This window comes from Thalassospira alkalitolerans, from assembly GCF_002115745.1.
GTDB lineage: Bacteria > Pseudomonadota > Alphaproteobacteria > Rhodospirillales > Thalassospiraceae > Thalassospira > Thalassospira alkalitolerans.
Genome location: NZ_JFKB01000006.1, coordinates 171,883 through 287,225, shown reverse-complemented (window position 1 = coordinate 287,225; position 115,343 = coordinate 171,883). Strand labels below are relative to the sequence as shown.

At 53.8% G+C, this 115,343-nt stretch carries 104 protein-coding genes and 2 pseudogenes (1 of these 106 running past the window's edge); 60 read left to right on the top strand and 46 right to left on the bottom strand.

Going from position 1 to position 115,343, the window contains the following annotated elements; all coding sequences use genetic code 11:
• Window positions 1-86 precede the first annotated feature (86 nt).
• From TALK_RS11030 to TALK_RS11020, 3 genes are all read left to right on the top strand, one after another.
• Complete coding sequence (locus tag TALK_RS11030) at window positions 87-1,103, top strand: DNA-directed RNA polymerase subunit alpha (RefSeq protein ID WP_085618767.1); 1,017 nt, start codon at window positions 87-89, stop codon at window positions 1,101-1,103.
• Between the two features lie 200 nt (window positions 1,104-1,303).
• Window positions 1,304-1,735: a 50S ribosomal protein L17 gene (gene rplQ, locus TALK_RS11025; protein WP_085618765.1), complete on the top strand. Its 432-nt coding sequence runs from the start codon at window positions 1,304-1,306 to the stop codon at window positions 1,733-1,735.
• 233 nt (window positions 1,736-1,968) lie between these two features.
• Window positions 1,969-3,408: a DegQ family serine endoprotease gene (locus tag TALK_RS11020; RefSeq protein WP_085618763.1), complete on the top strand. Its 1,440-nt coding sequence runs from the start codon at window positions 1,969-1,971 to the stop codon at window positions 3,406-3,408.
• Between the two features lie 66 nt (window positions 3,409-3,474).
• On the opposite strand, the gene TALK_RS11015 is transcribed toward TALK_RS11020, so the two are convergent.
• Both TALK_RS11015 and TALK_RS11010 read right to left on the bottom strand, forming a co-directional pair.
• Window positions 3,475-4,737 carry an MFS transporter gene (locus TALK_RS11015; protein ID WP_085618761.1) on the bottom strand — a complete coding sequence of 421 codons (1,263 nt, stop codon included), beginning with the start codon at window positions 4,735-4,737 and terminating at the stop codon, window positions 3,475-3,477.
• A 43-nt stretch (window positions 4,738-4,780) separates the two neighbouring features.
• A complete protein-coding gene (locus TALK_RS11010; protein WP_139833797.1) occupies window positions 4,781-5,197 on the bottom strand; it encodes a PadR family transcriptional regulator in 417 nt (138 codons plus the stop codon).
• Between the two features lie 146 nt (window positions 5,198-5,343).
• On the opposite strand from TALK_RS11010, the gene TALK_RS11005 reads away from it, so the two are divergent.
• The 5 genes from TALK_RS11005 to TALK_RS10980 all read left to right on the top strand — a co-directional run bounded on the left by TALK_RS11005 (window position 5,344) and on the right by TALK_RS10980 (window position 10,011).
• Window positions 5,344-6,654, top strand: coding sequence for a replication-associated recombination protein A (locus TALK_RS11005; protein WP_085618759.1), 1,311 nt, complete (start codon window positions 5,344-5,346; stop codon window positions 6,652-6,654).
• A gap of 119 nt (window positions 6,655-6,773) precedes the next feature.
• Window positions 6,774-7,379, top strand: coding sequence for an FMN-dependent NADH-azoreductase (locus TALK_RS11000; RefSeq protein WP_085618757.1), 606 nt, complete (start codon window positions 6,774-6,776; stop codon window positions 7,377-7,379).
• Window positions 7,380-7,636: 257 nt separating this feature from the next.
• Window positions 7,637-8,158 (top strand): DUF1499 domain-containing protein, encoded by a 522-nt coding sequence (locus TALK_RS10995; protein ID WP_085618755.1) that lies wholly within the window; start codon window positions 7,637-7,639, stop codon window positions 8,156-8,158.
• Window positions 8,159-8,521: 363 nt separating this feature from the next.
• Window positions 8,522-8,914: a fluoride efflux transporter CrcB gene (crcB, locus tag TALK_RS10985; protein ID WP_085618751.1), complete on the top strand. Its 393-nt coding sequence runs from the start codon at window positions 8,522-8,524 to the stop codon at window positions 8,912-8,914.
• Complete coding sequence (locus TALK_RS10980; RefSeq protein WP_085618749.1) at window positions 8,911-10,011, top strand: RluA family pseudouridine synthase; 1,101 nt, start codon at window positions 8,911-8,913, stop codon at window positions 10,009-10,011. The genes crcB and TALK_RS10980 overlap by 4 nt, the downstream gene beginning before the upstream one ends.
• Window positions 10,012-10,102: 91 nt before the next feature.
• Here the strand turns inward: TALK_RS10980 and TALK_RS10975 are convergent, their stop codons facing one another.
• Window positions 10,103-10,375: a hypothetical protein gene (locus tag TALK_RS10975; RefSeq protein ID WP_085618747.1), complete on the bottom strand. Its 273-nt coding sequence runs from the start codon at window positions 10,373-10,375 to the stop codon at window positions 10,103-10,105.
• A 203-nt stretch (window positions 10,376-10,578) separates the two neighbouring features.
• On the opposite strand from TALK_RS10975, the gene TALK_RS10970 reads away from it, so the two are divergent.
• Together TALK_RS10970 and TALK_RS10965 are read left to right on the top strand one after the other, a co-directional pair.
• Entirely contained in the window at window positions 10,579-11,277 is a 699-nt protein-coding gene (locus tag TALK_RS10970; RefSeq protein WP_085618745.1) for an HAD-IA family hydrolase, read from the top strand.
• Window positions 11,267-11,740: an SRPBCC domain-containing protein gene (locus TALK_RS10965; protein ID WP_085618743.1), complete on the top strand. Its 474-nt coding sequence runs from the start codon at window positions 11,267-11,269 to the stop codon at window positions 11,738-11,740. The genes TALK_RS10970 and TALK_RS10965 overlap by 11 nt, the downstream gene beginning before the upstream one ends.
• 93 nt (window positions 11,741-11,833) lie before the next feature.
• Here the strand turns inward: TALK_RS10965 and TALK_RS10960 are convergent, their stop codons facing one another.
• Window positions 11,834-12,448, bottom strand: coding sequence for an HAD family hydrolase (locus TALK_RS10960; protein ID WP_085618741.1), 615 nt, complete (start codon window positions 12,446-12,448; stop codon window positions 11,834-11,836).
• A gap of 290 nt (window positions 12,449-12,738) precedes the next feature.
• Here TALK_RS10960 and TALK_RS10950 point away from each other — a divergent pair, with 290 nt between their 5' ends.
• Window positions 12,739-13,563: a dienelactone hydrolase family protein gene (locus TALK_RS10950; RefSeq protein ID WP_085618737.1), complete on the top strand. Its 825-nt coding sequence runs from the start codon at window positions 12,739-12,741 to the stop codon at window positions 13,561-13,563.
• A gap of 72 nt (window positions 13,564-13,635) precedes the next feature.
• On the opposite strand, the gene TALK_RS10945 is transcribed toward TALK_RS10950, so the two are convergent.
• From TALK_RS10945 to TALK_RS10935, 3 genes are all read right to left on the bottom strand, one after another.
• The gene (locus TALK_RS10945) at window positions 13,636-14,406 is read right to left on the bottom strand and encodes an ABC transporter permease (protein ID WP_085618735.1); all 771 of its coding nucleotides are present in this window, start codon (window positions 14,404-14,406) and stop codon (window positions 13,636-13,638) included.
• A 24-nt stretch (window positions 14,407-14,430) separates the two neighbouring features.
• Window positions 14,431-15,216: an ABC transporter ATP-binding protein gene (locus TALK_RS10940; protein WP_085618733.1), complete on the bottom strand. Its 786-nt coding sequence runs from the start codon at window positions 15,214-15,216 to the stop codon at window positions 14,431-14,433.
• Window positions 15,217-15,316: 100 nt separating this feature from the next.
• Window positions 15,317-16,339 carry an ABC transporter substrate-binding protein gene (locus TALK_RS10935; RefSeq protein ID WP_085618731.1) on the bottom strand — a complete coding sequence of 341 codons (1,023 nt, stop codon included), beginning with the start codon at window positions 16,337-16,339 and terminating at the stop codon, window positions 15,317-15,319.
• Window positions 16,340-16,602: 263 nt separating this feature from the next.
• Here TALK_RS10935 and TALK_RS10930 point away from each other — a divergent pair, with 263 nt between their 5' ends.
• From TALK_RS10930 to TALK_RS10890, 9 genes are all read left to right on the top strand, one after another.
• On the top strand, window positions 16,603-17,319 hold the full coding sequence (locus TALK_RS10930) for an ATP12 family chaperone protein (RefSeq protein WP_245829837.1): 717 nt from the start codon (window positions 16,603-16,605) through the stop codon (window positions 17,317-17,319).
• A gap of 449 nt (window positions 17,320-17,768) precedes the next feature.
• Complete coding sequence (locus TALK_RS10925; RefSeq protein WP_169715003.1) at window positions 17,769-20,027, top strand: diguanylate cyclase domain-containing protein; 2,259 nt, start codon at window positions 17,769-17,771, stop codon at window positions 20,025-20,027.
• A 227-nt stretch (window positions 20,028-20,254) separates the two neighbouring features.
• Window positions 20,255-21,787 carry an acyl-CoA carboxylase subunit beta gene (locus tag TALK_RS10920; RefSeq protein WP_085618725.1) on the top strand — a complete coding sequence of 511 codons (1,533 nt, stop codon included), beginning with the start codon at window positions 20,255-20,257 and terminating at the stop codon, window positions 21,785-21,787.
• Between the two features lie 32 nt (window positions 21,788-21,819).
• Window positions 21,820-23,820: an acetyl-CoA carboxylase biotin carboxylase subunit gene (locus tag TALK_RS10915; RefSeq protein ID WP_085618723.1), complete on the top strand. Its 2,001-nt coding sequence runs from the start codon at window positions 21,820-21,822 to the stop codon at window positions 23,818-23,820.
• 154 nt (window positions 23,821-23,974) lie between these two features.
• On the top strand, window positions 23,975-25,408 hold the full coding sequence (locus TALK_RS10910; protein ID WP_085618721.1) for a hypothetical protein: 1,434 nt from the start codon (window positions 23,975-23,977) through the stop codon (window positions 25,406-25,408).
• A 223-nt stretch (window positions 25,409-25,631) separates the two neighbouring features.
• On the top strand, window positions 25,632-26,378 hold the full coding sequence (locus TALK_RS10905) for an HAD family hydrolase (RefSeq protein WP_085618719.1): 747 nt from the start codon (window positions 25,632-25,634) through the stop codon (window positions 26,376-26,378).
• Complete coding sequence (locus TALK_RS10900) at window positions 26,371-26,754, top strand: DUF1244 domain-containing protein (protein ID WP_085618717.1); 384 nt, start codon at window positions 26,371-26,373, stop codon at window positions 26,752-26,754. The genes TALK_RS10905 and TALK_RS10900 overlap by 8 nt, the downstream gene beginning before the upstream one ends.
• A 23-nt stretch (window positions 26,755-26,777) precedes the next feature.
• Window positions 26,778-27,092: an acylphosphatase gene (locus TALK_RS10895; protein WP_085618715.1), complete on the top strand. Its 315-nt coding sequence runs from the start codon at window positions 26,778-26,780 to the stop codon at window positions 27,090-27,092.
• A gap of 199 nt (window positions 27,093-27,291) precedes the next feature.
• On the top strand, window positions 27,292-28,146 hold the full coding sequence (locus tag TALK_RS10890; protein WP_085618713.1) for a 5'-nucleotidase, lipoprotein e(P4) family: 855 nt from the start codon (window positions 27,292-27,294) through the stop codon (window positions 28,144-28,146).
• A 272-nt stretch (window positions 28,147-28,418) separates the two neighbouring features.
• Here TALK_RS10890 and TALK_RS10885 read toward each other — a convergent pair whose 3' ends face one another.
• From TALK_RS10885 to ftrA, 7 genes and pseudogenes are all read right to left on the bottom strand, one after another.
• Window positions 28,419-29,657 (bottom strand): tetratricopeptide repeat protein, encoded by a 1,239-nt coding sequence (locus TALK_RS10885; RefSeq protein ID WP_139833795.1) that lies wholly within the window; start codon window positions 29,655-29,657, stop codon window positions 28,419-28,421.
• 172 nt (window positions 29,658-29,829) lie between these two features.
• A pseudogene (locus TALK_RS10880) lies at window positions 29,830-29,949 on the bottom strand (transposase domain-containing protein); the annotation flags it as partial.
• A 74-nt stretch (window positions 29,950-30,023) separates the two neighbouring features.
• Window positions 30,024-30,773, bottom strand: a complete 750-nt coding sequence (locus tag TALK_RS10875; RefSeq protein WP_085618711.1) for a DUF4336 domain-containing protein — start codon at window positions 30,771-30,773, stop codon at window positions 30,024-30,026.
• Window positions 30,774-30,811: 38 nt separating this feature from the next.
• Window positions 30,812-32,227, bottom strand: coding sequence for an FAD-binding oxidoreductase (locus TALK_RS10870; RefSeq protein ID WP_085618709.1), 1,416 nt, complete (start codon window positions 32,225-32,227; stop codon window positions 30,812-30,814).
• A gap of 22 nt (window positions 32,228-32,249) precedes the next feature.
• A complete protein-coding gene (locus TALK_RS10865; protein WP_085618842.1) occupies window positions 32,250-33,251 on the bottom strand; it encodes an L-threonylcarbamoyladenylate synthase in 1,002 nt (333 codons plus the stop codon).
• Between the two features lie 464 nt (window positions 33,252-33,715).
• On the bottom strand, window positions 33,716-34,537 hold the full coding sequence (gene cysQ, locus TALK_RS10860; protein WP_085618707.1) for a 3'(2'),5'-bisphosphate nucleotidase CysQ: 822 nt from the start codon (window positions 34,535-34,537) through the stop codon (window positions 33,716-33,718).
• Between the two features lie 138 nt (window positions 34,538-34,675).
• On the bottom strand, window positions 34,676-35,671 hold the full coding sequence (ftrA, locus tag TALK_RS10855) for a transcriptional regulator FtrA (RefSeq protein WP_085618705.1): 996 nt from the start codon (window positions 35,669-35,671) through the stop codon (window positions 34,676-34,678).
• 136 nt (window positions 35,672-35,807) lie between these two features.
• Between ftrA and TALK_RS10850 the strand changes: the two genes are divergently transcribed.
• Together TALK_RS10850 and TALK_RS10845 are read left to right on the top strand one after the other, a co-directional pair.
• Entirely contained in the window at window positions 35,808-36,209 is a 402-nt protein-coding gene (locus TALK_RS10850) for a rhodanese-like domain-containing protein (protein WP_085618703.1), read from the top strand.
• Window positions 36,210-36,246: 37 nt separating this feature from the next.
• The gene (locus TALK_RS10845; RefSeq protein WP_085618701.1) at window positions 36,247-36,729 is read left to right on the top strand and encodes a GNAT family N-acetyltransferase; all 483 of its coding nucleotides are present in this window, start codon (window positions 36,247-36,249) and stop codon (window positions 36,727-36,729) included.
• Here TALK_RS10845 and TALK_RS10840 read toward each other — a convergent pair.
• Together TALK_RS10840 and TALK_RS10835 are read right to left on the bottom strand one after the other, a co-directional pair.
• Window positions 36,726-37,112, bottom strand: coding sequence for a DUF2750 domain-containing protein (locus tag TALK_RS10840; protein WP_085618699.1), 387 nt, complete (start codon window positions 37,110-37,112; stop codon window positions 36,726-36,728). The two genes, TALK_RS10845 and TALK_RS10840, sit on opposite strands and share 4 nt — an antisense overlap.
• A complete protein-coding gene (locus TALK_RS10835) occupies window positions 37,109-37,876 on the bottom strand; it encodes a phosphodiesterase (protein WP_085618698.1) in 768 nt (255 codons plus the stop codon). Before TALK_RS10835 ends, TALK_RS10840 begins: the two co-directional genes overlap by 4 nt.
• A 239-nt stretch (window positions 37,877-38,115) precedes the next feature.
• Here TALK_RS10835 and TALK_RS10830 point away from each other — a divergent pair, with 239 nt between their 5' ends.
• From TALK_RS10830 to hisN, 6 genes are all read left to right on the top strand, one after another.
• Entirely contained in the window at window positions 38,116-39,420 is a 1,305-nt protein-coding gene (locus TALK_RS10830; RefSeq protein ID WP_169715002.1) for an ABC transporter substrate-binding protein, read from the top strand.
• 78 nt (window positions 39,421-39,498) lie between these two features.
• On the top strand, window positions 39,499-40,401 hold the full coding sequence (locus TALK_RS10825; RefSeq protein WP_139833794.1) for a carbohydrate ABC transporter permease: 903 nt from the start codon (window positions 39,499-39,501) through the stop codon (window positions 40,399-40,401).
• On the top strand, window positions 40,401-41,333 hold the full coding sequence (locus tag TALK_RS10820) for a carbohydrate ABC transporter permease (RefSeq protein WP_085618692.1): 933 nt from the start codon (window positions 40,401-40,403) through the stop codon (window positions 41,331-41,333). The genes TALK_RS10825 and TALK_RS10820 overlap by 1 nt, the downstream gene beginning before the upstream one ends.
• Before the next feature lie 21 nt (window positions 41,334-41,354).
• A complete protein-coding gene (locus TALK_RS10815) occupies window positions 41,355-42,437 on the top strand; it encodes an ABC transporter ATP-binding protein (protein WP_085618690.1) in 1,083 nt (360 codons plus the stop codon).
• Window positions 42,438-42,455: 18 nt separating this feature from the next.
• Complete coding sequence (locus tag TALK_RS10810; RefSeq protein ID WP_085618688.1) at window positions 42,456-43,244, top strand: DeoR/GlpR family DNA-binding transcription regulator; 789 nt, start codon at window positions 42,456-42,458, stop codon at window positions 43,242-43,244.
• The gene (gene hisN / locus TALK_RS10805) at window positions 43,244-44,041 is read left to right on the top strand and encodes a histidinol-phosphatase (protein ID WP_085618686.1); all 798 of its coding nucleotides are present in this window, start codon (window positions 43,244-43,246) and stop codon (window positions 44,039-44,041) included. Before TALK_RS10810 ends, hisN begins: the two co-directional genes overlap by 1 nt.
• A 38-nt stretch (window positions 44,042-44,079) precedes the next feature.
• Here hisN and amrB read toward each other — a convergent pair whose 3' ends face one another.
• Window positions 44,080-45,609 carry an AmmeMemoRadiSam system protein B gene (gene amrB / locus TALK_RS10800; protein ID WP_085618684.1) on the bottom strand — a complete coding sequence of 510 codons (1,530 nt, stop codon included), beginning with the start codon at window positions 45,607-45,609 and terminating at the stop codon, window positions 44,080-44,082.
• A 104-nt stretch (window positions 45,610-45,713) separates the two neighbouring features.
• Here amrB and amrS point away from each other — a divergent pair, with 104 nt between their 5' ends.
• Both amrS and TALK_RS10790 read left to right on the top strand, forming a co-directional pair.
• Complete coding sequence (amrS, locus tag TALK_RS10795; protein WP_085618682.1) at window positions 45,714-46,820, top strand: AmmeMemoRadiSam system radical SAM enzyme; 1,107 nt, start codon at window positions 45,714-45,716, stop codon at window positions 46,818-46,820.
• 94 nt (window positions 46,821-46,914) lie between these two features.
• Window positions 46,915-47,382, top strand: a complete 468-nt coding sequence (locus TALK_RS10790) for a GNAT family N-acetyltransferase (RefSeq protein WP_085618680.1) — start codon at window positions 46,915-46,917, stop codon at window positions 47,380-47,382.
• A gap of 13 nt (window positions 47,383-47,395) precedes the next feature.
• On the opposite strand, the gene TALK_RS10785 is transcribed toward TALK_RS10790, so the two are convergent.
• From TALK_RS10785 to TALK_RS10775, 3 genes are all read right to left on the bottom strand, one after another.
• The gene (locus TALK_RS10785) at window positions 47,396-48,628 is read right to left on the bottom strand and encodes an NnrS family protein (protein WP_245829835.1); all 1,233 of its coding nucleotides are present in this window, start codon (window positions 48,626-48,628) and stop codon (window positions 47,396-47,398) included.
• A 164-nt stretch (window positions 48,629-48,792) separates the two neighbouring features.
• Window positions 48,793-49,797 carry a hypothetical protein gene (locus tag TALK_RS10780; RefSeq protein ID WP_085618679.1) on the bottom strand — a complete coding sequence of 335 codons (1,005 nt, stop codon included), beginning with the start codon at window positions 49,795-49,797 and terminating at the stop codon, window positions 48,793-48,795.
• A 12-nt stretch (window positions 49,798-49,809) separates the two neighbouring features.
• Complete coding sequence (locus TALK_RS10775; RefSeq protein ID WP_085618677.1) at window positions 49,810-50,229, bottom strand: hypothetical protein; 420 nt, start codon at window positions 50,227-50,229, stop codon at window positions 49,810-49,812.
• Between the two features lie 228 nt (window positions 50,230-50,457).
• Between TALK_RS10775 and TALK_RS10770 the strand changes: the two genes are divergently transcribed.
• Together TALK_RS10770 and TALK_RS10765 are read left to right on the top strand one after the other, a co-directional pair.
• On the top strand, window positions 50,458-51,927 hold the full coding sequence (locus TALK_RS10770; RefSeq protein WP_085618675.1) for a leucyl aminopeptidase: 1,470 nt from the start codon (window positions 50,458-50,460) through the stop codon (window positions 51,925-51,927).
• Window positions 51,928-51,966: 39 nt separating this feature from the next.
• Window positions 51,967-52,467 carry a DNA polymerase III subunit chi gene (locus tag TALK_RS10765; RefSeq protein ID WP_425444024.1) on the top strand — a complete coding sequence of 167 codons (501 nt, stop codon included), beginning with the start codon at window positions 51,967-51,969 and terminating at the stop codon, window positions 52,465-52,467.
• Window positions 52,468-52,473: 6 nt separating this feature from the next.
• Here TALK_RS10765 and TALK_RS10760 read toward each other — a convergent pair whose 3' ends face one another.
• The 3 genes from TALK_RS10760 to TALK_RS10750 are packed head-to-tail and all read right to left on the bottom strand — an operon-like array spanning window position 52,474 to window position 56,338.
• A complete protein-coding gene (locus TALK_RS10760; protein ID WP_211274803.1) occupies window positions 52,474-53,136 on the bottom strand; it encodes a hypothetical protein in 663 nt (220 codons plus the stop codon).
• A 30-nt stretch (window positions 53,137-53,166) separates the two neighbouring features.
• Window positions 53,167-55,497 carry a protein-arginine deiminase family protein gene (locus TALK_RS10755; protein ID WP_085618673.1) on the bottom strand — a complete coding sequence of 777 codons (2,331 nt, stop codon included), beginning with the start codon at window positions 55,495-55,497 and terminating at the stop codon, window positions 53,167-53,169.
• Window positions 55,498-55,504: 7 nt separating this feature from the next.
• Entirely contained in the window at window positions 55,505-56,338 is an 834-nt protein-coding gene (locus TALK_RS10750; RefSeq protein ID WP_085618671.1) for a hypothetical protein, read from the bottom strand.
• A 322-nt stretch (window positions 56,339-56,660) separates the two neighbouring features.
• Between TALK_RS10750 and TALK_RS10745 the strand changes: the two are divergent.
• From TALK_RS10745 to TALK_RS10735, 3 genes and pseudogenes are all read left to right on the top strand, one after another.
• Window positions 56,661-57,389: pseudogene (locus TALK_RS10745) on the top strand (methionine ABC transporter ATP-binding protein); the annotation flags it as partial.
• A 90-nt stretch (window positions 57,390-57,479) separates the two neighbouring features.
• Window positions 57,480-58,139 (top strand): methionine ABC transporter permease, encoded by a 660-nt coding sequence (locus TALK_RS10740; protein WP_085618667.1) that lies wholly within the window; start codon window positions 57,480-57,482, stop codon window positions 58,137-58,139.
• 56 nt (window positions 58,140-58,195) lie between these two features.
• The gene (locus TALK_RS10735; RefSeq protein ID WP_139833793.1) at window positions 58,196-58,996 is read left to right on the top strand and encodes a MetQ/NlpA family ABC transporter substrate-binding protein; all 801 of its coding nucleotides are present in this window, start codon (window positions 58,196-58,198) and stop codon (window positions 58,994-58,996) included.
• Window positions 58,997-59,124: 128 nt separating this feature from the next.
• Here the strand turns inward: TALK_RS10735 and TALK_RS10730 are convergent, their stop codons facing one another.
• The 3 genes from TALK_RS10730 to TALK_RS22005 form a co-directional block, all read right to left on the bottom strand.
• Complete coding sequence (locus TALK_RS10730; RefSeq protein WP_169715001.1) at window positions 59,125-62,013, bottom strand: DUF2339 domain-containing protein; 2,889 nt, start codon at window positions 62,011-62,013, stop codon at window positions 59,125-59,127.
• A 255-nt stretch (window positions 62,014-62,268) separates the two neighbouring features.
• Window positions 62,269-62,883 carry a GNAT family N-acetyltransferase gene (locus tag TALK_RS10725; protein ID WP_085618663.1) on the bottom strand — a complete coding sequence of 205 codons (615 nt, stop codon included), beginning with the start codon at window positions 62,881-62,883 and terminating at the stop codon, window positions 62,269-62,271.
• 110 nt (window positions 62,884-62,993) lie between these two features.
• The gene (locus TALK_RS22005) at window positions 62,994-63,305 is read right to left on the bottom strand and encodes a hypothetical protein (RefSeq protein WP_139833792.1); all 312 of its coding nucleotides are present in this window, start codon (window positions 63,303-63,305) and stop codon (window positions 62,994-62,996) included.
• Between TALK_RS22005 and TALK_RS10720 the strand changes: the two genes are divergently transcribed.
• Window positions 63,288-63,926 (top strand): VOC family protein, encoded by a 639-nt coding sequence (locus TALK_RS10720; protein WP_085618660.1) that lies wholly within the window; start codon window positions 63,288-63,290, stop codon window positions 63,924-63,926. The two genes, TALK_RS22005 and TALK_RS10720, sit on opposite strands and share 18 nt — an antisense overlap.
• 406 nt (window positions 63,927-64,332) lie before the next feature.
• Window positions 64,333-66,312, top strand: a complete 1,980-nt coding sequence (locus tag TALK_RS10715) for a diguanylate cyclase domain-containing protein (RefSeq protein ID WP_085618658.1) — start codon at window positions 64,333-64,335, stop codon at window positions 66,310-66,312.
• Between the two features lie 129 nt (window positions 66,313-66,441).
• On the opposite strand, the gene TALK_RS10710 is transcribed toward TALK_RS10715, so the two are convergent.
• Complete coding sequence (locus TALK_RS10710; protein WP_085618657.1) at window positions 66,442-68,352, bottom strand: ABC-F family ATP-binding cassette domain-containing protein; 1,911 nt, start codon at window positions 68,350-68,352, stop codon at window positions 66,442-66,444.
• A gap of 395 nt (window positions 68,353-68,747) precedes the next feature.
• Between TALK_RS10710 and ndk the strand changes: the two genes are divergently transcribed.
• Window positions 68,748-69,170: a nucleoside-diphosphate kinase gene (ndk, locus tag TALK_RS10705; RefSeq protein WP_085618655.1), complete on the top strand. Its 423-nt coding sequence runs from the start codon at window positions 68,748-68,750 to the stop codon at window positions 69,168-69,170.
• 127 nt (window positions 69,171-69,297) lie between these two features.
• Here the strand turns inward: ndk and TALK_RS10700 are convergent, their stop codons facing one another.
• On the bottom strand, window positions 69,298-71,349 hold the full coding sequence (locus TALK_RS10700) for a methyl-accepting chemotaxis protein (RefSeq protein ID WP_139833791.1): 2,052 nt from the start codon (window positions 71,347-71,349) through the stop codon (window positions 69,298-69,300).
• 194 nt (window positions 71,350-71,543) lie between these two features.
• Window positions 71,544-71,681 carry an aa3-type cytochrome c oxidase subunit IV gene (locus TALK_RS10695; protein WP_139833790.1) on the bottom strand — a complete coding sequence of 46 codons (138 nt, stop codon included), beginning with the start codon at window positions 71,679-71,681 and terminating at the stop codon, window positions 71,544-71,546.
• Between the two features lie 345 nt (window positions 71,682-72,026).
• On the opposite strand from TALK_RS10695, the gene TALK_RS10690 reads away from it, so the two are divergent.
• On the top strand, window positions 72,027-72,545 hold the full coding sequence (locus TALK_RS10690; RefSeq protein ID WP_085618649.1) for a P-loop nucleotide/nucleoside kinase family protein: 519 nt from the start codon (window positions 72,027-72,029) through the stop codon (window positions 72,543-72,545).
• A gap of 70 nt (window positions 72,546-72,615) precedes the next feature.
• Here the strand turns inward: TALK_RS10690 and TALK_RS10685 are convergent, their stop codons facing one another.
• Both TALK_RS10685 and TALK_RS10680 read right to left on the bottom strand, forming a co-directional pair.
• Window positions 72,616-72,744 carry an aa3-type cytochrome c oxidase subunit IV gene (locus TALK_RS10685; protein WP_085618647.1) on the bottom strand — a complete coding sequence of 43 codons (129 nt, stop codon included), beginning with the start codon at window positions 72,742-72,744 and terminating at the stop codon, window positions 72,616-72,618.
• Window positions 72,745-72,868: 124 nt separating this feature from the next.
• Window positions 72,869-73,249 (bottom strand): hypothetical protein, encoded by a 381-nt coding sequence (locus TALK_RS10680; protein WP_085618645.1) that lies wholly within the window; start codon window positions 73,247-73,249, stop codon window positions 72,869-72,871.
• Window positions 73,250-73,414: 165 nt separating this feature from the next.
• Between TALK_RS10680 and TALK_RS10675 the strand changes: the two genes are divergently transcribed.
• A complete protein-coding gene (locus tag TALK_RS10675) occupies window positions 73,415-74,920 on the top strand; it encodes a hypothetical protein (RefSeq protein ID WP_139833789.1) in 1,506 nt (501 codons plus the stop codon).
• A gap of 91 nt (window positions 74,921-75,011) precedes the next feature.
• Here the strand turns inward: TALK_RS10675 and purN are convergent, their stop codons facing one another.
• Window positions 75,012-75,686, bottom strand: a complete 675-nt coding sequence (gene purN / locus TALK_RS10670; RefSeq protein ID WP_085618641.1) for a phosphoribosylglycinamide formyltransferase — start codon at window positions 75,684-75,686, stop codon at window positions 75,012-75,014.
• Window positions 75,674-76,747, bottom strand: coding sequence for a phosphoribosylformylglycinamidine cyclo-ligase (gene purM, locus TALK_RS10665; protein ID WP_085618639.1), 1,074 nt, complete (start codon window positions 76,745-76,747; stop codon window positions 75,674-75,676). Before purM ends, purN begins: the two co-directional genes overlap by 13 nt.
• Before the next feature lie 401 nt (window positions 76,748-77,148).
• On the opposite strand from purM, the gene TALK_RS10655 reads away from it, so the two are divergent.
• The 8 genes from TALK_RS10655 (at window position 77,149) to TALK_RS10610 (ending at window position 86,851) form a co-directional block, all read left to right on the top strand.
• A complete protein-coding gene (locus TALK_RS10655; protein WP_245829833.1) occupies window positions 77,149-78,273 on the top strand; it encodes a DUF2066 domain-containing protein in 1,125 nt (374 codons plus the stop codon).
• A gap of 46 nt (window positions 78,274-78,319) precedes the next feature.
• Window positions 78,320-79,429 carry an AI-2E family transporter gene (locus TALK_RS10650; RefSeq protein WP_085618633.1) on the top strand — a complete coding sequence of 370 codons (1,110 nt, stop codon included), beginning with the start codon at window positions 78,320-78,322 and terminating at the stop codon, window positions 79,427-79,429.
• Between the two features lie 7 nt (window positions 79,430-79,436).
• Window positions 79,437-80,183 carry an HdaA/DnaA family protein gene (locus TALK_RS10645; RefSeq protein WP_139833788.1) on the top strand — a complete coding sequence of 249 codons (747 nt, stop codon included), beginning with the start codon at window positions 79,437-79,439 and terminating at the stop codon, window positions 80,181-80,183.
• Window positions 80,184-80,313: 130 nt separating this feature from the next.
• A complete protein-coding gene (locus TALK_RS10640) occupies window positions 80,314-80,847 on the top strand; it encodes an ATP-dependent zinc protease family protein (RefSeq protein WP_085618631.1) in 534 nt (177 codons plus the stop codon).
• 92 nt (window positions 80,848-80,939) lie between these two features.
• Entirely contained in the window at window positions 80,940-81,845 is a 906-nt protein-coding gene (gene rimK / locus TALK_RS10635) for a 30S ribosomal protein S6--L-glutamate ligase (RefSeq protein ID WP_085618629.1), read from the top strand.
• Between the two features lie 4 nt (window positions 81,846-81,849).
• Window positions 81,850-82,923 carry a succinylglutamate desuccinylase/aspartoacylase family protein gene (locus TALK_RS10630; protein WP_085618627.1) on the top strand — a complete coding sequence of 358 codons (1,074 nt, stop codon included), beginning with the start codon at window positions 81,850-81,852 and terminating at the stop codon, window positions 82,921-82,923.
• 403 nt (window positions 82,924-83,326) lie between these two features.
• A complete protein-coding gene (gene rnd / locus TALK_RS10620) occupies window positions 83,327-84,502 on the top strand; it encodes a ribonuclease D (protein ID WP_085618623.1) in 1,176 nt (391 codons plus the stop codon).
• Window positions 84,503-85,501: 999 nt separating this feature from the next.
• On the top strand, window positions 85,502-86,851 hold the full coding sequence (locus TALK_RS10610; protein WP_139833787.1) for an autotransporter outer membrane beta-barrel domain-containing protein: 1,350 nt from the start codon (window positions 85,502-85,504) through the stop codon (window positions 86,849-86,851).
• A 70-nt stretch (window positions 86,852-86,921) separates the two neighbouring features.
• Here TALK_RS10610 and TALK_RS10605 read toward each other — a convergent pair whose 3' ends face one another.
• Window positions 86,922-87,791: an SDR family oxidoreductase gene (locus TALK_RS10605; RefSeq protein ID WP_085618832.1), complete on the bottom strand. Its 870-nt coding sequence runs from the start codon at window positions 87,789-87,791 to the stop codon at window positions 86,922-86,924.
• 103 nt (window positions 87,792-87,894) lie between these two features.
• Between TALK_RS10605 and TALK_RS10600 the strand changes: the two genes are divergently transcribed.
• Complete coding sequence (locus TALK_RS10600; RefSeq protein WP_085618617.1) at window positions 87,895-88,806, top strand: LysR family transcriptional regulator; 912 nt, start codon at window positions 87,895-87,897, stop codon at window positions 88,804-88,806.
• Here the strand turns inward: TALK_RS10600 and TALK_RS10595 are convergent.
• From TALK_RS10595 to TALK_RS10580, 4 genes are all read right to left on the bottom strand, one after another.
• Complete coding sequence (locus TALK_RS10595; RefSeq protein ID WP_085618615.1) at window positions 88,803-90,101, bottom strand: DUF1835 domain-containing protein; 1,299 nt, start codon at window positions 90,099-90,101, stop codon at window positions 88,803-88,805. The genes TALK_RS10600 and TALK_RS10595 overlap by 4 nt on opposite strands.
• Window positions 90,102-90,284: 183 nt before the next feature.
• Window positions 90,285-90,716: a hypothetical protein gene (locus tag TALK_RS10590; RefSeq protein ID WP_139833786.1), complete on the bottom strand. Its 432-nt coding sequence runs from the start codon at window positions 90,714-90,716 to the stop codon at window positions 90,285-90,287.
• 105 nt (window positions 90,717-90,821) lie between these two features.
• The gene (locus TALK_RS10585; RefSeq protein WP_085618611.1) at window positions 90,822-92,309 is read right to left on the bottom strand and encodes a Ppx/GppA family phosphatase; all 1,488 of its coding nucleotides are present in this window, start codon (window positions 92,307-92,309) and stop codon (window positions 90,822-90,824) included.
• Window positions 92,310-92,343: 34 nt separating this feature from the next.
• Window positions 92,344-94,491, bottom strand: coding sequence for an RNA degradosome polyphosphate kinase (locus TALK_RS10580; RefSeq protein WP_085618610.1), 2,148 nt, complete (start codon window positions 94,489-94,491; stop codon window positions 92,344-92,346).
• A gap of 201 nt (window positions 94,492-94,692) precedes the next feature.
• Between TALK_RS10580 and TALK_RS10575 the strand changes: the two genes are divergently transcribed.
• Complete coding sequence (locus TALK_RS10575) at window positions 94,693-95,229, top strand: SixA phosphatase family protein (RefSeq protein WP_085618608.1); 537 nt, start codon at window positions 94,693-94,695, stop codon at window positions 95,227-95,229.
• Window positions 95,230-95,477: 248 nt separating this feature from the next.
• Window positions 95,478-97,265, top strand: a complete 1,788-nt coding sequence (aspS, locus tag TALK_RS10570; protein ID WP_085618606.1) for an aspartate--tRNA ligase — start codon at window positions 95,478-95,480, stop codon at window positions 97,263-97,265.
• A gap of 98 nt (window positions 97,266-97,363) precedes the next feature.
• On the opposite strand, the gene TALK_RS10565 is transcribed toward aspS, so the two are convergent.
• A complete protein-coding gene (locus TALK_RS10565) occupies window positions 97,364-98,425 on the bottom strand; it encodes a linear amide C-N hydrolase (RefSeq protein ID WP_085618604.1) in 1,062 nt (353 codons plus the stop codon).
• Window positions 98,426-98,641: 216 nt separating this feature from the next.
• Between TALK_RS10565 and TALK_RS10560 the strand changes: the two genes are divergently transcribed.
• Together TALK_RS10560 and TALK_RS10555 are read left to right on the top strand one after the other, a co-directional pair.
• The gene (locus TALK_RS10560) at window positions 98,642-99,622 is read left to right on the top strand and encodes an SPOR domain-containing protein (protein ID WP_085618602.1); all 981 of its coding nucleotides are present in this window, start codon (window positions 98,642-98,644) and stop codon (window positions 99,620-99,622) included.
• Between the two features lie 104 nt (window positions 99,623-99,726).
• On the top strand, window positions 99,727-100,527 hold the full coding sequence (locus TALK_RS10555) for an EipB family protein (RefSeq protein ID WP_245829840.1): 801 nt from the start codon (window positions 99,727-99,729) through the stop codon (window positions 100,525-100,527).
• A gap of 121 nt (window positions 100,528-100,648) precedes the next feature.
• On the opposite strand, the gene TALK_RS10550 is transcribed toward TALK_RS10555, so the two are convergent.
• The gene (locus tag TALK_RS10550) at window positions 100,649-100,966 is read right to left on the bottom strand and encodes an ArsR/SmtB family transcription factor (RefSeq protein WP_085618599.1); all 318 of its coding nucleotides are present in this window, start codon (window positions 100,964-100,966) and stop codon (window positions 100,649-100,651) included.
• Between the two features lie 584 nt (window positions 100,967-101,550).
• On the opposite strand from TALK_RS10550, the gene TALK_RS10545 reads away from it, so the two are divergent.
• From TALK_RS10545 to dxs, 5 genes are all read left to right on the top strand, one after another.
• Complete coding sequence (locus TALK_RS10545) at window positions 101,551-102,480, top strand: histone deacetylase family protein (protein WP_085618597.1); 930 nt, start codon at window positions 101,551-101,553, stop codon at window positions 102,478-102,480.
• Between the two features lie 140 nt (window positions 102,481-102,620).
• Entirely contained in the window at window positions 102,621-102,884 is a 264-nt protein-coding gene (locus tag TALK_RS10540) for an exodeoxyribonuclease VII small subunit (RefSeq protein ID WP_085618595.1), read from the top strand.
• Between the two features lie 14 nt (window positions 102,885-102,898).
• Window positions 102,899-103,795 (top strand): polyprenyl synthetase family protein, encoded by an 897-nt coding sequence (locus TALK_RS10535; RefSeq protein WP_085618593.1) that lies wholly within the window; start codon window positions 102,899-102,901, stop codon window positions 103,793-103,795.
• Window positions 103,796-103,812: 17 nt separating this feature from the next.
• Complete coding sequence (locus tag TALK_RS10530; RefSeq protein WP_085618591.1) at window positions 103,813-104,781, top strand: alpha/beta hydrolase family protein; 969 nt, start codon at window positions 103,813-103,815, stop codon at window positions 104,779-104,781.
• Between the two features lie 114 nt (window positions 104,782-104,895).
• The gene (gene dxs, locus TALK_RS10525; RefSeq protein WP_085618589.1) at window positions 104,896-106,815 is read left to right on the top strand and encodes a 1-deoxy-D-xylulose-5-phosphate synthase; all 1,920 of its coding nucleotides are present in this window, start codon (window positions 104,896-104,898) and stop codon (window positions 106,813-106,815) included.
• Between the two features lie 96 nt (window positions 106,816-106,911).
• On the opposite strand, the gene TALK_RS10520 is transcribed toward dxs, so the two are convergent.
• The 6 genes from TALK_RS10520 to dctP form a co-directional block, all read right to left on the bottom strand.
• Window positions 106,912-107,694: a glucose 1-dehydrogenase gene (locus tag TALK_RS10520; RefSeq protein ID WP_085618587.1), complete on the bottom strand. Its 783-nt coding sequence runs from the start codon at window positions 107,692-107,694 to the stop codon at window positions 106,912-106,914.
• Between the two features lie 180 nt (window positions 107,695-107,874).
• Window positions 107,875-109,404 carry a malonate--CoA ligase gene (locus tag TALK_RS10515; protein WP_085618585.1) on the bottom strand — a complete coding sequence of 510 codons (1,530 nt, stop codon included), beginning with the start codon at window positions 109,402-109,404 and terminating at the stop codon, window positions 107,875-107,877.
• A 9-nt stretch (window positions 109,405-109,413) separates the two neighbouring features.
• On the bottom strand, window positions 109,414-110,730 hold the full coding sequence (locus TALK_RS10510; RefSeq protein WP_085618583.1) for a malonyl-CoA decarboxylase: 1,317 nt from the start codon (window positions 110,728-110,730) through the stop codon (window positions 109,414-109,416).
• Between the two features lies 1 nt (window position 110,731).
• Window positions 110,732-112,048, bottom strand: a complete 1,317-nt coding sequence (locus TALK_RS10505) for a TRAP transporter large permease (protein ID WP_085618581.1) — start codon at window positions 112,046-112,048, stop codon at window positions 110,732-110,734.
• 12 nt (window positions 112,049-112,060) lie between these two features.
• On the bottom strand, window positions 112,061-112,750 hold the full coding sequence (locus TALK_RS10500; RefSeq protein WP_211274802.1) for a TRAP transporter small permease: 690 nt from the start codon (window positions 112,748-112,750) through the stop codon (window positions 112,061-112,063).
• Window positions 112,751-112,822: 72 nt separating this feature from the next.
• On the bottom strand, window positions 112,823-113,830 hold the full coding sequence (dctP, locus tag TALK_RS10495) for a TRAP transporter substrate-binding protein DctP (RefSeq protein WP_085618579.1): 1,008 nt from the start codon (window positions 113,828-113,830) through the stop codon (window positions 112,823-112,825).
• Window positions 113,831-114,149: 319 nt separating this feature from the next.
• On the opposite strand from dctP, the gene TALK_RS10490 reads away from it, so the two are divergent.
• Complete coding sequence (locus tag TALK_RS10490) at window positions 114,150-114,827, top strand: GntR family transcriptional regulator (protein WP_085618577.1); 678 nt, start codon at window positions 114,150-114,152, stop codon at window positions 114,825-114,827.
• Window positions 114,828-114,909: 82 nt separating this feature from the next.
• Window positions 114,910-115,343: the 5' portion of a TlyA family RNA methyltransferase gene (locus tag TALK_RS10485; RefSeq protein WP_085618575.1), read on the top strand. The gene runs 310 nt beyond the window's last position; the window shows 434 of its 744 coding nt (coding positions 1-434); its start codon is at window positions 114,910-114,912; its stop codon lies off the right edge, out of view.

The following is a 115,343-nucleotide window of genomic DNA, read 5'->3' as shown; positions in this document are numbered from 1 at the left end:
CCCGGGCGACCGGGCCTGTTCGCGTTTCTCGTTGGGGGCCAATTTTGTGCCCCTTACCATAGGCTCCAGTTGCGAAGGTGGGTCTCGTGATTCAAAAGAACTGGCAGGAACTGATTAAGCCGGCCAAGCTTGATGTTACTCCGGGTACAGACGCCAGCCGCGTTGGTACGATCATGGCAGAACCGCTGGAGCGCGGTTTTGGCCAGACTCTGGGTAACGCGCTGCGCCGCATTCTGCTGTCGTCGCTCCAGGGTTCGGCGGTTACTGCGATCCAGATCGACGGCGTGTTGCACGAATTTTCGTCGATTCCGGGCGTACGAGAAGATGTCACCGACATCATCTTGAACATCAAGACCATGGGTGTGCGTATGCACGCCGAAGGTCCGAAGAAGATGTCGCTTAAGGCGACTGGTCCGGGTGCTGTCACTGCGGGTCAGATTGAAACCGGTGCCGACATCGAAATCCTTAACCCGGATCTCGAGATTTGCCATCTTGATGATGGTGCGACGCTTAACATCGAATTTACCGTTGATAACGGTAAAGGCTATGTTGCTGCGACCTCGCATCGTTCGTCGGATGCGCCGATCGGTCTTATCCCGATTGATGCAATCTTCAGCCCGATCCGTAAAGTGGCCTACAAGGTGGAAAACACCCGTGTGGGTCAGGAAACCGATTTCGATAAGCTGTCGCTGACCGTTGAAACCAACGGCTCGGTTACCCCGGAAGATTCAGTGGCCCTTGCGGCTCGTATCCTTCAGGACCAGCTGTCGCTGTTCGTCAACTTTGACGAGCCGGAAGCGGTTGTCGAAGAGAAAAAAGAAGACGAATTGCCGTTCAACCGCAATTTGCTGCGCAAGGTCGACGAGCTCGAGCTCTCGGTCCGTTCGGCAAACTGCCTCAAGAACGACAACATCATCTATATCGGTGATCTGGTTCAGAAGTCCGAAGCCGAAATGCTTCGTACCCCGAACTTTGGCCGTAAATCGCTGAACGAAATCAAAGACGTTCTGGCTCAGATGGGCCTGCATCTTGGTATGGAAGTCGGCGGCTGGCCGCCGGAAAACATCGAAGAACTCGCTCGCAAGTTCGAAGATCCGTTCTAATACGGGTCTTCGGCCTTCGGGTCGGATGATTTGATTTGATACTCGGGGCGGATTTTTCGCCCCAGCCAGGGCAACAAACTGTTTGGAACCCCGGTGGGCTGGTGCCCAACACCGCACGTGCATGACCTGATTATTCAGGGTGGCGGCGCGGTATCACAATCGGTTTCGTGCGCGAAGCCAAGGCAATAAGGAGAGTTCAAATGCGTCACGGTATGCACGGCCGTAAGCTTAATCGTACTTCGTCCCATCGTAAGGCGATGTTCGCAAATATGGCGGTTTCGCTGCTCGTTCACGAGCAGATCAAAACCACTCTTCCGAAGGCCAAGGATCTTCGCCCGTATGTCGAAAAACTGATTACGCTGGGCAAGCGGGGCGACCTGCATGCACGCCGTCAGGCTATTTCGATCCTGCGTGACGATAAAGTCGTTGCCAAGCTGTTCGGCGAAATTGCTGAACGCTATAAAGAGCGTTCGGGTGGTTACACCCGCGTTCTTAAGGCTGGCTTCCGTTATGGTGATGCGGCTCCGGTTGCTGTGATTGAACTTGTTGATCGCAACCCGGAAGCTAAAGGCGCAGAAGACCGCGCTCGTATCGAAGCAGAGGGCGAAGGCGAAGAATCTGTTGCTGAATAAGCAACGTTTCGGCCTTTAATATTAAACGGGCGGTGCCATGGGTGCCGCCCGTTTTCTTTTGGGGCTTGTGCATTTGGAACCTTTCAGAATTATTTTGAAATTCATCATATTTCCGCCAAGGTTGCGCGCAATTCCTGATAGCCCTAATTTTGGTTCCGTATCAGCCAGACCGTTTTCCGTGCGGAACAAATAGATCCTGATTTTGGTTTTTGATAAAAAAGAGAGAGTTCGACGTGCAGGCACGATTGATTGCGACCGTCATGACCGGGTTCATGATTGTATCGGGGGCTGTTTTTGGCCCGGTTGGAATGGCGCAGGCGCAGGATCGGCACCTGCCGACGAGCGATGCGGAAATCAAGATGTCGTTTTCGCCGCTGGTTAAACAAACCGCCCCGACGGTTGTGAACATCTATACCAAAAAAGTCGTCACCGCCCAGCAGCGCACGCCGTTCTTTAATGATCCGTTCTTCAAGCAGTTCTTTGGCGAACGGTTCGGCGGGGCTTTTGGTGCCCCGCGTCAACGCGTTGAACGCTCGCTTGGCTCGGGGGTGATTGTGTCGTCGGATGGGACCATCGTCACCAACCATCATGTTATCGACGGGGCCAGCGAAATTCGCGTGGTATTGCATGATAACCGCGAATTTGATGCGGAACTGATCGGGTCGGATGAACGTACCGATCTGGCCGTTCTGCGGTTGCGCGATGTAAAGGACGAATTGCCCGCCATTTCATTGGGCGATTCGGATGCGGTCGAGGTCGGTGATCTTGTGCTGGCGATTGGCAATCCGTTTGGCGTTGGTCAGACCGTGACCAGTGGCATCGTTTCCGCCCTGGCGCGTGCCGGTGTCACCGGTCAGGATTATCAATCCTTTATTCAGACCGATGCGGCGATTAATCCGGGCAATTCGGGCGGGGCGTTGATTGATATCGATGGCAAGCTGATCGGGGTTAACTCGGCGATCTTTACCAAATCGGGCGGATCAAACGGAATTGGTTTTGCCGTGCCGGTTAATATGGTCAAGGTCGTGATGCGCGGCCTGATCAGTGGTGATTTGCGTCGGCCGTGGCTTGGTGCTGCGGGGCAGTCGGTGACCGGTGATCTGGCGGCTTCGCTTGACCTTGATCGCCCGCATGGCGTTCTGATCAACGAAGTTCGCAAAGGCAGCCCGGCCGATCGCGGCGGATTGAAAGCCGGTGATGTGGTGATCGCGGTCAATGATCTGCCGGTGGATAACCCGAACGAACTGAAGTTCCGGATTGCGACGCTTGAAATGGATAATGACGGGATTTTGTCTGTCCTGCGCAAGGGACAGGAAATCAGCCTGAAAATGCCGCTTGAAGTGGCGCCGGAACTGCCCGCACGTGATGAAAGCGTGATCAAAGGCAAAAACCCGTTTAGCGGCGCCAAAGTTGCCAATGTGAACCCGGCACTTGCCGATGAAATTGGCATTGATACGTTAAGCGAGGGCGTGATTGTTCTTGGCGTTTTGCGCGATAGCATGGCGCTTCGGGCGCGCATCAAGCCCGGCGATTATATTGTCGAGGTTAATGGCGCCCCGATTGATACGGTCGCACGTCTTAAGGAAGTTCTTACCGCTGGTGAACGCGGCCAGGAATGGAAAATTGCGGTAAAACGCGATGGCAAGGTTCTGACAGCGCAATTTACTCTTTGATTTGCGCCTTGATCAGGCTGTCTTGATATCGCGGAACTGTTTGATGTTTTTCAGGAAAAGGCGGGATTAAATCCCGTCTTTTTTTGATGCTGCGGCTTTAAGGTTCATCAGGGCCAAAAGCGTTAACAAACCTAGGCCACCTGTTAGCCAAAGTGCCTGCACGCCATAGCCGTCAATCAAAATTCCGAACAAAAATGGGGCCGCAGCCTGAGCAAACCGGGACGGAGCCATTAGAAAACCCTGTCGCCGTCCATATCCGTTCGGGCCAAACATTGCCAGCGGCAAGGTGCCCTTGGCAATCGTCAGAATGCCGTTCCCGGTTCCGTGCAGGCAGGTAAAAATCATTGCCGCGGGACCACCGAAAATCAACAGTATTGCCGCGCCAAGCGGATGTGTGATCGATGCGAGGCGGGCTGAAATCAACGGATGCATGCGTTGCAGGAAACCAAATTCCAGCAACCGCCCGATGACCTGGGCCGGGCCGACCAGCGAGGCCGCAATAATCGCATCCGCTGTGCTCAGACCTGAAATTTGTAACATACGTGGTAAATGGGCGGCCATGGCGGTCGCCGTAAACCAACTGGCGGCGAAAACAAACGCCAACAGGAACATTGGCAGGGTGAAATATTTCTGGCTTGGCTTTGTTGATGTATTTGACTGTGATGAATTGAAAACGGCGGATGTTTGCGCCTTGTTGTCCTGATCACGGGGGTGAGCACCGGTATGATCCTGATGTGTTGGGGCAGGCGCCGCGACATCCCGGATTGATGGAATAAGAAAACGATTTAACGGCAGGGCAAGAACGATATGCATACCAGCCCAGAAAAAGCACGTTATGCGCCAGCCGTATTCGATTTCAAACCATGCTGAAATCGGCCAGCAAATCGTGCTGGCAAATCCGGCAATCAGCGTGATGCCGGTTATCGGTCCACGTGCATCGCGGCCGAAAATACCGGTGAGCGTGGCAAAGGCGGATTCGTAAAGCCCCGTCGCCATGCCAATCCCGATGGCCAGCCAGGCGATGCATATGCCAGTTATGCCCTGGGCCAAGCCCAGCAGGGCAAGCCCGCAAGCAAGAACAAGGCTGGAAATTGTCATCACATTGCGCCCCCCGAAACGGTCGATTCGTGCGCCAGCAACCGGGCCAAGCAAAGCCGCAACAATAAGAGCCAGTGAAAATGCCCCAAATGCCAGACCCGGCACAAAGCCAAGGTCATTAGCCATCGGTTCGGCCAGAATGGCGGGCAAATACAAGGTTGAACCAAAAGCAAGTGTCTGCACCGTGCCAAGAGCCAGAATGATCGGAAGTTTTTTCGGGGGTGTTGCCATGATTTATGCCTCGATCATCGAGGTATATAGGGTAAAAAATAGATTAATCACAACAGGTTGCTTTCGAGGGGCTTTGGGGATTTGACAAGGTGGGGGATATTTTGCGCGGGGCATCGCGTGCCGCAAGGATATGTTGCGTGACATCCATCCAGGCATCGGTGGCAATTTTAAATGCGTCGCGACCTTTGTCGGTCAGATCATAAATTTTGCGTTGGCGGCCCTGCACGACTTCCAGATGCGACGTCATATATCCGCCAGCCTCGAATTCGTTCAGAACCGGATATACCGTTCCTTCGGTCGGAGAGCAGCAGCCCTTTGTCGTTTTCTCGACCGCCTGAACAACTTCATAGCCATGCATGGGTTTGTGATGCAGGACGGAAAGGACAAAGAACTTTGACAAGGACATCTTGATTGTCCCCTGCCAATAAGAACGGCTCGTATAATCGACAACCTGTTTCATGTCATGCCTCTGGCTGATCTGGCGGCGACGCTATACCTCGACCATCAAGGTGTCAATATGCTTGCCTTATGGCTATAACCCATTCGATGTTCGTGATAGGTTCCGTGCCAACCCAGTTGAAGTGTTACGGAGATCAACGGTCTAATATGGTTTCCTTGTTTGAAAGTCAGGCGTCCCGTCCCTTGGCCGACAGGCTGCGTCCGGCCAAGCTGGACGAAGTTGTCGGGCAGGGGCATTTGTTTGGCGATGACGGGCCGATTACGCGGATGATCAAGACCGGGCGCGTGCCGTCGGTTATTTTGTGGGGGCCGCCGGGGTGCGGTAAAACGACACTGGCGCGTCTGATGGCCGATGTTGCCGATATGGCGTTTGAACCGTTATCGGCGATCTTTTCGGGCGTTGCGGATCTGCGCAAGGTGTTTGACCGGGCCAAGGGCCGCCGGGCAACCGGGGCATCGACCCTGCTTTTCATTGATGAAATCCATCGTTTCAACAAGGCGCAGCAGGACAGTTTTTTGCCGTTTGTTGAAGATGGCACCATTACCCTGATCGGGGCGACAACCGAAAACCCGTCATTTGAACTGAATGCTGCCCTGTTGTCGCGCTGTCAGGTGCTTGTGCTTAAGCGGCTTGATGACCCGGGCCTTGACGAGCTTTTGGTGCGTGCCGAAAAGGAAATGGGCTTTGAATTGCCGTTGTCGCCCGAGGCGCGGATAACGCTTCGCGCCATGGCCGATGGTGATGGCCGTTATTTGCTGAACCTGGCCGAGGAATTGTTTTTGTTACCGCCCAGCGAAGAGGGGCCGCTTGGCGTTGCCGAGCTGTCGCGGATCGTACAAAAGCGGGTGCCGCTTTATGACAAAGGCGATGACGGCCATTACAACCTGATCAGTGCGCTGCATAAATCGGTGCGTGGATCGGACCCGGATGCGGCACTTTACTGGTTCAACCGGATGCTGGCCGGGGGCGAGGACCCCAAATTTCTTGCCCGTCGGATAACCCGTATGGCGGTCGAGGATATCGGCCTTGCCGATCCACAGGCGCAACAGATTTGCGTTGGCGCATGGGAAGCATACGAACGCCTTGGCAGCCCCGAGGGCGAATTGGCCTTGGCGCAGGCGGTGATTTATCTGGCCCTGGCGCCAAAATCCAATGCCGGTTATACGGCTTATAAACGCTCGCTTAAGGTTGCGCGCGATACCGGGTCATTGATGCCGCCGGCCCATATCCTGAATGCGCCAACCAAGCTGATGAAAGAAATCGGCTATGGCACCGGTTATGCCTATGACCATGATCAGGAAGATGGTTTTTCCGGGCAAAACTATTTCCCCGATGGTATGCGCCGCCAGAATTTTTACGAACCGGTTGAACGCGGCTTTGAACGCGATTTGAAGAAACGGACCGAATATTTCGACCGTTTACGCCGGGAACGTCAAAAGCAGCGCGGGGAAGATTAATCGCAAGGTGTATTGTTCGCGTTTGGTCAACAATCTGGTGAAACCTCATTGGATAATCTTCGTCATGGAAACTGTTAAAGTCGGGGCAACAGAAACAATTCCAGACTTGGAGACCTTTCATGACCTCGATCTTGCATATCAATGCCTCGGTAAATGGTGAAAATTCCAACTCGCGTCAGATCGCGTCCAAGCTGATCGAACGCATTGTTGCCGCAACGCCAGCCGCCAATGTTGTTGAACGTGATTTGAATGACAAATCAATCCCGGCCCTGACCGGCGAAATTGTCGGCGCATTTTATACCCCGGCTGAAAACCGCACTGGCGCCCAGAAAGACGTCATTGCTGTTTCCGACAAACTTGTTGCCGAACTTAAGGCATCAGACGTCGTGGTTATCGGCGCACCGATGTATAATTTCTCGGTACCGTCGACCCTTAAGGCATGGGTTGACCTGATCGCGCGTGTTGGCGTGACCTTTAACTACACCGAAAACGGCCCCAAAGGCCTTCTTGAAGGCAAGAAAGCCTATCTCGTTGTTGCCACTGGCGGTGTGCCGGTCAACAGTGCGGCCGATTTTGCGACCCCGTATCTGAAACAGGTTCTTGGTTTTGTCGGGATTGCCGATATTGAAGTGATCGATGCGTCCGGTTTTGCGGTCAATGCCGAAGAAGCCATGACACGTGCGATTGCCAATGTTGCCGCCGCACCTTTGCCAAAAGCAGCCTGATATCAAACAGATTTATTCGCGCAGGATTGGAAGCCTTTCCGATCCTGCAGGAAATCACTAAACGCAAGCATTCCCCCCCCGCATTGCGGTTTGTTGATTTCCTGATAATACCCGAACGAGATCGTCGTTCGGGTATTTTTGCATTTGTTAACTTGACGAATTACAAGAATTAACCGGTATTTAGGGAGTCCTAAGCCTATTTAGGGCGTTCTGGCCTTGGGCTGTCTTGTCGGGATTGGGGGATTTTTGTGAGACGCATGGTAATCATTCTGGCTTGGCTTTTGTTTGTCGGAGCGCTGACGTTTGCTGTCATCCGCTTTAGCGGCCTGCTTGACAGCATGTTATTGGCTGGTGAACCTGCTGATATTCGCTTTGGCCCGGATATGGAACTTCCCAAAGCCGCCAATTATTTTGTTATTTGTCCGCATGATGCCTGCCCCAAGACCCATCGCCGCGCCCCAAGCCCGGATTTCAAAGTTGCACCGGATGTTCTGGCAACGGCACTTCAGGGCACCGCAAACGCCTTTAACATGCATCTGATCGAAGGTGATGCATTGTCATTGGAGTTTCGGTTTCTGACCCGAACACCCATCATGCGCTTTCCCGATTGGGTTGATATCAAGGTCGTTCCGAACGGGCAGGGGGGCAGCCGCATCTTTGCCTATTCCCGATCTGTTTATGGTAATGATGATTTCGGCAAGAATGAAAAACGCCTGAAATCCTGGATGGCGGCGGCTATTGCCAGGATGAGCGGGGCGACATCGGGGCCAAACGGATAACAGCCTTTGGGCAAAGGCGGTATGGCGCATGGTTGTGCGACCCGCCTATGATGTTTTCACACGTGACTTTTAAAAACTGAGGGACTAGGGTCCGGACCCATTAATTTGTTTGGAATGGCAGGTGTTACATTTGCGAAACCCCAGGAAAAGCCCGCCGGTCGGGTCGACATCCCGAACAAGGGATTTGACGCCGGAGTTCGCAAATGTAACACCTGTCCTGTGGATCAATCGGATTTGCACGGGATACTTTGTCGCAAGACCTTGAAAGATAAATATCTTCCTGCGGTTTTGCTCCGCGTATCCGCACAAATCTGATTGACCATTTCAAACAAATTAATGAGTCCTGACCCTAGGTTCCGCGCCATGCAATTTTCACCGTTGTTTATCGCATCCATCGCATTGGGCGGGGCTATCGGGGCGGTTTCCCGATATGGTGTTTCGGCCCTGATGGGCGCGACACTTGGTCATGGTTTTCCCTGGGGGACGTTGACGGTTAATATCGTCGGATCGTTCCTGATGGGGCTTCTGATCGAACTGTCCGCGCTTAAACTGTCACTAAGCCCTGAAATGCGGGCCTTCCTTGTGACAGGCTTTTTGGGGGCGTTTACAACGTTTTCGACTTTTTCGCTCGATGTCGCGACCTTATATGAACGTGGTAACCTTGGCCTTTCGGCCCTGTATGTTGCCGTTTCGGTCTGCGTTGGCATCGCAGCATTGTTTGGCGCAATCGCGCTGGTAAGAGGAGTTCTGCAATGAGTGGCGTCACTCTGCGCAAGGTAAAGACGGATGAAGCCGAGATGCGGCTTGATCGCTGGTTTAAGCGCAACTGCCCGGAATTTACCTTTGGGCAGGTTCAAAAAATGCTGCGCGGCGGTCAAATCCGTGTCGATGGCAAACGTGCCAAGGCAGGCCAAAATCTTGAACCGGGGCAGGAAATTCGTGTTCCGCCGGCGCCTGTCATGTCGGGCGGCGGTCTTGGCCCCTGGCAGAAAGGCGGCCAATATGATCAGGCCGCCGGGGGCGAATACGCCAAATCCGGCCCTGCGCGTTCCAACGCCAGCGAGGAAGACCTTCAGGCGCTGAAAGATTCCGTCATTTTCTATGACGAAGTTGTGCTGGCGATCAACAAACCGGCCGGACTGGCCGTACAGGGTGGCACCAATACCGCCCTTCATGTTGATGGCATGCTTGATGCGCTGAAGCTCGATTCCAAGGAACGTCCGAAACTGGTGCATCGTCTGGATAAAGACACCAGTGGGGTTTTGTTGCTGGCGCGTTCGGCATCGGCGGCAAATGCGCTGACCAAGGCATTCAAGGATAAATCGACTCGCAAGCTTTACTGGGCAATCGTTTCCGGTGCGCCGGATCAACGCGAAGGCCTGATTGATGCGCCGCTGGCCAAACATGGCAGCAAGGGCAGCGAAAAGATGGTGATCGACGAGAAAGAGGGCAAATCCGCCCAGACCGTCTATCGCCAGCTTGCCCGTGCCGGACGCCGGGCTGCGTGGCTTGCGCTATCGCCGTTAACCGGGCGTACTCACCAGTTGCGCGCCCATTGTCAGGCGATGGGCTGTCCGATCCTTGGGGATGGCAAATATGGCGGTGCGCAGGCATTCCGCGATGGGTTGTCCAACCAGATGCATTTGCATGCCCGCGCCATTGATTTTCCGCATCCGGTTACCGGCCATCGCGTGATTATCGAGGCCCCGGTGCCGGAACATTTCCGCGAAACATTCAAGGCGCTGAATTTCGATCCGAAAACGGCGACGAAGTTCGTGACCCCGGAAATCCACCGGGAAAAGGAAGTTAAGCCAAAACCAAAAGAAAAACCGTCGCGGTTGCGCCGGAAATAGATCGGTCTGATGGTTTGTCAGAATGCGAAAAGCCGGCGCAGTGCGTCGGCTTTTTCGTCCCTGTCAACGGTGTTGATGACAATTGATTGTGTTATGGGCCCGCGACCACTTTGCCGAAACGGTTAAGAAAAACATCACGGACCCGGCGCAAATGCCGGGCATGGACGGTATTTCCCGTGCGTTCACAAATTTCGGCCTGACCGTCAATCATAACCGCGATTTGTTTCCGACCGCGCGGCGTATGGACCAGACTTTCGCCTTCCTCAAGGGCAGAAAGAAGGGGGATGTGTTCACACTCGGCAATCGCGAGAATCTCTTCTTCGCTTAGGTCGCTGAAATCGATGCAGTCCCTAAGTGTGAGCATCTTAGCCTCCGCTGTTCGCGTGCCAACAGGGTTATTCTACGCTTATCTCAGGGTGACCGAAAGTCATCCTAAATTCACTTGTAGTTTCCGTCGTTTCCCGCAGAGCACAAAACAGCATCACGATTAGATTGGCAGGAGACTCGATCTTTCAAACGCTTTGGCATAATGTCCGCCCCGATATAAACAGAACTGGATGACTTTTGATGGTGAACGATCCGCTTAAGCTTGTGGTATTTGATTGTGACGGCACGCTGGTTGATAGCCAGCACGCGATTGCGCATTGCATGGATCATGCCTTTGCGACGCATGGTCTGGATTGCCCGGGACTTGAAAAAACGCGGACCATCATCGGGCTGAGCCTGCCCGAGGCGATCACCAAACTTGCCACACCGGGCACAGTTGATGCGGCGATTGTTGAGGGCGTCACGGCGGCCTATAAAGCGGCATTTTTCGAATTGCGCCAGGCCCCGGATTTCCACGAGCCGCTTTTCCCCGGTGTGCATGAAATGCTGGCCGAACTTGATAGCCGTAACTGGTTGCTTGGCGTTGCGACGGGCAAGGCGCGCCGGGGGCTTGATGCGGTACTGGCGCGCAATGCGCTTGAAAAACGTTTTGTGACGCTTCAGACCTGCGACAATCATCCGTCCAAACCCCATCCGTCGATGTTGCATTCCGCCATGGATGAAACCGGGGTTGAGGCACCCAATGCCGTGATCATCGGCGATACGGCCTATGATATTGAAATGGGCCGTGCGGCGGGGATGCTGGCGATTGGGGTTAGCTGGGGCTATCATGATGTCGATACGTTAAACAATGCCGGGGCACATGCCGTGATTGATCATTTCGATCAATTGCCGGGGGTGTTGGAAACCATGTGGGGAACCAGTCGCAATGCCGCATGAGGCCAAAGATCTGCAACCGATCCAGTTTGAAATTACCGTTCCCGTCGAACCCGAACATGCGTTTGATGCGTTTACGGCCCAGTTTGGCAATTGGTGGCCGATCGACAGCCATTCGCTGGCGCGCGAGAATTGCAAATCAATTGAAATGAGCACCGGGCTTGGGGGCAAGATCATCGAACATGCCAAGGGCCGCGATCCGATTACCTGGGGCACGGTCGAAATCTGGCAGGTCGGGGAACATGTTGCCTTTGCTTGGCATCCCGGCTGGGATGAGGGGGCCTATACAAGGATTAGCGTGACCTTTGAACAGAACGCTTTCGGGCGCTGCGTGATCCGGCTTAAACATTGGGAATGGGGCAATCTGGGTGAAATTGCCCAGACGATGCGCGATGGCTATCAAACCGGCTGGAAATACGTTTTTGAAGAATGCTTTGCCAATTATCTGATGGCCAAACGCCATTAGGGACGCTGCCCAAAAGGGCTTTGGCATCGGGTTAAAGACAAAAGGGGCGCCAGATTGATCGGGCGCCCCTTTGTTATGTTTGATGTGTGCCGGTTACAGCAGGCCATATTCCATCAAGTCGCGACGCAGTTTGAGTGGTTCGCGGAACCAGTGGGTGACAAAGCCCATTTCGCGGGCTTGCTGGATGTTTTTTTCGTTGTCATCGATAAACAGGGTTTCACGCGGGTCGAATTTGAACCGGGATGCGGCCAGATCGAAAATCTGTGGGTCGGGCTTGGCCAGTTTTTCACGGCCAGACACCAGAATGTCTTCGAAATGGTTCAGGAATTCAAACCGTTCCAGCGCGTATGGCCAAGTATCAGCCGACCAGTTGGTCAGGGCAAACAAACGCACATTGCCGCGTGATTTCAGTTCTTCAAGGATATGAACGGTCCGGTCAATCGGGCCTTTCATCATTTCCGGCCAGCGGTCCATCCATGCGGCAATCTGGTCGCTGTAATCGGGATAACGATGTTGCAGATCGGGGATCGAATTGGCAAAGCCAAGCGCCCCCTTGTCATGCAGAAAGTTCCAGTGCGGGTGGCAGACTTCGGTCAGGAAACGTTCCATTTCGGCCGGGTCGGTGAAAATCTTGCGATACAGATGGCGTGGATCCCAATCGACCAGAACCCCGCCCAGATCAAAAAGAACCGTTTCGATTTTACGCATTGTTTCCTCGGCTTGAATGGGTGTGACGCCCCTCTGTTAAAGCAGGCAGGGGCGGGCGGGGCAAGCCGCCAATTGCACAAAACCGGTCTGCGTATCGAATTTTTCTGATCCGGTTTTGGTTGGTTGCCGTATCGCCAAAGATCCGCCCGGAAGGGCAAAAATCAAATCTATGACGGGAGTGTGATTTGCAAACGAATTGTAATCGGGGAAATGATAACGCCAATAACATTGCGCCATATTATCGCGCCATAACATCACGCCGGTTTTGAACTGACAAAGGAGGTTTGAATATGTGTACGCTTGACGGATGTGGTTCGGATGAACATCTCGGCCCGCGGCCCAAGGCCACGGACGAAGATCGTCGTCTGTTTCTTAAGGGTGCTGTTGCCCTGCCGCTTGCGGTTGTTCTGGCCGATCCGATTTTGGCCCATGCGGCCGGATCGATGCTTGAACCTGTGACGATCACGACGCCCGGCGGTGATCAAATGGTCGCTGAAATTGCCATGCCAGCAGTTCTTCCTGCCCCAACCGTGATCCTTATCCATGAATGGTGGGGGTTAAATGATCAAATCCGCGCCGTGGCGGCGGAATATGCCAAGCAGGGCTATATCGCATTGGCGGTTGATCTGTATGGTAAACCGGCCGCAACCACGCCGGATGGGGCAAAGGCATTGATGGCTGCGACCGATCCGGTTGTCGCAACCCAAAAATTGCAGGCATCGGTCGATTTTCTGAAAAAGCACAAGGACGCAACCGGCAAGGTCGGAACGGTTGGCTGGTGCTTTGGCGGCGGCTGGTCGCTGAATACTGCACTTGCGGCCGATGTTGATGCGGTTGTCGTCTATTACGGTAATGTCAAAAAAACACCGGAACAGGTTGCGACCTTGAATGCACCGTTGATGGGGCATTTCGGCACGTTGGATAAAAGCATCAATAAGGACATGGTCAGTGGGTTTGAGCAGTCGCTTAAAACGGCGGGTAAAACCGATTACCAGATTTACTGGTACGAAGCCGACCATGCCTTTGCCAATCCAACCGGCGGGCGTTATGACGCCGAGGACGCGATGCTGGCCTGGGACCGCACGATGGGATTCTTTGACAAAAATCTAAGCTGATCTTTGTGAGTATGTAAAACGACAAAAGGCCGGGATGTGACCCGGCCTTTTGCATAGATTGTTTTTAAGGTGTCAACTGGTCGGATTGGCCCGGTTCGCCCAACGGGTTGAACGGCGTTCAATCACGTTAAACATCTCGTACATTGCAATCCCCATCACCGCGATGACCAGCAAACCGGCAAAGACCAGCGGCATATTGAATTTTGAGGATGCCGATAGCATCAGATAGCCAACACCCAAATTCGATGCCACGGTTTCGGAAATGACCGAACCGACAAAGGCCAGCGTGATCGCAACCTTAAGGGATGCAAAGAAATACGGCATGGCGCGCGGAAAACCGACCTTGAACAGGATATCGGTACGTGTCGCGCCAAGGGAGCGCAAAACATCGCGCAATTCCGGTTCCAATGTTGCAAGCCCGGTCGCGACATTGACGACAATCGGGAAGAATGAAATCAGAAAGGCGGTGATGATTGCCGGTGCGGTGCCAATACCAAACCACATGACAAGGACCGGCACCAATGCGACTTTTGGGACCGAGTTAAACCCAACCAAAAGCGGATTGGCGGCGTCATAGATTGCCTTGCTGGACCCGACCAGCGCGCCAAGTACGACGCCAAATACAACCGCAATGGCAAAGCCCGCCAGGGTCGTATAAAGCGTCTGCATCGCATGCATCCAGATTGCGGCGCGAAATTCCCAGCCAACGATAATGCTTTCGGACGGGGTCGGCAGGACATAGACCGGAATATTGAAAATCCGGACGATCAGTTCCCAGAAGACGAAAAGTCCGATGGCGCTAAGCCATGGCGTGGCTTTCGAGAAATCTTTTTTCTTGGTCATGATATTTTTTCCCAACCTTTGCCGTTATGCCGCGCGAACGTTGCGGATGTGATTGCGCAAATCGTGGACCAGATCGGTGAACGGCTGGGTGAATGTGGTTTCCTGATCGCGCGGACGGGGCAGGGTATTTTCCCGTTCGGCAATGATTTTGCCCGGGCGTTTGGACATTACATAGATCGTATCGGCCAGATAGGCCGCTTCGCGCAAATCATGGGTCACCAGAATGACGGTGAAGGGCCGCACCATCCAAAGGTTCTGCAAGATGTCCCACAGTTCTTCACGGGTAAACGCATCAAGGGCCGCAAACGGTTCGTCGAGCATCAAAAGATCCGGTTCATGGATCAGCGACCGGCACAGGGATGCACGTTGTTGCATGCCGCCGGATAATTCCCACGGATATTTGTCTTCATGGCCTTCAAGCCCGACACTGGCCAAAAGCTTGCGGGCGCGGTCTTCGTATTCAGCACGGTTTTTGCGCAACAGATTGCGGTGTGGCTTGACGATTTCCATCGGCAATAAAACGTTATCAAGCGTGGTCCGCCAGGGCAGAAGTGTCGGGTTCTGAAACGCCATGCCAACGATTTTAAGAGGCCCTGCGACTTCTTTGTTATCGACAATCACAGTTCCTTCGCTGGGCGGCATCAGGCCAGATACCAGTTTAAGCAGTGAAGACTTGCCACATCCCGAAGGTCCGACAACGGCGATAAATTCGCCCTTGTTGATCTTCAGATTGGTTGTTTCCAACGCCAGTTCGTCGCCTTCGTTGTAACGAAGCCTGACATTGTTCAATTCGACAAAGCTGTTCGACATGGCAGCCAATCCCCCTGCGGATCATGTTGGTTTCTTATGGATTTCTTATGGATCGGGGCCGGTTGTTTCCCGGCCCCGTTTTTTAAAATACTGACGGAAATTATTTCAACATGCGGTCTTTTTGACCGGGCATGAAGATATCGGTGAACAGATCACCAACAGTCGGCTTTTTCTCGATGCCAAAGGCCAGGCTGACCTGATCAATTGCTTTGGCCATGCGATCCGTTTTGATCTGGCCCATGCCTTCTTTCAGGGTGACTTCGGTGACGACGTTTTCATCAATCGTCATCTGAAGGCGCTGAATTTCAAGGTCTGTACTGATCAGGGGATCAACTTCCTTAAGGGCGGCAATGGCTTCGGCCGGATCGGCAATTGCATCACGCCATCCTTTGACAACTGCGCGCAGGAAGCCACGCAATTCTTCCGGATGGTCTTTCATCATATCGGGTGATGCAATCAGCGCATTGCCATAGAAATCCATGCCGTAATCGAAATATTTGAAAACGGTCAGGTCATCCTTGGAAATGCCCTGTGCCTTAAGGTTCAGGATCGAGGTAAAGTAATGTCCGGTAATCGCATCGACATCACCGCGCACCAGCATCGGTTCGCGAAGCGGCGGGTCCATGCTTTCCCATTTTACATCGTCAAGCTTAAGGCCGGTGGCCTGTGCAAAGGCCGGGAACAACTTGCGGGACGCATCAAAGACCGGCGCGCCAAGGGTCTTGCCAATCAGGTCTTCGGGTTTTGTGATGCCGCTTGATTTCAGCATAAACAACGAAAACGGCGGGCGGTCATAGACCATGAAGATCGACTTCATGGCACGGTCCGGGTTGGATGCGTTGAATTCCATCATCGAATTGATATCGGCAAAACCAACATCATAGGCGCCGCTGGCAACGCGCGTGATGGCACCAACCGATCCGTTGCCCGAATCAATCGTGACGTCCAGACCTTCTTCCTCGAAATAGCCTTTTTTCTTGGCCAGAACATAGGGTGCTGCCGGGCCTTCGAATTTCCAGTCGAGCGTGAATTTGATGGCCATTTCAGCCATGGCCGACTGCGCACCAAGCGCCACAGCAACGCCGATGGTCGCGCCAAGCAACCGCGCTTTCAATTTAACCATTTAATGAAGCCTCCTGTTTTGGGTCTTTTTGGCGACCCATTGACCGAATGATACCCCGATTACACAGCAATGGCTGTGCCAAATCCCCGATTTGCTTGTTTTTGCTCATATGAAGGGATCGTTACAGGTAGAGTAAGGGTGTTGAATAAATGGTCAATGGGGTAATTTGACCAAAAATTATACAGAAATTCTTGATAATCGCCCGAGAAAGGGGCGGAGGAGTCAAATCACTTGCACAAGGCACTGGATTTGGGCATATCGCCATGATGCTTAGAAAATCGATCAAACGTTTTTATAAAAAAGCCGAAGCTGTGCGGGATGACGCGGCACAGGGATGGCGCATTCACCTGGACGACCGGGCGGTAAAAACCCCGGGCAAGGCCGAATTTGTCTTGCCTGTTGAACAGCTTGCGCATGAAATTGCCACCGAATGGGATGCGCAGGGCGAAAAGGTTGTGCCCGCAACCATGCCGATCATGCAGCTGGCGGCAACGGCAATTGACCGTGTGCGACCGCACCGTGATGCCGTGATTGCCGAGCTGACCGGTTTTGGCCGGTCTGACCTGTTATGTTATCGCGCATCGTTCCCCGATGATCTTGTTTTGCGACAGGCCGAAGCATGGCAACCCCTGCTTGATTGGGCGCAAGATGACTTGCGAGTGGCCCTGTCGGTGACTGAAGGCGTCATGCCGATATCGCAAAATGACGAAGCCCTGATCAACATACAAGACACGATCAAGACGCTTGATGATTACTATCTGACGGCCCTGCATACCCTGACCACGGTGTCGGGATCGGTGATTATCGGGCTTGCGACCCTGCGCGGGCGGATTAGTGCGGAACAGGCGTTTGAATATTCCCAGCTTGACGAGATTTATGCCATCGAGCAATGGGGGGCGGATGCCGAGGCCGTTGTGCGCCGGGATCGTCATCGGGCGGAATTGCTGGCGGCGGGGCGGTATCTGGACCTGCTGCCGTAACCGGATTGGGTCTGTATATCGGAATATCTGATTGCACAGGGGGATGGCATTGCCGTTCCCCTTTTTTATTGCCTATCCATTGGTGTTGGAAGCTTCCCGGATTTTGTTGATTATAACGTGCATCCCGATGCATGGATTGGCTTTTGCGGGGCGAATAAGCGCCTGCCAAAATAGCAGGGGCGAGACCCGGTTTTGGGTTTTCAGCTGATTTTGTGCGGGTTTCTTAGTTTTGCTTGTGACGGGCGGTTGAGATAGGTTGCGAAAAATTTCGGCTTTGTGTTTGCTCGATATCAACGTAATCGATACTATACAATGGTATTTTATGATAAGAATTTACATCCTAAAGAATAGGGTGTCCCGTCGGCATGGGTTGGTGCGCCAATGAATTGGATTTCTGGCATGCCACCATCACGGGCCCTTGGAAAATAGTTTTAAAGGTACTGTTCGATATGTCGCCGTCGTCGAATGCTGATCGCATCAAAGAGCTGATTCTGTCCCGGTTGGACGGGAAGGGGCCAGATGATCATGTGTCTTGTCCTGCCGATTTGATCGGGCAGGATTTTGACACATGCCGTGACGCGGATGGGATAAACCATATCCCTGAAAACCTTTTGTATTGTATTGATCTGGATAATCCGACCGAAAGCTATGTCAGTCCGGCAATCGGACGGATGCTTGGTTACGCGGCCAGTGATATCGATTTTTCCGCGACAGAGTGGTGGCGTTTTTACGTCCATCCCGATGATGCCGACCAGATCGTTCGAACCCGAAACCCCGCCAATTGGCCGGACGGCGAAATGCGCCGGACATTTCGGTTGCGCCATGTCGATGGCCATTGGATCGAGGTTTATGACCAAGCCGTTATTCGTAAAACCACAGCCAAGGGTGTCGGGGTTATTTTGGGCAGTCTGCGCGACCTAAGTTCGCGCCGCCAGATCACCGTCGCCTTGGAAAAGTCCAGTCGCCGTTACGAACATCTGCTTGGCGCCCTGGCCGAGGGGGTTGTGGTTTTTGGCCCGTCGGGCGAAGTTGTTGAATGCAACGTCGCCGCCCTTAAAATATTGGGTCTGACGCGGGCCGAACTGAGTGGCGCAATGCCATCCGATCCGCGCTGGAATTGCGTGTATGAAAACGGTGCGTCCTTTGCCGATGGCGTGCATCTTGCCGCCCGAGTGTTAAAAACCGGGCGCGGTGAGTTTGGTGTTGTGGTGGGTGTCAACCATGCAAACGGGGATCGGGTCTGGATACGGTTGAATGCAGAACCGCTGCGGGACGAGGCCAATGGCCAGTCCGATGGTGTGATCGTTTCCTTTGCCGATATTTCGGAATTGAAACGCGCCGAAGTTGCCATGATTGAGCACGCAAAAATGTATCGCCAGATGTTTGAGCGGACCACGGCGATCAAGCTTCTGATCGATCCGTCCACGGGTGATATTGTCGATGTGAACGATGCGGCCTGTGTCTTTTACGGTTATCCCGAGGATAAACTGCGCAAGATGAAGGTTACGCAAATCAACCGGTCTTCGGTCACGGTTGTAAGGCGGTCAATGGCAAAGGTCCTTACCGATGGGAAAGGCACATTTTCGTTCAAGCACATGCTTGCCAGTGGCGATATCCGTGATGTTGTTGCCCATTGTGGCGCGGTGCAGATCGACGGGCAGGACTATATCCATTCGGTCATTTTCGATGTCACCGAACGCAATGCCTATGAACACGAACTTGAACATGTGAATGTTGAACTTTCTGCGGAACGACAGCGTTTGAATGAAATCATCTGGGGCACCAATGTCGGGACCTGGGAATGGTATGTGCAGACCGGTAAATTGCATCTGAATGAACGCTGGGCGGAAATCATCGGTTATGAACTGGCCGAACTTGGCGAGACCACGATTGATACATGGGCGCAGTTTTGCCATCCCGAAGATCTGGCGCAGGCAAATGAGCAACTGCAACAGGTCTTTGATCGCGAACTTGGTTATTTCGAATATGAATGCCGCCTGCGTCACAAGAATGGTGACTGGGTTTGGGTGTTGAATCGCGGCAAGGTCGCTGAATGGTCCAAGGATGGCCGACCTTTGCGCATGTCGGGCATGCTTGCCGACATCACGCCATCCAAAAAGGTTGAACAGGAAATTCGCCGCATGGCTCAGACCGACACGTTGACCGGTCTGGGCAATCGTCATCAATTCGATACGATGTTGGCCAAGGTGATTAAGATAAACCAGCGGCTGGGCAAGAATGTTGTGCTGATGCTGCTTGACCTTGATCATTTCAAACCGGTGAATGATACATTCGGTCATCCGGTTGGTGACAAGCTGTTGATCGAAGTCGCACAGGTGTTGCGCAAATTTTCCCGCGAGGCCGATATCATCACGCGGCTTGGCGGGGATGAATTTGCGATCATATTACCGCTCGTCGATAAAATCACGGATGCTGCGATCCCGGCAAAGCGCATCATTGACGCGATATCGGAAACGTTTGTGATCGATGGCCATGATATCCATATCGGCGTCAGCATCGGCATTGCGGCCTGCCATGACGACAGCGAAAACCTGTATCGCGAAGCTGATCTTGCACTTTATCAGGCCAAAAATTGTGGTCGGAACCGATTCTGCTATTTCGAATCGGATAATGCTGGTGCCTGCCCTGATCAGGCCAATCCGCCCTGCAATTCCTGCGCGCAGTCAGATCTTCCCATCGACGGGTGATTGTGTCGGCGCTGTTTTGCCGACCCTGCTAGACTTTAGTACAGCCCGAACTTACATATCTTGATGACGTTAGGGAAATCAGGCGGTTGGGCGTCATTTTTGTCTTGTACCAGAGTGTTAAAAATAATTGGCATTCCAGTACCGAATAATGCTATTCCATTGGAATATTCCGAACACAGAACTGGCATCAACGTATTCCGGGCGGCCCAAAGTAAGGATCACGCAATATGCAGGATATTATCGCCAAGCTCGAAGCCAAGCGCGACGAAGCGGCAATGGGCGGCGGTCAGCGCCGCATTGATAATCAGCACGGCAAAGGCAAACTGACCGCGCGCGAGCGTCTTGACGTTCTTCTTGACGATGGCTCGTTCGAAGAATGGGACATGTTTGTCGAACATGATTGCGTTGATTTCGACATGCAGGAAAATCGCATTCCCGGCGATGGGGTGGTTACCGGCCATGGCACGGTCAATGGCCGTCTGGTGTTTGTCTTTTCCCAGGATTTCACCGTATTTGGCGGCGCGCTTTCGGGTGCCCAAGCGCGCAAGATTTGCAAGATCATGGATCAGGCAATGAAAGTCGGCGCGCCGGTGATCGGGATTAACGATTCCGGTGGGGCGCGGATCCAAGAAGGTGTCGAAAGCCTTGCCGGTTATGCCGATGTATTTCAACGCAATGTCGAGGCATCGGGCGTTATCCCCCAGGTTTCCCTGATCATGGGCCCGTGCGCGGGCGGTGCGGTTTATAGCCCGGCGATGACGGACTTTATCTTTATGGTCAAGGACAGTTCATACATGTTCGTGACCGGCCCGGATGTGGTTAAAACCGTGACGCATGAAGAAGTCACCCACGAGGAACTCGGTGGGGCGATGACCCATACCAGCATTTCCGGTGTGGCCGATCTGGCGTTTGAAAACGATGTTGATCTGTTGTTGCAGACGCGCCGGTTCATTGATTTCCTGCCGCTGTCCAATAAGGAAAAGCCGCCTGCACGCCTGTGCGAAGACCCGTTAAATCGCGATGATTTCTCGCTTGATACGCTGGTCCCTGAAAATCCCAACATGCCCTATGACATGAAGGAACTGATCGCAAAGGTCGTTGATGAAGGCGACTTTTATGAAATTCAGCCCGATCATGCCAAAAACATTCTGGTTGGCATGGCGCGCATGGATGGTCGCACGGTGGGGATTGTCGCCAATCAGCCGATGGTTCTGGCGGGGTGTCTTGATATTGCATCATCGAAAAAGGCCGCGCGGTTCGTTCGGTTCTGTGATGCCTATAACATTCCGATTGTGACCTTTGTCGATGTGCCGGGCTTTATGCCGGGCACCGCACAGGAATATGGCGGCATCATCAAACATGGTGCGAAACTGCTGTATGCCTATGCCGAGGCCACGGTGCCAAAGGTCACCGTGATCACCCGCAAGGCTTATGGCGGAGCCTATGACGTGATGGCATCCAAGCATCTGCGGGGCGATGTCAACTATGCCTGGCCGACAGCGGAAATTGCCGTGATGGGGCCAAAGGGCGCGGTGGAAATCATTTTCCGGGCCGATATGAACGACCCGGCCAAGATTGAAGCCCGCACCGAAGAATATCGCGAAAAATTTGCCAACCCGTTTGTCGCAGGGCGCAAGGGGTTCATTGATGATGTCATCATGCCGCATGGCACGCGCCGTCGCGTGTGCAAATCGCTTGCCATGCTGCGCAACAAAGACATCAAAAACCCGGCCCGCAAACACGGCAACATTCCGTTGTAACGTCGCGACAATCCATTGGGGAGAGCACTTTCATGTTCAAGAAAATCCTGATTGCCAACCGCGGCGAAATTGCCTGCCGTGTGATCAAATCAGCCCGCAAGATGGGCATTGCCACGGTGGCGGTTTATTCCGACGCCGATAAAAATGCCCTGCATGTGCAGATGGCCGACGAAGCGGTGCATATCGGCCCGGCGCCGAGCAACCAATCGTATTTGATTATCGATAAAATCATTGGCGCGTGTAAATCGACCGGTGCCGAAGCCGTCCATCCCGGCTATGGCTTCTTGTCGGAAAATCAGGCCTTTGCCAAGGCGCTGGATGCGGAAAACATCGCCTTTATCGGCCCGCCGGTTGGCGCGATTGCCGCGATGGGCGATAAAATCACCTCCAAGAAAATCGCCGCCGACGCCGGGGTTTCGACCGTGCCGGGCTATATGGGCGTGATCAAGGATACCGCCGAGGCGGTTAAAATCGCCAATGACGTCGGTTATCCGGTGATGTTAAAGGCATCGGCGGGCGGCGGCGGCAAAGGCATGCGCATCGCGCGCAATGACGCCGAATGCCGCGAAGGGTTTGAACGCGCAACGTCGGAAGCCGCCAATTCGTTTGGCGATGATCGCGTCTTTATCGAAAAGTTTGTCGAAGAACCGCGCCATATCGAAATTCAGGTTCTGTGTGACAAGCACGGCCACGGCATCTATTTGGGTGAACGCGAATGTTCAATCCAGCGCCGCCATCAAAAGGTTGTTGAAGAAGCCCCGTCGCCTTTCATCGATCCAGAAACCCGCAAGGCGATGGGCGAACAGGCGGTGGCGCTGTCACATGCGGTCAATTATTGCTCGGCCGGGACGGTGGAATTCATTGTTGATAAAGACAAGAATTTCTACTTCCTTGAAATGAACACAAGGCTTCAGGTCGAACACCCGGTGACCGAACTTGTCACCGGCGAAGACCTTGTTGAATGGATGATCAAAATCGCCGATAGGGAAAAGCTGACCCTTAAGCAAGATGACGTCAAACTGACCGGCTGGGCGATGGAAACCCGCGTCTATGCCGAAGACCCGTTCCGCGAGTTCCTGCCGTCAACCGGGCGTTTGGTGCATTATCAGCCGCCTGTTGAAAGTGCGTCGGTGCGTGTCGATACCGGTGTCTTCGAAGGCGGCGAGATTTCGATGTATTACGATCCGATGGTTGCGAAACTCGTGACCTATGGGGAAACCCGCGACGATGCGATTTCTGAAATGCGCGCGGCCCTTGATGCCTATTACATTCGCGGTATTTCGCACAATATCCCGTTCCTGGCGGCTGTGATGGCCAATAAACGGTTCCAGTCGGGTAATATCACCACCAATTTCATCGCCGAAGAATACCCCGATGGGTTCTCGGCCGATGATCTGCCCAATGATGATCCGGCAACCCTTGTTGTGGTTGCGGCCTATTTGAACCAGCGCGTGACCGAACGCAATGCCCGTATTACCGGCCAGGTCAGCGACCATCCGCTGGAAATTGCCGAAAGCTGGGTCGCGGTTTGCGGTGATGATCACACTGCGTTCGATATTGAAATCGACGGTGTTAACAATGATTATATTATCGCCATCGGGGATCGCAGCTATGGCGTATCCTCGGGTTGGAAAATCGGTGATGCGATGTTTGTCGGCGACATTGATGGCGGCCCGGTCTGTGTGCAGATTGACCTTGAAGGGATCGGTTATCGCCTGTCGGCCAATGGCATTCAGCGCAGCTTTAAGGTGATGATGCCGCGTGTGGCCGAATTGCAAAAACTGATGCCGTTCAAGGCCCCGCCAGATATGTCCAACTTCCTGCTGTCGCCGATGCCGGGCCTTTTGGTCAAGGTCTCGGTCGAGGAAGGCCAGACCGTTCAGCCGGGCGAGGAATTGTGCATCCTTGAAGCGATGAAGATGGAAAATGTGCTGAAGGCCGAAAGCAAAGGTGTGGTCAAAAAAATCCACGCCGAACAGGGGGGCAACCTGTCGGTTGATGCGATCATCATCGAGTTCGAGAAAGACGAATAAGCCGTCAGTGTCCCTCTTGGACGATGCTTGATGAAGGCGCTGACTTGAAACGGTCAGTGCCTTTGTTGTTAACTAAATTCGGTAACTACTATTAGTGGTAGTTTCTTAGCGTCTCCAGAGGCGATATACTTTATTTATACTTTGGGGGATTTTTATGGCTCGGTTCAGTAGCGTTTTCCATTTGTCGAATTCTCAAGCAGAGCTCGATTTCGTAGATATTGAGCTTAATGGCGATGTTCCGCTTTATTTGGACCCCTATGCAATCCAAATTAGAGAGGATGAATGGTCAGAGGTGTGTGGAGACCATATCCGGAGCTTCTTCGATGAGGTTCTTCAAGGCCTAAGGGCTGGAAATGATGAGCAGGTTGTGCACCTGCTATCTCATTTAGGAGAGCCAAATGAAACACATTTGGGCCAATCAAAGGGGAGTCCGAGAGGGAGAGGGTTCGGCACTGAAAAAGCGAAAAAATTAGCTGGTGCGCTTCGAAACAGCCGGGCATTTGAGACAGGTTTGCTCGCAGATGTTGCAGAAGCAGAGCTTTTTATCCACGGGGTAGGTCCGGATCTGATTTCAGACCTTACTACCAATGTACTGAGACAGCCCTTGGCTACGTACACATTAAATCAATGTGAGCTTCATGATGTTGAGACCGTGCAGGTTAGCTCCTTGCCACCATGTTGGAACCCGGTCACATGCCGATGGGAAAGTAGAGCCCTTAATTTGCCTGTATATCAGGGATTGCCAATTCTTTTGGTGCCGAAGTTCAGTGTTCGACAACGTTTATGTCTAGATGGGCAAGAGTTCTATAACTTCCACATGATTGAGCATCTCCGTGCAGAATATCTTGAAGCAGGAGCGGGTATCGTTCACTTCTTCAAGGATGGTAGACCACACGTTTTCAAGAAGGATGTTAAAGAGAGGCATCCTTTCGTTAAGGATGCTCTGGCAGAATTCGTTCGAGATAATCCAAATGTTCTTGAGTTGTATAAGCAAGTGAAGGGTGCTGAGGGCGCTTTGAGTGCAACAGACTTTGATGCGGCGTTTGATGAGAGAGAGTTTGCACGTGAGTTGCCCCGAGTGCTTGCTGGCATACCAACAGGAAACAACGATGCAGATGTTTACCACAACTGTGTTTTGGGCATTCTCACTTTCCTATTTTATCCAAACCTCATTAACCCAATAAAGGAAATGGCGATACATCAGGGCCGCAAGCGCTTGGATATTAAGTATACAAATACAGGAGAGCGAGGATTTTTCAGTTCGATACTCCAATCTCCACAAACGAGAGCCCTATCCGTGCCTGTGGAATGTAAAAACTACTCAACGGACATTAACAATCCAGAGCTAGATCAGCTGACTGGAAGGTTTGGTCATACGCGTGGATTTCTGGGTTTCTTGTTGTGTAGGTCAGTCAATGACCGAGCTAGATTACTTCAAAAATGCAAGGATGCTGCTTTGGACGGTCGTGGGGTGATCATCATTCTTGAGGATAATGATCTTAACGAAATGCTCCACCTCGTGTCTATTGGTTCCCGAAGGAACATCAGTGACTTTCTCCAAAACAAGTTGGATGCCGTAACTCACTGATTCACAAATTTCTAAAAGTTTGAGGCGCTGGCGATCAGATCGTTGGCGTCTTTTCTTTTAACCTGTTCAACCACTTGTGCTTTCAACCCCTTTCGAATAGTTGCAACGCATATTAAATACAATAAACGGGGCTTTACGGCGATTTCGGGCTGACCTATGGTCACCGATTGAGGCGAGATGCTTTGTGCATGGCCATCCAAGAACAAGAAACGAGGCTTAGAGCATGTATAAACTGATTGCATTTGATGGCGACGATACGCTGTGGCACAACGAGCCGCTTTTCCGCGACGCACATATCCGTCTGCGTGAAATGCTGTGTCATTATGTTGATGCTGAAACCGTCAATGATCGTCTGTATGAGGCCGAATTGGCCAATCTTTCGATCTATGGATATGGCATCACCGGGTTTGCGCTGTCGATGATCGAAACCGCGATCGAGGTTTCGGATAAAAAAATCGGTGCTGCCGATATTCACGAACTGGCCGAAATCGGCAAATCGATGTTGCGCGCACCGACCCGTTTGATCGACGGGGCCAGCGATGTGTTGCGCCATTATGCTGCACAGCCTGATCGCAAGGTGGTTCTGATCACCAAGGGCGATTTGATCGCCCAGCAGCTTAAGATCGAACGGTCCGGTCTTGAAAACCTGTTTGACGGGGTCGAGATCGTTTCGGAAAAGGATCATCTGACGTATCGCAATATCTTTGGCCGATATGGGGTTGAACCCGACGAGGCGGTGATGATTGGCAATTCGATGAAATCCGATATTCTGCCGGTTGTTGAATGCGGCGGGACGGCGATCCACATCCCCTATGAAATCACCTGGGTGCATGAAATGGTTGATCAGACCGAAATCGATAGCGACAAGATTGTCGAGGTCGAAAGCATCAAACATGTGCCCGAACATATCGAAAAACTTGAACGCGGCCTGCCAGTATATGGCACCGCCGGGAGGATCGAACATGTCTGATTGCGCCGGTTCTGAAATGTCGACCGAGGCGTCATTGGCGACCGGGCCCGCCGCCGGGCTTGATGCCCAGACGCGGCTTGAACTTGAAGCCGCCGCGTTTCGCGGGTTGGTAAAACACTTGCAGGATCGCAAGGATGTTCAGAATATCGATCTGATGAACCTTGCCGGTTTTTGCCGCAACTGCCTTGCCAAATGGTATCTGGCCGCCGCACGCGAACGCGATGTTGCGATGGATTATGATGGTGCGCGCGAAGTCGTCTATGGTATGACCTATGATAACTGGAAAGACAATCATCAGGCCCCGGCAAGTGCCGAACAGAAACAGAAATATCAGGATACAGCCCATCTGCACGCGCAAATCCCCGGTGCAAAATAATTGGCAGGTCAAAGGATGGCGATATGACCACAACCGAACCTGATCCGAAAACCGGCACCGGAAACATATCGGTTCATGCCCGGATCGAAGGCCGGGTTCAGGGCGTGTGGTATCGCGCCTGGACAGTGGAAGAAGCGCAAAAACGCGGCCTGACCGGCTGGGTGCGCAATCGCAAAGACGGCACGGTCGAGGCCGTTTTTTGTGGCCCGGTTCCCGCCGTGCAATCGATGATTGCCGCCTGTCATGACGGGCCGTCGCGGGCCGAAGTCAGCCGTGTACATGAAGAACCCGGTTTGGAAGAGAGTTTTGAGGTGTTTGAAAAACGCCCAAGCGCATAGGGACACGCGCCGGATTTTAGGACGGCATTTTCAGATCAGCCGTTTAAGCCTTTTTCTGCGTTGTCGCGGAAAAGGCTTTTTCTTTGATGCGATGCGGTGGCATGCTGTTGTCATCCTGTCCGGGCAGTCAGGTTATATGTTTCGGGTTATATCATCGCAAACTGGCCGGAACCGGGAACCAAACAGGGAGATAAAACACATGAAGTTGACGACGAAATCATTTGGCGTTGTCGCCATTCTTGCAGGCTCGGCCTTTTGTGCCTTTGGCGCACAGGCTCAGGAACCGGCACAGAATGACGGCCTGAACGCATCGCTTTGGTATCAGACCGCGGTTGAATACAAAACCACGGCCATTTCTGTTTACGCCGGGGCGACGCGCCTTCTTGATGACGCCATTGGCGATCACAGCTGGACAGCCGCCCTTGAACAGGATGGCAATTATTCATCCAAACCCCCCGCGATCATTCTTGATGTTGATGAGACGGTTCTTGATAACTCGGCCTATCAGTCTTGGGTTGTCACTGCCAATACGTCCTATAGTTCCAAAACCTGGGCGGCATTTGTTAATGATGCGATTTCAACTCCGACACCGGGGGCGCTTGAACTGACCAAGGCGGCTGCGGCCAAGGGTGTTGAGGTTTTCTATGTGTCGAACCGCAAGGCACCGGAAGAAGCCGCAACGATTAAAAACCTTCAGCAATATGGTTTCCCCTATGCCGATGCAGATCATGTGATGCTGCGCGGTGAAAAGGAAGAATGGGGGTCCGCCAAGGCAACCCGTCGTTCGGCTGTGGCGGCGGATTATCGCGTTATCATGTTGTTTGGTGATAACTTTGGCGACTTCACCGATGATGTTGATGGCACCATTGATGAACGCCTCGAAGTTATGGACGAATACGCAACCTATTGGGGGGAACGCTGGTTCATGCTGCCGAACCCGACCTATGGGTCATGGGAATCCTCGGCATTTGGCAATGACTGGAAAAAATCCCCCGAAGCCCGCCGTCAGGACAAGCTTGACGCGCTTAATAGCTGGTCGGGGCCGCAAGAATAATTTCTTTCACATCTGACGATAGAAAGGGGCGTGCAATGATCGGCGCGCCCCTTATTTCATGACCCAGTGGAATGCGCATTTGATCTCGGCCGTGCCGTTGTGATCATACCAGCGGCCATGCGTATATCCATCCGGGGCCATCGAGGCAACAAACATCTGCTACAGCCACGGCCAAGTGATTGAGAGGTCGTTCGGGCTTGCGGTCACGCTTTGACTGCTCTGGGGGCATGTCAAAAGAGGGCATGGGCATTTCAGAGAGGGGCTAAATCAAATCAGCAACCCTTATAGTTTTTTGCAACACACTCTTTCATAAGTATCTGTGCTGCGGAGATGTCAGCAGGTGTCATAAATTCTTCAACCTTTTTTCGAGATTTTGAATCAATATCTTCCCCTAAAGATGCCGAAATATTAAGCCACATGTATGCAGAGACGATATCTTTTGATACGCCGCGTCCGTCGGCAAACATGAATCCAAGATTTTTTTGAGCTTTTGCATGGCCCTGTTCAGCGGCAAGGGAGTACCACTTCACGGCAGTCTTATCATCTTGTGGAACGCCTTCTCCGTCTTCATGCATTTTCCCAAGATTGTTTTGAGCTTTTGCATGGCCCTGTTCAGCGGCAAGGGTGTACCAATTCACAGTAGTCTTATAATCCTGTGCTACGCCGCGTCCGTCGTTATACATCGTCCCAAGATTGAATTGTGCCTCGGCAAGCCGCTGTTCAGCGGCAAGGGAGATCCACTTAAAAGTTGTCTGATCATCCTGAGGAACACCTAGTCCGAAGTAATACCTGGCCCCAAGATTGTTTTGTGCTATTGCGTACCCCTGTTCAGCGGCAAGGGTGTACCACTTCACGGCAGTCTTATCATCTTTTGGAACACCTTCTCCGTTGGCATACATCACCCCGAGATTGTTTTGTGCTTTTGCATGGCCCTGTTCAGCGGCAAGGGTGTACCATTTCACAGCAGTCTTATAATCCTGTGGTACACCGCGTCCGTCGTCATACATCAGTCCAAGACTGTTTTGTGCTTTTGCATGGCCCTGTTCAGCAGCGCGGGAGAACCACTTAAGAGCAGTCTCATCATCCAGCGACACGCCTAGTCCCAAGTAATACATTGTCCCAAGATTAGTTTGCGCTTCGGCAAGCCCCTGTTCAGCGGCAAGGGTGTGCCACTTCACCGCAGTCTTATAATCCTGTGCTACGCCTAGTCCCAAGTAATACATTGTCCCAAGATTAGTTTGCGCTTCGGCAAGCCCCTGTTCAGCGGCAAGGGTATACCACTTCAGAGCAGTTTTGTGATCCTGTGGAACACCTTTTCCTGCGTAATACAGCGCCCCAAGATTGTTCTGTGCTTCGGCAAAGCCCTGTTCAGCAAGAGGAGTAAATTCTTTTAATGCAGTTGCAAAATCTTCGTTTCGTGTAGCAATTACCCCCTTTTGGAAGTGAGTGGCGCAACCAGATAATGACATTATTATTAATAGAAAAACTGGTATAATAAAGGCGAATCTCACAATGACGTCCTTTGATATGGAAATACCGGAGTATTATATATTTTTTATTTCAGTGGTTGTTTTGATAAATATTTTGCAAAATCAAATCACCATTTGCAAATCCATACGCATATCTCTGCCCATGATCGTACGGCGAACCTCCCCTCAACGACTTGAAGATATCACATTACGCTCATGTTTGAGCGTAATGCCAAGGTAGAAGTTCATCAATACGATTAATCTTGTGATCTGCAATTCTGGTGAGAAGATTGGTCAGCCAGGCTTGCTGGTCAACTTTGTTGAGTTTGGCACTCACGGATATTGGTGTTGGGGCGACTGTCGGGGCAGGGGTGATATCGCTTCGGCAATGACCGCAATGCTGCTGCTTTATCGCATCGCCCAGCGGAATGCGCGTTTAAGCTCGGCAGTGCCGTTGTAATCATACCAGCGGCCATGCGCGATAATCACCCGTTCCGGCGCCCATGCGATCATTTGATTGACCGCTTTTCGCAGGCTTTCCTTGTGCCCTGCAAAGGTCATGCGCATATCGCGCGGCGCGCAGCCATCCGGGTCCATTGAGCCAAACATCCGTATCAGCCAGCGCCAGATCGGGCTTTTGATCTTGTGGGCCTCGAAATTTTCAATCAGGTCAGTCAGGATCAGGGTGTTTGATTTCGGATGGTAAAACACCGCCTCGGACAAATAACCGCCGCGCACCATCACCTGTTTGATTTCATCCGCCCATTCCGGTTCGGCACTGTCGGCAAGTTCGGCATCAAACGATACTGCCGTGCCGATCGATTTCGCCCGCTTGATCACACCGGGCGCACAGAAACTTTGCGCCGTCGGATAGGCCGCCTGCCATTCAGGCACCCCGGCATAATAGATGGTGTTGGGCGCAATCAGACAGGCAACCTCGCCCAGCTTATCAACACTGGCCTTGAGCTCCGGCGTCAAACGGATCGGTGAATGGATAAACAGCTTGCCTGATGCCAGCCGGATGATCGTCATCCGGGTCGGAAACGGCAGTTTCATGTCAAGATACTGAAATCCGATCACAGGGCCGTCAATGATCCAGATATCATCCCCAATGGCCTTGGGAACGTTGAGCGGATCATAGGTATCAATCGAAAACATCGCGGACCTTTTGGGGATGGGGTCGCTGACTATTGGGGCTATTTCACGATCTTGCCAGGATTTAGCATTCCATCGGGATCAATCGCGCCCTTGATGGCGCGGAGCAGTTTCAGTTTTTCCGGGGATGCATAGCGGGCCAGTTCATCAAGTTTCAGCTTGCCAATGCCATGTTCGGCACTGATCGATCCGCCAAGATCGGCAACAATATCGTGGATCAAACGGTTCAGGGTTTCCCAACAGGCAAGATAGGCATCCTTTTCCATCTTAAGCGGCTGGGTGAAATTGAAATGGATATTGCCATCACCAACATGACCAAACGGGCAGGGACGAATGCCCGGGATCAAATCACCAGCGGCGGATATTCCGCGCACCAGAAGTTCTGGTACTTTGGACACCGGCACGGAAACGTCATGTTTGATGCTGCCCCCTTCAAATCCTTGCGCCTCGGGAATGCCTTCGCGGATCGCCCAAAGGTTGGCGCGCTGAGCCTCGGATTGCGCCAATGTTGCGTCGCTGGCAAGCCCGTTTTCAAGGGCGGTTGCCAAAAGCCCGGTCAGAACGGCATCCAGATCATCTTTGGGCCGGGGTGATGTCAGCTCGATCAGGACATACCAATCGGCAGGGGCCGAAAGCGGCGCCAAAAGCCCCGGTAAATGCGCCACCGTCATGTCATGGGCAAAGCCGCAAATCAGTTCGAACGCGGCAATGCCATCGCCGGTTTCGCGTCGTGCCAGTGCCAAAAGGTCAAGCGCGGCATCAGGTGTGGGCACGGCAACCCAGGCGGTGGCGATATGTTTGGGTCGGGGAAACAGTTTCAGTGTTGCCTTGGTGATAATGCCAAGCGTGCCTTCAGCCCCGATAAACAGATCGCGCAAATCATAGCCGGTATTATCCTTGCGCAATTTCGATAAGCCGTTCCAGACACTGCCATCGGGCAGGACGACTTCAAGCCCCAGCACCAGATCGCGGGTATTGCCATAACGGATCACGTTAAGCCCGCCGGCATTGGTCGCAAGGTTGCCGCCAATCTGACAGCTTCCCTCGGCACCCAGGCTGAGCGGGAATAAAAGATCGCGATCACGCGCGCCGTCCTGAATGGTTTTCAGGATCGCACCGGCCTCGACCGTGGCGGTGAAATCGCGGGCATCAATTTCGATGATCCGGTTCATGCGTTTCAGGTTCAGGATAACTTCCGCCCCATTGGCAACCGCCCCGCCGCATCGCCCGGTATTGCCGCCTTGCGGGACAATCGCAATGCCATGTGCCGCGCAGATGACAACGCATTTGGCGACTTCATCGGTATTGGCTGGAAACAAAACCATGCCCGCATCGCCGGTAAACTTGCCGCGTGCTTCGGTGTTATGGGTCGCCAGAATACCGGTTTCCATGCTCCAGCCCTTGGGGCCAAGGGCATCCTGAAGTTCCTTGATCGCGGTGGCGGGCAGGATGGGCATGGGGTTTCCGCTCAGATTGGGGTTATGGATTGGATTGGACTGGCGCGCGCGGCGCACTGGCGCGTTTCATCCGGTCATTGATCGCAAGTCCAAGGCCGGTATCGGGGATCGGCGCAATGGCAATGCCATCAAAACGCGGCTGATCGGCTTCGTGCAATTTGGCAAACAGATTGGCTGCGGCTTCGCGGTCATTGCCGGTTTTTGATAACCACAGGACTTTATCAAATCCCTTGGTCACGCAATCAGGACCAAATGCCAGCAGGATTTCATGGCCGTATTTTTCGGTGTCAGGCGCGGTCGCATTCAGGCGGACCGGCAGGCCCGGCGCATAATGGCTGGTCATCATGCCGGGGCTTTTGGGCGCGGTATCATCGGTTTCTGCCATGACAACATCGGTGCCGAGAATTTCGGCCACCTGATCACCGGTAATGCCACCGGGTCGCAACATCACCACCTGATCGGTGGTTAAATCAATCACCGTACTTTCAAGCCCGACCCCGCATGGCCCGCCATCCAAAATCATGCCGATGGCATTGCCAAGGGATGCTGCCACATGGGCGGCGGTTGTCGGGCTGATGCGGCCGGATCGGTTGGCCGAGGGGGCGGCAATCGGGCGACCGACGGCACGCAACAAGGCGCGCGCCATGTCATGGGCCGGAACACGCACCGCAATACTGGGCAACCCGGCGGTGGTCAGTTGGGAAACCGTGCTGTCATCGCGTTTGGGCAACACAAGTGTTAATGCACCGGGCCAAAATGCCGCCGCCAGTTTATCGGCACGGGCATCAAATACCGCATGTTTTGCCGCCGCGTCACGGTCGGGAAAGTGGCTGATCAGCGGATTAAAGCTTGGCCGTTGTTTGGCGCTAAAAATGCCCGCCACCGCATCATCATTTGTCGCATCCGCCCCAAGGCCATAAACCGTTTCGGTCGGAAAGGCGACAAGCTCGCCGGCGCGCAATTTTGCTGCGGCCTGTGTCAGGGCACCTTCGGAATAGGGGCGGATCGTCAAAGCCGGGGACATCAAGCGTTCCATCTTAAAAAAATGCAGTCACCTGAAATACCTAGCGACGATACGGCCTGATGACAAGCATGAAGGATAAGGACTTTTGGTGTGCAAATAGAATTGAATGATGTTCCTGATGCGAGATGAACAGAGAAAGGGCGGGGGAAATTTTGATCTGAACCAAACAGCGCAGAGCCGCCATAAAAGATGGCGGCTCCATTTTACGCTCTAGTCCGGTGGTCGCTCTGCAGTAGTGACCCGGACCGCGTCGCCGTTATTCCGGCGGCTATTTACGTCACCAACATCACTGTGTGGCGATGACTTTCTTATAGCCGAAATTACCCGAAATGTCAAGGAAACTGCGGTTTGTAACGGTTAAAGAAAGGCCGGAAAAACAGAGCGGCTTGCCTTTGTTGCGATGCACAAACGACAAGCCGCTAGGATTGCTTTGGAATTCGTTTTTCGTACCGCTGCGCGGTAGATCAGCTTTGGTATTTTACCGGTACCGACGGGCTGCGCGCAATGAAGAACGGATTGCGGAAATCAGCCTTGCCATAGGCAAACCGAGTCCCATCCATGTTTTCAACAACACCCCCGGCCGCGGCCAAAACCGCGTGACCGGCGCCAATATCCCATTCCATGGTTGGGCCAAGGCGGGGGTAAAGGTCGGCGACGCCCTCGGCGATCAGGCAAAGTTTAAGCGAGCTTCCCGCCGGGCGCAGTTCCTTGACCGCAAGATCGCCCAAAAAGGCTTTCATGGCTTCGGGATCGCCATGTGACCGTGATCCGACAACCACAACGCCATCTTCGGGCATGTTGCGCACGGTGATGTCCCGTGTGGTGTCATCAACATCGCCCTTGCCATCAATCAGTTTGGCGCCATCCGGCCCGCCGTAATAAAGCTTTTCAATCGCCGGGGCGTAAACCACGCCCAAAACCGGGCTGCCTTTGGAAATCAGGGCGATATTAACCGTGAATTCGCCGTTGCGTTTGATGAATTCCTTGGTTCCGTCCAGCGGATCGACCAGCCAGAAGAAATCAGTATCGCCATCAACATCAGGAATATCGCCCGCAGCGGCACTTTCCTCGGACACGATTTTGACATCCGGGGTCAGGGCGCGAAGCCCCGGCAGGATGATCGCCTCGGCGGCGTCATCGGCCTCTGTCACCGGCGATGCATCGTCTTTCGAGCGGATTTCGAAATCGGTTTGATAGATTTCCATCATCGCAGCACCGGCACGGCGCGCAATTTCAATCAGCCCGTTTTCAAGGGCGCTGGCATCGGCCGGAAGGGCAATCGTCATGGCAATCTCGTTTGGCTAAACTGTGATGTACTAAATGCGTTAAAAGGGCATAGGGAATTTTGCGTCCAAGGTCCAGCCCGCACATGCGTTTATGGGCTTATCGTTGAATGGGGTAATGCGTAAATGTGGCATTTCCGGTCATGCGGGTTGATGGGTTCTAAACCGGTTGCGATAGCGGGCCGGGGGCACACCGGCAATATCGCCAAATGCGATGCGAAATGTCTCGATCGACTGAAAGCCGCATTGCTGCGCAATATCGGAAAGCGACAATGTGCTTTCTTCCAGCAGTTTCATGGCCCGAAGGATCCGTTCGCGGCGTAACCATTTAAGCGGTGCCATGCCGGTTCCTTCGCGGAAACGCCGTAAAAACGTCCGCTCGCTTAATCCTGAAAAGGCGGCCATTTCGCCGATCTCAATTGGCTCGGCCAGCCTTTCGCGTGCCCAGTCCAACACGGCGGCAATTGATTTTCCCGGGCGTTCCTGTATCGGGGCTTCGATATATTGTGCCTGCCCGCCATCGCGATGGGGCGGCATCACCAAACGCCGTGCCACCACATTGGCAACCTGTGCGCCATGGTCGGATCGGATAACATGCAGGCAAGCATCAATCCCCGCACTGCTGCCTGCTGATGTGATGATCTGATTGTTTTCGACATAAAGCACATCATCGACAATCTCGATATCGGGATACATCGCATGAAGCTTGTCGGTATAGCGCCAATGCGTTGTCGCCCGTCCGCCCCGCAATAACCCGCTTGCGGCCAGAACAAACACCCCGGAACAAATCGTCACGATCCGGCACCCGCGTGCATGGGCGCGGCACAGGGCATCGCAAAGCGCGGCTGGTGGCACGACATCCGCCCCGCGCCAGCCGGGGATAATGATGGTATCGGCCTGATCAATCAATTCGATCCCGGCATCGGTCGCAACGCGAAACCCGCCCATCGCCCGAATTTCCGGGTCTATGGCGGCAATCGAACATCGATACCACGGAAAATCAAATTCCGGCCGGGGCAGGGCAAAGGCCTCTAGCGCGATGCCAAATTCAAACGTGCAAAGCCCGTCATAGGCCAGAACCACCACATGATGCAGGGCGTCAGTTTGGTGCGTGGATGCGGCTGGATGGTCGGCCATGGGTGGCAAGTTCCCGTTTTGAGATGCTTTGGCGAAAAATTACTGAACAATGTCACTTTGGCCACTATCGCGAAAAATGGCAATCGTTACGATCAGATCATCAAACAGGGCAATGCCCGCCAACCGAGGTATCGAGATGAAAAGTCTGATCAATGAAATTGCCCCGGCCCCCTCGCATATTGCACGTGCGCATTTTGATGCGATGCTGGGTTTTGAAACCGATTGCTGGGACACGCATGCAAGCCTTGCGGCCGGGGCGGATGACTTTATTCTGGTTGATGTTCGGTCCCCCGCCTTATTCCAAAGCGGCCATATCGCGGGGGCGATTAACATCCCGCATGGCAAGATGACCGAACGCCGCATGGGCGAATATCCTGATGGTAAAACCTTTGTGGTTTATTGTGCCGGCCCGCATTGCAATGGTGCGAACAAGGCCGCATGTCGTCTGGCCGCCCTTGGTCTGCCGGTTAAATTGATGATTGGCGGCATCACCGGCTGGCTTGACGAGGGGTTTAACCTTGTGACCCCCAAGGCATAAGGAACGCTGGCACAAGAAACATTACGTCAGGTAAGTCATGTCCCGATCTTTATTCCGATCCAAAACATTGCCCGATATCCGGCCGGTCCAAAGGGCCGACATGCCGACCCTGATCAATTTGATTGCGGATCATGCGGCGTTTGAACGCCAACAGGTTGATAAGGCCCATCTGGTGCATGCCTTGCCCGATTGTTTTTTCGGGGATGATGCATGTGCCAGGGTTCTGGTTGCGGAATGCGGTGGGGAATTGGTGGGATATGGCACGGCCAGTGTGGAGTTTTCAACATGGCGTGCCGCCTGTTTTTTACATTTGGATTGTCTGTATCTGGCACCGCAAAGTCGCGGTTTTGGGCTTGGAACCCGCATGCTGGCCGCGTTTGCCGATGTGGCGCGGGCGCAAAACCTTGGCTGGATGGAATGGCAGACGCCTGATTGGAACGAAGACGCGGCGCGGTTTTACCGCCGCAATGATGCGGTTGGGCAGGCCAAGCTGCGCTTTTCAAAACAGATTTCCGGCTAGCTGGCACTACCCGCTATGGATCGTTTCAGGGCTGCTATCAGGTCATGATGCAACGGATCATGACCGGGCAGGATCGGGCCGTCATCCCCGGTGGGCGAAATACCCGGTTCGATCTGATGGCGGGCCAAATCGGGCAACAGGTTTTCGGTTAGTTCAATCAGGGTAATCGCGGTCGGGATATATCCCGTTTGTGCGCTTTCGTTCCATGCCATCGCATGATCGCGGCTTGCGAAGAACGGGCAAAACCGTTGTTCGCCCTCGCCGGGGCAAATCAGCCAGCCATTGTTATACAGCGCCCAGACACCTTCCCACGCAATCACGTTTTCGATGAAATACTGGTACCGGATGTCACGTGGAGTGGTGTTTTGGTGGCTGTTTGTCATACCGGTACTGTATGGCTGATCAGTCCATTTTCGCAATCCCACAGATGCATCATGTATTGGCCGGGTTCGCCAACCAGTCGATAGGGCTGATCGGGGCGGATGTCAAAAGCGATCTGGTGGGATGACGACGGGGCAACCCGAACGGAAATTCCCGCAAAACAGCCCTGTATTGTTCGGTGCATATGCCCGCACAGAATGGCTTGGATCTTGCCATGTTGGGCCAGAATTTCTCTGAGTTCTGCGCGGCCTTCGATCAATCCCATGTCATCCATCGCCTGAAGGCCGGTTTTGATTGGCGGGTGGTGCATAAAGATCAACACCGGGATGTCGCCCAAATCTTTTAATGTCTGTTCCAGCCAGCCAAGCCGCTGCGCGCAGAGCGCACCATGCGGTTGGCCTTCGACGCTTGTATCCAGACCAATGATTGCAAGGTCAAACCCCGTTTCAAGCAGGCATAAATGCCCCGATTGTGTGGATTTAACCATATCGGGAAGTTCGGCAAGCATCGGTCCGCGGGCATCATGATTGCCCGGTACCGCGCGCACCGGGATGCCAAATTGTCGCAATGCCCGGCCAAGATCTGCATATTCCGCCGCTGTGGCGCGTTCGCCCAAATCCCCTGAAAACAGGATCAGATCCGGCTGAACAGGTTGGCGTTTAATGCTGTCAATCAGCGCGTCAAATGCTTTGCCGGTGTCAAATTCCCCGCCAAGTTTGCGTCCGTCCGTCAGGTAATGGGTGTCGCTCAATTGCGCTATCAACATTGTTTCGGGCTCTTGTGGTCAAAGGTGTCAAAGCAGGTGCCAAGGATTTGTGGATTTAGCCATGTCTGAAGGCAAAAGTGGACTGGTTTTTGGCGATGTCATGGAATTGTATTGGAAATGTCACCATTTTCCGGCGAATTTTGTGGGAATATTTCGTTGAAATCATCGAAAGCCTCAGATTTTCCACGGCCCGCTGCGGGCAATCGTCCTTGGTCTAAACGAATATGGAGATGCTTGTCATGAACCCTTCGAAGTTTAACCTGTCGCGTCGCAAGTTTCTTGCCGCGAGTGCCGCAATTCCCGTTATCGGTTTGGCACCGGGGCTGATCCGTTCTGCCCGGGCTTCTGGTCCGGTAAAGTTGCAATTTATGTATCCGGTCGGCGTATCGGGTGACATCAACCGGATCGTTTCCGGGATGGTTGCGGATTTTAATGCCCAGCACCCGGGTATCGAAGTCGAAGCCATCTATGCCGGTAGCTATGATAATACCGAGCAAAAAGTTATCACAAGCCTTGGTATCGACGAACCGCCATCACTTTGGTTGCCGATCAACTCGGCACTTCAGACCTTCCTTGGGCTTGATGCGCTTGAAGATATCACCGACCTTGCCAAGGCCGACGATATTTATGACGATTTCCTGCCGGGCTTCCTCAATACCTGTATTTCCGATGATCGTTTGTACGGTCTGCCGTTCCAGCCATCGACCCCGGTGCTTTATTACAACAAGGATGCCTTTAAGGCTGCCGGTATTACCAAGGCACCCGATACCTGGGACGAGCTTTTGGTCGCGGCACAGGCATTGACCCTGCGCGAAGGTGGCGATCTTAAACGCTGGGGCCTTACCGTTGGCGGTGGCTGGCATGACTGGATTTTCGAATGCTATTGCCGTCAGAACGAACTGGTGCCCTGGCAGAAAGACAAAGTGTTGTTTGATCGCCCCGAAGCAATCGAGGCACTTGAATTTTGGAAAAAAATGGTCGATGCCGGTGTCATGCCTGCGGCGTCAACCTGGCAGGGATCGGCCAATGATTTCCTCGCCGGTCATACCGCGATGCTCTATCACTCGACCGGGTCGCTGACCAATCTGCGGACCTCGGCATCGTTTGATGTTGGCGTTGCCTTCATGCCGAAAAACAAAACCTATGGCGCGGCACAGGGCGGTGGTCCGCTGATGATTGCCAAAAATCAGTCGGATGAAAAGAAAGAAGCCAGCTGGACCTTTGCCCGCTGGATGACCAATACCGAAAATCAGGCAAAATGGAGCCGCGCAACCGGCTATCTTGCTGTGCGTAAATCCGCATGGGAATCAGCCGAAATGCAAAGCTACCTTGTCGAGGTTCCTGCGGCCAAGGTTGCATTGGATCAGGCTGCCTATGCCGGTGCCTTCCTTCAGGTTCCGGGGTATCACCGTGTGCGTGAGCACCTTAAAAGTGCGCTTGATCGTACCCTTGCCGGTGAAGTCGATGCCGCGAGTGCGCTGGTCGAGGCAAACAACAATTCCAATCGCGAAATTGAGCGTTTGATGCGTCGCCAGAAAGGCTAACGCAAAATCGATATCCGGGGCGCGGGATTGGTTTTGCGCGCCCCGGGTTTTTTCAATAATTCCCCTGGATACCCGATTATGTCGCACCGCTTTGCAACAGTGTGGCGCAAGGAAGTTTTTCTGGCCTATGCGCTGCTTCTGCCGTCGCTGATTTTTCTGGCGGCATTTACCTATTGGCCGATCCTGCGATCCTTTTGGTTCAGCCTTCATGATGTTGCACTGGGGGACCCCAGAATATTCTGGCTGGGGGCTGAAAACTATTTGCGGCTGCTTGATGACGGGTTGTTCTGGAAAGTTCTGGGCAATACGGCCTTTTACACGCTGACAACCATTCCCCTGTCGATCATCGTCGCCCTTTTGCTGGCCGTGGCCATGGATAGCAAATTGCGCGGGATGGCGATTTACAGATCGGCATTCTTCTATCCGGTGATGATCCCGTCTGTTGCGGCGGGCATGGTGTGGGTATTTTTGTATGCACCGGGTTATGGCCCGATTAACGAGGCGCTTAATTTCCTTGGGTTGCCGCGCCTTGACTGGCTTTACGACAGCAAATGGGCGCTTCCGGCAATTATCCTGATGAGCATCTGGAAATATTCGGGATATTTCATGCTGATTTTGCTGGCCGCGTTGAAGCTTGTGCCCTCGGACCTTTATGAAGCCGCCCGTCTGGACGGGGTCGGGCCGGTATCGCGATTGCTGCACATCACCGTGCCGTTGATATCGCCGACCTTGTATTTTGTGATCGTGATCGGCCTTTTGCACAGCTATCAGATTTTTGATTACGTCTATGTCATGACCCAGGGCGGACCAGCGGATTCCACCAATGTGCTGACATTTTATATCTATCAGAACGGTTTCCAGTATCAGGATATCGGCTATGCCTCGACCATTGCCAATACGTTGCTGATCTTTGTTCTGGGGTTGATTGGTTTGGTTGCGCTGACCCTTGGCCGTCGCGTGCATTACATGGGGGAACGGTAATGACTGACATCGTTCGCAACACACAGGCCGCGAGCACCGCGACCACCGCGAGCACCGCCACCACCGCCGCCAACACTGTTGCCGCCATTGTTCCATCGCCGTTTTCTGTGGTTCTGCGGTGGATGTCGCGCCGCTGGCAGCATTTCATTCTGGCGCCTTTGGTTTTGCTTTGGCTTAGCCCGATGATCTGGATCGTTCTAACCTCGCTTAAAACCAAGGTCGAAGTTTTTGATCCTGATGCCGGTATTTTGCCCGCGGTTTTGAATTTTGCCAATTATCCGGCAACCTTGGCCGTCGCCCCGTTCGGGATGTATCTGGTCAATTCAATCTTGGTGACCGGGTCGATCCTGATTGCCCAACTGGTAACGATTACGCTGGCGGCCTATGCCTTTGCCCGGCTGGAATTTCCGCTGAAACGGTTTTTGTTCACCCTGTTCCTGCTTCAGGTGATGTTCCCGATCTATGCGATTTTCCTGACCAATTTTGTCACGCTGCGTGAATTGGGGCTGATCAATACACTGCCAGCGATGATCGTGCCGTTTGTTGCCTCTGGCTATGGCACTTTCATGCTGCGTCAGGCATTTCGCCAGGTACCATCCGAATTATCCGACGCGGCCCGCCTTGATGGCTGTGGTCATCTTGCCATTCTTTGGCATGTCTATTTGCCTTTGGTGCAACCCACCTTGGTGGCCTTTGGCATCATTTCGGTTGTGACCCATTGGAATGATTACATGTGGCCCTTGCTGGTCACAAATTCCGACAGCGTGCGCACATTGCCCATCGGTCTTGGACTGCTTGCCAAATCAGACAGCGGTGCAGACTGGACCCGTTTGATGGCGGGGACCACGCTTGTTGTGTCGCCGCTTTTGTTGGTGTTTGTGATTTTCCAGCGCCGCTTCATCGATAGTTTCATGCATACCGGCGTCAAGTGACGCTTCTTCGGAGACCCCGCAATGGCTACCGTTACTCTTCAGAATATCTGCAAGTCCTATGACAAGCGTGACGTTGTGCATGACGTATCCCTGACAATCGAGGACCGGGAATTTATGGTTCTTGTCGGCCCGTCGGGATGTGGCAAATCGACAACCCTTCGCATGGTTGCCGGATTGGAAGACATCACGGCTGGTCAGTTGGTGATTGATGGTGTGGATGTTACCCATGCCGCCCCGCAAAAGCGCGATATTGCCATGGTGTTTCAGTCCTATGCCCTGTATCCGCATATGACCGCCTATCGCAATATGGCCTTTGGCCTGATGAAAACCACCAAACTGTCCAAGGCCGAGATTGACAGCCGTATCCACGAGGCCGCCGAGATCCTGAACATCAATGATCTTTTGGACCGGCGGCCCAAAGAATTATCAGGCGGTGAACGCCAACGCGTGGCGATTGGCCGCGCCTTGGTCCGTCAACCCAAAGTCTTTTTGTTTGACGAACCGCTTTCCAATCTGGATGCCAAATTACGCAATCGCATGCGCGGCGAACTTAAACGTTTGCACCGTGAATTGGGGCTAACGGTTATTTACGTCACCCATGATCAGATCGAAGCCATGACCCTTGGCACCCGCGTTGCCATGATGTCCAAGGGGCGCTTGCAACAGGTCGGTGCGCCGATGGATATCTATATGCATCCGGCCAATACCTTTGTTGCGACCTTTATCGGGTCGCCTGAAATGGGGTTGATTCCGTGCAAGGCCAATGGCACTGGAATGTTGTCGCATACGGCATTTCAGGCCGGTATTGATATGGGGCAGGCGGGGCTTCCGGATGATTTGATTTTGGGGGTGCGCGCCGAAGAAGTCAGCCTGACACAGGGCATTGGCATGGCGCGCGGACGGGTTGAACGAACCGAATTAATCGGTGCCGAGGCCCTGTTGGAAGTTGCGGTTGGGGACGAACGCATCACCGTGCGCGGGGCAGTTGCCGGTGCGCCGGAACCCGGCACAGAAGTTGGACTTGATTTTGACCTGTCCCGTGTAAGGTTGTTTCACGGTAAAACGGGTCATGCAATTGATCTGCAAGTTGACCTGCAAGACTGAGCTGGAGAACGCATAGAAATGGCACCAACAACCCGCCAACAACAGATTTTATCCTTGCTCGAAGCTCAGGGCATCGCCGCAATCAGCGAGATTGCCGAGAAATTTGATGTTTCTGATGAAACCATTCGTCGCGATTTGAAAGTCCTGTCTGCGGATGGGATTGTTGAAAAGTTTCATGGCGGCGTCCGATTGTCGCAATCATCGGCCGAACCCCCGTTCGAACGACGTTTGAACGAGGCCGCAGACGCCAAGGCAAAAATCGCCGCCCGTGCCGCGAAATATATCTGCGAAGGCGCAACTGTCTTGCTTGATAACAGTTCCACGGCCTGCTTTTTGGCCCGCGAACTGGTGCATCGCGAACGGATATCGGTTCTGACGATTTCGTTGGAAATCGCGCGTATTTTCGCATCCGCCAACAGTCGGCACCGGGTTATCCTGCCGGGCGGAGAATTGCGCGCCGAGGATCAGACATTGACCGGCGTGCGCACAATCGAATTTCTGTCGCGTTTTACGCCGACCTATTTCGTGACCTCGATGGTCGCAGGCTCACCGCGCGGATGTTATGATTTTGATCTGTTCGAGGCCGAATTTAAACAGGCCATGATCCCGCAGGCCGAACAAACCATCGTGTTGATGGATAGTAGCAAGTTCGAAAAATCCGGGCTGATCCGTGTTTGCGATTGGTCCGAGGTTGATGTGCTGGTGTCTGACAAAGTTCCCGATGGCATCGCCGCCGAACTTGAACATGGTCATGTGCTTTTGGCCGATGGGACGAATGGCACCGATGGCGCGGATGATCATGCGTGATGAATAATATGCTGACGTCTTTTTGTGATGTTGCCCATGCCATGCTGGCGGCGTCGCGGCCCATCGCCCGACAATATTTTCGGGCTCCGTTAACCGTTGAACGTAAATCCGATCAAAGCCCGGTGACATTTGCCGATCGCATGATTGAAACCGCGATGAAGGCTGTATTGAGCCAGCATTTGCCCGATCATGGCATTTTGGGCGAAGAACACGGTGGTCATGGGCTTGATACCCGATATGTCTGGGTGATTGACCCCATCGACGGCACAAAAAGCTTTATCTCTGGCGTGCCGGTTTTTGGCACCCTGATTGCGTTGCTTGACGATGGGCGTCCTGTTTTGGGCGTGATCGATATGCCGCTTTTGGCCGAAACATGGGTTGGCCGTGCCGGAAGTGGCACCTTTTGTGGTGATGATTTATGTACGACCGGCAAAATCACCGCGCTTGACGATGCGATTTTGTTTGCCACGTCACCCGATCAATTCGTTGGCGCCGAAGCCGATATATTTGAAAACCTCAGTCGGGCCTGCATCGAACGCCGGTTTGGCGGTGATTGTTATAGCTATGGCCTTTTGGCATCTGGGCATGTCGATTTGATATTAGAGGCCAGCTTGCAACCTTATGACTTTCTGGCATTGGTTCCGATTGTTACCGGGGCGGGCGGGGTGATTACTGATTGGGATGGCAATGTGCTTGACCTGTCATCAAACGGACAGGTCCTGGCCGCGGCAACCCCGGAACTGCACGCCAAGGCTTTGGAACGAATTGCCCAAACCCGCAATCGCAATGTTGCGTAATCGGCACCGGGGTAAGTCCCCGGATGGGGCCTTTGTTTTCAGGTATTCCAGAAACCTGTTGGCGCGATATCGGTGCCCGATATACCGCGTGTGACGAACCGCTGGGCGCGCATATGATCCGACCAGTAATCCATCGACAGCCCGGCCTTGCGTTTCAGATGGGCCAAAAATGCGGCCGGTTCGGGCAATTGTTCCCATACTTGCGGCAAGAACAATCCCCGCCGGTTGCCATCTGACAGGATAATGCCATCCTCGAACGGGGTCAGTTTGGCAATCAGATCGGCTTCGTTTTCAAACGGAAAATCACGCGGGGGCGACAGCACCGAAATTGACAGTTCCAGATCGTCATTCAGTTCATTTTCTTGCAATTGCGGAAACCGCGGATCGCCAAATCCGGCCTTGAACGCATTTATGCAAATATCATTTGCCAGATCACGATGCGCCATCACCGATCCGATGCAGCCACGAAGCTGACCGGCTTTTTTCAGCGTTACAAAACACGCCCCCTGCGCCAAAAGGGCCGGGGAAACAGTTGATGGATCAACCTCAAGCGGCCTGCCATGCGCAATGCCGTGCAAGATGGATCGGCGCGCAAGGTCGATCATCGCGGCACCCTGATCGGTCAGAAGCTGTTCGGTCGCGCCAACAAAGCCGCCGCCAGTACTTTTGCCGGTGCTTCCGCCAGTACCCCCGGCAGGATCACCAGTGCTTGCCGAGGCATTGCCCGCCGCATTCGGATCGCGCATCTTTTCCGTTCCCGTATAAATTGCCCATGCACCATAGCCGACCACACGGGATTTATCGCCGGTCACATCGCCGGAATTGCGCATGCCAAGGGTCTTGATCCGCATGCTGCGTTTGCGCGCAGACATCAACATTCCGGCAACCGGCAACGCGCCGCAGGCATCGTTGGTATCAATGCTTTCGGCATCAAAGCGTTCGATCATCTGGCGCGTATGGTCATCCATGCGCTGTGCGGTGTCGTAATCATGGAAATGTGACAAATCCGATGAAATCACGATCAGGGTTTCCGGCCCGCCCCACAAGGCCTCGATCACTTCATGCACTTGCCGTGCGGCGCAACGGCTGACCAAAAGGGGCACAATGCCAATATCGGCATCCTCGCCAAACAGTCGTTGGATAAAGGGTAATTCAATCTCAAGCCCGTGTTCCATCCGATGCGCATCGTCAAGCACCTGAACCTGTGGCAGGGCTAGGGCCGTTTGAAGGGCGGCCAGATCACAGCGCAGATCCCCAAGTGGTGTCGCAAAGCCATCGGCCTTGGCCAGCGCAATCCCCTGAAACGCCATGCGATGCGCCGGGCCGATAATCACAATGCGTTTAACAATGCCCTTTAACGCGCGAACGGTGGCAAAGCCCAAACCCGCAATCGCGCCGGAAAACATCAATCCGGCATGGGGGACAATGATTGCCTTTGGGATTGGCGCATCACCCTTGGTCTCCGCCTCAACCGCCGCATGGATCAGCCCGTCAATCTCGCTTTGCAGCTGATCGGGCGCGGCGGGATAAAACGTTCCGGCAATGGCAGGCGGGCGGATGAGGGTCATCATTGTTCCTGTCGCGTGGCTTCCTTTGAAAAAGATAGCGATCAGGGCTACACTTTGAAAGGACAAGCTTCGAATAATGACGTCCCGTTGGGGTGATAAACGCCATGAATGTCACGACCCCGCAAATTGATACGGTTCCCGGCCGTTACTGGCATCATCTTGAGGATGGCCGTATCCAGTGCGATGTCTGCCCGCGTTTTTGCAAGTTAAACGACGGGCAGCGCGGCTTGTGCTTTGTTCGGGAGCGCGAAGGCGATCAGATGGTGTTGACCACCTGGGGTCGGTCATCGGGCTTTTGCATTGATCCGGTTGAGAAAAAGCCGCTGAACCATTTCCTGCCCGGCACCCCGATCCTGTCTTTTGGTACGGCGGGCTGTAATCTGACGTGCAAGTTTTGTCAGAATTACGAGATTTCCAAAGCCCGTGAAATGGACAAGCTTGGATCGCTTGCCACCCCGGAAATGATTGCCCAAACGGCCAAGGCCTATGGCTGTTCCGCTGTCGCATTTACCTATAACGATCCGGTGATTTTCCTTGAGTATGCGGTTGATGTGGCCCAAGCGTGCCGTGAGGCGGGTATTCGGACTGTGGCCGTGACGGCGGGCTATATCGGGGATAAGGCCCGCGAAGAGTTTTTCCGCCATATGGATGCGGCCAATGTGGACCTTAAGGGCTTTACCGAGGATTTCTATCACAAGCTGTGTTCCGCCCATTTGGCCGATGTTTTGGAAACGCTTAAATACCTGAAACATGAAACCGGGGTGTGGTTTGAACTGACCAATCTGGTGATCCCCGGCGAAAATGATGGCGACGCCGAATTCGATGAAATGACCCAATGGGTCCATGATGAACTTGGCCCCGATGTACCGATGCATTTTTCGGCCTTTCATCCCGATTGGAAAATGATGGATCACCCGCGCACCCCGCCCGCAACCCTGATCCGGGCGCGTGATATCGCGATGAAAAACGGCATTCGTTATGCCTATGTCGGCAATGTCCATGACAAGGCCGGGTCGAGTACGTTTTGCCATAACTGCGGCCACATCCTGATCGGGCGCGATTGGTATCAGTTATCGGATTGGAACCTTGATGCGCAGGGGGCCTGTACCAAGTGCGGCACCCATTGCGCGGGCGTGTTTCAACGGCACCCCGGCACATGGGGGCCAAAACGCCAGCCGGTGCGGTTGATGGTGCCAAAGACAATGCCTTGATCACCGGCGGTGCTTAAGGCGTTTTTACTGGTATTCCCATCAAAGCAGGCTAGATTGCCGCGATCTTTTATGTGCCGATTGGATCAAAACGCCGATGAAAATCCGCAAAGCACGCGCATCTGATGTCAGTGCCATTTTCGCGATCCGAAGCCGGGTGCGCGAAAACCATCTTTCCGCCGATCAACTGGCCGAACGCGGCATTACCAAAACCGCCTTTGGCAAATGGATCACGGATGGTTATGGTATTTGGGTGGCCGATATTGATGGGGCGGCGGCGGGATTTGCCATTGCCATCCCCAAGGAAGCAACCCTTTGGGCGCTGTTTGTTGACCCCGATTTTGAAGGGCGCGGGGTGGGGGCGGCATTATTGCGCGTGGCCGAGGAATGGTTGTTCGCCCAAGGCTGTGACGATATTTCGTTGACCACCGAAGCCGATCCCAAAATCCGCGCCCATGGCTTTTACGAAAGCCATGGCTGGCATTGCACGGGGGATGCCGACAAGGGTCAGATCGAATACGTTAAATCCAACCCGACCCTGTCGTTGTTTGATTTTGGCGCGTAACGGTTAACGCAGTTTACTTAACCGGAATGCCGCGGGTTTTCTTTTGGCTGGGGCCCAGCAAAACCGGGGCATAGCCGATCAAAAACGCCAGCCACCCAACCAGCCAGCACAGCGTTGCCGCCGCCAGAACCGGGATATAGGCATCGTCAAACTGCCCGATCGACAGGCGCAGCGCGGTGGAAATCCAAACCAGACCAAACGCCATATTCAGCGCAAAACTGGCGCGTAATTCGCGGCCGGTATGGCCAAGGGCAGCCCGCCCGCTAATCGCAATAATCATGCAGGCCATCGCCCCGCCGGTCAGGCCGTGCAATCCGTCACGCGGTGCCAGAACATCGGGCCAGATAAGGGCAACGCCAAGGGCGGCCAAGCCAACCGGCACCCAGAAATAGGCAAAATGCAACATCGCGACCAACGGATCGCGCAACGTATGAACCCCGCGCCAGCGCACCATGCGAATGCCATGCAGGGCGGCGGTGATCAGCAATGCCCCGCCAAAGAAAATGCCGTTGGTATCAAAAAGGCCGATCACAATGGCAAGGCCAAGAGCGGCAAGGCACAGCCCGTCAAAGCGATTAAACATCACCGGCATCGAAACATCTGGCCGTTCGCGCATCAGCCAGTTGCGCGTGAATGCCGGAATAATCCGCCCGCCGATCAGGCTGATTAAAAACACGATCAACAGGATCGCGGTTTGATAAACAGCCATCGGGTCAAGCGCGATCAGATCCAGCGAGCCGGCAATAAAAAGCCCGTCCAACGTCATGATCAGGCCCAGAATGCCAAGGATTTTAAGGTTGCGATAATTGCGGCCCAGAATAAGTTCCCGCCCGGCAATCGCAATCAGGGCCATGAAATAGCCAATCCCGCCAATGATGGCGAGACTTGCCGGTAATGCGGTGCCAAAGCCAACTGCCAGCCGGGCAATAATCCAGCATGCGGCAAGCAGCATAAGCAATTTTCCCTGAACACCGGGGCGTCCCGTCCAATTGGCAATCGCGGTTAACAAAAAACCGCCAATCGCCGCCCCGCCAAAACCGAAAATCATTTCATGGGCATGCCAAAGCGATGCTGTGCCAAGTGACGGTGTCGGAACACCATGCGCCACCCCGGCCACCCACCACACAACGGCGACCACGGCAGTCAACCCGGCAAACAGAAACATCGGACGAAAGGCGCCGCTCCAGAACGGATGCGGGGCAGGGGCGGGTTCGGAAATCGTAATCGGCGTGGTTTTGGCAGTCATGATCAACACCATGATATGAATTGGAATGCTTCCACAATAGGGGGCTTGTGCGGGCCTGCCTTGATAATGGACAACCGGTGCAAGCGGTATGCAAAAGTCACGCGGATCGTGTCAATCCAACCGGATCGTATCCGGGCTGAAAGTGTCCGTGCGGAAAGTATCCGTTAAGTCACGATGCCGCCAACCAGCAGGCCGTACTCTCTGATCTGGTCACGTGTTCCACTGTCTGGCAAGGCCGCATTGCGGCTGGGGTTTTGGTCATCAATGCCATAATTGTCCAACTGGCCGACCAATGCCATTGCGGCAAGTTCGCCCTCGGTTTTCCCCTGAACATTTGACGGGCCGTTATAAAGGCGGATCAGATTGCCGATGACAATTGTTGCAATCACGGCCCGTAAAGAGGTGAAAGACACGCCGCGATATTGTGGCGCATGCGGTGGATCATCGGCTGTTGCCACACCTGCCGCCAAGCGTTCCATCAGGGGATGTGTCCAATCACGCAATGCATTCGCCGGGGCGCTTCCTGCCCATGTTGTTACTGCCTGAACCAAGGTGTTCAGCCGCCCCTGTTCTGTTTGGTTGGTTGGTTTAAGGATATAAATCAGTGCCGTATCAGGTTTGCGATACAAACCGGGGCCACCGACTTTGAATGAAAGGACGTCCGGATCCGTGGTTCGGGCCTGCGCCAGGAACCCGTTTATCGCCGCCGGTATTTGACCCAGGGGCACATTGATTGCCAGGCGGATCGCATCGCGTTGCGCCTGAAGGCGGGGAAAGTTGAAATGATAGAAGCATCTGTAAAGCTGCGCACCGGGCAGCGACCAGAATAATTGCGGGTAATTCGCGCGATTTTGATATGTGACTTCACGAAATACATTGTCCTGAATGGTGACAGTCGTTCCATTGCCTTGCACGAACTGATTTTGGCAGGAGCCGAGTTGACCGATGACGGTGTTGATGGCGTCAAAGCCAAGGTTGTGATGTGGATTGAGGGGCATGTTTGCCGGTGTGCTGAAGGCTTGATAAAATTGACGGTAAAGATTTGTCAGAACAAGGGTGCGGTTTGGGCCGACATTTTGCAGGGCGGCTTTCATTCGCGGTAAATCGGTCGTGGGAATGCTATCCCAGACAGCCGTGGTGGCGGCTTTCAGATTGTCGAGAGCTGTCATAATGCGACCTCCTTAAATTGCAATCGGGCCCGGTGGCGTGGGATTTGGCACAAACGGGTTGCCACCAAGGGACGACAGGATGTCGCGAAGATTGGCAACCAAGCCTTTGGCAAGGGCATTTTCCTTAAGGGCCTGATTGTCCGGCACTGTCTTTGACCGGTTAAGAGGCCCCAGCTTTGACATATTCAGGTTCATGCTGATCAGATATTCCAGTGGCGTGATGAAAAGCGGCGTCATTGTGCTTTGCAAGGCGCTTGCGGCGGCAATTCTGCTTTTGTCATTGCCCAGATCAGAAAGGTTTTGCTGCAACAGATTAAGCTGCGAAAGCATTCCCTGTGCTTGTTGATCAATCGAAGGACGTTGTTCGATCAGATTGATCAACGCCAATGTTTGCGTGTGTGCGGATTGGATGGTTTGCGTGATATCTGCCATGCCGGTCTCCAGAACGTGTCACTGGTGTTTTGACGGTCTGGCGGCAACAATGTGATATTGCCAATGGCGATCACCTGTGACGATATTCTGGAAAATCATCGGACTTTTAAGATGATAAGCCTTTTCTTCGCCATATATCGCGCTAGATTAGGGAAAGCATTCATGCGCAGGCCAACATGCCGGTGCAGACCCCACCTATGCCCAACCATGACAGGAGCCTTTTTCACCATGAAGATCACGTTCTCCGATCTTGCCATTCCGACCTCGGGCGCTGTGATCGCCTTTGCCACCGACGGCGGCGATCTGATGCCCAGTGCGGTCGCACTGGACGAGGCGACCGGCGGTGCGCTGGCCAAGGCCATCAAGGGATCGACGTTTAAGGGCAAGGCGGGTCAAAGCCTGCAACTGCTGGCCCCGGCCAATGTCGATTTGTCGCGCATCATTTTGTTCGGGATCGGCAAAGAAGAAGAATTTGACGTGATCGCCGCCCAGAAACTTGGCGGCAGCGTCACGGTGCGCGCGCTTTCGACCGGTGAAAAGGATGTTGCCATCCTGTTTGATATGGAAGGCATGGCGTGCGATTTCGCCACCGGGGCGATGTTACGCGATTATCGTTTTGATAAATACCGCACCACCGAAACCAAAGAAGACAAACCGGTTTTGAAATCGCTTTCGATTGCTGCGCGCGACCACAAGGAAGCTAAAAAACAGTTCGACAGTGCCAAAAAGGTCGTCGAAGGCGTGTTCTTTACCCGCGATCTGGTGTCTGAACCGGCCAATGTGCTTTATCCTGAAAGCTTCATGAAAGAAGTCAGCGCGCTTGAAAAACTCGGTATCGAGATCGAGGTGCTGGACGAAAAGGAAATGAAAAAGCTTGGCATGGGCGCGCTTTTGGGCGTTGCCATGGGCTCGGCGCACAAGCCTTATATCGTTGTCATGCGCTGGAACGGCGGCAAGAAAAAAGACGCACCGGTTGCCTTCGTTGGCAAGGGGGTCACCTTTGATACCGGCGGGATTTCGATCAAACCGGCCGGTGGCATGGAAGACATGAAATGGGACATGGGCGGTGCCGGTGTTGTTTCCGGTCTGATGAAGGCGCTTGCCGGGCGCAAGGCGAAATGCAATGTGGTCGGGATTATCGGCCTTGTTGAAAACATGCCGTCCAGCACGGCACAGCGCCCGGGCGATGTGGTGACCTCGATGTCAGGTCAGACGATTGAAGTTATCAATACCGACGCCGAAGGCCGGCTTGTTTTGTGTGATGCGCTGACATATGTGCAGGAAAAATACGATCCGAAACTGATCGTTGATCTGGCAACCCTGACCGGGGCAATCATCATCGCCCTTGGTCATGAAAATGCCGGTCTGTTTTCCAATAATGATGATCTGGCGACCCAGATTACCACGGCGGGCCTGGCGGTGAATGAAACCGTTTGGCGTCTGCCGCTGTCATCGGCTTATGACAAACAGATCAAATCCGACATTGCCGATATGAAAAACGTTGGCGGTCGTCCGGCCGGTTCGATCACCGCGGCCCAGTTCCTGAAACGCTTTATCACCAAAGATCGCCCCTGGGCGCATCTTGATATCGCGGCAATGGCGTGGTCGTCAGCAGATAGCGAAGTCGTCCCCAAAGGCGGTACCGGCTATGGCGTGCGCCTGCTCGATCGTTTTGTTGCCGACAATCACGAAGCCTGATCCCCGGGGCTTTTGATCAAATAAATGCGGGGCAGGGTGATGATCACCTTGCCCCGTTTTTGCATTCGCGATACTGATTTCCCTATGGCTGACATCTGGTTCTATCATCTGACCGCGTCCCCGCTGGAACGCGCATTGCCGACCCTGCTGTCCAAGACGTTGGAGCGGGAAAAGCGTGCTGTTGTGATGACGGGGAACGAAGACCGGATCGAAGCGCTCAATACCTTGCTGTGGACCTATGACGCGCAAAGCTGGTTGCCGCATGGCGCCAAATCTGATGGCGATGCAGAAATGCAGCCGGTCTGGATCACGGCCGAGGATGAGAACCCCAATGGTGCGCAATTCCTGTTTCTGACCCAAGGCGCAATCAGCGACAAGATTGCGGATTACGAACGAGTGATCATGCTGTTTGATGATCGAGATACGCAAGCGGTGGCCGATGCGCGCACCCGCTGGAAAAACTGGAAAGACGCCGGGCACAAGCTGTCTTATTGGCAGCAAACCCCGCAAGGATCGTGGGACAAAAAGGCCGAAAGCTGAGTCCGATCAGGGTTGCTTGTCGGTACTTGTGGAATTTGTTGTGCTTGTCGAACCTGTTGCGCTTGCCTCATCGGTTACATCCTCAAACAAAATCCCGACCAATGCCTTGGTCACGTCATTCTGGGTTAATTTCCCGTCTGCCATTTCATTGATCGCCGGGAAACTGTCGGCGGACAGGTCAAACAGCTTTGACTGGATTTCCGATGCCCGCACCGGCCAGTCCGGATCAATTTGCGCCAGCCCCAGCAACATCGCACGCGCCATCTGATCGGCATTGCCGCTTTTGATCGCGTCTTGCACTTGCGGGATTTGTTTGGCCTGGGATACGGCCGTATCAAGCGTTGCCAGTAAATCGGCCAGGTCCTTTGCCTGAATCTGAATATCGGTAACCGGATAATTCTGTCCGATGTCACGTAACGGGGCGACGGCGGCAGATGTGCCATAGCTTGACAGATATGAAATTGCCCCGCCCAGTTGCCAGCTTTCCCATTTTTTCCAACTTCCCTTGCCAAGGTCTTCGATCATCGGCGTGGCGATGGTGCCCTGATAACGGCAAAATATTTGACCAACCTCGTTTGAAGTTGGTTTGGCGGCAACATCTTGCGCCCGGTCTTTGACCAGTTTGTCGATGTCGGTCAGGGCCTGTTGATAATCGGTTTGCGCCGTCATCATTCTTCTCCTTGCAAATCATTGACAGCATCAACCGTCAAGCGCCGTCCACCAGTTGTTAAAGCGTGCATTGCCAAAGGCTACCTGACCATTAAAGGGCGCGCGTGTTTCATTGGTGCCGCAATGAATTTCGCCATGATGGGCGTGATAGTAATCCCAATCGTCGATAAAATCGCAAGTAAGGCCGTTACCAAGATTGGCGATCTGTTGCTGAAGGTCGTCTTCGAACAGGTCATAACCATTATTGGCAACCGTATTATCGATAACCCAAGGCCCAAACGGCTTGGGAATAAATAAATGATTATTGCCGGAAAACAGATTGGGCATGTCGCCCGTCAGGGCAGAACAGCGAAATCCGCTGTTCCTGCCGGGATAGATATTGAAACCGCCATCGGCACCATTCGTCCAGAAATCGATCTTGTCAGTCAGTCCAAATGCACCATCAATACGGATTTCGGGGATGAAGATCACCGGGACTTTGATGATGTCGGCATTGCCAAGGTCAAAGGCGCCTTTCATCTTATCGACATTGTCGGTGATGACTTTTTCTATCCCGTTGATATTCCAAGTCCGCAGTTGTTGGTAGGTATACTCGCGATAGCCATCAAAGTTTAACCATTTGGTCTGCGCTTGCCCGTTACCAAGAAAGTCGGTGATGGTCGCCGAGGCATCCGCTGTTCCTTGGGCAGGAAATCCGGCAAAATTGGGAGTGAGATTGCCCGGTGATTGTGGTGGACGGGCAAGCAATGTGGCATTGCCATGAGCGACTTGATTGTCGCGCAGTATTTGATAGGCCCTTGCCGGACTTGCAACCAACAGCTTCCATCTTTTGAAAGGATTTCCCGGGTTGTTGGCTTTGACGAATGTCATCATCTCATCGACATGGCCGACCCTTAGCCAATCGGCATTAAGGACGATTGGGGCTTGCATGTTTTGGGCGGCAAGAAACTGACGGCTGCTGTTATCAAGGGTGCTTTCGCGGTGGTGGCCGTAATAAATGCGCCCGAAACGGTAATCGGTTGTGCCGATCAAGTGGGATTTCCGTACGGGCGGTGTGACACTGATATTGCCACCGGAATTGCCATCATTGATGGCATCGGCGCTGCCTGCGGCGGGATAAAAGATGCCGATATCGCGATCCAGCAATGTTTGGTAGACCCAGTTTTGCAGGTGGTGCCAGCGATGAGCTTTCATAAAGACGTCTTTGCGTTCTATATCGCCGCCATTACCAGGCCATGAACTGTAACCAGATACCATGGTATCGCGTAGCCATTGATCCGGTGTTGCTGTTGGCAATCCAGGTTGGCCTGCTGCTGTAAAGTTGTTCCATGCATTGCCGTTGAGATAGGGGATATTGGTTTGCGCAGCCGTGTCGGGTGTTGCCAGCGTTAATGGATTATAAGGGTTTGCATCGGCGGCAACAGCATTACCAAGGTCTGTTCGAAATTGATTGTTGTTACCTTGTTCGACATAAATACCTGTCACGGTTTGTTGGTGATGATTTGCAATCCAGCGTGCTGCCATCACGTGCTCAATAAAATAGTAGGCTGCGGTATTGAGGCCAGCGACTTCGGGCTGAACAACCAAAAGACCGATGATGGCACGGCCGCTTTCAAACCCCTGACCAGCAAAACGCACAGCTTCGATGCCATAGGTCTTTTCTGCGCCGACAATGGCCTTATCTTGTGGAATCTCGGTCGCGACGGTTTCCGGGCCAAGAATTTCGGCACTATTATTGGCGATGCCATCAAATATGCGGAAATGGCGGCTGGCAGGCGCCTCGCCTTGTCCGGCAGGGCTGATTCTGAGTCGCAAACCCCATCCGGGTGGAGTGTCCGCCGGTGGGCCGAAGGATTGCCGGGTGATTTTCAGGTGCGCTACGCCGCTATTAAGGTCGTTATCACCATTGACGTGATTGTCCTGATTGTCGGTATAACCCGCGCCGGTATTGCCGCCGTCCTGATTGCAATTGACGGGAATGATGGCGCCCATGCCATTGGGCCCAAAGCTGATATTTTCCGGTGTTCTGCTATTTCGCGCACCGACTGCCAGGTCGACGGTGCCGTTGCGATCCCGGTCGGTGTGCAGGCTATAGAAGATCACGCTGAGATCTTTGGCGTTGGTTGCATCGCCTGCGACATTGATATTGGCCTCGTTGATTGGCGCAAACCCTGCCCCGGTGATCCTTAAATTCCAAGTGCCATTGGCGATGGTAAAGGTACGTGCCTTGGTTCTGGCCTGCGGTGTAAATGTTAGTTCCTGCGTTTGTTGAGTGTGAGCCGCCGAGGTCAATGAAACCCTGACGCGACTGAATGGATAGTTGCCGATGGGGGCGGTGAGCTGGACGGTGTAATTTGGCATGGCGTCCTCAGCGACTGGTGGGTTCGGAAGATGAGCCGTCGTTCATCGCGTCGGCAATCGATAGTTGCGCCTGAAGCGCGTTGTTCAGAATGGCAACCCGATCATCAATGGTGCCAAGACCGGTATCTTTCAGGATGGCGGTTGCCCAGGGCTGATTGGTGATGTCCGGGCCGCCTGTGAACTGCACGGTGGCATAGTCGTTAATCCCGTCGGGTGTTTTCACGCCCAGCTTGATCGCCGCATCCCCGGACGCGTTACAGGCGGTGGCAAGGCTGTCGGCGTCATACCCGGCAACGGCATCGGGAATGGTGATCTGCAAATAGCCCGGCAGGGATGCGATAACATCTTGTAACGATGGAACAGGTGATGGCGTGGGGGATGGAGCTGGCGTCGGGGTTGGTTGCGGTTTAGGGCCGTAGGGGGCGGTTGGCAGGTCGGCAACCGTGCTGGCCTCGGTCGTTAACAGTTGGGACACCTCATCGGCAAAGCGCTTTTCGGCCTGCAGGCGGTTGGTGCTGGCCCCGTTGAATTTGTTTTTACTGACGACGCTGAGCGTTTTAAGGCGTTCGGTATCCTGCGCAGCAAAAGCTTTTAAAAGCTCTGTGATTTGCGGGGCGGCATTTGCAATGCGCTGTGAAAGTGCCTTGGCATCCTTGCCGCTGGCCGCTGCAATCAGGGCATCCCCTTCGTGCGCAAGGGCTTCATTGCTGCTGATTTGCGCGGTTAGACTATCAAGCTGCGTCTTGGTGCGAATATCGATCTTGGCGCCGGTGATCGTGACATTGGTCGGGTATTGCGCCAGTGTTCGGGCAAGGTCGCTGATCCTGTCGGCATAGGCCATCTGTCCATTCCCGCATTGGTGAAGACCCCCAATGACGCGATGGAAAATAATTTGTGATCAGATTTTTGAAAATCAGTTAATACAAGTAAATACTGTTGTTATTTTGTGTATCATAAAAGCTATGCGTAAAATGCATGTAAATGGGGATTGATGAATTCGATTGTGTCCGTTATACACGTCTTATCGAACGCGCCGATTTGCTCCTCAGCTTGCGGGCGCGATAAAAATGCGGCTAAAGCGAGAGGGCGTGCACGCTCCGACATGTACGACCGCCTCGGTTTCGCCGCGGCGGTTTTTTTATGTTCGGAAAAGGTTGGGATCCATGATCAGGCTCTCGAACGTCCAGAAGACCTATCCCGCACGACGCGGAAACCCGGCGCATACGGCGTTGCATGGTATCGATCTTGATATCGCAGCCGGTGAAATCGTCGGCGTTATCGGCCGGTCCGGTGCGGGTAAATCAACACTTATCCGCTGTATCAATCTGCTTGAAGTTCCGACATCGGGCAGTGTGATTGTCGATGGCGCGGATGTCACCAAACTTTCCAAGCGCGATTTACCGCTGTTTCGCCGCCAGCTTGGCATGGTGTTCCAGCATTTCAATTTGCTGTCGTCGCGCACAGTGTTTGACAATATCGCCCTGCCGCTTGAACTGGCCGGTGCGACCAAGGCGGAAATTGCCGCTGCGGTTGATCCGTTGTTGCCGCTTGTCGGGCTTGAAGACAAGCGCGACCGTTACCCGGCCGAGCTTTCGGGTGGGCAGAAACAGCGGGTTGGTATTGCGCGCGCGCTTTCAAGCAATCCCAAAGTGGTGCTGTGTGACGAAGTGACTTCCGCCCTTGATCCGGAAACCACCCGTCAGATCCTTGGCCTTTTGCGCGATATCAACAAGCGTCTTGGCCTGACCATGGTGGTGATCACCCATGAAATGGCGGTGGTCAAACAGTTGTGTGATCGGGTTGCGGTAATGGATGGCGGCGTGATCGTCGAAGAAGGCAAGGTCGATGGCATTTTTGCCAATCCGACCCATGCCACGACGCAGTCGCTTTTGGCCGATGAATTTCTGGATTACCCGGCGCGGCCCGGCGTTGTGGCGGATGCTGCGACGGTGACGGCGACTACCGGGCAGGAGGCTTAGACCATGTTTGCAACCCTTGCACCGATCCTGCTTCAGGCGACGCTTGAAACCTTTGCCATGGTGACGGCGGCCCTTGTGCTTGGCACGGCGGTTGGCCTGCCGCTTGGTGTGTTGCTGGCAACATCCGGGCGCGGCGAGCTTTTTGAAGCACTGATTTTCCAAAAAACGTTCGGCCCGATTGTCAATGCAACCCGGTCTGTGCCGTTTATCATTTTAGCCGTTGCGATCATTCCGTTTACCCGCTTGGTCGTCGGCACATCCATCGGCACATCGGCGGCCATCGTGCCGTTGACCGTGGCGGCAATCCCGTTTATCGCGCGCATCATCGAAGGCGCAATCCGCGAAGTTGACGGCGGTTTGGTCGAAGCCGCACAGGCCATGGGCGCACGCCCGCTTCAGGTGGTGACCAAGGTGCTGCTGCCCGAAGCCTTGCCGGGCATTATTCACGGTCTGACCCTGACTGCGGTGACCCTGATCGGGTATTCCGCGATGGTCGGTGCGGTTGGTGCTGGCGGGCTTGGCGATCTTGGTATTCGGTATGGTTATCAACGGTTTCGCCCCGATGTGATGGCGGCGGTTGTTATCACGCTGATTGTTGTGGTGCAGCTGGTGCAGAGCCTTGGCGACTGGATGGCGCGCAAGGCGGACAAGCGTAATATCTGATATTTTTTTCATCTTTGAATTCCCGCAAAACACCCACGTAAACAAGGAGTTTTACCATGCGGTTTCTGCTTAAACTTACGGCTGCGGCCGTTCTGATGTCGGCCTTTACCGGCCAGGCGATTGCCAATGAAAAAATCAAAATTGGTGTGACCCCGGGCGCGCATGAAGAAGTCATGGAAGAAGTCGTCAAAGTCGCGGCGACCAAGGGTTTGGACATCGAAATCATCAGCTTTTCGGATTATGTTATTCCGAATCAGGCACTTGATGATGGTGATCTTCAGGCCAACAGCTTTCAGCATAAGCCGTATCTGGATAACCAGATCAAGGATCGCGGTTATGACCTTGCGGTTGTCGGGTATAACATCCTGACGCCGATGGGCATTTATTCTGACAAAATCAAAAGCCTGGACGAGCTGAAAGACGGCGCGGAAATCGGTATTCCGAATGATCCGACCAATGGCGGACGCGCACTTTTGGTGTTGCAGTCACGCGGTTTGATCAAGGTTGATCCGGAAGCCGGGCTGGTTGTCAGCCCACTGGATATCATTGAAAATCCCAAGAATATCAAGTTCATAGAACTTGACGCGGCACAGCTTCCGCGGTCGCTTGCCGATCTGGATGCGTCGGCGATTAACACCAATTACGCGCTGGAAGCCGGTCTTAATCCGATCAAGGATTCGATTGCGATTGAAGGCAATGACAGCCCCTATGCCAATGTGATCGTCACCCGCACCCAGGACAAAGATGCGCCTTGGGTCAAGACGCTGGTTGAAGCCTATCACGATGACGCAGTTCGCGAATTCATCGAAACGAAATACCAGGGATCGGTGATTCCAGTTTTCAAAATTTCTGAATAATCCGACTGATTGTTCATTTGTTGTGAAAAATCCCGCAGGGTTTCAACCTTGCGGGATTTTTTATGTGCCGGTTTTTGAAAACAGGCCAAAATCAATAGTATGATTATATACAATCGCCGTTTTGGATGTCAGAGATATCCGTTTTGGGACGATTTCATCGATCCGTTCGGATCATCGTTTTCGGTGCCTGAGTGCGCGCGGTTTGTGGTGTCGTCAGAAGTGTCTTTTGGATCTTTCGGATCTTTCGGGCCGGTGTTGTTTTGCCGGGCAAGCAGGCGTTGATAGAACAGACCGATGGATATCAAAACAACGCCAAGTCCGATGAATGACAAGGCGCGCCAGATGCCTTCGAGGCCGGACATGTCAAACAGGAAGGCCTTGGCAATCGCCAGAAAGACAAAAGCCGCCGATGCCATGCGCAGATGAAGCGACCCGCGCCAGACGCCATAAGCCAAAAGCGCAATGCCAAAGCCAAGCCATGCGGCGGAATAGCTGTACAGTTCCGGCGATTTCCAGGGCAGGAGCATACCGATATAACCGTCATGGAATGCATGGCGGATTTCAAAGGTGACCCAGCAAAAGGCCAGCAGGATCGACAAAATGCCCGCCGTGCGGCGATAAAATTCGGGTTTGCCGCCGGAAAGCCGGGTGGCAAGAAGGCCGGTGAGGATGGCCGGCAAAAGATAGGCCGCCAGCAACAAATTGAAAAACAGCCCGTTTCCGATAAATTCGTTGGAAAATAACGGGTTGAGCAAGACAAGGTTCAACATGCCAAGCAAAAAGAACCCGATAATCCCCAGCCCCAGAATACAGCGCGACATAACCGGACTGCCAAGCGAACGATCCAGACGTTGCAGGCCAATCGCGGCGGACAGGGCAAGAAGGGATTGCAGGCTCCATTCCATCAGGGTATCGGGCGCTGCATAGAAATCCCCCTGATTGGTGGCGTGATGCAAGATGACGGCACCGGTCGCAAGGCTTGTGAAAATTGCCAGTCCTTCGAAGGCAAAACGATGACGGGGATCGCCGGACTTGCCCCCCATCTGGCGCAGTTTCCAGACGCAGGCCCAAAACGCCAGCGCCGGGCCGCCATAACCCCACAGCAGGGCATTGAAAACTGGCGTTGTGCCCAATTGATCAACCGGAACAATGGTCGGTTGCCAGTAAATTGCCAAAAGGACCAGAAGCCCGATGCCAAGGGCGGTTTTGGCAAGCCCCGGCAAGGGCCAGCGCCCGCCGACCCAGATCGTTGCCACCGCAAGGGCGGCAAGGCCCAGTGGCAACCAGCCATCGCCAAGCAAGATAAACATCGCCGTCGCAATCATGCCGATTGTCCCGACCGTATAGGTGGCAAGCGCCCCGTCGCGGTGATGGGAAGACGGGGGCACACGGCGTTCGATGATTGCAAGCGCGCCAAGGAACCCGGCGGCAAGCGCAAGGGCAAAACCGCCAAAGAACAGATCAACATCGAGAATTTCACTGCGCCATAGCGCAATCAGGAACAAACCAATCGGGCCAGAGACCCCGGCCACCGCCATAAACAGGCGTGCGGTTGAAAACATCGCCCCGGCAAACCCGCCAAGCCCAAGCAACAGGCCAAAGCCAAGCCCGGTCAGCAAGAAGGATTGCGCATCGGGCAGAACCCCGAATTTATCTATCGCATCGGTGATGATCGGTTGATCAAACAATAGCGGATCAATGGAAAGACGAATATCCCATCCCAGATAGCCAATCAGGGCCAGCACCGGGGCGGCCAGTGCCACCGGGGCCAAGGCCGGGAAAACGGCGGCATTTGCCAGCAACAGGGCCAGCATGATTGCCATGGTCGCGGTGGCACTGGCGTCATATCCATTGTTATGGAGAAGATAGAGGACAAGCCAGCCATTCCCGGCAATCAAAAGGGATGATTTCCAATCCATCCGGGCCGGAATGCGCGCCGGATCGCGGGGATAAATACCAACGGCAAACGCCGCAATCGCCGCCAAAAGAAGGGCAATGTCATAAAAGGCCAATGCCCCGCCGATATTGGCCGAGGCAACAAAGGCCAGAACATGCCCCCAGACAAAACCCGCAATCGCGGTTGTCATGGCAAACCAGTGCCAGCCGCGCAATCGGGCAATGCCATAGCTGCCAGCGGTGATGATCAAACCGTAAAAGGCCAAAACCCAAGGTGCGGGATCATTTGACTGGACCAGAAACGGCACGATGTAACTGGCCAAAAGCCCGGTCGAGGCGACCAATGGCCCCTGTAAAAGGGCCAAGGCCAGCGTGCCGAGTGCCACAATCGCCATCAGGATAAAGGCGGTGGCCGGACCAATCAGGTCATAGAGCATATGGGCCGAAAAGACGGTGGCAAAGGCCGTGGTCGTCCCGGCGAGGGTCAGAATACCGGGGATATAGCCCGCGTTATTGCCGGTTTTGGCCGCCAGCAAGGCCGGTTGACGGCGCAGGTATTCGCCCGCGCCAAACAGGGCGGTGGCAAACAGGGCTGCGAGCAAAATGCGGATCACCGGACTGATCAACCCGGCTTCGATGGAATAATGCACAAGGAAAATCCCGCCCAGCACCAGCGCAATCCCGCCGACCCAAACCGACCAGCGGGTGCCGATCCGTTCTTCAAAGCCAATGGCCTGTGTTTTGGGCGATTGTGAAAGGGGTACTTGCATTTTTTGCGCTATCGCTGCCGCCGCCGGTTTTGCCGGTGTGGCTGTGTTTGTGGTCGGCGGGGTGGGGGGCGCCGGGGAGACGGGGATGGTTGTTTCACCCGATGGCGGTGTTGGGGCGGTGTTCTGCCCGGTTTGGGCCGGGGCATCTTGTGCCCGGGCGGCGGCGGATTGTGGCTGTGTCGCGGGCGGGTTCACAGAGACGCCCGACAGGCTGGCCTGGATCAAGGCAAGCTGTTGTTCCACTGCCTGCAGGTTCTTTTTGAAACGGCGCACCTGGACAAAGGCGAAAATGCCCATGATTGCCCCGGCCAGTATGGTCAGGCTGATGGCACCTGTGAAAATCAGCTCCATTGAATCCTCTTTTTCGCATTGCTCGTGCGGTGTGCGGATTTTTTGCCCGCGATAATTTCCGCCATCATAGCGCGAAAAAGAGAATTGTCTTGCCTTTGCAGGGGGGTAGAGCCGGGAGGCCGTGTGCGATGCTGTGCCCGGCATCGGGAATGATCATGTTCCCGATGACTTGATGCGGTTATTCACCGACTTGGCGTTGTCGTTTGCGTTGGCGTTGGTAAGGGATGAGGCGATGAACCGATGGCTTGGTCAAGGCTATGCTTCTTGGCAAAGGTCTTTACAGGGGGGATTTGTGGCGGGGGTATTGATGGTGTGGATGTTTTGGTCAAAAGCCGGAAGGGGGGTGTTGGCGTCGGGGGTTTCCATCCAATAGGAATAGGTATGTTCGGCTGTGATTTCAGCGCCGAACCAGCGGGCCAGTTTGGTGATGCGTTTGTGGCTGCTGGCGGTGTCGCCGACAATTGCCGCAAGATCCAGAACGCGAAAGCCATAGGAAACCAGCATCATGCTGGCTTCGACGGCGATGCGGTAATGCGGCCAATGATCGGGGGCCAGTTCGACGGAAAAAACAGCCGTGTCAATCGGCAGGCCGTCACCACGAAGCCCGGTGCAGCCAACCAGTGCGCCGGTGGATTTATCAAAAATCCCGATTAGGTAATTGCGGCGTGGCACATCGTGCTGCCAGGCAAGAAAACGGTCAAACAGGGCGTTTGTTGACAGGCGGGTTTTCTTGCTGGAATCCTGTCCATGCAGGGCGCGATAGCGCGAATCCATGCGGTATTTGACAAAAGAAGCGCGGTCGGTTTCGGTGAAATCACGCAAGACAAAGCGTTTGCTTTCAAGGCGTGGGGGCAGTTCGGGTGTTCGCATCGGTTTACTCCGCACTTCCGGCCAGGCTACCGACCGGTTTCAGAATGGATTTGGGGGCGGCATACCGTCTGCGCCGCTGATATCGAAAGAACAAAGTTTCTGTCAAAGTATCAAATGATCATCTGTGCCAAAAATCGTCTTTCGCAAGCTTTACGGTGCCTTAATTGGCAAAAAAATATCGAAACAACACAAATTGCGGCAATTGCCTTTGCCCTGATGGTAGCGCGGGCCTGATCGGGGGCGATGGCGGCAGGCAAACGGATAAATGAACCGCCAATTTTTCCTCTTGTTTGAAATTGGTTGATTAAAAAACCAAACGACGGATCAAATGTTTCAAATGCAATCAGAGATTGATCGTCGATAAACCTTAACTGAGCGGTCTTGCATCGGAGTTTTCCCCAAGCATGCTGAAACTTGATCATATTACCGTTATCGCGCCATCATTGGCCGAAGGCGTGAGGCATGTTCGGAATTGTCTTGATCTCGACGTGCCGTTCGGGACGTGCCACGATTATATGGGGACGCATAATCACCGGCTTCAGCTTGGCAACAATGTTTATCTGGAAATTGTGGCGCTGAACCCGGACGGTATTGCGCCGGGCAGAGCACGCTGGTTTGGTCTGGATGATCAGGACAGGATCAGGTCGGATTGGGAGGATGGCCGTCGTTTGAGAGGCTGGGTTGCTGCGACAGAGACGATTGATGCCCTTGTTTCAACCCATGGCGCGATTTTTGGCGAGAAGGTTCTTTTGCCGACGGTGAACCCGACTTTTGCCTTTGCCATCCCGGCGAATGGATCGTTGCCTCTGGATGGTGGCGTGCCGTCGATTATTGATCATCAGGATGATCCGACATCTATGGCCGATATTCCCGATTTTGGGGCGTGTCTTCTTTCGATGATCCTTGAACATCCCGATCCAGCTTCCATCGAGGCGCTGTATTGCGAGCTTTCGATAGATCGGCCGCCTGTGGTTGTCCGGGGGGCTGATGTTCGTTATCGCGCACAAATCGAAACCCCGACCGGTTTGAAAGAGCTGAACTGAGCCGGATTTAAAACTGTACCGGTTCCATTGAACGGATAGCGGGGGTGGTCAGGCGGCAACCGGGCGGGCGCCGGTCGATGCGTTTTTCGCGAAGCGCGGTATGACCGCGGAGGGTCAGGACCGCCGAGTTTGCGGGGGGATGATGGCCGTATATTTCGGAAATGGTGCGGGGCGAGAGGCCGGGCGATAAAGGGTTGTGCATCCTTTGGTAGTGTATCGGGCCGGTATGGTTCAGGGGGAAGGGATATTGGGAACAGATTTTGGAGGATGGCGTGGAGTTATACTTGTATGCGCGAGGGATCAGGGTATGGTTTGAAATTATAAGTTGGAAAATTTAAGGGTCTGAAGCGTGTAAAATCGCCTGCCGGGCCCATCTATGGTTAGTAGGCAGATGGTAGGTGATTGAATGAAGTTCCGTCGTGGCATAGGCAATGCAGGTTATATCAAATCGTTCCTGATTTGCTTTATTCCCCTTTGTACGGTTTTTGGCCTGTTGATGACGTTTCTGGTGTGGGATGGCAGTTCTACACGATTGAAAACGGTTTCCGACGAGCAGAAATTTAATCTTGAAAAATCACTGTCTGAGTTGCAGGAAAAAATTGGCAATGTCGTTTCCGATCTTTTGATCTTGTCGGAAAGCCTTAGCCTTGACGCGACCTTTGACGGGACATCGTCATTTGCCCGACTTGGCGAGGAATATGTCCTGTTTTCCCAACGCCGCATGGTCTATGACCAGATCCGGTTCATCGACAACGATGGAAAAGAAACTGTCCGGGTCAATTACGGCGGCGGTGTTCCTTATATTGTTCCGGGCCGTGATCTTCAGGATAAAGCAGACAGGCCGTATTTCAGGTTGGTCGCAGGTGCGCCCCGTGGAACGGTATATATTTCCGGTATCGATCTTAATCGTGAATTGGGTGAAATCGAACGCCCGATAAAACCGGTCATTCGCCTTTCGGCCCCGGTTTTTGACCGTTTGGGGGATCACCAAGGGGTGATTGTCCTGAACTTGCGGGCGACACCGCTGTTTGACGATGTGCTTGCACCACTTGCCGCCGGACATGCCCAACCCTTTGTCCTTGATCAGGAAGGCAATTGGATACGGGGGGGCAATCGGGAGGAAAACTGGTCGATGGTGCTGGGGGACGATCCGGCATCTATTGTCGACCGGTACAGCGAAGGCTGGGAAAATATACGGTTGGGATTGCAAAGTTTCCAGACCGAGAATGGCCTGTTCACCGTGCAGAAGCTTGGTGTGGCCGATATGTTCATGATGCGCGACAGCAGTCGGTCGCTTTCGGTGTTGCTGAGCGATGATGCTGAAGCCAGCAGCCGATTGAACCTTTATATCGGGGCCCGTGTGGCACCAGATGTGCTGGACGCGCTTTTATGGCCGCAACGGTCGATGATGGTGACGATTTCAATCGCATTTATTGTGCTGATTGCGGTCGGAAGTGCCGCATTTGCCTGGACCCGCCAACGCCAACTTGCCGACAGTTTTGATGCCCGCCTGTCGTCACAGGTGTTGAAGGTTTCAAAAAACAGCGTTGTGGTGACGGATAAGGCGGGGATTATCAAGACGGTTAATCCGGGCTTTACCGCCATGACCGGCTATTTGCCAACCGAGGCGGTTGGACAACCGTTGTCATTTCTTCGGGCGGCGCGTGAAAACACCGAAAATCTCGATGATATTTTGATGGCCGCCCGGTCGAATGGTATTTGGGAAGGCGAGGTTCGCAATCGTCGCAAAAGCGGTGATTTTTTCTATTCCAATGTGGTGGTCAGCGCGATTGGCAATGAAAATGGCGAGGCGGTCAGCTTTGTCGAGATGGGCGTTGATATTTCGCACCATATGGAAAATGCCAAGGAACTTTGGCGGCTGGCCAATCATGATGCCCTGACCGGGCTTCCGAACCGGCCGTTGTTTGAAGACCGTCTTGAAGTTGCCTGTGCCCATGCCGAAAAAGAAGGCCATATGATTGCCGTTCTTTATATCGATCTGGATGCATTTAAACCGGTCAATGACCGTTACGGGCACGAGGTTGGCGATGTTGTTCTGACCACTGTCGGACAGCGGATTACGAATACAGTGCGCCATGGCGACACGGTTTCCCGACTTGGTGGGGATGAATTTGCGATTATTGTCAGTGATATCAAAAACCCGGAAGAGGCAGATTGGGTGTCGCAGAAGGTGACCGCGGCGATCCAGCGCAAGATCGAAACGGATGGCATTACCATCAAGATAAGTGCCAGCATTGGGATTTCTATTTTCCCCAATGACAGTCGCGACGTTGCCACATTGTTTGGTTTTGCCGATAGCGCAATGTCTCAGCAAAAGCGAACACGCAAGTCGATTGAAGAACGCGAACAGCGGACCGCGCATTAACCGTATTCTGCGGTTTGAAGGATGATAACAAAAAGCCAGCCCGGTTAATCGGGCTGGCTTTTTATCAAGGACCTGTGGGCTGGGTCGGAAATGGCAGTTTGCCGGGGCCCGGTGATAGAAGATGGGGCTTTACGCCACTTTCTGATCGTATTCTTCCTGCTTTTCCATCCAGCGGCTTTCGGTCTGGGCAAGGTCGTTTTCGATCTTGCCGAGGTCTTTTTGCAGGGCGGTCAGACGATCGGCGTTACTGGGTTCGTAGAGCGCCGGATCGGCCATTTCTTCTTTGATCTTGTCGCGGCGTGCGGCCAGCTTTTCCATCTGCTTTTCAAGGTTTTCAACCTCGCGCTTGATCGGGGCGGCGGCTTTGCGCTTTTCGGCAGCCTGCTGGCGCAAGGCTTTGCGGTTGCCTTTTTCTTCGGGTTTGGTGGCGGTGCCGTTTTCGTTGGCTTCGGCTTTATCCGCACGGCGTTCATCACGCGCCCGGTTCAAAAGGTACTGACGATATTCGGCGACGTCGCCGTCAAAGGCATTGACCCCGCCATCGGCAACAAGGATCAGGCGATCGGCACAGGCTTCGATCAAATACGGATCGTGGCTGATGATGATGACAGCGCCTTCGTAGGCGTTTAGTGCATGGTTCAGCGCATCGCGGCTGTCGATGTCCAAATGGTTGGTCGGCTCATCGAGGATCAGCATATGCGGGGCATCAAGGGTCATGAGCGCAAACAGCAGGCGGGCTTTTTCGCCGCCCGACAGGTCTTTGACCTTGGTGTCGCCTTTTTGGCCTTCAAAGGCAAAGCGGCCAAGCTGGGCGCGGACTTTATGTTCGATCACATCAGGCATCAGGGATGCCATGTGTTGATACGGGGTTTCATCGCCGCGCAGTTCATCGGTTTGATGCTGGGCAAAATAGCCAATGCGCAGTTTGTTCGATGAAATCTTTTCGCCAGCCATCAGTTCAAGCCGGTTGGCAAGAAGTTTGGCCAGTGTCGATTTACCGTTACCATTGGCGCCCAAAAGCGCGATGCGGTCATCCATATCAATACGCAGGCTGATATTGCGGAGCACCGGGTTGCCTTCGGAATAGCCGACGTCGCCGTTATGGATATTGATCAGGGGCGGCGGCAGTTCTTTTGGGCTTGGGAAGTCGAACGAAATGCTGCGGTCTTCGACAACGGCAATCGCCGGGCCCATTTTTTCCAGCATCTTGATCCGGCTTTGCGCCTGTTTGGCCTTGCTGGCCTTGGCGCGGAAGCGGTCAATAAACGACTGGATGTGTTTTTGCTGGGCGACCTGTTTTTCGTAATGCTTGGACGCCAGTTCCATCTGTTCGCGGCGCGTCTTGGCGAATTTGTCGTAATTGCCGCCATACATCGTGACCTTGCCATCTGTCAGATGGGCGATCTGTTTGACCGCCTTGTTCAGAAGGTCGCGGTCATGACTGATCAGGACGATGGTGCCGGGATAGTTGATCAGATAGTTTTCAAGCCAGATGGTGGCTTCAAGATCAAGGTGGTTGGTTGGTTCGTCAAGCAGCAGCAGGTCTGGCTGCAAGAACAGGGTTGCCGCAAGGGCAACACGCATGCGCCAGCCGCCCGAGAAATCGTCACAGGGGCGTCGCTGGGCATCGGCATCGAAACCAAGACCGGACAGGATCGATGCGGCGCGCGCTTCGGCGGTATGGGCATCGATATCGGCCAGACGGGTGTAGATATCGCCAATGCGGTTTGGATCGGTGACGGTTTCGGCTTCGTGCAGCAGGGCCGCCCGTTCGGTATCGGCGGCCAGAACGGTTTCAAGCAGGGAACGCGACCCGGCGGGGGCTTCCTGTGAAACAACCCCCATGCGGGTGCGGTTCGACATGGTAATATCGCCGCCATCGGACGCGATTTCCCCGGAAATCAGTTTTAACAGGGTGGATTTTCCCGCCCCGTTCCGCCCGATCAGGCCAAGTTTATAGCCATCGGGCACGGTCAGCGTGACATGATCAAGGATCATACGTCCGCCAATGCGGTAGGTCAGGTCGGTAATTTGCAGCATTTCGGGGTCCGCGTTTTTATATCCGCACCGGTTTTGACCGGATTAGAGAGAATCGTTTGAAAATCTGTGCTTTCAATAGGGCAGGGATGGCGCAAACGCAAGGATTCTTGAAACTGTCATCATGGGGTATGGCTGTGCCGGGTAGGGGGTGCCAATGCCTGTAAATCGCAGTTTTGCGGGAAACCCGCCGGGTTTTAAGGGGTTCAACCGCAGATGCAGGTAACGCAGGTCTGAATTGCGCGGACCGAACTATGTGTTGCGTTGCGTTTAAAGGGCGTTTATATACCGCCAACCTTAGGGTCTGCGGATGATAAGGAAGCTTTGTCGTCGGCTTTTTTATCTTCCGCAGGTCCGATATTGGTACCGAATTTTTTTTAAGTAGCTAGGTGAACCCAATGGCTGTCGAACGCACTCTGTCGATCATCAAGCCGGACGCAACGCGCCGCAACCTGACCGGTAAAATCAATGCCGTCATCGAAGACGCAGGCCTTCGCATCGTCGCGCAGAAACGTGTCGCTTTGACGCGTGCGCAGGCTGAAGGCTTCTATGCCGTTCACAAAGAACGTTCGTTCTTTGGCGAATTGGTTGACTTCATGATTTCCGGCCCGGTCGTTGTCCAGGCTCTGGAAGGCGAAAACGCTGTTGCCACGTATCGTGAAGTAATGGGCGCCACCAACCCGGCAAATGCCGATGAGGGCACCATTCGCAAACAGTTTGCAGAATCCATCGAAGCGAACTCGGTCCACGGTTCGGACTCGCTTGAAAATGCTGCAATCGAAATCTCCTATTTCTTTGCTCAGACCGAAATCGTCGGCTAAGCGATCCGAAATAGACTGCTTCTGGCTTTGTCAGATAAAAAAGCGCCCCGCATTTGCAAGGGCGCTTTTTTTATGATTTTCCCCGTCCGGGAACGGAATGGATGTTGCAGGCTATGATGTGCTTGGTCTAGGTCCGCACATCGGCCAGGAAGCCGTCAACCGATGTCCGAAGCGACAGGGTGCTGGTTTCAAGTGTTTTGGCCGCTTTCGACAATTCATCCGCGCGATGAAGATTGCTTTCAGTTGCAGCCCGGATATCAATTGATTTCTGCGACGCCACATTTGTTCCATCCGATGCATTTGCAACACTGGTGGCGATTTCATTGGTGGCGCTGCCCTGTTGTTCCATCGCCGCCGCAATGGATGCTGAAATCTCGCTCATACTTGAAATGATGCGTGAAATTTCCTGAATGGCGGTGACGGCATCCTTTGTTGCTTCTTGAATGCCGGTAACCTGGCTGCCAATTTCATCGGTGGCACGGGCGGTCTGGGTGGCAAGGTTTTTGACCTCGGATGCAACCACGGCAAAACCTTTGCCGGCTTCTCCGGCGCGGGCGGCTTCAATTGTTGCATTAAGTGCCAGAAGATTGGTTTGGCTGGCGATATCGGAAATAAGTCCCAGAACTTCGCCAATTTGAGATGCCGAGGCGGCAAGCCCTTCGACCAGTTCGTTGGTATGTCGGGCCTGTTCGACGGCTTCGTCAGATATTTTTGACGATGAGTTGACCTGATCGATGATCGTGTTGATCGACGCGCTTAGTTCGTCGGCGGCGGCGGCAACCGTTTGGACGTTACTATTGGCTGTTGCGGAAGCCGCAGAAACATCATCGGCCATCGAGGCGTTGGCGTGGGCAGCATCGGTCATCACAACCGATGTATTGCCAATCTGGTTGACCGATGTTGTGACGTCGGCAATGACGGTTGCGATTTCCCCGTCGAACTTGCGGATGGCGTTCTCACGTTCGCGGTTTCCACGGTCACGTTCCTGTTGATCGCGGTCTTTTTCTTCAGAAACGGTGTTGGCGTCAATCATGGCTTGTTTGAAGACATTGACGGTTCTGGCGATATCGCCGATTTCGTCGGCAGCATTAATAAACGGAATTTCAATTTTCAGGTTTCGGGCGGCAAGCTGCCCCATATCGCGTGACAGGACGGTAATCCGGTGTGTGATATTTTTGCGGGCCCAAACCGCAAACAGGATTGCAAGCGCAAAACCGATCAGCGTAATGACGATCATGCTGAGGCTGGATGACGTGACCTTGCTTTGCATGATTTTGACACCGGCATCCATTTCATCATGGATGATTTCCTCGGCCTCATCAGCAATCGTGATGAAGTTATTGAAACTTTCATCGAATTTTGCGTCGGCTTTGCTGCCAGCGGAAACGGTACCGGATGTGTTGTCCAGCCGGGATCGTGCGGCCGTTCCCAGTTTGGAAATATCAGATGCCAGTTGTTTGACATTGTTTGCCGCCGCGGGAATTTTGATGGCTGAAATCATGTCAAATGCGGTTTTGAAGTCTGCGGCAACGTCATCGAAGACGACTTCATCATCCCCACTTAGTAATTCTTCAAGAAACAGATGGGCATTGGCGAGGTGGAATTTGGCAAGGCCAATGGACTCTATTGCCGGAATGATTTGAGGATGCCCGCTGTTTTTGACCGTCGGCATCAAGGCTGTAAGCTGATCCTGTAATTTTTCGTACAGGTCGTCAAATTCCTGATCAGCGCCGGTACCAACGCCTTCTTTGCCGGCAAGCATGGCATAGCGTTCGCGCGCCGTGGCGGTGAAACTGCTGATGGCAACCATGACAAGCCCCATCTTGGCCTGAACTTCGGGGCTTTGGGTGGGGCGAAACTGGCCTTCGTCATTGCTGTCGCCATTCAAGATGGCATTGGCGTACCATTTGCTTTCATCAAGAAGCTGCCAAACCTCATTGATATCTTCGCTCTCATCGCCCGCCATGATTTCTTCAAATAACAGATGGGCTTTGGTCGCGGACAGTTTGATTTCCATTGCCGCATCGCCCAGCGGGGCCAGATCAATCGCGACGACCTCGCTTTCTTTGCCGACACTTGACGTGAAATAAAAACCTGTTGCGCCGGTTACTGTTGTTACCAAGGCCATGGTGACAAATGCCATCAGTAATCGTGTGCTGATTTTTAGTTTGCTAAACACTCTGAACGGTCCCCAAGTCTCATAAGAGATATTACAAAATATAATTAAGTCAGATGGAGCCGCAAAAGGTGCGTTTCAATAGGGGGACCCTGTTCGGCAGAGGGGAGATTGGGATCAATCTGTGTTGCAGAATAGAAAAGCACCCCGCAGATGCAGGGTGCTTTTCTATTCTTGGGGCAAATGAGACTTTCAGATCAGTCGATCAGGAATGCCGCCATTAAGGCCAGTATCGCCACGATGGCAATGATGCTCCAGAGGACGAATTTGGTCCAGTTATGCCAGCCGTGTTCATGAACTTCGACCAGTTGGGTATCGTAATCGCTTCCTTGCATGGCTTCCTCCCCGATTGTTTCGGATTTATGGGCAGGCGGCGGGCCGTGCCCCTTGTTATCAAGCAAGACAACATCGAAAGCTTAGCTTTAAATAACCCAGAGGTGAATATCTTTTGATAAGTTGTCGTTTGTTGCCGTGATCTGGCGGTGGACAGGCCGGTTTTGTCATGTCATGTTTGGGCGATGAAAAACGTCAGCGCAGTCAGAAATGTCCTGTTTATTACCGCCATTCCCAAAATGGCGGGGTAGGCGCAGTCGACTGCACCAATCCACCCGCCGGTTAGGCGGGTTTTTTTATGTCTGTCTTCCGGTTTGTCAGGACTTTAAAACCAAGGAGATACGACGATGATCTCAACATCCCCACTGCGTGCCGACCGGCCGATACTGCATCTGTTTTGCGGCAAGATTGCCGCCGGGAAATCGACGCTTGCGGCGGAACTGGCGCGGCAGCCGGGAAACGTTCTGATTTGCGAGGATGAATGGCTTTACGCGCTGTTTGGCGATCAGATGCGAACCATGGGTGATTATGTAAGAATGTCGAAGAAGCTTCGGGCGGTGATGGGGCCACATGTCAGTATGTTGCTGGCATCGGGGGTTTCGGTTGTGCTTGATTTTCCGGCCAATACACCGGGGCTTCGCCAATGGATGCGCGATGTTTGCAAGGATGGCGGGGCGGATCATCGGCTTCATTTCCTGAACCTGCCTGATGAGCGGTGCAAGGCGCGGTTACGCCAGCGCAATCAGACGGGGGCGCATGCCTTTGCCACCAGTGATGCACAGTTTGATCAGATATCGTCGTATTTCGTGCCACCCCAGGCCGAAGAAGGATTTGATATCGTGACCTATGAGACAGAGATTATCTGAGACATAAAAAAAGCTGCCAAAACCGGCAGCTTTTTGAATTTCGTGGATCAATGCATCCGTCAGATGCAGATCACAGCAGGAAGATCGCCATCAGGATCAGAACGCCGATCACTGAAAGAGTGCCCCATTTCATGAAGACCGTGAAGCCGTTATAAATATCGACATGGGTGTTGGTCAGTTCGTAATCTTTACCCTGCAAAATAACCTCCTGCGTTTAGAATTTCTCCAGTGTATAGACGCGAAGTTGTTGCGATGCAAGGCGCAGATTAACCGGTAATATCATCCTTTTAGCCTATGGTGTTCGCAGATGCCCAACCTATGCGTTAATTGCAGGCATAGGGCAGGAATGACCCGGTTGCACCCGCGTTCATCATCAGAAGCGACATGGTGTTGGCATATTTCAGTTCCGCTGCGCTGATCGGGCAGACGTAACTGCGTGCAGTACAGCCCGAAGCAACAAATGCAGCCTCGTTTTGCAGGAACTCAGCGCCAAGGTCATCTTGTTTTAAAGGGGCCTGTGTTTGATCGCGGAATTGCTGATAGAGCGTGCATTTCTTTTCTGTCCAGTCGGAACCGGTTTTCTGTGCCGTCGCATTGGCCGGTGTTACGAGCAACACCCCCGGCAACATCAAAGCCATGGTCAGGAAAATGGTGATGGAGGTGATGCGCGGCGCTATATGCGGGCCAAGGTAGTTTGTTTTCATCTGAGATCAGCCGGTTAGGGGACGGGAAGGCAAGAATGATTGGCAAAAAAGGGCATATTATGGCCGAGAGACCGGGTTTTGATGTCGGTATTTTCCCTTGATATTCTATCTTGGATTGAATTAATGTTTTTGCATGTTTCAACTTGGGGGTTTGGGGGCAAGACAATGCGGATCGGAGTGGCATCGGCCTTGGTTGCGGTTTTAACGGTATCGGGGTGCGGTGGGGGGATTCAGGTTAAAACCGTCAAATCGACGCAGGATCAGATCGTGGTGTCGGATGCAGCCAGCCGGTTGACGATTGACCGTGATGTGAAGGGGCATCAGGTCCGTGGTTTTATTAGCCCAGAGCATGTGGTGTGCCCGGAGCCCAGTCCCGATATTGCCAAAGCCCTTTCGGAAAGTTTGAGTGCAGCGGCCAATGTCAGCCTTTCAAGTGGCGATGAAGTTGGGGCGCAAGTTGGTCATTCATCGGTCGAAAGCATTGCCCAGCTTGGGGAGCGGCTGGCGACGGTGATGTTATTGCGCGACGAATTTTCTGATTTGTGCCGCAGCTATGCCAATGGCGCGGTCAGTGCCACGACCTATTCAGTCCGGCTGAGCAAGCTTGATCGCAAGATGGTGTCCTTGATGATGGGGGAAATGGCCGCCGGGGCGTTTGGCCGTGATTTGGCGGCACTGGGCGGCAATGCATCCTATGGCGGGGGCACGACCGGCAGCGAAGAAGACATTGAAAAGGCGCGCACCGAATTGGCGGCTGCGCAAAAGGCTTATCAGGCGGCAGTTGATCACGAAAAGGCGGTTCTGGCCAAAGACAGTGCCAATATCAAGGAAGGCGAACGCGAAGCTGCGCGTTATGATGTTGTGGCCAAACAGACCGAGCTTGTCGCCGCCCGGCAGGGGATGAACCTGCTTTATGCGTTCAAGGGCAGTGGGGCGGCGGTTTCGGGACCGGTTTCGGTGCCCGGCGGAGCGACGGTTGCGATCAATTCGGAGCATCGGGTGGAAATCGCCCGTACACTTGAACGCATTCAGCAGAATTTCATTTCCGATGATCAGAGCGGCACTTTGATTGATGCCTGTATTTCAGCGCTTGATTATGCGCCGACGCTTGCAGAGCGGGCAGAGCAATTGGCCGCCGTAAAGGAGAATTCGTTTGATGTGGTTTTTGCCGAGCTTGATGCGCAGATAGCAGATCAGGAGGAATTTGTTGAGAGGCTTGACAAAGAAGTTGCCAAGACTTCCGCTGATTTGCTGCTTCCGGAAAGTGAGCGTACCGCCAGTCAGAGCGATCTGATGGATCAAAAAAGGGATCTTGCTTTGGCGCAACAAGAGTTGGTTCGATTGAAATCGGCCCGCGGATCAGGTGCGGCGGCCTTGGTCGGGGTTAGCGGCGCAAATTTTTCATCGCCGCTGATTGATACCTGTAAAAAGGTTCTGGCCGATCCTGACAAGGTCAAACAGCTTGTCAGTTTAAGCACCAATCTTCGGGTTCAGCGGATGACAGCCGAAAAAGAAATTCTGGCGCAGCAGGTTGCCGCGAAAGACCGTGATGTGACATTGAAGGCATTGGGACTTTGTGCGGATTATTCCACGGATAAGGAAAATGCCAAGCTGCCCGACAGTCTGAAGAAAATGTGTGATGCGCAGTTTAAAGCGCTGAGCGGGAACTAACCGGTTGGGGCATGTTTGGGGCACATAAAAAAAGGGGCGGACATTTGCCCACCCCTTAAAACCATTTGTGGAACGCCCGCCACAGGCGCAGTCAATTCGGTTCAGGCACCGGGTTGATTTGTGCGAAGTCGGGGGCGGTGGCATCGGCGATGGTGACGATACCGGCATCATTGGTTGAAACGCGGCCTTCGGCGATCCAGCGGATCACCTGTGGATAGATGCGGTGTTCCTGTTTAAGGATGCGCTGGGCGAGTGTTCCCGCATCATCACCGGGCAGGACCGGGACGACGGCCTGGGCGATGATCGGGCCGGAATCGACCTCTGGCACCACGTAATGCACGGTGCAGCCGGTAAACTTGACCCCGGCATCAAGGGCGGCCTGATGGACATGCAGGCCCTTGAAACTGGGCAGAAGCGACGGGTGGATATTGATCAATCGGCCTTGCCAGCGTTGGACAAAGCTGGTGCTGACCAAGCGCAGATACCCCGCCAGCACGACAAGATCAGCCCCGGTTTCTTCGATCAATGCACTGACGGCGGTGTCATAGGCCTCGCGGCCGCCAGCATAGCCTTTGTGCGAAATTGCTTCGGTCCGGATACCCGCAGTACGGCCGCGGTCAAGCCCGCCAGCGTCAAGCTGGTTGGAAAACACCAGAACGATTTCGGCCGGGTAATCAGATGCCTTGCAGGCATCAATGATGGCCTGAAGGTTGGACCCGCCGCCCGAAACCAGAACGGCGAGCTTTAAGGGCGTTACTTTTCCCATGCAACGCCCATGTTTTTGATGATGACCTGTGGGCCATCCCCGGCACGCGGGCCGATCACACCGATCTGGCTGACGGTTTCGCCGTGTTCGCGCAGCAAGGCTTCGGCTTCGTCGGCTTTATCGGCCGGAACCACAACGCACATGCCAATGCCGCAGTTAAAGGTGCGTGCCATTTCAACCGACGGAATGCCGCCTTCTTTGGACAGCCATTTAAAGATCGGCAGGAATTCCCAGCCATTGGCATCAAAAACAGCGGTCAGGTTTTCAGGCAGAACACGCGGGACGTTTTCGGTCAAACCGCCACCGGTAATATGGGCAAATGCCTTGACCAGACCGGCCTTATGCGCCGCCAGACAGCTTTTGACATAAATCTTGGTCGGTTCCAGCAGGGCCTCGCCGACTTTTTTGCCCGGCGCGAACGGGGCATCATCGGCGTAACCAAGACCGGCGCGGTCAACAACCTTGCGGACCAGCGAATAGCCGTTGGAATGCACACCACTTGAGGCCAGGCCAAGGATCACATCGCCTTCGGCAACGGTGCTGCCATCCAGCAGTTCACCGCGTTCCGCCGCACCAACCGCGAAACCGGCCAGATCATATTCGCCGTCGGCATACATGCCCGGCATTTCGGCCGTTTCGCCGCCGATCAAGGCACAGCCAGCCTGTTTGCAGCCCTCGGCAATGCCAGCGACAACGTCGGTTGCCTTATCGACAGCGAGTTTGCCGGTGGCGAAGTAATCAAGGAACAAAAGCGGTTCTGCGCCCTGAACGACAAGGTCATTGACACTCATGGCGACAAGGTCGATGCCGACGGTATCGTGCTTGTCAGCCAAGAAGGCGACTTTGAGCTTGGTGCCGACACCATCGGTGCAAGATACCAGAACCGGATCGTTATACCCGGCGGCTTTGAGGTCGAACAAAGCGCCGAATCCCCCCAGACCACCGGTCACACCGGTACGCGTGGTTGCTTTGGCCAGCGGTTTGATGGCATCGACAAGGGCATTGCCAGCATCAATATCGACACCGGAGTCCTTATAGGTAAGGCCGTTGGAGGTGGTCATTCGGTGATCCTCGGCTTAAGCGCATGGATAAAACAAAGCGGGAAACCCGCGTTTTTTATCAGGACGCACCGACTTTAAAGTGTCACCGCTGTGACGCTTTGGGCGATGTTCCGGGTTTGGCAAAGCCATAGACCCCGGTCATACCGCCATAGTGACGCCTTTAATCAGATCAAGGATCACGGCGAGTGCGTCGTGCTGATAAAAAACGCGGGCTTGATAATTTCCGCTGGCCCGAAAATACTCAAACGTGGGCAATATGCAATGATCAGCTGCGCATGGGAGGGTTTTCTTTCCAGAATGCTTGGGGGCAGGCACCACAATGCAATCATATTCATGGAATAAAACCCCGGTACATGCCACAAAGAGCATTGAACCATCATAAAATGGGCAAAGAGGCAAACGTGCTTAGAGGATTTAGAAAAATCAGGTTGCTGGCGGGGATCGTCGGTGTTTCGGCGTCATTGTCTTTTCCGGCATTTGCACAGGATATCTTTACGGTATCGGGGGTGCATGTTGATGAAAGTGCGGAAACAGCCGCGGCTGCGCGTGATCAGGCGCTTGCCATTGGTCAACGCCGCGCCTTTGATGAAATCGTCGCGCGTCTGGCCTTGCCAGAAGATCGCAGCCGCCTTGGCACGCCTAATCAATCCGATATCAACAATATGGTCCGCGATTTCGGTGTATCGAACGAGAAAACATCGTCGGTGCGTTATATCGCCGATATGACGGTGCGGTTCAAGGAAACCGAGCTTCGCAATTATATGCGGTTCCGCGATGTTTCCTTTGCCGAAGTCCAATCCAAACCGGTGATCATTGTGCCGGTCTATCATTCGGGCGGCTATATCAGCCTGTGGGATGATCCCAATCCCTGGCGCGATATCTGGAGCCGCAATGTCGCGACCAGTGGTCTGGTGCCGATCAAGGCGCCGATTGGCGATTTGCAGGATATCGGAACCGTTTCCGCCGAGCAGGCCGAAAATGGTGCGATGGATCGTTTGAACAATCTGGCGCGTCGATACGGGGCGAATGTCTCCGTGGTTGCCAGCGCGACCGTTACCGGGGATGCCGGGGCGGAGGTTGTTGACGTTACCGCAACACGTTATGAGCCAAGCGGCGCGCCGCAGATTTTTGGCGTGCGCGAAACAACGGTTGCCGGTGAAAGTCTGAATGAGACGCTGGTTCGAGCCGCCAAGAGCGTGCAGGACCAGATCGCAGATGGCTGGAAACGGGCGAACCTGATCAATTATGGCACTGGCGGGACCTTGATGGTGTTTGTTCCGATTACCGGCCTTGCCGATTGGGCCAAGATCGAGAGCCGGATTTTTGATTTGCCGGTGGTCCGCGCCAGCCGCGTTGTGGCGATGTCGCGGCGCGAAGTGCAATTGGCGCTTGAATATGTCGGATCGGTCGAGCAATTGCGCACCGCCTTGGCACAGCAGAATCTTAGCCTGAGCCAGATGGGTGATTTGTGGTTTATTCAGCCCGCCGGAACCGACCGGTTGCAGGGTTTGTCGACCGGCGGTTAGGTTCATTCATGACCTGATTTCAGCGCAAGCGAAGGAATAAGTGGATATGACTTTTCGGCAGCAGGCACGTTTCTGGCTGATTTTTGTCGTCGGCTTCTTTTTTCTGGTTTGGCTGTTTTCCGGGATCCTGTTGCCATTTGTGGCCGGGATGGCGATTGCCTATTTCCTTGATCCGCTGGCAGACCGGCTGGAAGAACGCGGGTTTAACCGGACTGTGGCGACAACGATCATCACGTTCCTGTTCTTCCTGGTGTTTATCTTTGTTCTGTTGCTGGTCGTGCCGATGATCGGCAGCCAGCTTGCCGGTTTCCTTGAAAGATTGCCGGGCTATGTTGATGCGTTGCGGATAACGGTTGGCCCGTATGTGCAGCATATTGTCGATCGGATCGCGCCTGAAACGCTTGCTGGCATATCGGATTCGGTCAAAGGCCAGACAGCAACCGCGATCAAATGGGTTGGTAATATCCTGACCAATGTGTTGTCGGGCGGTTTGGCATTGTTGAACTTCATCAGCCTGTTGTTCATTACCCCGGTGGTGTCATTTTACCTGTTGCGCGATTGGGACAAGATCGTTGCCAAGATTGATGGATATCTGCCGCGACGATCTGCCAAGGATATCCGCCAATGCGCATCTGAAATTGATGAAACACTGGCCGGATTTGTGCGCGGGCAGGCGACAGTTTGCCTGTTGCTGGGCCTGTTTTATGCGATTGGCCTGACCTTTGTCGGGTTGGAGTTTGGCTTTGTCATCGGGTTGATGACCGGGCTTGTATCGTTTGTGCCGTATTTCGGGATGATTGCCGGATTTGCGATTGGTATGGGGGTTGCGCTTGCGCAATTTGGGCCAAGTGTTGATTTGGCACTTGTCGCGATGGTGTTTGGGATCGGGCAATTGCTGGAAGGTAATTTCCTGACGCCGAAACTGGTCGGGGACAAGGTCGGGCTGCATGCGGTGTGGGTGATGTTTGCCTTGCTGGCGGGCGGTGCCGTATTTGGATTGCTGGGCGTGATGCTTGCGGTTCCGGTGGCGGCGGTGATCGGCGTGCTTGTGCGTTATGGATTAAGGCAGTATCTGAGTAGTCGTTTATATGATCATGGCTCGGATCAGGCACGACACACATCGTTGCAAGAACCGACAGAAGACGCGAAGAGTTGAAAATATAGTGACCCGCGCGACCAAAAAGATGGCATCTGATGTGACGGCCCGCGACCCGGAAAACGATCCGCAGGGCGGATTGCCGAACGCCGCGCCGCAGCAATTGCCGCTTGCGCTGGAGCTGCGCCCGGCATTGGGGCGGGCCGATTTCATGGTCGCCAAATGTAACCGCGAAGCTGTTGCCTGGATCGATCATTGGCCAGATTGGCCTGTACCGGCACTTTGCCTTTATGGGCCAAGGGGATCGGGCAAAAGCCATCTGGCGGAAGTCTGGCGGGCACGATCAGCAGCCCGGAGTGTTTTGGGGCGTGATCTTGTCGGGGCAAACCCGGATGTTCTTTTGGGGGATGCCCAGGGCCTTGTGATTGAAGATGCTGATGCGGGTCTTGATGAAACCGTGTGTTTTCATCTTTACAACATGCTCAAAGAACGCGGCGGGCATATGTTGATGACAGCGCAACAGCCCCCGGCGCGCTGGAAAGTTGATTTGCCGGATTTGAAATCGCGTTTGGGGGCGGCACTGGTCTGCGAAATTTCCCCGCCCGATGATGAATTGATGGTCGGGCTTTTGATCAAATTGTTTTCGGATCGGCAAATCCCGGCCAGCCCGCAAATCATTGCCTATATCCTGCCGCGGATCGAAAGATCCTTTGTTGCATTGGCCGATTTGGTGGCGGCAATTGATCGTCAGGCATTGGCCGAAAAACGCGCGGTGACGTTACCATTGGTTCGGTCCGTGATGGACGGCCAATAAAAATCGAATTAATTGAGAAACGTCTGTTGTAGTTGGGGTTTACAGTCCCCATTCTAACATCTCCTAAAACGGATCAACCCCGGCAGGGTCGCGTAAAAATGTTCTGCCATTAGCGTTGCGGACCTCGCCCATGATCGTTCGACCCCTTAAATCCAAAGCCAAAATCAGCCTGAAAAGCAAGACGGATGCGCTTATTGAAAGCGGTCATGTTCTGGGCTGGCGCGAATGGGTATCTTTGCCCGATTTTGATGTGCCACTGATCAAGGCAAAGGTCGATACCGGGGCGCGGACCTCGTCCTTGCACGCATTAGATGTTAAGGTGGTTACGAAAGACGGCGGAAAGTTCGTCAAATTCGTGTTGCCCCATTATCGCGGTGACGGGCATCCGCGGGTAAAGTGCGAGGCACCACTTGTTGATATTCGCGAGATTCGCAGTTCAAACGGCGAAACCGATGAACGGATCGTGATCAGCACACATATCGGCATCGGGGCACATCACCTGAAAGTCGAAATGACATTGGCAAACCGGTCCTTAATGGGCTTTCCCATGCTTTTGGGACGCACCGCGATGAAGGCCGGAAGGTTTTTAGTGCTGCCGACGAAATCTTATCTCGCAGGTCAAGCCGAAACGGTCTATACGGCCGGAAAATCAGACGTTGAATAAGCCGAACGGCACCACCGGACGACCTTGGTATCCTCTGGCGTCGCCTGCATACCCCTCGATAGTCGATAACCTTTTCTCAGGGAGTTTTTCTCATGAAAATCGCAATGATGGCGCGCAATCCGAATTTGTATTCGCACAAGCGGCTGGTGGAAGCCGCCGAACTGCGCGGCCACGAAATTGATGTGATTAACACCCTGCGGGCGACGATGAACATTACGTCCAGTAAACCGGCGATTTATTACAATGGCCGGACGCTGGACGATTACGATGCGGTTATTCCGCGTATCGGTGTGTCGGTGACATTTTTCGGACTGGCTGTTTTGCGCCAGTTTGAAATGATGGGGGTTTATCCGCTTAACGAATCGGTGGCGATTGGCCGGTCGCGCGATAAATTGCGGTCGTTGCAGATCCTGTCGCGCCGGGGCATTGGCCTGCCGGTAACGGCGTTTGGCCATGATCCGAAAAAAACCGACGAATTGTTGAAAATCGTTGGCGGTGCGCCGGTCGTGATCAAGCTTTTGGAAGGCACCCAGGGAATTGGTGTGGTTCTGGGGGAAACCGAAAAATCGGCGAAATCGGTGATCGAGGCCTTCCGGGGGGCCAATGTTGACATCATGGTGCAGGAATTCATCAAGGAAGCCGGTAACAGCGATATTCGGTGTTTTGTGGTTGGCGGCAAGGTTATCGCCAGCATGGAACGGACCGGCGCGCCGGGTGATTTCAGATCAAACATTCATCGCGGCGGATCGGCACGCACGATCAAAATCACAGCCCAGGAACGCACGACGGCGGTTGAAGCCGCCAAGGCGATGGGGTTAAATGTGTGTGGTGTTGATATCCTGCGGTCCAATCACGGGCCGGTGGTGATGGAAGTCAATTCGTCGCCGGGGCTTGAAGGTATTGAAGGCGCGACGGGCCTTGATATTGCCGGTATGATCATTGACTTCATGGAAAAAGATTGCCGCCCGGGCAAGGTGCGGACAAAGGGTAAGGGCTAGCATCGTGCCGGAGAGCAATAAAGCGGGCGAAAAAAGCGTCAAGGTGCCTGATTTCGAAATTGCCGGAACCAAGGTGAAGGCCGGAACCCGGCAAATTGTTGATATCCCGATTTCGCTGTTGTCGAACCACATACCGGTCAATTTGACCGTGAATGTGGTGCATGGCAAACGGCCGGGGCCGACGATTTTTGTTAGCGGTGCGGTGCACGGCGATGAGATTGTCGGGGTCGAGGTTATCCGCCGGGTGTTGAAATCATCGGTGCTGAAATCGATGCGCGGAACGTTGCTGGCGGTGCCGGTGGTCAATGCGTTTGGTTTTATCAACCATACGCGTTACCTGCCCGATCGGCGCGACCTTAACCGGTGTTTTCCGGGTAATTCCAGCGGATCGCTTGCCGCACAGCTTGCGCATCTTTTTCTGACGGAAATTGTTGAACGGTCCGATTTTGGCATCGACCTTCATTCCGCCGCGGTGGACCGGGTTAATTTGCCGCAGGTCCGGGTGAATGAAGATGATGACGCCATCATGGAATTTGCCGAGGCCTTTGGAACGCCGATCATCCTGACATCGCCGCTTCGCGAGGGATCATTGCGCCAGGCGGGCAAGGAAGCCGAGGTGCCGATCCTGCTGTATGAAGCAGGCGAAGGACGCCGGTTTGATGAAATGTCGATCCGGGCCGGGGTATCGGGTGTTTTGCGCGTGATGCGCAAACTGGGCATGATTGCCGAACGGTCGATCCGCGAATCACGGGTTAAATCGTTTAAGTCATCGAGCAGTTATTGGGCGCGGGCACCGAAAGGCGGCATTTTGCGGACCTTTAACCAATGCGGTGACTTTGTGAATGAAGGCGATGTGATTGCCGCTGTTTCCGACCCGTTTGGCGTTAGTGATGTTGAAGTCGTGGCGCGCTATGCCGGGTTGATCATCGGGCGGACCAACCTTCCGATTATCAATCAGGGCGATGCATTATTTCATATTGCATCGATCAAACGATCATCGGAAGTGCAGGAACGCATGGACGCGATTGAAACCAACCTGCAATCTGATCCGTTGCTGGATGAAGACGAGATTATCTAGGGTCAGGACCCCTTAATTTGTTTGGAATGGCAGGTGTTATATTTGCGAAATCCAAGAAAAAGCCCGCTGATCGGGTCGGCATCCCGAACAAGGGATTTGACGCCGGAGTTCGCAAATATAACACCTGTCCTGTGGATCAATCGGATTTGCACGGGCTACTTTGTCGCAATACCTTGAAAGATAAATATCTTCCTGCAGTTTTGCTTCGCGTATCCGCACAAATCTGATTGACCATTTCAAACAAATTAAGGGGTCCTGACCCTAAATGATCTGCCGATTCTTTTAGGAAAAACAGTCGGAGCAGCCTGAAACAGGGCGGCTCCGGTTTTGTATTTTGGCTGTTCTTTTATTGTGTGCGCCAAGCCTCTGGCAGTTCTTGGCGGGCAATGCTATAGCAGGGTTTATGGAACCAATTACAAATACAGAAGAACTGCGCACGCTGTGTGAAAAGCTCCGGCAGTTCGAATATGTTACCGTCGATACGGAATTTATGCGCGATTCGACCTATTGGCCGCAGCTTTGTCTGGTGCAGGTGGCCGGGCCGGACCCGACCGATAATGGTGCGGCGATTGACCCGCTGGCACCGGGCATCGACCTGACGCCGTTATTCGATATGATGCAGGATGAAAGCGTGGTCAAAGTGTTCCACGCGGCCCGTCAGGATATCGAGATTTTTGTTCATCTGTCGGGCAAGGTCCCCCATCCGGTATTTGATACCCAGGTGGCGGCGATGGTGTTGGGCTATGGCGATCAGGTTGGCTATGAAACGCTGGTCAACAAGGTGGTGCGCAAGAATATCGATAAATCCATGCGCTTTACCGATTGGTCGCACCGGCCGCTTTCGACCAAGCAGCTAAGCTATGCGCTTTCGGATGTGACGCATTTGCGTGTGATCTATGAAGAATTCCACGAACGCCTTGCGGCAAACGGTCGTTCCTATTGGCTGGCCGAGGAAATGGATCGCCTGACCGATCCGTCGATCTATTCGATCGAGCCAAAGGATGCGTGGCTGCGGCTTAAAACCCGATCCAACAGTCCGAAATTCCTGGCGGTGGCGCGGGCGCTTGGCGAATGGCGCGAGACCGAGGCCCAGCGCAAGAACCTGCCGCGTAATCGGGTTTTGCGCGATGACACGTTGCTTGATATCGCGGCGCGTCAGCCAATGACGGAAAAAGACCTTGATAAGACGCGCGGTGTTGGCCGCAACTTTGGCAGCAGCAAACCCGGACAATCGATTGTCGAGGCAATCCAGGCAGCACTTGATAGTCCGCAGGAAGATTGGCCGCAGCCCAAATTTCGGCCGGAATTGCCGGCTGGTATCGGCCCGACGGTCGAACTGCTTAAGGTGTTGCTGAAGCTTTGTTCCGAGGAAAAAGGTGTTGCGCAGCGCCTTGTCGCATCAAGCGATGATTTGCAAAACATTGCCGCAGATGACAATGCGGATGTTGCCGCCATGCATGGCTGGCGGCGGGAAATGTTCGGTGAATATGCCTTGCAACTTAAGCATGGCAAGATCGGGCTTAAGCTTAAAGACGGTGAAGTTGCCTTTGTCGAACTTAGCGGTGGCGACGAAGCCTAGGCATCCGATCAGACGATATGAAAAAACGGGCCAGATGGTCCGTTTTTTTTGTTTGTACCGACTATTTATTGCCCGCTGAACATGACCAATCCGGTGATGATATTTGTGCCGGGCTGTCATCTGGCGCGGGCCTGCATGCGTTGTTCGCGATCATCGATGTCGTTTTGAACGGCCATCCGAAGTGTTCTTGTCCTGATCAATTTTAACGGAATCGTCGGCATTAACTGACGAATGAGCAGTTGAAAAACCTAAGTCGATTCAGGCTAAGAAGACTATCCAAACATATGAAATAACTCGCTTAAAATCGTATTTCGGCGTGTTAATTCTGACATATCCTGACACTTTCTGACAGTTCTCAGTCGCTTTATTGACTCTTGGTCATCTTGCTGAAATCAAGAGCCAGGAAATTTATATCAGAGTCATATGCGTCGATGTGCCCGTCTCTGGGCAGGGTCATGCAATTTTGGGAGCGGGGACAAGGTGAAGCTATTCAAGCCAGTATTAACGGGTGCCATGATGTTGGGGGCCATGTCTTGGGCATCGGTTGCACAGGCGGCAGCGTCGGAGGGGTGTAATTATATCAACGCGCTGAGCAGCAACATACACCCAAATGAAGAAACCGATACTTTTTACCAAAATTTAGGGAGTAAATCTTATACTGAAGGCGAAGTCATTACCATTAAATGGATAAACAGCACGCTTCATAGTATTGCGCCAACTGCAAATGTAATAGATACTAGTAACGGCAATGCCAAGCTCGACACTGCCAGCGCTATGGGGGTGGCAGGTGGCAATGTGATCCTTAAACTGACGATATCCAAAACGACTACTGCTTCAGTAAGTACTAGTCTTGACGGGGAATCTTCGGATTCAACTGCTAACTACATTATCCAATTCAGTTGCGGTCAGGTATCGGACAACAGCAGTAATACAGGTTCCCCAAGCACCGAAACCACCTCCAAAGCCGTGACCAGCGCAGTTGCGCGGTCGCAAACGACCGTGATCCAGCAAAATATCGGCGCGCGCGCCGCAACCGTGATTGGCAGTGCCGGTGCCGGTGGTGTTGGCACAGGCAGCAGCGGTGGCACAGGCGGTACGGGGAGTACCGGCAGTGCGGGCACCAGCAGCGGCCCGGTTGCTGATGATGATGGCAGTTCCTTTGCCCAGTCCGGCTTTGCCGACAGCCTCGGCGCACTAAATACTTCCGATAGCGACACCGGTGATGTCATGCGTCGTCTGGCGATGACGTCCAGCTTTGACAGTTCTGTAATGGCGGTTGATTTTGCCCGCAAAAGCGCCTTGGCGCTTGGCCCGACCGATCAGGGTAATACAGGTGGTGCATCGGGGATTGATGGCCGTTCTGCCCTTGCCAGCGCATCGCCGATCACGGTTTGGGGCCATGGGTCTTATACCTCGGTTGATAACGATTATAATAACGGTACCCAGGATAACCGGTATGATGGCGATGTCTGGGGCTATAACATTGGGGCCGATTACCGGTTTGACAACAATATCGTTGCCGGTCTGTCGCTGGGCTATAACGATACCGATTTGACCACGACGTTTAATGACGGGACTTATCAGGAAAATGCCTGGGTCATTTCACCCTATGCGATTATCAGCCCGACCGAGAACCTGAGCATCGTCACCGAAGCAGGCTATTCGCAAGGCAACATCGATGTGACACGCAACAATGATGCGGTTAACGGATCAACCGATTCCGCCATGTGGTATGCATCGCTTAAAGGTATTTATGCCTATCGTCCGATGCAAGATACGCCATTGACCCTGAGCCCGAGCGTATCGCTTTTGGCGGCGCGCAAAACCATCGACAGCTATACCGAAAGCGACGGCACCTTTAATGACAGTTCGCGTTCCAATACGCGCCAGTTCAAACCGGCAATCGAGGCGGCCTATGACTTTGGCTTTGACAGCCTGACGGTCACGCCGTTTGTTGAAACCGGTATGGTTCATGACTTTACCGACGAGCTGAACAACGACAAGACGGCCTTTACGGTTGGCGGCGGTGTTCGCCTTTCGGATCGCGATACGGGGCTTAATGCCGCGCTTGAGGGTAGCTATCTTGCCGGTCGAACCGACTATACCGAATATACCGTCGCCGGGACGGTTAGCTATGGCTTTGAGCTGCGCGACCTTGACGGGCAGCCGGTTGGCCTGATGTCGCCGTTCTTTGGCAGTGATGTTGATGAATATGGCAACCAGTCGATGAGCGGGGGGCTTGGCTTTATCAGTGGTCCGATGACCAGCCGCCTGTCACTGGCGCATGATATCTCGCAAGCCGGAAGTGCCGAAAGCCGCGCACAGATCAGTATGTCGCTTGATTTCTAACCTGTTGCATGCGTTAGAAATGAAAAACAGCCGCCCGGTCAAAAGGGCGGCTGTTTTTTTATAGGCGATGCTACGCCTGATTAGCGAGGGCGTGGCGGAGGAAGTCCTCGGTTGACTGGGGTGGATGACCAACAATCCTAGCGAAATCATCGCTGGTCTGGTTGTAATCGCCATTGCGGGTGCCGGTATACATGCCGGTCAGGGCCTCGACCAGATGGCCGGGCAGGCCGAGGCTTGCCAGAATGCCGGTATGAACTTCGGGGGGCAGATTGGTATATTGGATTTCCTTGCCCGTCGCATCGGCAATGGCGGCGGCAATTTCGGCAAAGCTGACCGGGGTGCCCGACAGATCATAGGTTTTGTTGAGGTGATCGGCCGGGGAGGCAAGGACAACTGCGGCGGCTTCGGCCAGATCATTGCGCGGGATATAGCTTACCTTGCCAGTCCCGGCCGGTGCACCGAAATCGCCGGTTTCCAAAGCATGCGGGATGCCCGCCATCAGAAGATCGGTATAGAAACTGTTGCGCAGCAAGGTAAAGGACAGGCCGCTTTCTTTGATATGTTTTTCCGTGTCTGCATGGATGGCACCATAGGTAAACGGGCTTTCGGGGCGGGCATCAATGAAGCTGGTATAGACCAGATGTTTGACGCCAGCGGCCTTGGCAGCATCGACTGCGGTTCTGTGTTGACGGATGCGGGTTTCGTTATCGGTTTCGCCCGAAATGATCAGGGCGGTATCGATGCCTTTGAAGGCGTTGGTCATCAGGGCAAGGTCATCATAATCACCGTGACGGACATCAATCCCGGCTGCGGCCAGATCGGCGGCCTTGGCGGTGTCGCGGACACTGACCGCGATCTGATCGGTTGAAACGCGGCTTTGCAGATGTTTGACGACAAGGCGGCCAAGTTGGCCGGTCGCGCCGGTGACAAGGATTTTCATGGTTTTCATTTCCAGTTCGGTTATGGGCATGGGCCCGTCAATGATCTGAAACTGCGCCTGATTTCCCATATGATCAATTCGATCAAGATGATAATATTCATGCATGAATATCGATGAGTTAGATCTTGATTATCGTTTGCTGCGGCTTTTCCTGACAATCTATGATGAGGGATCGGTAACGGCGGCGGCCAATCGCCTTGGTGTGGGGCAACCCACCGTCAGCCACGGGCTTGACCGGTTGCGCCAGATTGTTGGTGATCCGCTTTTTGTCCGGTCGGGGCGGGGGATTACGCCAACGGCCCATGCCGATGAAATGGCCGAACGGGTGCGGGTTGTTTTGCAGGATTTACGTAATCTTGCACGCGTGGACGGGTTTGCCCCCCATGATTCGAACCAGTCAGCGCGATTTGTCATCGGCACTAATGATTACGAAGTGGCGGTGATCCTGCCCGAGCTGGTCCGTATTGTTCGGGGATGTGCGGCTGATATTCGGCTTAAGGTTTTACCGATCCACGGGGATGGCGATGTCATTGACCGGTTGCGCAATGGTCAGCTTGATCTGGCGATTGGCCTGCATATGATCGAAAATGTCGGCGATATTGCGCAGCAGACATTGTTTCGCGAACATATGGCGTGCTTTTATGATGCCGATTATCATGATGTGGCACCCGATACATTGGACCGATATTGCGCCGTACCGCATGCGCGCGTGATCATCGGCAATAACGATCATTCGGCCGTTGACGACGCCCTGCAGGCCATCGGGCGCAAACGCAAAACCGTTTTGCAGGCATCAACATTTGCCAGCATCGCCAGCCTGATCCGCGGCACGGATGTGATTGCATCCCTGCCATCGCGGTTGGAACGGCACGTCATGGCAGGCTTTGCCAAATGTGCTTTTCCGGTTGAGTTCCCCGAGTACAGCTTTGCCCAGGCATGGCATGTGCGCAACGCTGCCAGCGCCCCGCACAAATGGCTGCGCGGGGAAATATTCAAGATTTCACGACGGCTTTAGTGCGATCCTTTGCCGGTAATCCCGATGCCGCCGACCCAGCGTTTTCCCGTGTAGACATCAAGGAAGGACAAGCTGCCGTTCAGGATGTTTTGACCGGTTGTGGTCAGGGAAAGCATACGGTCGGGCCATGGGATTGGTTTTGAGGTTGGTTGTGGGGTGTGTGCCGGGGGTGGTGTGATGTCAAACAGCGGTGTCGTGGCATTGCCCATATCGTTCAGGACATGCCAGAACATCATATCGCCAAGATAGGGCAAGGGGTCGTCGGTTTGCATCAAATGGGCAAAGATTTTGCCCGCCGAAAGCGGACCGTGTTTGGCAAGGATTTGCAGGGTGAGTTTTTGCGTCAGGCCAAGGCCGGTTTGTGGATCGGGCAATTCGGCAAGGTGGCGTTTAAGGGCCGGGATCATGCCGGGAATGGCGGATATGTCGCGATGGATAATCGCATTTAAGGCATCGGGGGCCGGGGCACGGATGGCGGCCCAGCATTCCTGCCCGGCTAAAAGCATGTCATCTGTTATCGGTTGGCGGGCATTTTCCCAGCACCAGATCAGAAGTTCCGGCGATAATTGACCAAGGCCGATAAAGCGTTTCACGCCGGGGACATGATCAACCGCGATCAGTTCCAGCCGGGTTTTCGGGCGCAGGATGGCAAGGAAATCAAGCAGGAAAGCCAGAATAAGTTGATCGTAGCTGTCATGTTCGAACCATAAAACGACATGATCATAGTCGCCCAGCCGGGGCAGGGCGGCGTATTCGCGGTGCAGGCGGGCCAATGCATCCTTGAATTCAAGGTCATAGGCATCGGCGATAAAACGCGCGCGGGTTTCGATGAATTGCGGCAAAGGCAGATCGGGGACCGGTCCCTGACAGAATGGATCGGCGAATTCAAGGAAGTCGCCGACAAATCCGGCCAGTTTAAGGGCATGGGCGATATCAGAACCACAGCGCAGATGCAGGGTGGTTTGATCATCAAGGGTGGGGATATGGCCCGATGCGATTTGGCGGTTATGTTCGGTGATGCGGTCGATATGGGATTTCAGTTTTGGCCAACTGGCAAAACCATTTTCGCGTGCGATGACATATTGGGCATCGGCCAGACAAGCATCATCGGCGGTTTTGGTCTGGAAATATGCGGCAAGGCGTTGTTGGGCGGTGGGGTCTTGATGGTACAGGGCCTTAAGCAGTTCCTTGGCGCGTTTGCGTTGCTGTTCAAGGTTTAGACGGCCATCAAAGACCGGGCTTTTGCGTCGGGCATTTGGGGTGTTTTTGGATTTCGATGCGCGTGATGCGGACATGCGATTCCCCTTGCGTAAAAGCCTGTGTCCGCCTGACAGGCAAGGAAACCGTTATGGAAATCGATTTGGTGAAACGGGCGCAGCCCTTTCCGCGAACAGGTCGCTTTGTGCAAAGCGTTCAAATGGATAGCATCCGATTTGCCACGGGGCAAAGGTAAATTGCAACCTGTCGATGCATCAGTCTTAGATCTGGGTGGCTTTCAGGGCGGAGAGAAGCGCGAGCATCGTGTCTGGCGTGTCGCTTTGGGCGATTTTGTTGCTTGCACCGGTTTCGGGAAGCATGTTGATCAGTTCGGCAAGGGTGTCGAGTTCCATCTGACGCAGGGCTTGAAGGGCATCGAAGGTCGCGGTGATGTCTTCAAACAATTTGTCGCGCAGGATTTCAACCTGTTTGGGGTCCTTGGGCAGCAGGGCGAGGAGTTCGGCCAATGTGCCGAGGTTGGATGCGGCAAGGGCGTGCAGAATGCTTATCTGAGGGGATGGGGTGTTGGTATTCATTTTATTCATGCTGTTGATGGGGGTGTTCGTTGTGGCCCGAAGAGCAGCCAAAAGAGCCAGCATGTTATCGGGGACATCACTGACGGCAATTTTTGATGTCGATTTTTTTCTGGCCATGCCGCTGAACCCCATTGTGAAACCGTCAGGCAAGATTGAACCCAAAGAGAGGGTTTGTCAAAAAACACGCTTTCAGGTTGTGGTTCTGCAGGAAATTACAGCGTGTTACAGCGTGTCTGTAATCCTGACTTCGCTTTCGCGGTCCATCAGTTTTGCCAGTTTTGCCAGACGTTGATCGACGACTTCACCGGAAAGCGATGAGGCATTCGCATGAATTTGCAGCACAAGCTTGCCTTCTTCGAGGACAAGGGCGGTGTTGGTCAGAAGTCCTTCGACCCCGCCCGACAGGGTATGGCCAAGGCGAATGGCATGGCCAAACAGGCGGCCGGTTGCATGGGTTTCATCGTCTAACAGGCGGTTGCTTGACTCGTCACCCTTGAAGTTGCCGGTATAGCGCGAGCCAATCGTGTAGGCGAGGAACACCCGATCATGATGGTTGAGATCAAGATAGGGGTGGTGAAGGATGCGGTTATAGCTTTGTATCGCGCGGTAATCGGGATGTTCGTTCCAGCCAACATCGCCAATGATACAGGCGGCAAGGCGCAACCGTTCAAGGTTTTCGGGTTGATCGCGGAAGATCGGTGCCGACCAGCGAAACAGTTCTTCGCCGTGCTGGTGGAAGCGTTCGCCGTCTTTGGCAAAGCTTAGGCAGGCATCAAGCAGCGGATCGCGTTGACGCAATTCTTCGGGCAGGACTTCATGCATCCAGCCTTCGCGCAGGCCGTGACTGGAAAACACAACTTCCTTGGCCTTCATGCGACCGAGCAACATGTTCATCACAAGGGCGGCATGGGGCAGGCTGTCGATACGGCGTTTGGAAACACCGCCGATTTTATCCAGCGACACGCGGCTTTGCTGGGAAATGATATGGGTCAGTTCAGCAATTTCAGCACGTGGCATGGCCAAATTATGCACAACCGAGATCGGATAGTTTTCCTGGGCGATGTAAAGTTTGGCGATGGAACGCCACGAGCCGCCAACGGCGATAAGTGGTTTTCCCGCCCCTTCATGGAGCCAGTCAATACTATCAAGATGGGTTTTGACTTCGGCTTCAAGCCGGGCACGGTCGCCATCAAAGACCGCATGCAGGCGCATAGCGCCCAGCGGGACGCTGACGCGTTTTTTGATTTCGCCCTGTTCGAGCAGAACCAGTTCAAGCGACCCGCCGCCGATATCGCCCATGATACCGGTGGCACGTGGATCGCCCGATATAATGCCAAGGGCGGAAAGCCGGGCTTCTTCAAGCCCGTCGATCACCTTGACGGTCAATCCGGTTTCGGCATGGATGCGCGCGCAGAAGTCCGCACCGTCGCTGGCGGCCCGCACGGCGGCGGTGGCCAGAGTATCGACACGGGCAATTTTCATCGCGCGCAGCAGACAGGCAAAGCGTCGCAAGGCGGTAACCGCCATTTCGACGCCTTCGGGGTTAAGCTTGCCGGTGTTTTCGGGGTCACGCCCCAGGCCGCACATCACCTTTTCGTTGAAAATCGGGGCCGGTGCGCGCGTCATGCCATCAAACACAACAAGACGCACCGAGTTCGAGCCAACATCAATGATGGCGATACGGTTGGAAACCCTTTGGTCAGTCAGCATGCGGTTGGTTGAACCTGTCTAGGGTATGCACGTGTTAATCATCAAGTTGCAGTACGGGGACGTTGGGATCTTCCTCGTCCAAAGCACTGCCACGGCCCGAAAGGGATGGGTTGGTCATGAAATATTGATGCGACGAGAACGCATTTTCATCCGCTTCGCAGCGTTCATAAGACCCGTCTGGCTGTAGGTACCAAGCCTGCGCCGTATCTTTTAGATTTGCAATCATGATCTGGTCAACAATCTGGCGCTGGCAAGTCGGGTTTTCGATCGGCACCAGCGTTTCGACACGCCGGTTAAGGTTGCGTGGCATCCAGTCGGCCGATGAAATAAATACCTTGGCCTTGCGTGATGGCAGTTTTGCGCCGTTTGCAAAGACAACGATACGTGAATGTTCAAGAAAACGACCCACAATTGATTTAACGCGAATATTTTCGGACAAGCCCGGAACGCCCGGCCGCAAACAGCAAATGCCGCGAATGACCAGTTCGATGTTAACCCCGGCCTCGCTGGCGCGGTACAATGCATCAATCACCACCGGATCGACCAGACTGTTCATTTTTGCCCAGATGCCCGACGGTTTCCCGGCCTTGCAGTTTTCAACCTCGGTATCGATATGGGCCAAAAGGGTCGGGCGCATTGTATGCGGGGCAATTGCGATTTTTTCAAGAGATCGCGGTGTGGCATAGCCGGTCATGAAATTAAAGATGGCCGCCGCATCACGCCCCAGTGCCGGATCGCACGAGAAGAACGAGATATCGGTATAGAATTTCGCGGTGATCGGATGATAGTTGCCGGTCCCGAAGTGGACATAGGTGCGAAGCCCGTGGGTTTCGCGGCGCACGACAAGCGACACCTTGGCATGGGTTTTCCAGTCAAGGAAGCCATAGACCACCTGACAGCCAGCCCGTTCAAGATCAGCCGCCCAGCGCAGGTTGGCTTCTTCGTCAAAGCGGGCTTTGAGTTCGACCATGGCGGTGACGGATTTTCCCGCCTCGGCGGCGGCAATCAACGCCTTGACGATCGGGCTGTTTTCCGATGTGCGATACAGGGTTTGTTTGATGGTTACGACATCTGGATCGCGGGCGGCTTGTAACAGGAACTGCACAACCACGTCGAAATCTTCGAACGGGTGATGAACCACCAGATCCTTTTTGCCAATCGCGGCAAAGCAATCACCGCCAAAATCGCGGACCCGTTCGGGATAGCGCGCGGCATAAGGGGGGAACAGCAAATCGTGATGCTGATCAGAATCGATTAGCTGTTTGACATCAACCACACCTAAAAGGCCGTCAACCTTGACGACTTCTTCGGGGGCAACGGCCATTTCATCAAGCACAAAGTCCAGAAGGTCTTCTGGCATTTTTGCATTAACTTTAAGGCGGATGATGCTGCCACGGCGGCGACGTTTCAGCGCGGTTTTGAAAACGCGCACCAGATCTTCGGCTTCTTCTTCGATCTCAACATCCGAGTCACGGATCACACGGAACAGGCCGTGTTCGATCATATCAAAGCCCGGGAACAGCTTGTTCAGATACAGGACAATCGCCTGTTCGAGCGGCAGATAGCGTTCCGTTCGGCCCGGCAGGCGCAGGAAACGGCCAATCTTTGGCGGAACCGGGATCAGGCCGCGCATATTGTGCCCGTCGGCCGGATCGAACAATTGCATGACAATCGCAAAGCCCAAGTTCGGAATGAACGGGAAGGGATGCGACGGATCAATGGCAAGCGGGGTCAGAGTCGGGAAGATTTCGCGCGTGAAATAGCCATCAAGCCATTTGCGGTCGGTCTGGGTCAAATCGTCGGGACCGATCACGGAAATGCCGTGGTTTTCCATTTCGTGGCTGAGTTGCTGCCAGATGCGTTGCTGATCCTGCAAAAGCTGATTCGCATCATAGGTAATGGAGCGTAACTGTTCGGATGGGCTCATGCCATCCTGACTGACCTTGGTCATGCCCGCGCGCAATTGCCCAACCAGACCCGCGACGCGGACCATATAGAATTCGTCAAGGTTGCTGGCCGATATCGACAGGAAACGCACGCGTTCCAGCAAGGGATGACGTTTGTTTTGCGCCTCTTCAAGGACCCGGCCATTAAAGGCCAGCCACGAAAGTTCGCGGTTGATAAAGCGCTTTTCCGACTCAATGGTGATCGCGCTTGACTGAATTGCCGCGGCGTGTGTCACGCTATGCCTCCTGCGAAAGTGGGTTTGTGTCCTTGAAATAAAGCGACAGTTCCCGGTTACGGTTGGAGTATAGGATAACTGCTTGCGGGGGTGCAATTTTCTTAAACTTTTAAGTCAGTTTTCATGATGGCTTCACAGAGGCCATCATGGCGTGCAAAAGTCTGCCTTTCCAAATTTGGGTCGACGGTCGGATACGTATTGATGAAAACACTGCTTTTGCTTAGGCATGCCAAATCGAGTTGGGCCGATCCGGCCCGCGCCGATCATGACCGAGAATTAAACCGGCGCGGTGAAAATGCTGCCCCCGCCATGGGGCGGTTCCTGCGTGATAAGGGGTTGGTGCCCAATCTGATCTGGTGTTCGACGGCGGCGCGCACGGTTCAGACGCTTGGCCTTTTGGGGCGCGATTTCGCCAATCAGGCCGATGTGATCTATAGCGAAGATCTTTATATGGCCAATGAGAAGACATTGCTGGAATGCCTTCATCAGACCCATGACGAAGCGGAATCCGTGATGATGATTGGCCATAATCCGGGGTTCGAGGATTTTGCCGCGGAATTGTTCGGCGACGGGGATGGTGAGGCGCTTTTGGAAATGAACCGCAAATTTCCGACCTGTGGTCTGTGCCATTTTGAATTTGATATCGATCACTGGGCCGATGTTGCCCCGGATACCGGGCGTCTTGTCCGGTTCGTAAAGGTTAAGGATTTGCAAGCCGCAAGTGCCGCTGTAAACTGATATACGGTCTTGCAAGGCTGTCATAAACGACGGGCACTTGACGCCGAGGCGCTGGCAGCGTTTTATACCGCAGAATTTCAAGCGCCGTGCGAAAGCAGACAGGCAGGCCATCACATTTGAACGCCACGATTTAAAGGTGGCGGCGCGAATGGGGTGCTTTTTTGTTTGACAGCGCGGTGCAGCCATGCCCCTTTGCGCCAAATTTTGTGGCCCAAAATACCACGCATAGAAAGCAACCTGGAAAGCCCATGCATCCTTATCGTTCACACAATTGTAATGCGTTGCGCGCCTCTGACGCCGAAGCGCAAGTGCGCCTGTCTGGCTGGATCCACCGCAAGCGCGATCACGGCAACCTTCTATTTGTCGATCTGCGCGACCATTACGGCATCACCCAGATCGTGATTGACATTTCGAGCCCGCTTTTTGCCGTGCTTGAAAAATCACGTGCCGAAAGTGTGATCACCGTGGACGGCAAGGTCGTCAAACGGACAGCCGAAACCGTGAACCCGAACTTGCCGACCGGCGAGATCGAGGTTTATGCATCCAATATCGAAGTTCAGTCTTCGGCCGACGTTTTGCCGATGCCGGTCTTTGGCGATGCCGAATATGGCGAGGAAATCCGCCTGCGCCACCGTTATCTTGATCTGCGTCGCGAAAGTGTTCATGCGAACATCGTTCTGCGGTCACAGGTGATTTCGGCGATGCGTCAGAAAATGACCGCGCAGGGTTTCCTTGAAATCCAGACGCCGATCCTGACCGCAAGTTCGCCGGAAGGCGCACGTGACTTCCTGGTGCCGTCACGTATGCATCCGGGCAAGTTTTATGCCCTGCCGCAAGCACCGCAGCAGTTTAAACAGCTGCTGATGGTGTCGGGATTTGATAAATATTTCCAGATCGCACCGTGCTTTCGCGATGAAGATGCACGTGCGGATCGGTCGCCGGGCGAGTTCTATCAGCTTGATTTCGAGATGGCTTTTGCCGATCAGGATGACGTCTTTGCCGCGATTGAGCCGGTTCTGCATGACATCTTTGTCGAGTTCGGCGGTGGTCGTGATGTTACGCCGTTCCCGTTCCCGCGCATTCCGTTTGATGAATCGATGGCGAAATACGGTTCGGACAAGCCCGACCTTCGCAACCCGTTGATCATTTCCGATGTGACCGAGCCGTTCCGTGGTTCGAGCTTTGGCATCTTTGCTGCCAACATCGAAAAAGGTTCGGTGGTTCGCGCCATTCCGGCAACCGGTGCGGCCAGCCGTCCGCGCAGCTTCTTTGACAAGCTTAATTCATGGTCACGTGATGAAGGTGCGGCAGGACTTGGTTACATCGTCTTTGCCGAAGGCGGCGAAACCAAAGGCCCGATTGCCAAGAACCTTGATGCAGATCGCATTGCACAGATCAAGGAAATCACCGGTGTTGCCGATGGCGATGCGGTGTTCTTTGTCTGTGACAAGGAACTTCCGGCGGCGAAATTCGCCGGAAAAGTCCGTGACAAGGTTTGTGACGAGCTTGGCATTCGCGAAGATGGCATGTTCAAATTCTGCTGGATCGTTGATTTCCCGATGTTTGAGGAAGACGACGACGGCAAGATCGAATTCAGCCACAACCCGTTCTCGATGCCGCAGGGCGGACTTGAAGCGCTTGAAGGCATGAACCCGCTGGATATCAAGGCTTGGCAGTATGATATCGTGTGTAACGGTATTGAATTGTCGTCGGGTGCCATTCGTAACCACCGCCCGGACATCATGTATAAGGCGTTCGAAATTGCCGGTTATGGCAAGGAAGTGGTCGAAGACCGCTTTGGTGGTATGTTGAACGCGTTTAAATTCGGCGCCCCGCCGCACGGTGGTTCGGCCCCGGGTGTTGACCGTATTGTCATGTTGCTGGCCGACGAGCCGAACATTCGCGAAGTCATTGCCTTCCCGCTGAACCAGCAGGCACAGGATTTGATGATGAACGCGCCGTCCGGTGTTGATGACAAACAGCTTAAAGAACTGCATCTGCGGGTGCAGCTTCCGCCGAAAGCGAAAAAAGACTGATTTCTGTATAAAGCAGAACGCAGGATACAGAACACAAAACGGCCCGGAGATTTCCGGGCCGTTTTTGTTAGGTGCGGAGCCGTTGGTCGCGTTCGGTCTTATGACGCGACGTCGGCAAGGTGGAGCGTGGGGGTTGCCAGTTTGGATAATTCCGGATTCAGGTTTGGAATTGGCGAAAGAGGAAAAGCAACCTGTTTTCCATCAAGAGCGTCGAGTTCCTTGCTCTTTTCAAGTGCTGCAAGATCAATAGATTGGACCTGCAAAGAGGTATAGAAGCGTGCCGAGTAGATGCGGCGTGTCATATCTTTGACGACAACCCATTGTGTATAGTCTTTTTCCGTGCCGTGTTCGCCATTGTTGCGAATCAGTCCACGGGGAATGTCAACAGCGTTAAGAACGTGGAAGGCAAGGTTAATGCCTTGGTCAAGCGTGTCGACCGGATCGGCGAAACTTGTGAGTGCGGTTGCTCTTACAAAACGGCTTGGGGGTGTTGGATCGCCCGGCAGATGCAAAAGACCGGTGCCATTGCCCGTTTGGGTTACTTCAAAGCCGTTGAAGGTGGTGCTTTGATTATTCCATGGTGAAAGATCAACGTAGTTTCGGAGGTTTGTCAGCTGATCGGGGAATTCCGGCTGATTGGTGAGGACGCCAACCGGATTGTCGTGGATTTTCATTTCACCCTTAATGAACTCAATGACGATGCAGTTGCCTTTGGCATCATGTATCGGGAAATGAAGCGGCAAGAGGTGTTGCAGGAATTTTGAAGTGCCAACCTGCACCTGTTTGGCGTTAAGGGCGGACTTTACCTCGTCGCAATCTGCAAAATTACTGAGTATCCAGGCCGAAAAATTATCAATGCTCAGCCCTTTTTGAGGATCGGTGATTGTTTGGTATTCGGTACCTGGAAGCCAGAGATTTCCAGTGGATAATCCTTGTGTATTCATGCCGTCGGTGACAATCGGCAAATTGAGGACGTTCATGGCAACAAATCCATATTTTCCCTGCCATGAAAGACCGTACTTCGGACCCCATATTTTTTGGTCGTAGGTGTGACCTGCTTTGCGGAAAAAGAACTTGGATTCTAGTTCGATCCCAAATTCCATTGACCGCCCGTTGATATAGCCCTGCTTTGGAACATTAACCTGAAAGTTCGTACACATATCGGCACCCGTGCTGGTTTGATGAAAGATATTCCGACGATGATTTTCCGATAATGTTCTGCAAATTGATACAATCTTTAAGGGTAGGAATATGTCTCATTGCTCGTTTTTGTCGGGCGTAATTGTGTCAAAGAGAAAGGAGGTGGTTACTCTCTATTAACAGGTCAGTCGGTAGAATCAGTTTGTACTGAATTTGATCCTGCGGGGGACTGGCTTTTGAAAAAGATACTTGTGGTGGTTGCACCCTTGGCGCTGGGCGCATGTGGTGGTCCGGTTGAATTGACCGTGGCCAAGCTTGCCGGGGATTTGATCAGCTATGTCACAACGGGCAAAAGCACCACCGATCATGCGGTTTCAATCGCTGCTGATCAGGATTGCGCCTTGCATCGTCCGCTGTTTGAAGAAGATGTTTGTCGTGAAAACGAAGAAATCATAGAAGATGCAGTTGCGCTGGCCGAGCCGGGCGCACCATCGGTCAAACAAACCATCCGCGAAGCACAGCCTGCGATTTATGCCGTAAATGCCCCGGCGGAAAAGTGGTCGAAGCCGCCCAATGATGCCCGGACATCGTCGGTTATTGTCAGAACCGATTTGCCGCCAATGGCCAAACCGGTATCAGATCCGGTATCAGATCAGATATCCCCGTCGATAACCAACCCGGCGGGCAATTCGATGCCCACCCCGGGGATTGACGAAAAGCCGCTTGAAGTTGCCAGTGCCCAGGAACAATTTGCCCCGGAATATGACAAAATATCCCGCCGCGATTTGGGCCCGGCAGACCCGCAGGCCGAAGCTGATGCCGCGATTGTCGGGTATGTTGATCATGTTGAGCCGACGGTACTGGTGACGCAAACCCGCACCGCAGCCCTGACCGATGATGCAATCCGCAGTGATAGTGGTGAGATCAGTGTGGTTGCACCGGCTGATCTTGCACAGGATAGCCTTGTTGCAGTGCCGTTGCCCGGTGACTATGTAGTACTGGCAAGCTTTGCCGATCAGGTGCGTGCGCAAAAGGCCTTAAACATTTATAGTGAATATCAACCGCGTCTGATCAGGGCGACCGTCAAGGGCACAGCGTATCTTCGTGTTGCTGTTGGTCCGCTGTCGCAGGAGCATGCAAGGGATCTGCGCCATCTTGCTGCCAAAAAGGGTGTCAAGGATCCATGGATTGTCGGGATCGACACTGCCGGAGAGTAAATTTGCGAGATCATCGAGTTCGTTCGGAAAATCGTCAGCGTTCCATTTATGGGGCGCTGATATTTTGTGTTGTCCTATCGGGCTGCACAGCACAGGCGGGGCAGGTGAGGCCATTGGCATCATCCGACCCGGCCGGATTAAATCCGGCATATACGCACAAGGTTGCGGAAACAACAGAAGAACTGGTGCCTCATCTGGCGGAATATCGATTTTCGATGACGTCGTCGGAAGTTGGCAGTTCTGTTGTCGGGGTGCGCGGCGCGCTTGGTTATCGCTTTGAAAAGGTCTGCGATGGCTGGATCACCGAGATGCAGCACCTGATGGTTTTGCAAGGGGCCGAAGGGGGCGCGATCAATTCCGCCTATTCGATGACCCAGTGGGAAAGTTTTGACGGATCGCAATACCGGTTCCGCATGCGGGACTATCTTGACGGTGTTCAGGTTGATGAAGTTGTCGGTGACGCGGTGCGCAAGGCGGACAAGGTTCTGGTGACCTATGAAGTGCCGGTCGAGGTTACCGAAGAATTGCCCGCTGATACCATGTTTCCGACCCAGCATACGGTTACGTTGCTAAAACGGGCGATGGACGGTGATAAATTTGCCAATGACCTGGTATTTGATGGCAGTGGCGATACCCCGACCAACCGGGTCGCGGCGGTGATTTCAGCGGCTAAAAAATCGATCAATACCGCCAATGACACCGATGGAATCGCCAAAAGCCCGTTCCACAGCCTTAATCTGGCGTATTATCCGCTGGGCGCGGCCGAAAACGGCCCGTCGACCGAGATTGCAGTCGATTTCGGCGATAATGGTGTGGCCCATGAATTGCGGATGAATTACGGAAGTTTTTCTGTACGCGGGGTGCTTCAGAAAGTGACCCGGATTCCGGCACCGGAATGCGGGTGATTAATGGGCTGGTCTGCTGAGTGAGCAGGGCGGCGTATCGTTGAATTATATGTGATTTGATATCAAAAAAGCCTGTCGGACACATCCGACAGGCTTTTTTATGGGGGAAATTCCCTTAAATCTAGGCGGCGACGGCATTGCCTTCGTCGCAGCAATACAGATCATAAAGGGTCTTGATGACGGTGAGTGCGTCTTCGCCTTGCAGCGAATAATAGATCGTCTGTGCCTCGCGGCGGGTCTTTACCAGTTTGTCCCGGCGCAGCCGTGCAAGATGCTGCGATAGGGCGGACTGGCTCAGTCCGACGATCCGTTCAAGTTCACCGACCGATTTTTCGCCTTCGTTAAGTTGGCAAAGAATCAACAGTCTGCTCTGATTGCTCATGGCCTTAAGCAGCGCGCTTGCTTGCTCGGCCTTTTTTTCGAGATGGTCTAGTTCCATTTGGCTCCCTTTAGCCAAGCCGTATTCGGCTATTGTCCCAACTGGGGTATCGGTAATTACCGTATTAGGGGGTGATAATTTCCGATGGGGTATCCCCGATCATTTTACAACCAACGAGGTTTTTATCGCCTCGACCCCATCAATGCAATCTCGAGGATGGGAGAGTTCCTATTCTCAAGTATAATGACGGTGTGTCAAGTCAGTCTTTGTCTTGTGAGCAGAGATTATGGCGATATTTCGTTCTGTAATACTCAGTATACAATAGACAGTGTGCCCAATCGTTTGAGTTTGGTCATTCAAACAGGGGCGGAGCTTGATCATTCATTGTATTTTGGCCCGGTTATTTTAATCGCCAATGGCGTCCTGTTTCTTGAAAACGGTTCGGTTTCGTACAGAAGGACAATTTGTTGCTGGAAAACTTGCAGGTTTTGCCTGATTTGTGATGATCTAGGACAAAGCGCCGGATAACTTCGGCTGGCACGATAGAATAATAATAACTTTGGTTGCGCCCCCCATATGGGAAGGCAACCGGCAAAGATCAACCGTGTTTAACTTGTGTCTGTTTGGGAAGGTGTCTGCAAAACATGGCGACGTTATTTGTCACGCATCATAGTTGTATCAATCATGACACGGGGCCGGGGCACCCGGAACAGCCCGACCGTCTTCGAGTGATCCAGAGGGTGCTTGAGGCAGAGGAATTCATGTTTTTGCACCGCGAAGAGGCCGCCAAAGCCGAACTTTCCCTGATCAAAGCGGTGCATGATCCGGCCTATGTTGATCGTGTGATGGCCGCCATTCCCAAATCAGGCCTCAAGGAGCTTGAGGGCGATACCTATGTTTCATCCGGATCGGGCGAGGCCGCATTGCGCGCCGCCGGTGGGGTTTGCGTTGGTGTTGATGCGGTGATGGATGGCCACGAACGCAATGCCTTTGTCGGTGTGCGTCCGCCCGGACATCATGCGGAATATGATCGGGCGATGGGATTTTGCCTGTTTAACAATGCGGCGATCGGTGCCCGCCATGCCCGCGATAAATACGGCATCAAACGGGTTGCGGTGATGGATTTTGACGTTCATCACGGCAATGGCACACAGGATTTGTTTTTTAACGATCCGGATTTGTTTTATTGTTCGACGCATCAATGGCCGCTTTATCCTGGAACCGGGGCGCCCGATGAACGGGGATGTGCCAATAATATCCTGAATGTCGGACTTCCGGCCGGGGCGGAAACCGCGGAAATGAAACAGGCGTTTGAACAGACTGTTTTGCCCGGTATTGCCAATTTCAAACCGGAACTTTTGATCATTTCTGCCGGGTTTGATGCACATCGCAACGATCCGCTGGCCGGGCTTTGCTTTGTTGAAAGTGATTTTGGCTGGATGACCGAGCAGCTTTTGAGAGTTGCAGCCGATGTATGCGACAATCGGGTCGTTTCGGTTCTTGAAGGTGGTTATGACCTGCCGTCGCTGGCAAGTTCGGTGGTGACCCATGTTCGGACTTTGATGACGGCATAGGTTGTTTGGACCCGATGCCGGGACAGGGGCCGTGGGCTGGGGCGGGATCGCATTTCGCAAATGCAAATTTCCGTTCTGTTCGGTTGCCCTGTTGAGATGGTCAGCGTAAACTCCGCGCCAATCAAATCAATGGAGCACACATGTCTGAGGCAACCCCATCCACCGTCCTTCCCGAAGATATCGCCAAACTCAGCTTTGAAGAGGCATTGGGAGAGCTTGAAGCACTTGTTCGTCAGTTGGAACAGGGGCAGGTGGGGCTTGATGATGCCATTGCATCCTATGAACGTGGTGCGGCGCTGAAACGCCATTGTGCCGATAAATTGCGTACCGCCGAGGAGCGTATCGAGAAAATCACGCTTAATGCGGATGGTCGTCCGAACGCCACCCCCACCGAAATCGAATAATTCCCGCGGAGAATATGGTGAGTTACGATCTTCTTGCTGAGCTAAGTACTGCTTCTGCTGATCTTGGCGAGACGCTTGACGGCATATTGCCGCGCGCCGATGGCCAGATTGAGCAACGCCTGTTTCAGGCGATGCGTTATTCGACCCTGGGGGATGGCAAACGCCTGCGTCCCTTTTTGGTGCTGAGTTCGGCCGGGTTGTTTCGCGTATCGCGCCAATGCGCGTTACGAGTCGCAGCTGCGGTTGAAATGGTGCACAGTTATTCGTTGATCCATGACGATCTTCCGGCGATGGATGACGATGATCTGCGGCGCGGCAAACCAAGCTGCCATAAGCAGTTTGACGAGGCGACCGCCATTTTGGCCGGTGATGCGCTTTTGACCCAGGCGTTTGAAGTGCTGGCCGATGAAGGCACCCATCCCGATCCACGGGTTTGCACCGATCTTGTCCGCGCACTGGCACGTGCGGCCGGGCCTTATGGCATGGTCGGCGGGCAGATGATCGACCTTGCCGGGGAAGGTCAAGACCTTGATCAGGCACAGGTGACCCATTTGCATCTGTTGAAAACCGGTCGGATGTTTGCCTTTGCCTGTGAAGCCGGGGCCATTTTGGGCAAGGCACCGAAAAGCATGCGGATGGCGTTGCGGTCCTATGCCCACGATATGGGGCTGGCATTCCAGATCAAGGATGACCTTCTTGACGTGGAAGGCAGCAGCGAGGAATTGGGCAAGACAGCAGGCAAGGATTTCGATCAGGATAAATCGACCTTTGTGAAGCTGCTTGGCCTTGAACAAGCGCGCGAGCAGGCGACCATGTTGTGCGATCAGGCGATCAACCATCTGAAATGCTTTGACGCAGAGGCCGAACCGCTTCGCGAGGTTGCGCGTTTTGTGGTCGCACGCGGCCGTTAGGAAACATCCATCCTGTCATGAGCGAACAAGCCCGATATACAGCCGGTTTTCGCGACCGGCTGTTTGACAAAGACCCGTTTCCGCTGGCGATCTGGTATCCGTCGCATGCGCAGGAAGGCCCGGTGCGCCATATGGGCGTAACATCAAAGGCCGCACGGGGCGGGGATTTTGCCGGGGACGGGCCATATCCGTTGGTGATGTTTTCGCACGGATCGGAAGGCCATCGGTTCAATCAGTTCTGGCTGGCGGAATATCTGGCGCGGCGGGGCTATATCGTGGCCGCCCCCCAGCATGTTGGCGACAATTACCTTGATCCATCCGATGCGCGGCAATTAACCATCATCGAACGCCGCCCGCAGGAAATGACGCTGGCGCTGGATTTGCTGTTAAGCCATGGCGATGTTGCCGCGCATATTGATCGCGACCGGATTTATGCGCTGGGCCATTCGGCGGGCGGGGCGACGGTCTTGAAAATGGCGGGCTGGCACTTTGATGCGTCGGCTTGGCAAAGCTATTGCGACATCAATGCCGATCTGGATCGGGTGATTTGCCAGCATGTGCCCGGTGATGACATCGTTGGGCAATTGCATGCCAGATATGGTGGCCCGGTGGTGAGTGCGCGCGATGATCGGGTTTCAGCGGTGATTGCCGTGGCCCCGGCCTTTGGCGTGGCGGCAACGGCGGATGGATTTGATGGCGTGTCGGTGCCGATGCTGTTTATCGAGGCCGATACCGATGAAATCCTTCCCGAGGCGGCAAATGCCGCACATTTTCGCAATCTTTTGCGCGGGCGGGCAAAGTTTATAAAAGTCAAAGGGGCCGGGCATTATTCATTCTTGCCAACGTGCACGCCCTATATTGCGGAAAACTTTGGTTATTTATGCCGGGATTTTGGGCGGGAACGACATGAAATTCATCGGACCGTCGAACAGGTGATCCTGAAGTTCTTAAACGACATGAAAACAGGTGAAATTCAGGGTCGCTAATTGTGGCGAAGCTGTTTATTTTACGCTGCTTGCAATAGGGGGCTGGAAACGTCACCCTGTTGGTTTGATGACTATATAAAAAACGCCACATAAAAACTGAAAATCGAGATCGGTATGAACACGAGCTCCAAGACCCCGCTTCTGGACACGATTAAAATCCCGGCTGATTTGCGTGCATTGCAACCTGCTCAGATGAAGCAGGTCGCAGACGAATTGCGCGCCGAGGTGATTGATGCCGTGTCTGTCACCGGCGGGCATTTGGGGGCCGGGCTTGGCGTTGTCGAACTGACAGTTGCCATTCATTACCTGTTTGATACGCCCGATGATCGGCTGATCTGGGATGTTGGGCATCAGTGTTATCCGCACAAGATTTTGACCGGGCGGCGCGACCGCATCCGCACGATCCGCCAGGGTGGTGGATTGTCGGGCTTTACCAAACGATCCGAGTCCGAATATGACCCGTTTGGTGCGGGGCATAGTTCGACATCAATCTCGGCCGGGTTGGGCATGGCGGTTGCCAATCAGTTATCCGATGACAAACGCAAAAACGTCATTGCCGTGATTGGCGATGGCTCGATGAGTGCGGGCATGGCCTATGAGGCGATGAACAATGCCGCCGCCGCCGATCAGCGCATGATTGTGATTTTGAATGACAACGACATGTCGATTGCCCCGCCGGTGGGATCGATGTCGGGGTATCTGTCGCGTTTGATTTCGGGCAAGGGGTATCAGGGCCTGCGCAATGCGGCCAAGGGCCTGACCAAACATTTGCCGCGCCAGATTGAAGAAGCCGCCCGCAAGCTTGAAGAATATACCCGTGGGATGATGACCGGCGGGACCCTGTTTGAAGAAATGGGTTTCTTCTATGTCGGGCCGATTGATGGTCACAATATGGACCATCTGTTGCCGGTTTTGAAAAATGTGCGCGATGCGGATGTCGATGGGCCGATCTTGGTGCATGTCGTGACGCAAAAGGGCAAGGGCTATGGCCCGGCCGAACATGCCGCCGATAAATATCACGGTGTCGCCAAATTCGACGTCGTGACCGGCAAACAAGCCAAGCCGACCCCGAATGCACCGTCCTACACCAAGGTTTACGGTGAAACGCTGACCAAGCTGGCGCATAAGGACGATAAAATCACCGCGATCACGGCGGCGATGCCATCGGGCACCGGGGTCAATATCTTTGCCGAAGCGTTTCCGGATCGGGCGTTTGATGTGGGCATTGCCGAACAGCATGCTGTGACCTTTGCCGCCGGGATGGCGTGCGAAGGATACAAGCCGTTTTGCACGCTTTATTCGACCTTCTTGCAGCGCGCCTATGATCAGGTGGTGCATGATGTTGCCATTCAAAAACTGCCGGTGCGTTTCGCCATGGACCGGGCCGGTTTGGTTGGCGCAGACGGTGCGACCCATGCCGGGGCTTATGACATTGCCTATCTTGGCTGCTTGCCGAATTTCGTTTTGATGGCCGCGGCCGATGAAGCCGAACTGGTGCATATGACAACGACCGCATGGGCGATTGATGATCGTCCCAGCGCGTTTCGTTATCCGCGCGGCGAGGGCGTTGGCGTTGAAATGCCGACCGAGGGACAGGTTCTTGAAATCGGCAAGGGCCGCATCCTGCGCGAAGGTGGCAAGATTGCCATACTTTCATACGGTACGCGGCTTGCAGAATCGCTTTTGGCGGCCGAAGACCTTGCAGCACGCGGCCTTCCGGCGACGGTGGCCGATGCGCGCTTTGCCAAGCCATTGGATCATCAGTTGATTGCCGATCTGGCGCGCAACCATGAAGTCCTGATGACGATCGAAGAAGGATCAATTGGTGGCTTTGGCGCTTTGGTGCTGCAACATATGGCCGGGAATGGATTGCTTGATCACGGGCTTAAGGTCCGGACGATGACATTGCCCGACACCCTGATTGATCATGACAAACCCGATATTCAATACGCCAAGGCCGGATTGGATGCGCAAAGCATTGTAAAAACCGCGCTGGGCGCACTGGGAATTTCCGAGGCCAAGGCACGGGCCTGAGTCCGAGGTTTTAGATCGGTGAAATTAAACGTAAAACGTCGCCTCGATCGGGCGACGTTTTACGTTTTGGAGCTTCTTCTTATAGGCGCATAGGACCTATTGGGCGTAAATCATTTTATGGGTCATGCCGCCATCAATGCGGATGGTTTCGCCGGTCATGAAGCCCGATTGTTCATCATCGAGCAGGAAGGCGGTCATTTTAGCGATGTCTTCGGGGGTGCCGATACGGCCCGCAGGGTGTTGTTCGCGATCAATATCGCGGTGTTGCGGGTCTTCGTGATTGGCTGATTTTTGCCAATCGCCAACTTCGATCCAGCCTGGGGCAATGGCATTAACTCGTACATCCCCCGATAAGCTGACGGCCAGCGCATGGGTCAAAGCAACCATGCCACCCTTTGACGCGGCATAGGCTTCGGTATTGGCCTCGGACTGAAATGCGCGGGTGGAGGTGATATTGACAATCGCGCCGTGGGTTTTACGCAAATGCTGGGTCGCGTGCTTGGTTGCCAGAAACGCCCCGCCGAGATTGACATTGATTACTCGCTGCCAGTTTTCCCAGTCGAGATGTTCGACCGGGCCGCAATGCGGATCGGCAATACCGGCATTGTTGACCAGCCCGTCGATCCGGCCAAAGCGATCCACGGTTTGCTGAATAGCGACGGTGACATCGGCTTCTTTGGCGATATCGCCATGGAAAAACAGGGTGCGGTCCTGTTGATCGCGGGGCAGGGCGGTGATGGCTTCGTCGCCAGCCTCGGCGTCCAGATCAAACAGGGTGACTTTCCAGCCTCGTCCCAAAAGGTTCTGGGCGATGGCCAATCCCAGCCCCTGAGCAGAACCGGTGATAAAGGCGACCTTGTGATCGGGATGGTTTTCCATTTTTGTCCTGCTTGTGTTCGGTTTGGATGGGAAGTGTCCCAGAACATGGTCTTGTTCCCGCCTGTGCGCAACAAACAGATCAAAAAAATCACCGGCCAGTTACCCGGCCGGTGAAAGAGTTGGGCTGTCTGCAAGACAGCAGGGAGATACAGGAGAAACAGAAAAGATTTGGCCGTTTGCCTATTTGTCGGACGCGGTGGCAAACGTATCGGCGTAGTCTTTGCGAAGCTGGGCCTTTTGGACTTTGCCCATGGTGTTGCGGGGCAATTCGTCAATCATCCAGATGCGTTTCGGCACCTTGAATTTCGCCAGTTTGTCCTGGGTGCGTTTAATGATGGCCTCGGCATCAGGGGTTTTGCCCTTGGCCGCAACAATCACACCGGCAACGGCTTCGCCAAAGTCAGGATGGGGCAGGCCAAAGATGGCGACTTCTTCGACTTCGTCATAGTCGCCGATGATTTCTTCGACTTCTTTGGGATAGACGTTGAAACCGCCGGAAATGATCAGGTCTTTGTCGCGCCCGACAATTGTGACATAGCCGTCGTCGCCAATGGTCGCAAGATCGCCGGTGATAAAGAAGCCATCCTTGCGAAATTCAGATGCGGTTTTTTCGGGCATCTGCCAATAGCCCTTGAACACGTTCGGGCCGCGAACTTCAAGCACACCAATTTCGCCCGCCGGAAGGATATTGCCATCCTTGTCACAAACGCGCGCCTCGGTCCCCGGAAGGGTCGGGCCAACCGCACCCGGACGGCGTTCACCATCAAGCGGGTTGGACGTGTTCATGCAGGTTTCGGTCATGCCATAGCGTTCAAGGATTTTATGGCCGGTGCGTTCAAAGAACTGATCATGGGTCTCAGCCAGAAGCGGTGCCGAACCTGACACGAACAGGCGCATGTTTGCGACCAGATCCTTGTCAAATTTCGGATGCGCCAGCAGGCGGGTATAGAAGGTCGGAACCCCCATCATAACCGTTGCGTTCGGCAGGCGTTCGACCACATCATCGGCATCGAATTTTGGCAGCAGGATGACCTTGCCGCCATTGACCAGCATGATGTTGATCGCAACAAACAGACCGTGGGTGTGGAACAATGGCAGGGCATGCAGCAATGTATCGCCGGGTTTAAAACCCCATGCCTTGTGAAGGGTCAGTGCGTTCGACCCCAGATTGCCATGGGTCAGCATCGCGCCCTTGGACCGGCCCGTGGTGCCCGATGTATAAAGAATGGCGGCGATGTCATCCTTGGATACATCGGTAACATTGCCATGCGGGGTGGCTGTGGCGGCAAGGTCGTTCAGGCTGCCATCGCCGTTGCTGCCAAGTGACAGAACCGCGCCGACATTGTTTTGATCGCCAAGTGTTTTGGCCGCCGAGATATGAGCCGGGCGGCAGACAAAGACCCGCGGCGCGGCATCGCCAAGGAAATAGGAAATTTCATCGCCGGTATAGCCGGTGTTGAGCGGCAGGTGAATGGCGCCAAGCTGCAAACAGGCCAGATATAGTGCAATCACATCAGACGATTTATCGACCTGGGCGGCAACGCGGTCGCCCTTGATCACGCCGTGATCGGCCAGAACGCTGGCATAGCGTGCGGTGCGATCCAGCAACCAGGCAAAGCTGCGTTCGGTTCCGTCACGTTCGATCAGGAAGGTCCGCGACCGGTCGGCGGGGAAACGTGTGGTGAATTCGTTGAAAAGATTATCCGACATGGTGTTGTCCTAGTTTCCCGCAAGCTGCATGACCGATTTTGAAACGGCAATCTGGCCGTCATTCATCAGCGCTTCGTGGTTTCGTTCAATATCATCAAGGTGATAGGCGTAATTGACCATCATCCCGCCCGCCTGACGCAGCCCTTTGGACGACACATCGCCCAGCCAGTTCAGGCGTTCAAGCTGTGCACCATTGCCAAGATGGAAACGCGCGGTGGGATCAAGCGGCGATTTGCCGCGTTTACACGTCGCAAGATATCGCGCACATAGCATCATCGCCGGTTTTTTAAGTTCGGCGACTTTTTCCGCATCATTGATCCAGCTGTCGTCATCCATGGCGGCAAGGACCTTGGCGGCGGTTTTGGCGTCCTCGGCCTTGCTTTTCTGACGGGTGCGCAGCCATCCCATAAAGCCCGGAATGGGCGACAGAGTGGCGAATTGTTTGAGTTTCGGAAATTCGCGTTTGAGTTCCTCGACCACCTGTTTGATCAGGAAGTTACCAAACGAAATGCCCTTAAGCCCCGATTGGCAATTGCTGATCGAATAGAAGATCGCAGTATTGGCCTTTTGCGGGGCGGTTTCATCGATTGCCGGCGCCAAAAGGGCCTGAACACTATCAGACAGACCGTGAACCAGCGCGACCTCGACGAAAATCAGCGGATCATCGGGGATTGCCGGATGGAAAAAGGCAAAGCATTTGCGATCTTTTGCCAGACGGCGGCGGAGATCATCCCAGCCTTGAATTTCATGAACCGCTTCGTAGCGGATCAGTTTTTCAAGGATGGCCGCCGAGGTATCCCAATCAATATGACGCAGTTCAAGGAAGCCACGGTTAAACCAACTGGTCAGAAGGTGCTGCATGTCTGCATTCAGCGGTTCAAGGTGGCGGTTTTCCTTAAGCAGGCCGATCAGGGTTTCACGCATATCAACAATCGCGCGCGTGCCCCCCGGTGCCATATTGATCCGGCGTAAAAGTTCCTGACGGGCCGGTTCGGACGCCTTGGTCAGAACCGCCAGATTATCCTCGCTAGGATCCGCGACAAAGGCGTCGGCGGCTTTTTTGACCGTGGCGTGATTGGCGCTGAAATCGTTCTGCATCATTTCAAAAAAGCGCAGATGATCCTTTTCCGGCAGGGTTTCCCACAACCGCACCACTTCGCGGGCCGCCGCCGTGCCGCGGGCTTCGCCTTTTTGCGAGACAAGGTCCTTGCACATGGCTTTTAGTTGGGCGAAAGGATCCTGAGGTGTCGACAGTGGCAGTTCAAGAAGTTCCCGGCCACGATCGGCAATGCTTGAAATCCAGTTTCTGACGGAAATTCCCGACATTTTATCGTCCTCCTATAACCGCATCTGGAAGCCAGGTGGCGATTTGCGGGATGAAGCACAGGATCACGATGGCAACGATCATGCACAGGACATAAGGCATTGCCCCTTTGAGGATCGTTTGCAGACGGATATCAGGTGCAATTCCGTTAATCACATAAAGGTTCAATCCAACCGGCGGCGTGATCAGGCCGATTTCCATATTGATGGTCAGGATGACGGCGAACCAGTACGGATCAAAGCCTGCATTGATGATCACCGGCAACAGGATCGGGGCGCTCATCAGGATGACGGCAACCGGCGGCAAGAAGAAGCCGCTGATCAGCAAGAACACATTGATGAAGCCCATCAGAACCCAGCGATTGACTTCAAGGGCTGAAATCCACTGGGCAATCGACTGGGTGATAAACAGCGATGACAGCATATAGCTGAACAATCCGGCAGCCCCGATGATCAACAAGATCATCACCGATTCTTTGGTCGTGTCGCGGAAGACATTCCAAAGCTGCCCCGGTTTCCACATGCGATAGACAATCATCGCCGTGATCAGGCAGAACAGCGCGCCAACACCGGCCGTTTCCGAAGGGGTTGCAACCCCGCCGTAAAGGGCAAACAGAACGGCAGCAATAATGACCAGGAATGGCAGGACGCGCGGCAGGATTTCAAACTTTTCCTTCCAGCTGTAATTCACAGATGAAAGAGCCGCACTGGCATGGCCCTGGCGCCAGGTTGAATAAAGCGACCAGGCCATAAACAGGGCGGTTACCATCAAGCCCGGCAGCAGACCGGCCAAAAACAGGCGGCCAATCGAGGTTTCGGTCGAAATGCCATAGACAATCATGGTGATGCTTGGCGGGATCAGGATGCCAAGTGTCCCGCCAGCGGCGATTGAACCGGCAGCCACGGTATCGGGGAAGCCGCGTTCACGCATGGCCGGGATGCCCATTTTGCCAATGGCGGCACAGGTTGCGGGTGACGATCCCGACAGGGCGGAAAAGATGGCGCATGCGCCAAGGTTGGAAATGACCAAGCCGCCCGGAATGCGGGTGAGCCAGCGATCCAGAACGGAATACAGATCACCGCCAGCACGCGACGAGGCAACAACCGCGCCCATCAGGATAAACATCGGGATGGCGAGGACTTCGAAACTTTCAAGTTTGCCAAACAGGATTTCGGGCAACAACGGAAGCGATCCGGTGCCATCGAAAATCAGGATAAAGCCAACACTGACCAGCAACAGGCCGATACCGACCGGAATGCCGGAAAATAGAACAAGGGTGGTCGCGATACCGACAATGGCCGCAAGCAACAGGGGATCCATCGGGCGGCCTCCTTAAAAGGTGTCTTCGGAAATATCGAACGGGGTGGTGCGCTGTGTTAACAGCCCCAGCAAATCGGCACAGAACTGCAAGAACAACAATCCGAACCCGATAGGCAAAGAGGAAAAGGGTTTCCACAAAGGAACAGCCCAAATCGTTTCAGACAACCAGCCGCCTTCGAAGGCTTCGATCACCAGTTCAAGGCCGTAATAGCCAAACAGGGCACTGATGCCGATGCCACATAGCAAGGTAATGATTGCCAGCACTTTGCGCGGGCCGCGTCGCAGGTAAAGCGGCAAAAGATCAACATTCACATGGCCGCGGATCATCTGGACATAGGGCAGGCCGACCAGAGTCGCGCCAATCATAAGATAGATGACGGCTTCGGTTTGCCAAGTGGTCGATGCATTCAGCACATAGCGCATGAAGACCAGTTGGCAGATGATGAACATCGCGATGGCAAACATCGAGGCTGCCACCACACCGCAAATTTTTGACAGGAAATGGACGGTTGCGATGAAGGAGCTGACAGCGCCCTTTGGCGGGACGGGCTGTTTGGTTTTGGCAGTGCCATTGTCGGCAATCGGTTCAACATCAGGGGGCGGCGGAAAATTCGCTGCGGCTGATTTCAACGCCTTGGCGGACTGCCGAATTTCATCGGGCAAATCAATTGGCAATGAAGAATGAGGTATGGCGTTGGACACGCAAAATGCTCCTGTGACGGGATCGAAGGGTCAATTGGGCGGTGCCGGGGGAACCCCCGGCACCGCAACCGATCATTCGACGGCAAGCGCCATATCAAGAATTTCCTGACCATTCGGCGTTTCTTCAACGAACTTGGCATAGGACGTCTTTTTCGCGAGGTCCTGCCATGCTTTGAAGTCTTCGTCGGTCAGATCGACGATTTCAACACCGGCATTTTTGAAGACATCGACGCTGTCTGAATCCTGCTTGCGGCCTTCGGTCGTGTAATAGGCTTCGGCTTTTTCAGCAGCAGCAGCAAGGGCTGCTTTCTGGGCATCGTTCAGCTTGTCATAGGATTTTTTCGACATCAGAACCGGCTGATACATGAACCAGAGAGCATTTGCGCCCGCCGGGGTATAGCATTTGACCTGTTCGTAGATGCGATATGAAACAAAGCTGGCCGAACTGGTGTTTGTCGCATCCAGAACGCCGGTCTGCATGGCCGGATAGATTTCCGAGCTTGGCATTGCTGCGATGGATGCACCGGCACCTTCGAGCATTTGTTCAAAGGATTTCCCTGCGGCACGAATTTGCAGGCCTTTGACATCGTCAGGCTTGCGGATGCAACCCTTGGCCGAGGCAAAACCACCGGCCAGCCAGCCTTTGGCAACTGTGACAACACCATCCGCGTTCAGGAGTTCTTCGATCTTGTCCATGAACGGGGATTTGTTGATGCGGTTGGCGTGGTCATGGTTTTTGACCAGTGCCGGCATCAGGGTCAGGTTCGCAGCCGGAATACGACCACCAGCATAGGCCAGCGGATAGACAATCATGTCAAGCTGCCCACGGGTCATCGGGGTCCATTGTTCTTTGGCTTTGAACAGCGAACCGGACGGGAAGATCTGAATTTCCAGATCGACATTGGCGGCTTTGACTTCGTCAGCAAGGATCTGTGCGACTTTGTGGCGGATATCGCCAGTCGACCATTGGTGTGACAGTTTAAGCGTTTCTGCATTGGCGTTTGCAGCCATGCCAAAAGCGGCAACAGACATCGTGATGGCGGCAACAGAGGCCGTCAGAGTGCGTTTAAAAATCTTCATCGTTTCCTCCCGGATGAAGCATGCGTTTAAGGATGCGTTCGTGGCGCGTTTTGCGCTTCTTTTTATTGGTTCGGATTTCGTACTATCAAAAGCGTTACAGATTTCTGGCATGCTGTCCACGAGTTTTTGTATACCAGAAATGTCTATTGCAGTGCCACAGATGCGCTTTCAAGGATTGCTGCCAATTCGGCCGTTTCTTGATGTTTTTCTTTTGCAGTGCAGTATGAAAACGACGCGGAGCAGCATATAAAAGGCTTTGCGAAGTACCATTTTGTGTGCTCTGGTATACCACGAATGCAGCGCAAGGATGAGGCTTTTTATGGCACGGAACGGCAAGCTCGCCACCGATCTGGTTCAAAAACTTGAACGCGATATTGTTACCGGTGTTTTAAAGCCCGGCGACAAGCTGGACGAGCGCAGCCTTTCCGAACGGTTTGGCGTTTCCCGCACACCGGTTCGCGAAGCCTTGCAAACATTGGCCGGATCGGGACTTGTCGCGACCATGCCCCGGCGCGGGACCATTGTGGCATCGATCACGGTGGCCGATCTGATTGAAATGTTCGAAGTCATGGCCGAACTTGAAGCCATGTGTGCCCGCCTTGCCGCACGCCGGATGGCGCGTGTTGATGTTGAAAAGCTGCTGGCGCTTGGTGGTGAATGTGACAAGCTTCAAGAACATGCCGATGCCGATGCCTATTACGAGGCCAATGTTAATTTTCACGAAGTGATCTATGCCGGGTGCCGCAACAGTTTTCTGGAACGTCAGACCAAGAATGTGCGCAACCGTTTGGCACCGTATCGCCGTTTGCAATTGCACCGGCCGGGCCGGGTCAAGAAATCCAACGCTGAACATGCCGGTATTCTTGAAGCAATTTCGACCGGTGATGCCGAACGGGCGGCCAAGTTGATGCATCAGCACGTTGCGGTTCAGGGCGAGGCGCTGAATGATCTTTTGGCGATTGTCCCGCGTGGTTATCTGGAACCACTGGCAAGCTGAGCAGATAATTTTCCGACAATTCCCCGATGATTTCTCTTAAACCATGCGTGACCTTTGCCGGGCTTTGCGCTAAAAAACGCGCATGGCAAAGAAACGTTTGGATCAATTGCTTGTGGAACGCGGATTGGTGGAAACCCGATCCAAGGCACAGGCTTTCATAATGGCAGGCAATGTCTTTAGCGGCGAGCAACGGCTTGATAAGTCGGGGCTGCAATGCAAGGAAGACATCGCATTGACACTGCGCGGGCAACCCCATCCCTGGGTATCGCGCGGCGGGCTTAAACTTGAAAAAGGTCTGGCCGAGTTCGGGCTTGATGTTACCGGGTTTACCGGTGTTGACGTTGGGGCCTCTACCGGGGGCTTTACCGATGTATTGTTGCAAAACGGTGCGGCCAAGGTTTTTGCCGTTGATGTCGGGCAGGGGCAGCTTGACTGGAAACTGCGCAATGACGACCGCGTTGTGGTGATGGAAAAGACCAACGCACGCCACATCACCGCCGAACAAATTCCCGATCC

Bases quoted from the DNA above. Each gene is read 5' to 3' on its own strand.
- TALK_RS10520 (WP_085618587.1), bottom strand. From the start codon at position 107,694: ATGGAAAACCATCCCGATCACAAGGTCGCCTTTATCACCGGTTCTGCT.
- crcB (WP_085618751.1), top strand. From the start codon at position 8,522: ATGCAATTTTCACCGTTGTTTATCGCATCCATCGCATTGGGCGGGGCT.
- cysQ (WP_085618707.1), bottom strand. From the start codon at position 34,537: ATGACGATTGCCCTTCCGGCCGATGCCAGCGCCCTTGAAAACGGGCTG.
- purN (WP_085618641.1), bottom strand. From the start codon at position 75,686: ATGGGAAAAGTAACGCCCTTAAAGCTCGCCGTTCTGGTTTCGGGCGGC.
- TALK_RS10865 (WP_085618842.1), bottom strand. From the start codon at position 33,251: ATGTCCCCGGCTTTGACGATCCGCCCCTATTCCGAAGGTGCCCTGACA.
- TALK_RS10590 (WP_139833786.1), bottom strand. From the start codon at position 90,716: ATGGCCAGAAAAAAATCGACATCAAAAATTGCCGTCAGTGATGTCCCC.
- TALK_RS10845 (WP_085618701.1), top strand. From the start codon at position 36,247: ATGTCCCGATCTTTATTCCGATCCAAAACATTGCCCGATATCCGGCCG.
- TALK_RS11005 (WP_085618759.1), top strand. From the start codon at position 5,344: ATGGTTTCCTTGTTTGAAAGTCAGGCGTCCCGTCCCTTGGCCGACAGG.
- TALK_RS10690 (WP_085618649.1), top strand. From the start codon at position 72,027: ATGATCTCAACATCCCCACTGCGTGCCGACCGGCCGATACTGCATCTG.
- dctP (WP_085618579.1), bottom strand. From the start codon at position 113,830: ATGAAGATTTTTAAACGCACTCTGACGGCCTCTGTTGCCGCCATCACG.
- TALK_RS10945 (WP_085618735.1), bottom strand. From the start codon at position 14,406: ATGACCAAGAAAAAAGATTTCTCGAAAGCCACGCCATGGCTTAGCGCC.
- rnd (WP_085618623.1), top strand. From the start codon at position 83,327: ATGGAACCAATTACAAATACAGAAGAACTGCGCACGCTGTGTGAAAAG.
- ftrA (WP_085618705.1), bottom strand. From the start codon at position 35,671: ATGGCCGACCATCCAGCCGCATCCACGCACCAAACTGACGCCCTGCAT.
- TALK_RS11015 (WP_085618761.1), bottom strand. From the start codon at position 4,737: ATGGCAACACCCCCGAAAAAACTTCCGATCATTCTGGCTCTTGGCACG.
- TALK_RS10935 (WP_085618731.1), bottom strand. From the start codon at position 16,339: ATGGTTAAATTGAAAGCGCGGTTGCTTGGCGCGACCATCGGCGTTGCT.
- TALK_RS10785 (WP_245829835.1), bottom strand. From the start codon at position 48,628: ATGACTGCCAAAACCACGCCGATTACGATTTCCGAACCCGCCCCTGCC.
- TALK_RS10850 (WP_085618703.1), top strand. From the start codon at position 35,808: ATGAAAAGTCTGATCAATGAAATTGCCCCGGCCCCCTCGCATATTGCA.
- TALK_RS10740 (WP_085618667.1), top strand. From the start codon at position 57,480: ATGTTTGCAACCCTTGCACCGATCCTGCTTCAGGCGACGCTTGAAACC.
- TALK_RS10870 (WP_085618709.1), bottom strand. From the start codon at position 32,227: ATGCCCATCCTGCCCGCCACCGCGATCAAGGAACTTCAGGATGCCCTT.
- TALK_RS10875 (WP_085618711.1), bottom strand. From the start codon at position 30,773: ATGTTTTCGATTGATACCTATGATCCGCTCAACGTTCCCAAGGCCATT.
- TALK_RS10710 (WP_085618657.1), bottom strand. From the start codon at position 68,352: ATGCTGCAAATTACCGACCTGACCTACCGCATTGGCGGACGTATGATC.
- TALK_RS10530 (WP_085618591.1), top strand. From the start codon at position 103,813: ATGAGCGAACAAGCCCGATATACAGCCGGTTTTCGCGACCGGCTGTTT.
- TALK_RS10930 (WP_245829837.1), top strand. From the start codon at position 16,603: ATGATGCTTAGAAAATCGATCAAACGTTTTTATAAAAAAGCCGAAGCT.
- TALK_RS10515 (WP_085618585.1), bottom strand. From the start codon at position 109,404: ATGTCGGATAATCTTTTCAACGAATTCACCACACGTTTCCCCGCCGAC.
- TALK_RS10960 (WP_085618741.1), bottom strand. From the start codon at position 12,448: ATGCGTAAAATCGAAACGGTTCTTTTTGATCTGGGCGGGGTTCTGGTC.
- TALK_RS10585 (WP_085618611.1), bottom strand. From the start codon at position 92,309: ATGCTGACTGACCAAAGGGTTTCCAACCGTATCGCCATCATTGATGTT.
- TALK_RS10910 (WP_085618721.1), top strand. From the start codon at position 23,975: ATGGCTCGGTTCAGTAGCGTTTTCCATTTGTCGAATTCTCAAGCAGAG.
- TALK_RS10505 (WP_085618581.1), bottom strand. From the start codon at position 112,048: ATGGATCCCCTGTTGCTTGCGGCCATTGTCGGTATCGCGACCACCCTT.
- amrS (WP_085618682.1), top strand. From the start codon at position 45,714: ATGAATGTCACGACCCCGCAAATTGATACGGTTCCCGGCCGTTACTGG.
- TALK_RS10965 (WP_085618743.1), top strand. From the start codon at position 11,267: ATGCCGCATGAGGCCAAAGATCTGCAACCGATCCAGTTTGAAATTACC.
- TALK_RS10925 (WP_169715003.1), top strand. From the start codon at position 17,769: ATGTCGCCGTCGTCGAATGCTGATCGCATCAAAGAGCTGATTCTGTCC.
- TALK_RS22005 (WP_139833792.1), bottom strand. From the start codon at position 63,305: ATGATCAAGTTTCAGCATGCTTGGGGAAAACTCCGATGCAAGACCGCT.
- TALK_RS10970 (WP_085618745.1), top strand. From the start codon at position 10,579: ATGGTGAACGATCCGCTTAAGCTTGTGGTATTTGATTGTGACGGCACG.
- TALK_RS10840 (WP_085618699.1), bottom strand. From the start codon at position 37,112: ATGACAAACAGCCACCAAAACACCACTCCACGTGACATCCGGTACCAG.
- TALK_RS10735 (WP_139833793.1), top strand. From the start codon at position 58,196: ATGCGGTTTCTGCTTAAACTTACGGCTGCGGCCGTTCTGATGTCGGCC.
- TALK_RS10770 (WP_085618675.1), top strand. From the start codon at position 50,458: ATGAAGATCACGTTCTCCGATCTTGCCATTCCGACCTCGGGCGCTGTG.
- TALK_RS10940 (WP_085618733.1), bottom strand. From the start codon at position 15,216: ATGTCGAACAGCTTTGTCGAATTGAACAATGTCAGGCTTCGTTACAAC.
- TALK_RS11010 (WP_139833797.1), bottom strand. From the start codon at position 5,197: ATGAAACAGGTTGTCGATTATACGAGCCGTTCTTATTGGCAGGGGACA.
- TALK_RS10755 (WP_085618673.1), bottom strand. From the start codon at position 55,497: ATGCCAAATTACACCGTCCAGCTCACCGCCCCCATCGGCAACTATCCA.
- TALK_RS10995 (WP_085618755.1), top strand. From the start codon at position 7,637: ATGGTAATCATTCTGGCTTGGCTTTTGTTTGTCGGAGCGCTGACGTTT.
- TALK_RS10605 (WP_085618832.1), bottom strand. From the start codon at position 87,791: ATGAAAATCCTTGTCACCGGCGCGACCGGCCAACTTGGCCGCCTTGTC.
- hisN (WP_085618686.1), top strand. From the start codon at position 43,244: ATGAATAATATGCTGACGTCTTTTTGTGATGTTGCCCATGCCATGCTG.
- TALK_RS10790 (WP_085618680.1), top strand. From the start codon at position 46,915: ATGAAAATCCGCAAAGCACGCGCATCTGATGTCAGTGCCATTTTCGCG.
- TALK_RS10825 (WP_139833794.1), top strand. From the start codon at position 39,499: ATGTCGCACCGCTTTGCAACAGTGTGGCGCAAGGAAGTTTTTCTGGCC.
- TALK_RS10695 (WP_139833790.1), bottom strand. From the start codon at position 71,681: ATGCAAGGAAGCGATTACGATACCCAACTGGTCGAAGTTCATGAACAC.
- TALK_RS11000 (WP_085618757.1), top strand. From the start codon at position 6,774: ATGACCTCGATCTTGCATATCAATGCCTCGGTAAATGGTGAAAATTCC.
- TALK_RS10535 (WP_085618593.1), top strand. From the start codon at position 102,899: ATGGTGAGTTACGATCTTCTTGCTGAGCTAAGTACTGCTTCTGCTGAT.
- TALK_RS10595 (WP_085618615.1), bottom strand. From the start codon at position 90,101: ATGTCCGCATCACGCGCATCGAAATCCAAAAACACCCCAAATGCCCGA.
- TALK_RS10675 (WP_139833789.1), top strand. From the start codon at position 73,415: ATGCGGATCGGAGTGGCATCGGCCTTGGTTGCGGTTTTAACGGTATCG.
- TALK_RS10545 (WP_085618597.1), top strand. From the start codon at position 101,551: ATGGCGACGTTATTTGTCACGCATCATAGTTGTATCAATCATGACACG.
- rplQ (WP_085618765.1), top strand. From the start codon at position 1,304: ATGCGTCACGGTATGCACGGCCGTAAGCTTAATCGTACTTCGTCCCAT.
- TALK_RS10830 (WP_169715002.1), top strand. From the start codon at position 38,116: ATGAACCCTTCGAAGTTTAACCTGTCGCGTCGCAAGTTTCTTGCCGCG.
- TALK_RS10510 (WP_085618583.1), bottom strand. From the start codon at position 110,730: ATGTCGGGAATTTCCGTCAGAAACTGGATTTCAAGCATTGCCGATCGT.
- TALK_RS10975 (WP_085618747.1), bottom strand. From the start codon at position 10,375: ATGCTCACACTTAGGGACTGCATCGATTTCAGCGACCTAAGCGAAGAA.
- TALK_RS10820 (WP_085618692.1), top strand. From the start codon at position 40,401: ATGACTGACATCGTTCGCAACACACAGGCCGCGAGCACCGCGACCACC.
- TALK_RS10890 (WP_085618713.1), top strand. From the start codon at position 27,292: ATGAAGTTGACGACGAAATCATTTGGCGTTGTCGCCATTCTTGCAGGC.
- TALK_RS10980 (WP_085618749.1), top strand. From the start codon at position 8,911: ATGAGTGGCGTCACTCTGCGCAAGGTAAAGACGGATGAAGCCGAGATG.
- TALK_RS10950 (WP_085618737.1), top strand. From the start codon at position 12,739: ATGTGTACGCTTGACGGATGTGGTTCGGATGAACATCTCGGCCCGCGG.
- TALK_RS10725 (WP_085618663.1), bottom strand. From the start codon at position 62,883: ATGCGAACACCCGAACTGCCCCCACGCCTTGAAAGCAAACGCTTTGTC.
- TALK_RS10765 (WP_425444024.1), top strand. From the start codon at position 51,967: ATGATCACCTTGCCCCGTTTTTGCATTCGCGATACTGATTTCCCTATG.
- ndk (WP_085618655.1), top strand. From the start codon at position 68,748: ATGGCTGTCGAACGCACTCTGTCGATCATCAAGCCGGACGCAACGCGC.
- TALK_RS10680 (WP_085618645.1), bottom strand. From the start codon at position 73,249: ATGAAAACAAACTACCTTGGCCCGCATATAGCGCCGCGCATCACCTCC.
- TALK_RS10750 (WP_085618671.1), bottom strand. From the start codon at position 56,338: ATGGCCTATGCCGACAGGATCAGCGACCTTGCCCGAACACTGGCGCAA.
- TALK_RS10810 (WP_085618688.1), top strand. From the start codon at position 42,456: ATGGCACCAACAACCCGCCAACAACAGATTTTATCCTTGCTCGAAGCT.
- TALK_RS10640 (WP_085618631.1), top strand. From the start codon at position 80,314: ATGATCGTTCGACCCCTTAAATCCAAAGCCAAAATCAGCCTGAAAAGC.
- aspS (WP_085618606.1), top strand. From the start codon at position 95,478: ATGCATCCTTATCGTTCACACAATTGTAATGCGTTGCGCGCCTCTGAC.
- purM (WP_085618639.1), bottom strand. From the start codon at position 76,747: ATGACCACCTCCAACGGCCTTACCTATAAGGACTCCGGTGTCGATATT.
- TALK_RS10760 (WP_211274803.1), bottom strand. From the start codon at position 53,136: ATGACGGCGCAAACCGATTATCAACAGGCCCTGACCGACATCGACAAA.
- TALK_RS10905 (WP_085618719.1), top strand. From the start codon at position 25,632: ATGTATAAACTGATTGCATTTGATGGCGACGATACGCTGTGGCACAAC.
- TALK_RS10730 (WP_169715001.1), bottom strand. From the start codon at position 62,013: ATGGAGCTGATTTTCACAGGTGCCATCAGCCTGACCATACTGGCCGGG.
- TALK_RS10550 (WP_085618599.1), bottom strand. From the start codon at position 100,966: ATGGAACTAGACCATCTCGAAAAAAAGGCCGAGCAAGCAAGCGCGCTG.
- dxs (WP_085618589.1), top strand. From the start codon at position 104,896: ATGAACACGAGCTCCAAGACCCCGCTTCTGGACACGATTAAAATCCCG.
- TALK_RS10900 (WP_085618717.1), top strand. From the start codon at position 26,371: ATGTCTGATTGCGCCGGTTCTGAAATGTCGACCGAGGCGTCATTGGCG.
- TALK_RS10895 (WP_085618715.1), top strand. From the start codon at position 26,778: ATGACCACAACCGAACCTGATCCGAAAACCGGCACCGGAAACATATCG.
- TALK_RS10565 (WP_085618604.1), bottom strand. From the start codon at position 98,425: ATGTGTACGAACTTTCAGGTTAATGTTCCAAAGCAGGGCTATATCAAC.
- TALK_RS10715 (WP_085618658.1), top strand. From the start codon at position 64,333: ATGAAGTTCCGTCGTGGCATAGGCAATGCAGGTTATATCAAATCGTTC.
- TALK_RS10575 (WP_085618608.1), top strand. From the start codon at position 94,693: ATGAAAACACTGCTTTTGCTTAGGCATGCCAAATCGAGTTGGGCCGAT.
- TALK_RS10600 (WP_085618617.1), top strand. From the start codon at position 87,895: ATGAATATCGATGAGTTAGATCTTGATTATCGTTTGCTGCGGCTTTTC.
- TALK_RS10780 (WP_085618679.1), bottom strand. From the start codon at position 49,797: ATGACAGCTCTCGACAATCTGAAAGCCGCCACCACGGCTGTCTGGGAT.
- TALK_RS10775 (WP_085618677.1), bottom strand. From the start codon at position 50,229: ATGGCAGATATCACGCAAACCATCCAATCCGCACACACGCAAACATTG.
- TALK_RS10915 (WP_085618723.1), top strand. From the start codon at position 21,820: ATGTTCAAGAAAATCCTGATTGCCAACCGCGGCGAAATTGCCTGCCGT.
- TALK_RS10720 (WP_085618660.1), top strand. From the start codon at position 63,288: ATGCTGAAACTTGATCATATTACCGTTATCGCGCCATCATTGGCCGAA.
- TALK_RS10490 (WP_085618577.1), top strand. From the start codon at position 114,150: ATGGCACGGAACGGCAAGCTCGCCACCGATCTGGTTCAAAAACTTGAA.
- TALK_RS10835 (WP_085618698.1), bottom strand. From the start codon at position 37,876: ATGTTGATAGCGCAATTGAGCGACACCCATTACCTGACGGACGGACGC.
- TALK_RS10540 (WP_085618595.1), top strand. From the start codon at position 102,621: ATGTCTGAGGCAACCCCATCCACCGTCCTTCCCGAAGATATCGCCAAA.
- rimK (WP_085618629.1), top strand. From the start codon at position 80,940: ATGAAAATCGCAATGATGGCGCGCAATCCGAATTTGTATTCGCACAAG.
- TALK_RS10920 (WP_085618725.1), top strand. From the start codon at position 20,255: ATGCAGGATATTATCGCCAAGCTCGAAGCCAAGCGCGACGAAGCGGCA.
- amrB (WP_085618684.1), bottom strand. From the start codon at position 45,609: ATGACCCTCATCCGCCCGCCTGCCATTGCCGGAACGTTTTATCCCGCC.
- TALK_RS10815 (WP_085618690.1), top strand. From the start codon at position 41,355: ATGGCTACCGTTACTCTTCAGAATATCTGCAAGTCCTATGACAAGCGT.
- TALK_RS10650 (WP_085618633.1), top strand. From the start codon at position 78,320: ATGACTTTTCGGCAGCAGGCACGTTTCTGGCTGATTTTTGTCGTCGGC.